Annotated in this window: 111 protein-coding genes and 1 pseudogene (2 of these 112 running past the window's edge); 62 read left to right on the top strand and 50 right to left on the bottom strand. The window is 69.1% G+C overall.

Going from position 1 to position 113890, the window contains the following annotated elements; all coding sequences use genetic code 11:
- Positions 1-157, top strand: partial view of a hypothetical protein gene (locus QC180_RS20055; RefSeq protein ID WP_278264306.1) — the end only. Its footprint begins 212 nt before the window's first position; 157 of the gene's 369 nt are visible here — the last part of the coding sequence; its start codon lies beyond the left edge, outside the window; it ends in the stop codon at positions 155-157.
- Between the two features lie 61 nt (positions 158-218).
- Here QC180_RS20055 and QC180_RS20060 read toward each other — a convergent pair whose 3' ends face one another.
- The 5 genes from QC180_RS20060 to QC180_RS20080 form a co-directional block, all read right to left on the bottom strand.
- Entirely contained in the window at positions 219-1187 is a 969-nt protein-coding gene (locus QC180_RS20060; protein WP_278264307.1) for a COX15/CtaA family protein, read from the bottom strand.
- A 67-nt stretch (positions 1188-1254) separates the two neighbouring features.
- The gene (locus QC180_RS20065) at positions 1255-2037 is read right to left on the bottom strand and encodes an ABC transporter permease (RefSeq protein ID WP_278264308.1); all 783 of its coding nucleotides are present in this window, start codon (positions 2035-2037) and stop codon (positions 1255-1257) included.
- Positions 2034-2966: an ABC transporter ATP-binding protein gene (locus QC180_RS20070; protein ID WP_278264309.1), complete on the bottom strand. Its 933-nt coding sequence runs from the start codon at positions 2964-2966 to the stop codon at positions 2034-2036. Before QC180_RS20070 ends, QC180_RS20065 begins: the two co-directional genes overlap by 4 nt.
- Entirely contained in the window at positions 2963-4681 is a 1719-nt protein-coding gene (mptB, locus tag QC180_RS20075; protein ID WP_278264310.1) for a polyprenol phosphomannose-dependent alpha 1,6 mannosyltransferase MptB, read from the bottom strand. The genes QC180_RS20070 and mptB overlap by 4 nt, the downstream gene beginning before the upstream one ends.
- A 106-nt stretch (positions 4682-4787) precedes the next feature.
- On the bottom strand, positions 4788-5708 hold the full coding sequence (locus QC180_RS20080; RefSeq protein WP_278264311.1) for a rhomboid family intramembrane serine protease: 921 nt from the start codon (positions 5706-5708) through the stop codon (positions 4788-4790).
- Positions 5709-6019: 311 nt separating this feature from the next.
- Between QC180_RS20080 and QC180_RS20085 the strand changes: the two genes are divergently transcribed.
- From QC180_RS20085 to QC180_RS20125, 9 genes are all read left to right on the top strand, one after another.
- Positions 6020-6814 carry a helix-turn-helix transcriptional regulator gene (locus QC180_RS20085; RefSeq protein WP_278264539.1) on the top strand — a complete coding sequence of 265 codons (795 nt, stop codon included), beginning with the start codon at positions 6020-6022 and terminating at the stop codon, positions 6812-6814.
- Entirely contained in the window at positions 6811-8247 is a 1437-nt protein-coding gene (gene sufB / locus QC180_RS20090) for a Fe-S cluster assembly protein SufB (protein ID WP_278264312.1), read from the top strand. Before QC180_RS20085 ends, sufB begins: the two co-directional genes overlap by 4 nt.
- Positions 8247-9425 (top strand): Fe-S cluster assembly protein SufD, encoded by a 1179-nt coding sequence (sufD, locus tag QC180_RS20095; RefSeq protein ID WP_278264313.1) that lies wholly within the window; start codon positions 8247-8249, stop codon positions 9423-9425. The genes sufB and sufD overlap by 1 nt, the downstream gene beginning before the upstream one ends.
- Before the next feature lie 36 nt (positions 9426-9461).
- A complete protein-coding gene (sufC, locus tag QC180_RS20100) occupies positions 9462-10229 on the top strand; it encodes a Fe-S cluster assembly ATPase SufC (protein ID WP_232999537.1) in 768 nt (255 codons plus the stop codon).
- 1 nt (position 10230) lies between these two features.
- On the top strand, positions 10231-11484 hold the full coding sequence (locus QC180_RS20105; protein ID WP_278264314.1) for a cysteine desulfurase: 1254 nt from the start codon (positions 10231-10233) through the stop codon (positions 11482-11484).
- A gap of 3 nt (positions 11485-11487) precedes the next feature.
- The gene (gene sufU / locus QC180_RS20110) at positions 11488-11964 is read left to right on the top strand and encodes a Fe-S cluster assembly sulfur transfer protein SufU (protein WP_278264315.1); all 477 of its coding nucleotides are present in this window, start codon (positions 11488-11490) and stop codon (positions 11962-11964) included.
- Positions 11964-12347 (top strand): metal-sulfur cluster assembly factor, encoded by a 384-nt coding sequence (locus QC180_RS20115; protein WP_278264316.1) that lies wholly within the window; start codon positions 11964-11966, stop codon positions 12345-12347. Before sufU ends, QC180_RS20115 begins: the two co-directional genes overlap by 1 nt.
- Positions 12348-12537: 190 nt before the next feature.
- A complete protein-coding gene (locus tag QC180_RS20120; protein ID WP_278264317.1) occupies positions 12538-12969 on the top strand; it encodes a DUF4189 domain-containing protein in 432 nt (143 codons plus the stop codon).
- Between the two features lie 85 nt (positions 12970-13054).
- On the top strand, positions 13055-13483 hold the full coding sequence (locus QC180_RS20125; protein ID WP_278264318.1) for a DUF4189 domain-containing protein: 429 nt from the start codon (positions 13055-13057) through the stop codon (positions 13481-13483).
- A 53-nt stretch (positions 13484-13536) separates the two neighbouring features.
- Here QC180_RS20125 and QC180_RS20130 read toward each other — a convergent pair whose 3' ends face one another.
- A complete protein-coding gene (locus QC180_RS20130) occupies positions 13537-14166 on the bottom strand; it encodes a TetR/AcrR family transcriptional regulator (protein ID WP_278264319.1) in 630 nt (209 codons plus the stop codon).
- A 157-nt stretch (positions 14167-14323) separates the two neighbouring features.
- Here QC180_RS20130 and QC180_RS20135 point away from each other — a divergent pair, with 157 nt between their 5' ends.
- From QC180_RS20135 to QC180_RS20155, 5 genes are all read left to right on the top strand, one after another.
- Positions 14324-15613, top strand: coding sequence for a PucR family transcriptional regulator (locus QC180_RS20135; RefSeq protein ID WP_278264320.1), 1290 nt, complete (start codon positions 14324-14326; stop codon positions 15611-15613).
- Between the two features lie 28 nt (positions 15614-15641).
- Positions 15642-16709: an alpha/beta hydrolase gene (locus QC180_RS20140; RefSeq protein WP_278264321.1), complete on the top strand. Its 1068-nt coding sequence runs from the start codon at positions 15642-15644 to the stop codon at positions 16707-16709.
- 144 nt (positions 16710-16853) lie between these two features.
- Positions 16854-18470 (top strand): murein biosynthesis integral membrane protein MurJ, encoded by a 1617-nt coding sequence (murJ, locus tag QC180_RS20145; protein WP_278264322.1) that lies wholly within the window; start codon positions 16854-16856, stop codon positions 18468-18470.
- Between the two features lie 62 nt (positions 18471-18532).
- Positions 18533-19090 carry an NADAR family protein gene (locus tag QC180_RS20150; RefSeq protein WP_278264323.1) on the top strand — a complete coding sequence of 186 codons (558 nt, stop codon included), beginning with the start codon at positions 18533-18535 and terminating at the stop codon, positions 19088-19090.
- Positions 19091-19350: 260 nt separating this feature from the next.
- Positions 19351-19851 (top strand): DUF4189 domain-containing protein, encoded by a 501-nt coding sequence (locus QC180_RS20155; protein WP_278264324.1) that lies wholly within the window; start codon positions 19351-19353, stop codon positions 19849-19851.
- A gap of 49 nt (positions 19852-19900) precedes the next feature.
- Here QC180_RS20155 and QC180_RS20160 read toward each other — a convergent pair whose 3' ends face one another.
- From QC180_RS20160 to ku, 5 genes are all read right to left on the bottom strand, one after another.
- Positions 19901-20563 carry a methionine ABC transporter permease gene (locus QC180_RS20160; protein ID WP_278264325.1) on the bottom strand — a complete coding sequence of 221 codons (663 nt, stop codon included), beginning with the start codon at positions 20561-20563 and terminating at the stop codon, positions 19901-19903.
- Positions 20563-21570, bottom strand: coding sequence for a methionine ABC transporter ATP-binding protein (locus tag QC180_RS20165; RefSeq protein ID WP_278264326.1), 1008 nt, complete (start codon positions 21568-21570; stop codon positions 20563-20565). The genes QC180_RS20160 and QC180_RS20165 overlap by 1 nt, the downstream gene beginning before the upstream one ends.
- The gene (locus tag QC180_RS20170; protein WP_474646495.1) at positions 21567-22439 is read right to left on the bottom strand and encodes a MetQ/NlpA family ABC transporter substrate-binding protein; all 873 of its coding nucleotides are present in this window, start codon (positions 22437-22439) and stop codon (positions 21567-21569) included. The genes QC180_RS20165 and QC180_RS20170 overlap by 4 nt, the downstream gene beginning before the upstream one ends.
- Positions 22440-22566: 127 nt before the next feature.
- Complete coding sequence (locus QC180_RS20175) at positions 22567-23118, bottom strand: GNAT family N-acetyltransferase (RefSeq protein ID WP_278264327.1); 552 nt, start codon at positions 23116-23118, stop codon at positions 22567-22569.
- A 19-nt stretch (positions 23119-23137) separates the two neighbouring features.
- A complete protein-coding gene (gene ku / locus QC180_RS20180) occupies positions 23138-24052 on the bottom strand; it encodes a non-homologous end joining protein Ku (RefSeq protein ID WP_278264328.1) in 915 nt (304 codons plus the stop codon).
- 109 nt (positions 24053-24161) lie between these two features.
- On the opposite strand from ku, the gene QC180_RS20185 reads away from it, so the two are divergent.
- Entirely contained in the window at positions 24162-25229 is a 1068-nt protein-coding gene (locus QC180_RS20185; RefSeq protein WP_278264329.1) for a lycopene cyclase family protein, read from the top strand.
- Between the two features lie 151 nt (positions 25230-25380).
- Positions 25381-27723, top strand: coding sequence for an MMPL family transporter (locus QC180_RS20190; RefSeq protein WP_278264330.1), 2343 nt, complete (start codon positions 25381-25383; stop codon positions 27721-27723).
- A 56-nt stretch (positions 27724-27779) separates the two neighbouring features.
- Here QC180_RS20190 and QC180_RS20195 read toward each other — a convergent pair whose 3' ends face one another.
- The gene (locus tag QC180_RS20195; RefSeq protein WP_278264331.1) at positions 27780-28544 is read right to left on the bottom strand and encodes an SDR family oxidoreductase; all 765 of its coding nucleotides are present in this window, start codon (positions 28542-28544) and stop codon (positions 27780-27782) included.
- Positions 28545-28691: 147 nt separating this feature from the next.
- Here QC180_RS20195 and QC180_RS20200 point away from each other — a divergent pair, with 147 nt between their 5' ends.
- Both QC180_RS20200 and QC180_RS20205 read left to right on the top strand, forming a co-directional pair.
- A complete protein-coding gene (locus QC180_RS20200; RefSeq protein ID WP_278264332.1) occupies positions 28692-30323 on the top strand; it encodes an ABC-F family ATP-binding cassette domain-containing protein in 1632 nt (543 codons plus the stop codon).
- A 176-nt stretch (positions 30324-30499) separates the two neighbouring features.
- A complete protein-coding gene (locus QC180_RS20205; RefSeq protein WP_278264333.1) occupies positions 30500-30769 on the top strand; it encodes a helix-turn-helix domain-containing protein in 270 nt (89 codons plus the stop codon).
- Between the two features lie 27 nt (positions 30770-30796).
- Here the strand turns inward: QC180_RS20205 and QC180_RS20210 are convergent, their stop codons facing one another.
- The 4 genes from QC180_RS20210 to QC180_RS20225 form a co-directional block, all read right to left on the bottom strand.
- Positions 30797-31756, bottom strand: coding sequence for an MvdC/MvdD family ATP grasp protein (locus QC180_RS20210; protein WP_278264334.1), 960 nt, complete (start codon positions 31754-31756; stop codon positions 30797-30799).
- A 13-nt stretch (positions 31757-31769) separates the two neighbouring features.
- Positions 31770-32189 carry a hypothetical protein gene (locus QC180_RS20215; protein WP_278264335.1) on the bottom strand — a complete coding sequence of 140 codons (420 nt, stop codon included), beginning with the start codon at positions 32187-32189 and terminating at the stop codon, positions 31770-31772.
- A gap of 288 nt (positions 32190-32477) precedes the next feature.
- Positions 32478-32897, bottom strand: a complete 420-nt coding sequence (locus QC180_RS20220; protein WP_278264336.1) for an acyl-CoA thioesterase — start codon at positions 32895-32897, stop codon at positions 32478-32480.
- Between the two features lie 91 nt (positions 32898-32988).
- Complete coding sequence (locus tag QC180_RS20225; protein ID WP_278264337.1) at positions 32989-33483, bottom strand: cupin domain-containing protein; 495 nt, start codon at positions 33481-33483, stop codon at positions 32989-32991.
- Positions 33484-33549: 66 nt separating this feature from the next.
- Here QC180_RS20225 and QC180_RS20230 point away from each other — a divergent pair, with 66 nt between their 5' ends.
- The gene (locus tag QC180_RS20230; RefSeq protein WP_278264338.1) at positions 33550-34050 is read left to right on the top strand and encodes a MarR family winged helix-turn-helix transcriptional regulator; all 501 of its coding nucleotides are present in this window, start codon (positions 33550-33552) and stop codon (positions 34048-34050) included.
- Positions 34051-34066: 16 nt separating this feature from the next.
- Here QC180_RS20230 and QC180_RS20235 read toward each other — a convergent pair whose 3' ends face one another.
- The 3 genes from QC180_RS20235 to acnA all read right to left on the bottom strand — a co-directional run bounded on the left by QC180_RS20235 (position 34067) and on the right by acnA (position 40642).
- A complete protein-coding gene (locus QC180_RS20235; protein ID WP_278264339.1) occupies positions 34067-37090 on the bottom strand; it encodes a WD40 repeat domain-containing serine/threonine protein kinase in 3024 nt (1007 codons plus the stop codon).
- Between the two features lie 38 nt (positions 37091-37128).
- Positions 37129-37695, bottom strand: coding sequence for a TetR/AcrR family transcriptional regulator (locus QC180_RS20240; RefSeq protein WP_278264340.1), 567 nt, complete (start codon positions 37693-37695; stop codon positions 37129-37131).
- A 133-nt stretch (positions 37696-37828) separates the two neighbouring features.
- Complete coding sequence (gene acnA, locus QC180_RS20245; protein WP_474646496.1) at positions 37829-40642, bottom strand: aconitate hydratase AcnA; 2814 nt, start codon at positions 40640-40642, stop codon at positions 37829-37831.
- Between the two features lie 280 nt (positions 40643-40922).
- Here acnA and QC180_RS20250 point away from each other — a divergent pair, with 280 nt between their 5' ends.
- Both QC180_RS20250 and QC180_RS20255 read left to right on the top strand, forming a co-directional pair.
- Complete coding sequence (locus QC180_RS20250) at positions 40923-41477, top strand: Rv1476 family membrane protein (RefSeq protein ID WP_278264342.1); 555 nt, start codon at positions 40923-40925, stop codon at positions 41475-41477.
- Positions 41478-41802: 325 nt separating this feature from the next.
- On the top strand, positions 41803-43167 hold the full coding sequence (locus QC180_RS20255; protein WP_278264343.1) for an NlpC/P60 family protein: 1365 nt from the start codon (positions 41803-41805) through the stop codon (positions 43165-43167).
- A 6-nt stretch (positions 43168-43173) separates the two neighbouring features.
- Here the strand turns inward: QC180_RS20255 and QC180_RS20260 are convergent, their stop codons facing one another.
- The 3 genes from QC180_RS20260 to QC180_RS20270 are packed head-to-tail and all read right to left on the bottom strand — an operon-like array spanning position 43174 to position 45227.
- Positions 43174-43965, bottom strand: coding sequence for an ABC transporter permease (locus tag QC180_RS20260; RefSeq protein ID WP_278264344.1), 792 nt, complete (start codon positions 43963-43965; stop codon positions 43174-43176).
- The gene (locus QC180_RS20265) at positions 43962-44735 is read right to left on the bottom strand and encodes an ABC transporter ATP-binding protein (protein WP_278264345.1); all 774 of its coding nucleotides are present in this window, start codon (positions 44733-44735) and stop codon (positions 43962-43964) included. Before QC180_RS20265 ends, QC180_RS20260 begins: the two co-directional genes overlap by 4 nt.
- A 9-nt stretch (positions 44736-44744) precedes the next feature.
- Positions 44745-45227: an MTB12 C-terminal domain-containing protein gene (locus QC180_RS20270; protein WP_278264346.1), complete on the bottom strand. Its 483-nt coding sequence runs from the start codon at positions 45225-45227 to the stop codon at positions 44745-44747.
- Between the two features lie 270 nt (positions 45228-45497).
- Between QC180_RS20270 and QC180_RS20275 the strand changes: the two genes are divergently transcribed.
- The 7 genes from QC180_RS20275 (at position 45498) to QC180_RS20305 (ending at position 51885) form a co-directional block, all read left to right on the top strand.
- Complete coding sequence (locus QC180_RS20275; RefSeq protein ID WP_278264347.1) at positions 45498-46664, top strand: AAA family ATPase; 1167 nt, start codon at positions 45498-45500, stop codon at positions 46662-46664.
- A 23-nt stretch (positions 46665-46687) separates the two neighbouring features.
- Positions 46688-47644, top strand: coding sequence for a DUF58 domain-containing protein (locus tag QC180_RS20280; RefSeq protein WP_278264348.1), 957 nt, complete (start codon positions 46688-46690; stop codon positions 47642-47644).
- Positions 47641-48645, top strand: a complete 1005-nt coding sequence (locus tag QC180_RS20285) for a VWA domain-containing protein (RefSeq protein ID WP_278264349.1) — start codon at positions 47641-47643, stop codon at positions 48643-48645. The genes QC180_RS20280 and QC180_RS20285 overlap by 4 nt, the downstream gene beginning before the upstream one ends.
- A gap of 84 nt (positions 48646-48729) precedes the next feature.
- A complete protein-coding gene (fabG1, locus tag QC180_RS20290; protein WP_278264350.1) occupies positions 48730-49449 on the top strand; it encodes a 3-oxoacyl-ACP reductase FabG1 in 720 nt (239 codons plus the stop codon).
- Positions 49450-49523: 74 nt separating this feature from the next.
- A complete protein-coding gene (inhA, locus tag QC180_RS20295) occupies positions 49524-50360 on the top strand; it encodes an NADH-dependent enoyl-ACP reductase InhA (RefSeq protein ID WP_278264351.1) in 837 nt (278 codons plus the stop codon).
- Positions 50360-51409 (top strand): ferrochelatase, encoded by a 1050-nt coding sequence (locus QC180_RS20300; protein ID WP_278264352.1) that lies wholly within the window; start codon positions 50360-50362, stop codon positions 51407-51409. The genes inhA and QC180_RS20300 overlap by 1 nt, the downstream gene beginning before the upstream one ends.
- An 86-nt stretch (positions 51410-51495) precedes the next feature.
- Positions 51496-51885, top strand: coding sequence for a hypothetical protein (locus QC180_RS20305; protein ID WP_278264353.1), 390 nt, complete (start codon positions 51496-51498; stop codon positions 51883-51885).
- A gap of 29 nt (positions 51886-51914) precedes the next feature.
- Here the strand turns inward: QC180_RS20305 and QC180_RS20310 are convergent, their stop codons facing one another.
- On the bottom strand, positions 51915-52709 hold the full coding sequence (locus tag QC180_RS20310) for a hypothetical protein (RefSeq protein ID WP_278264354.1): 795 nt from the start codon (positions 52707-52709) through the stop codon (positions 51915-51917).
- A 63-nt stretch (positions 52710-52772) separates the two neighbouring features.
- Positions 52773-53594 (bottom strand): DUF3097 domain-containing protein, encoded by an 822-nt coding sequence (locus QC180_RS20315; protein WP_278264355.1) that lies wholly within the window; start codon positions 53592-53594, stop codon positions 52773-52775.
- Between the two features lie 99 nt (positions 53595-53693).
- On the opposite strand from QC180_RS20315, the gene QC180_RS20320 reads away from it, so the two are divergent.
- The 4 genes from QC180_RS20320 (at position 53694) to QC180_RS20335 (ending at position 57084) form a co-directional block, all read left to right on the top strand.
- A complete protein-coding gene (locus tag QC180_RS20320) occupies positions 53694-54125 on the top strand; it encodes an NfeD family protein (RefSeq protein ID WP_278264356.1) in 432 nt (143 codons plus the stop codon).
- Between the two features lie 3 nt (positions 54126-54128).
- Positions 54129-55406 carry an SPFH domain-containing protein gene (locus QC180_RS20325; protein WP_278264357.1) on the top strand — a complete coding sequence of 426 codons (1278 nt, stop codon included), beginning with the start codon at positions 54129-54131 and terminating at the stop codon, positions 55404-55406.
- Between the two features lie 212 nt (positions 55407-55618).
- Positions 55619-56734, top strand: a complete 1116-nt coding sequence (locus QC180_RS20330; RefSeq protein WP_278264358.1) for a hypothetical protein — start codon at positions 55619-55621, stop codon at positions 56732-56734.
- Positions 56731-57084, top strand: a complete 354-nt coding sequence (locus tag QC180_RS20335) for a hypothetical protein (RefSeq protein ID WP_278264359.1) — start codon at positions 56731-56733, stop codon at positions 57082-57084. The genes QC180_RS20330 and QC180_RS20335 overlap by 4 nt, the downstream gene beginning before the upstream one ends.
- Here QC180_RS20335 and QC180_RS20340 read toward each other — a convergent pair.
- The 3 genes from QC180_RS20340 to QC180_RS20350 form a co-directional block, all read right to left on the bottom strand.
- Positions 57002-58207, bottom strand: coding sequence for a molybdopterin-binding protein (locus QC180_RS20340; RefSeq protein WP_278264360.1), 1206 nt, complete (start codon positions 58205-58207; stop codon positions 57002-57004). The two genes, QC180_RS20335 and QC180_RS20340, sit on opposite strands and share 83 nt — an antisense overlap.
- 204 nt (positions 58208-58411) lie before the next feature.
- A complete protein-coding gene (locus QC180_RS20345; protein ID WP_278264361.1) occupies positions 58412-59029 on the bottom strand; it encodes a DUF305 domain-containing protein in 618 nt (205 codons plus the stop codon).
- Entirely contained in the window at positions 59026-60591 is a 1566-nt protein-coding gene (locus QC180_RS20350) for an LVIVD repeat-containing protein (RefSeq protein WP_278264362.1), read from the bottom strand. Before QC180_RS20350 ends, QC180_RS20345 begins: the two co-directional genes overlap by 4 nt.
- Before the next feature lie 223 nt (positions 60592-60814).
- Between QC180_RS20350 and QC180_RS20355 the strand changes: the two genes are divergently transcribed.
- A complete protein-coding gene (locus tag QC180_RS20355) occupies positions 60815-62575 on the top strand; it encodes a BCCT family transporter (RefSeq protein WP_278264363.1) in 1761 nt (586 codons plus the stop codon).
- Here QC180_RS20355 and QC180_RS20360 read toward each other — a convergent pair.
- Complete coding sequence (locus QC180_RS20360; protein WP_278264541.1) at positions 62572-63450, bottom strand: 3-methyladenine DNA glycosylase; 879 nt, start codon at positions 63448-63450, stop codon at positions 62572-62574. The genes QC180_RS20355 and QC180_RS20360 overlap by 4 nt on opposite strands.
- 146 nt (positions 63451-63596) lie before the next feature.
- On the opposite strand from QC180_RS20360, the gene QC180_RS20365 reads away from it, so the two are divergent.
- Positions 63597-63821, top strand: a complete 225-nt coding sequence (locus tag QC180_RS20365) for a hypothetical protein (protein ID WP_278264364.1) — start codon at positions 63597-63599, stop codon at positions 63819-63821.
- Positions 63822-63941: 120 nt separating this feature from the next.
- Here QC180_RS20365 and QC180_RS20370 read toward each other — a convergent pair whose 3' ends face one another.
- From QC180_RS20370 to QC180_RS20380, 3 genes are read right to left on the bottom strand one after another with little or no spacing between them, the layout of a single operon-like run.
- On the bottom strand, positions 63942-64685 hold the full coding sequence (locus QC180_RS20370; protein WP_278264365.1) for a lysophospholipid acyltransferase family protein: 744 nt from the start codon (positions 64683-64685) through the stop codon (positions 63942-63944).
- Entirely contained in the window at positions 64682-65332 is a 651-nt protein-coding gene (locus tag QC180_RS20375) for a CoA transferase subunit B (protein ID WP_278264366.1), read from the bottom strand. Before QC180_RS20375 ends, QC180_RS20370 begins: the two co-directional genes overlap by 4 nt.
- Positions 65329-66075 (bottom strand): CoA transferase subunit A, encoded by a 747-nt coding sequence (locus QC180_RS20380; protein WP_278264367.1) that lies wholly within the window; start codon positions 66073-66075, stop codon positions 65329-65331. The genes QC180_RS20375 and QC180_RS20380 overlap by 4 nt, the downstream gene beginning before the upstream one ends.
- Positions 66076-66287: 212 nt before the next feature.
- Here QC180_RS20380 and QC180_RS20385 point away from each other — a divergent pair, with 212 nt between their 5' ends.
- A complete protein-coding gene (locus QC180_RS20385) occupies positions 66288-67067 on the top strand; it encodes an IclR family transcriptional regulator (RefSeq protein ID WP_278264368.1) in 780 nt (259 codons plus the stop codon).
- A 15-nt stretch (positions 67068-67082) separates the two neighbouring features.
- Positions 67083-68291 (top strand): acetyl-CoA C-acetyltransferase, encoded by a 1209-nt coding sequence (locus QC180_RS20390; protein ID WP_278264369.1) that lies wholly within the window; start codon positions 67083-67085, stop codon positions 68289-68291.
- A 23-nt stretch (positions 68292-68314) separates the two neighbouring features.
- On the opposite strand, the gene QC180_RS20395 is transcribed toward QC180_RS20390, so the two are convergent.
- Entirely contained in the window at positions 68315-69043 is a 729-nt protein-coding gene (locus QC180_RS20395) for a helix-turn-helix domain-containing protein (RefSeq protein WP_278264370.1), read from the bottom strand.
- Between the two features lie 381 nt (positions 69044-69424).
- Between QC180_RS20395 and QC180_RS20400 the strand changes: the two genes are divergently transcribed.
- The 6 genes and pseudogenes from QC180_RS20400 (at position 69425) to QC180_RS20425 (ending at position 75284) form a co-directional block, all read left to right on the top strand.
- A complete protein-coding gene (locus QC180_RS20400; RefSeq protein WP_278264371.1) occupies positions 69425-70315 on the top strand; it encodes an NAD(P)-dependent oxidoreductase in 891 nt (296 codons plus the stop codon).
- Positions 70312-70713, top strand: a complete 402-nt coding sequence (locus QC180_RS20405; RefSeq protein WP_278264372.1) for a nuclear transport factor 2 family protein — start codon at positions 70312-70314, stop codon at positions 70711-70713. Before QC180_RS20400 ends, QC180_RS20405 begins: the two co-directional genes overlap by 4 nt.
- Positions 70710-71786, top strand: a complete 1077-nt coding sequence (locus QC180_RS20410) for a maleylacetate reductase (RefSeq protein ID WP_278264373.1) — start codon at positions 70710-70712, stop codon at positions 71784-71786. Before QC180_RS20405 ends, QC180_RS20410 begins: the two co-directional genes overlap by 4 nt.
- A pseudogene (locus tag QC180_RS20415) lies at positions 71783-72668 on the top strand (intradiol ring-cleavage dioxygenase). Before QC180_RS20410 ends, QC180_RS20415 begins: the two are co-directional and overlap by 4 nt.
- Before the next feature lie 225 nt (positions 72669-72893).
- The gene (locus QC180_RS20420; RefSeq protein WP_278264374.1) at positions 72894-74135 is read left to right on the top strand and encodes an MFS transporter; all 1242 of its coding nucleotides are present in this window, start codon (positions 72894-72896) and stop codon (positions 74133-74135) included.
- A gap of 96 nt (positions 74136-74231) precedes the next feature.
- Positions 74232-75284: a zinc-dependent alcohol dehydrogenase gene (locus tag QC180_RS20425; protein WP_278264375.1), complete on the top strand. Its 1053-nt coding sequence runs from the start codon at positions 74232-74234 to the stop codon at positions 75282-75284.
- 58 nt (positions 75285-75342) lie between these two features.
- On the opposite strand, the gene QC180_RS20430 is transcribed toward QC180_RS20425, so the two are convergent.
- Together QC180_RS20430 and QC180_RS20435 are read right to left on the bottom strand one after the other, a co-directional pair.
- Positions 75343-75987, bottom strand: a complete 645-nt coding sequence (locus QC180_RS20430) for a TetR/AcrR family transcriptional regulator (protein WP_278264376.1) — start codon at positions 75985-75987, stop codon at positions 75343-75345.
- 71 nt (positions 75988-76058) lie between these two features.
- Positions 76059-76946: a hypothetical protein gene (locus tag QC180_RS20435; protein ID WP_278264377.1), complete on the bottom strand. Its 888-nt coding sequence runs from the start codon at positions 76944-76946 to the stop codon at positions 76059-76061.
- Positions 76947-77256: 310 nt separating this feature from the next.
- Between QC180_RS20435 and QC180_RS20440 the strand changes: the two genes are divergently transcribed.
- The 5 genes from QC180_RS20440 (at position 77257) to QC180_RS20460 (ending at position 82449) form a co-directional block, all read left to right on the top strand.
- Complete coding sequence (locus QC180_RS20440; protein ID WP_278264378.1) at positions 77257-78051, top strand: hypothetical protein; 795 nt, start codon at positions 77257-77259, stop codon at positions 78049-78051.
- Positions 78048-79325 (top strand): MFS transporter, encoded by a 1278-nt coding sequence (locus tag QC180_RS20445; RefSeq protein WP_474646497.1) that lies wholly within the window; start codon positions 78048-78050, stop codon positions 79323-79325. Before QC180_RS20440 ends, QC180_RS20445 begins: the two co-directional genes overlap by 4 nt.
- Positions 79326-79395: 70 nt before the next feature.
- Positions 79396-79974 (top strand): acyl-ACP thioesterase domain-containing protein, encoded by a 579-nt coding sequence (locus QC180_RS20450; RefSeq protein WP_278264380.1) that lies wholly within the window; start codon positions 79396-79398, stop codon positions 79972-79974.
- 19 nt (positions 79975-79993) lie between these two features.
- Positions 79994-80551, top strand: a complete 558-nt coding sequence (locus QC180_RS20455) for a hypothetical protein (protein WP_278264381.1) — start codon at positions 79994-79996, stop codon at positions 80549-80551.
- A gap of 68 nt (positions 80552-80619) precedes the next feature.
- On the top strand, positions 80620-82449 hold the full coding sequence (locus QC180_RS20460; RefSeq protein ID WP_278264382.1) for an acyl-CoA dehydrogenase: 1830 nt from the start codon (positions 80620-80622) through the stop codon (positions 82447-82449).
- A 29-nt stretch (positions 82450-82478) separates the two neighbouring features.
- On the opposite strand, the gene QC180_RS20465 is transcribed toward QC180_RS20460, so the two are convergent.
- Both QC180_RS20465 and QC180_RS20470 read right to left on the bottom strand, forming a co-directional pair.
- On the bottom strand, positions 82479-83216 hold the full coding sequence (locus QC180_RS20465; protein WP_278264383.1) for a hypothetical protein: 738 nt from the start codon (positions 83214-83216) through the stop codon (positions 82479-82481).
- A gap of 27 nt (positions 83217-83243) precedes the next feature.
- On the bottom strand, positions 83244-83867 hold the full coding sequence (locus QC180_RS20470) for a TetR/AcrR family transcriptional regulator (RefSeq protein ID WP_278264384.1): 624 nt from the start codon (positions 83865-83867) through the stop codon (positions 83244-83246).
- A gap of 141 nt (positions 83868-84008) precedes the next feature.
- Here QC180_RS20470 and QC180_RS20475 point away from each other — a divergent pair, with 141 nt between their 5' ends.
- Genes QC180_RS20475 through QC180_RS20510 form a run of 8 tightly spaced genes read left to right on the top strand, consistent with a single transcriptional unit; the run spans position 84009 to position 92424 of the window.
- The gene (locus QC180_RS20475; RefSeq protein WP_278264385.1) at positions 84009-85814 is read left to right on the top strand and encodes an AMP-dependent synthetase/ligase; all 1806 of its coding nucleotides are present in this window, start codon (positions 84009-84011) and stop codon (positions 85812-85814) included.
- A 16-nt stretch (positions 85815-85830) separates the two neighbouring features.
- Positions 85831-86613 (top strand): SDR family oxidoreductase, encoded by a 783-nt coding sequence (locus QC180_RS20480; RefSeq protein WP_278264386.1) that lies wholly within the window; start codon positions 85831-85833, stop codon positions 86611-86613.
- Between the two features lie 5 nt (positions 86614-86618).
- Positions 86619-88331, top strand: a complete 1713-nt coding sequence (locus QC180_RS20485) for an acyl-CoA dehydrogenase family protein (RefSeq protein ID WP_278264387.1) — start codon at positions 86619-86621, stop codon at positions 88329-88331.
- Positions 88331-89164 (top strand): MBL fold metallo-hydrolase, encoded by an 834-nt coding sequence (locus QC180_RS20490; RefSeq protein WP_278264388.1) that lies wholly within the window; start codon positions 88331-88333, stop codon positions 89162-89164. The genes QC180_RS20485 and QC180_RS20490 overlap by 1 nt, the downstream gene beginning before the upstream one ends.
- Positions 89157-90377 carry an acetyl-CoA C-acetyltransferase gene (locus QC180_RS20495; protein WP_278264389.1) on the top strand — a complete coding sequence of 407 codons (1221 nt, stop codon included), beginning with the start codon at positions 89157-89159 and terminating at the stop codon, positions 90375-90377. The genes QC180_RS20490 and QC180_RS20495 overlap by 8 nt, the downstream gene beginning before the upstream one ends.
- Before the next feature lie 41 nt (positions 90378-90418).
- Positions 90419-91207, top strand: a complete 789-nt coding sequence (locus QC180_RS20500) for a crotonase/enoyl-CoA hydratase family protein (protein WP_278264390.1) — start codon at positions 90419-90421, stop codon at positions 91205-91207.
- A gap of 15 nt (positions 91208-91222) precedes the next feature.
- Positions 91223-91960 (top strand): SDR family oxidoreductase, encoded by a 738-nt coding sequence (locus QC180_RS20505; protein WP_278264391.1) that lies wholly within the window; start codon positions 91223-91225, stop codon positions 91958-91960.
- Positions 91957-92424, top strand: a complete 468-nt coding sequence (locus QC180_RS20510; RefSeq protein WP_278264392.1) for a MaoC family dehydratase — start codon at positions 91957-91959, stop codon at positions 92422-92424. Before QC180_RS20505 ends, QC180_RS20510 begins: the two co-directional genes overlap by 4 nt.
- Positions 92425-92508: 84 nt before the next feature.
- Here the strand turns inward: QC180_RS20510 and QC180_RS20515 are convergent, their stop codons facing one another.
- The 3 genes from QC180_RS20515 to QC180_RS20525 form a co-directional block, all read right to left on the bottom strand.
- Entirely contained in the window at positions 92509-93330 is an 822-nt protein-coding gene (locus QC180_RS20515; RefSeq protein WP_278264393.1) for a crotonase/enoyl-CoA hydratase family protein, read from the bottom strand.
- 132 nt (positions 93331-93462) lie between these two features.
- Complete coding sequence (locus QC180_RS20520; protein ID WP_278264394.1) at positions 93463-93780, bottom strand: hypothetical protein; 318 nt, start codon at positions 93778-93780, stop codon at positions 93463-93465.
- Between the two features lie 55 nt (positions 93781-93835).
- Positions 93836-94876, bottom strand: coding sequence for an AraC family transcriptional regulator (locus tag QC180_RS20525; RefSeq protein WP_278264395.1), 1041 nt, complete (start codon positions 94874-94876; stop codon positions 93836-93838).
- Positions 94877-94960: 84 nt separating this feature from the next.
- On the opposite strand from QC180_RS20525, the gene QC180_RS20530 reads away from it, so the two are divergent.
- The 6 genes from QC180_RS20530 to QC180_RS20555 all read left to right on the top strand — a co-directional run bounded on the left by QC180_RS20530 (position 94961) and on the right by QC180_RS20555 (position 103141).
- Positions 94961-96481 carry a flavin-containing monooxygenase gene (locus QC180_RS20530; RefSeq protein ID WP_278264396.1) on the top strand — a complete coding sequence of 507 codons (1521 nt, stop codon included), beginning with the start codon at positions 94961-94963 and terminating at the stop codon, positions 96479-96481.
- A 66-nt stretch (positions 96482-96547) separates the two neighbouring features.
- Positions 96548-97768 carry an acyl-CoA dehydrogenase family protein gene (locus tag QC180_RS20535; protein ID WP_278264397.1) on the top strand — a complete coding sequence of 407 codons (1221 nt, stop codon included), beginning with the start codon at positions 96548-96550 and terminating at the stop codon, positions 97766-97768.
- Between the two features lies 1 nt (position 97769).
- Positions 97770-99206, top strand: coding sequence for an LLM class flavin-dependent oxidoreductase (locus QC180_RS20540; RefSeq protein ID WP_278264398.1), 1437 nt, complete (start codon positions 97770-97772; stop codon positions 99204-99206).
- A 44-nt stretch (positions 99207-99250) separates the two neighbouring features.
- A complete protein-coding gene (locus tag QC180_RS20545) occupies positions 99251-100636 on the top strand; it encodes a styrene monooxygenase/indole monooxygenase family protein (RefSeq protein ID WP_278264399.1) in 1386 nt (461 codons plus the stop codon).
- Between the two features lie 233 nt (positions 100637-100869).
- Entirely contained in the window at positions 100870-101754 is an 885-nt protein-coding gene (locus QC180_RS20550; RefSeq protein WP_278264400.1) for an AurF N-oxygenase family protein, read from the top strand.
- Between the two features lie 13 nt (positions 101755-101767).
- A complete protein-coding gene (locus tag QC180_RS20555) occupies positions 101768-103141 on the top strand; it encodes an FAD-dependent oxidoreductase (RefSeq protein WP_278264401.1) in 1374 nt (457 codons plus the stop codon).
- Between the two features lie 131 nt (positions 103142-103272).
- Here the strand turns inward: QC180_RS20555 and QC180_RS20560 are convergent, their stop codons facing one another.
- From QC180_RS20560 to QC180_RS20610, 11 genes are all read right to left on the bottom strand, one after another.
- On the bottom strand, positions 103273-104337 hold the full coding sequence (locus tag QC180_RS20560; RefSeq protein ID WP_278264402.1) for a hemolysin family protein: 1065 nt from the start codon (positions 104335-104337) through the stop codon (positions 103273-103275).
- Positions 104330-105685, bottom strand: coding sequence for a hemolysin family protein (locus tag QC180_RS20565; RefSeq protein WP_278264403.1), 1356 nt, complete (start codon positions 105683-105685; stop codon positions 104330-104332). Before QC180_RS20565 ends, QC180_RS20560 begins: the two co-directional genes overlap by 8 nt.
- Before the next feature lie 226 nt (positions 105686-105911).
- Positions 105912-106724 carry an SDR family NAD(P)-dependent oxidoreductase gene (locus QC180_RS20570; protein ID WP_278264404.1) on the bottom strand — a complete coding sequence of 271 codons (813 nt, stop codon included), beginning with the start codon at positions 106722-106724 and terminating at the stop codon, positions 105912-105914.
- 1 nt (position 106725) lies between these two features.
- The gene (locus QC180_RS20575; RefSeq protein WP_278264405.1) at positions 106726-107196 is read right to left on the bottom strand and encodes a nuclear transport factor 2 family protein; all 471 of its coding nucleotides are present in this window, start codon (positions 107194-107196) and stop codon (positions 106726-106728) included.
- Entirely contained in the window at positions 107193-107837 is a 645-nt protein-coding gene (locus tag QC180_RS20580) for a TetR/AcrR family transcriptional regulator (RefSeq protein WP_278264406.1), read from the bottom strand. The genes QC180_RS20575 and QC180_RS20580 overlap by 4 nt, the downstream gene beginning before the upstream one ends.
- 162 nt (positions 107838-107999) lie before the next feature.
- The gene (locus tag QC180_RS20585) at positions 108000-109436 is read right to left on the bottom strand and encodes a GuaB1 family IMP dehydrogenase-related protein (protein WP_278264407.1); all 1437 of its coding nucleotides are present in this window, start codon (positions 109434-109436) and stop codon (positions 108000-108002) included.
- A gap of 68 nt (positions 109437-109504) precedes the next feature.
- The gene (locus QC180_RS20590; RefSeq protein WP_278264408.1) at positions 109505-110362 is read right to left on the bottom strand and encodes a DMT family transporter; all 858 of its coding nucleotides are present in this window, start codon (positions 110360-110362) and stop codon (positions 109505-109507) included.
- A 252-nt stretch (positions 110363-110614) separates the two neighbouring features.
- The gene (locus QC180_RS20595) at positions 110615-112105 is read right to left on the bottom strand and encodes a DEAD/DEAH box helicase (RefSeq protein WP_474646498.1); all 1491 of its coding nucleotides are present in this window, start codon (positions 112103-112105) and stop codon (positions 110615-110617) included.
- A gap of 245 nt (positions 112106-112350) precedes the next feature.
- On the bottom strand, positions 112351-113289 hold the full coding sequence (locus QC180_RS20600; protein ID WP_278264409.1) for a M56 family metallopeptidase: 939 nt from the start codon (positions 113287-113289) through the stop codon (positions 112351-112353).
- A gap of 65 nt (positions 113290-113354) precedes the next feature.
- Positions 113355-113735 (bottom strand): BlaI/MecI/CopY family transcriptional regulator, encoded by a 381-nt coding sequence (locus tag QC180_RS20605; protein ID WP_278264410.1) that lies wholly within the window; start codon positions 113733-113735, stop codon positions 113355-113357.
- A 71-nt stretch (positions 113736-113806) separates the two neighbouring features.
- On the bottom strand, positions 113807-113890 hold the final stretch of the coding sequence (locus QC180_RS20610) for an ABC transporter ATP-binding protein (RefSeq protein ID WP_278264411.1). Its footprint extends 741 nt past the window's final position; 84 of the gene's 825 nt are visible here — the last part of the coding sequence; its start codon lies beyond the right edge, outside the window; the stop codon is at positions 113807-113809.

A 113890-nucleotide genomic window follows, 5' to 3' on the forward strand; every position in this document is an offset into this window, starting at 1 on the left:
GAAGGTCGACGGGCTGGCCGAGACCGACGAGTGGAGCCGCGAGCTCGGCTCGATCGTCACCCCGCTGAAGTCGCACTGGAAGAAGATGGCGGGCTGGGTCGCCCACCAGAAGCGGTTCCCGAAGGCGCGCAACGCCGACGTCTTCTCCGGCGCGTAAGTCGTTCGAACGCACACAGCCCGCGATCTCGCCGAGACCGCGGGCTGTCGTCGTTCAGGGGTCAGGAGACGGCGGGGACCGCAGCCGGTACCTCGATGCGTTCCCTGGTGCGCAGCGAGGCCCACAGCGCGGCGGTCGCCGCCGTGCAGGCCGCCGCACCGCCGACGTGAATCGCGACCAGCGCGGCGGGCACATCGGTGAAGTACTGGACGATGCCGACCAGTGCCTGTGCGACCACGAGTCCGAGCACGACCCAGAGCCGCTTGCGGATCGCGGGCGTCATCCCGACGGCGTAGAGCCCGAACGCCAGGCCGACCAGCAGCGCGAGATAGCCGACGAGCAGTTGCGAGTGCAGGTGCACCAGGGTGACGATCTCGACCTGCAACCGTTCGACCTGGCGATCGATGCTCTTGTCGCCCGCGTGCGGTCCGGCGCCGGTCACCAGCGTGCCCGCGATCAGCACGCCAGCCAGCGCGACGCCGCTGAGCACCGTCAGCCAGCGCAGGGGCGCGGGGACCTGGACGGTCTCGACGCCGTCGTCGGGTTCGCTGATCTTGGCGTAGAGCACCACCGCCAGCCACACCATGGCCATCGAGGCCAGCAGATGCACCGCGACGGTCCACCACAGCAGGCCGGTACGTACGGTGATGCCGCCGATGATCGCCTGCACGACCGTGCCGCCGGGCATCAGCCACGCGTAGACCAGCACCTCCTTGCGTCGCCGCGCGCGCACGACCGCCAGCACGATCAGCGCCGCGCACAGCGTCACCGCGAAGGTCAGCAGGCGGTTGCCGAACTCGACGGTCTGATGGATGATCGGCACCTCCGACACCCCGATCGGGGTGAAGCTGCCGGGGAAGCACTGCGGCCAGGTCGGGCAGCCGAGGCCGGAGGCGGTGACGCGCACGACGGCGCCGGTCACCGAGATCCCGGCCTGGCTGAGGATCACCGCGAAGGCGATGAGCCGCTGCACCCGCAGCGAGGGGAGCGGAAGCCGGTCGACGAGTCCCAGGAAGGCGCGATACAGCACGTCATGATGGTACTGGCCGTCGAATCCGGTCGATCGGCAGGGCTACTACAACGCGTCGTTGATCTTGTCAGCTGAAGCGGAACAGGCGGGTCGCCAGGATGCCGCAGACCAGTCCCCAGGCCGCGAGCACCGCGACACCGAACCAGTCGACGGTGCCGGACAGGGCCGCTTCCAGGGCGAAGGCCAGCGCGCCGGAGGGCACCAGCCGCACGAGCACGGTCACCGCGGTGTGCAGCGAGTCGCCGACGAGCACCAGGCTCGCCACGCCCAGCATGATGAACCACAGGATATTGGCCAGCGCCAGCACGACCTCGGCCTTGAGCGTGCCGCCCAGCAGCAGGCCCATGGCGGCGAAGGTCGCGGTGCCCAGGGCGATCACCAGCGCGCCGAGCGCCAGGCCACCGAACCCGGGCCGCCAGCCCAGGGCCATCCCGATCCCGCCGAGCAGGATCGCCTGCAGCACCACCACGATCAATACCGCCGCGCACTTGCCCGCGATCACACCCCAGCGGGGCAGGGGAGTGGCGCCGAGGCGTTTGAGCGCGCCGTAGCGGCGGTCGAAGCCCACGGCGATGGCCTGGCCGGTGAACGCGGTCGACATCACCGCGGTCATCATCACCATGGGCACGATCTTCTCGACCCGGTGCTCGCCGAGATCGCCGAAGGGCAGCAGGGTGAGCCCGACCAGCAGGGTGATCGGGATGAACATGGTGAGCAGCAGCTGTTCGCCGTTGCGCAGCAGCAGTTTCAGTTCCAGCGCGGTCTGCGCGGTCAGCATGGCCGCGCGCGAGGCGGGGCGCGGGGCCGGGGCGAAGGTGCCGGGGGCGAAGCGGCTCGAGGTGTCGGTCATCCGCGCAGGTCCCGTCCGGTGAGTTCGAGGAAGACGTCTTCGAGGCGGCGCTGATCGATGCGGATATCGGTGGCCAGCACGTTCATCCTGGCGCACCAGGCGGTGACGGTCGCCAGCACCTGCGGGTTGATCTCGCCTTCGACGAGGTAGGTGCCCGGGGTGGTCTCGCGCGGTGAGAAGCCTTCCGGCAGCGCGGATTTGAGCAGGGCGAGGTCGAGTTTGGGTGGGGCGCAGAAGCGCAGCTGACCCGCGGCGCCGTGCGCGGTGACCTCGGCCGGGGTGCCCTCGGCGACGACCTGGCCGTGATCGATGATCACCAGCTGGTCGGCGAGCTGTTCGGCCTCGTCCATCATGTGCGTGGTGAGCACGACGCTCACGCCGTCACGGCGCAGCGCGTCGATGAGTTCCCAGACGATCAGGCGCGCCTGGGCGTCCAGGCCCGCGGTGGGTTCGTCCAGGAAGACGATCTCCGGCCTGCCCACCAGCGCGCACGCCAGCGCCAGGCGCTGCTGCTGACCGCCGGAGAGCCTGCGGTAGGGAGTGCGGCGATTGTCTTGCAGGCCCAGGGTGTTCAGCAGCCAGTCGGGGTCGATGGGGTCGGCCGAGTAGGCGGCGACCAGGTCGAGCATCTCGCCCGCGCGGGCGCCCGGGTAGGCGCCGCCGCCCTGCAGCATCACGCCGATGCGGGGGCGCAGCTGCTCGGAGTCGGCGATCGGGTCGAGACCGAGCACGCGCACGGTGCCCGCGTCGGGACGCACGAAGCCCTCGCACATCTCCACGGTGGTGGTCTTGCCCGCGCCGTTGGGGCCGAGCAGCGCGAACACCTGGGCGCGCTCGACGTCGAAGCGCAGGCCGTCGACCGCGGTGGTCTCGCCGTAGCGCTTGACCACGCCGTCGACGCGGACGGCCGGTCCGGAGCGTGTTGTCACGAGGTCACACCGTATTCCGTGGCCCGCTGTGACGGAGCCGACACCCCCGTCTGGGCCCGCCACGGCAGGGTGTGGCGGGTGAGCGCGAAGAACAGACCGAAGCAGACGGCGGCGGCCAGTGCGGCGCCGATGATCTGGAAGACCTGGAACTCCGCGCCGCGCGGCATCACGAGCAGCGACACGACAGCGGAGAAGGCGACGGCCGGGACACGGAAGACCGGCTGGGTGGCCCAGGCGGCCAGGGGGACGATGGCCCAGAGCAGATACCAGGGCTGGACCACGGGGAACAGCAGGACGACCGCGCCGAGGGCGACACCGAGCGCGCCGACCGGGTGCAGCCTGCCGGTGCCGGTGGCCACCAGCATGCGGACCACGACGTAGGCCGCGACCAGGGCCGCGATCGGCCGGGTGATCGAGAGCAGTGCCGTGGTGTGATCGCCAAGACCCAGCAGCACACCTCCGAAGCCGGTGATGATGCCGATGACGGTCGGCAGCGACATCCAGCTGCGCACGGCGCTGGCGGTGTTGAGGGTGAAGACCCAGCCGAAACCGAGTCCGCTCAGCGAACTCACCAGCAGGGTCGTCACCGCCGCGATCAGGCCGAGCAGCAACGCCGCTTTCACGATCGCCCGCAGCGAACCACCCCAGCGTCTGGCCAGGGCCATGCCGACGAAACCGAGCGCGATGATCGACGTGAGTTTCACCGACGAGGACAGCGTGATCACCACCGCGCCACCGATGAGCATCGCGTAGGCGCGTCCGTCGAAGGGGGGGAGGTTCGTCGCGGTGAGGCGGTCGGGTCGGCCTCCTTCGCCGTAGATCGCGCGCAGGGTCAGCTCGACGCCCGCCAGCATCAGCCCGAGCATCAGCGCGTCGTTGTGCACACCCCCGACCAGGTGGAACAGCACCAGCGGATTGGCCGCGCCCAGCCACAGCGCGCTCACCGGCGCCACCCCGCACCGCACCGACAGTCGCGGCAGCGCCCACACGATCAGCGCCACCCCGGCCAGGGCCAGCAGCCGGTGCACCCAGACCCCGGCGATGATGTTGTCGCCGGTCAACTCCGCGATCCCGCGCCCGATCCAGAGGAACAGCGGGCCGTAGGGGGCGGGTGTGTCGCGCCAGATGGTCGGCACATTGTTGGTGAGCACATTGTCGATGCCGAGCCCGGCGACCGGGCCCTCGACATAGGGGTCGATGCCGCGCGCGGCGATCTCGCTCTGCGCCAGGTAGGAGTAGACGTCGTTGCTGAACATCGGCGGGGCGACGCTGAGCGGGATGATCCACAGCAGCAGCGTCCGATCCAGCTGGGAGCGCGAGAGCCGGTGCAGCGGCGACCCGGCCAGACCACCCACCGCGAAACGGCCCAGCAGCAGCCACGCGCCGATCACCAGCACGGTGCCGAACATGCACATGGCCAGCGAGCCGGTGTGCGCGCGGGCGAAGATGCCGAGCACGCGGACGCCGGAGACAGGGTTCTGGTGCACCGGCTGCGCGCCGATGCCCAGCGCGGCGATCGCCATGAGGACGGTGCCGGTCGCGCCCATCAGGCGGATCCGGTCGAGCTGGGCCCGCTCGTTCTTGTCGAGCCCGGGCACCTCGCTCTCGTCGCGGTGCAGCACCGCCACGGTGTGATCGGGTGTCGGCACGTCGAGCCCGAGAGCTCGCCTTCCGAACGCCGATATCCTGCGCGCCGCGCCCTCCAGTACCGCCACGAACACGGAGCCTAGTGGGCGCGGGCGCCTCGGTTCCGCCGCCGGTCGGCTACGACACGTCGACCAGGGGCGATGGACACGGCCACCGACCCGCTCGGCGCGTCGGTCAGGACTGGCTCACGCCGGGCGGCGCGCCGACGAGCACCACCGGCGGTTCGCCGCGCTGCGCCACGGCCGCGCCGACGATGACCACCAGGCACAGCACCGCCACACCGCCCAGGGCCGCCCAGCCGATGCGCTGGGCCGTCTCCTGGCTCTTGGCCGACAGCCATTCCGGGACGAACAGGATGCCCAGGGCGCTGAGCGTGCCCGCCGCGAGTCCACCGAGGTGGCCCCACAGCGAGATTCCGGGAATCGAGAAGCTGATCACCACGTTGACGCCGATCACCACCAGCATCGGCGTCGGGCTCTGCCGCAGGCGGATCAGTGTCACGGTGACCGCGCCGAACAGGCCGTACACCGCGCCGGACGCCCCCGCGGTCGCCCCGATCGATTCCGTCAGCGCCATGACCGCGGCCGAACCACCCAGCAGCGACACCAGATACACCCCGGCGAACCGCACCCGCCCGAGCACCCGCTCCAGATCCCGCCCCACGACATAGAGCGCGAACATATTGACGAGCAGATGGATCGCGCCGTAGTGCAGGAACCCCGACCCGAGCACCCGGATCCATTCCCCGTCGGCCACCAGCCGCGGCACCAGCACCCACGCCCGGAACAGCGACGAGCCGCGATAGTTGTCCATCGCGCTGCCCGCTTGCGCCGCGGTGATCACATAGACCAGCACGTTCACCGCGATCAACCCGTAGGTGACATACGGCACCGCCGACCCACCCGCTCGCGCCCCGCCCACGGTCCGCACCGGTCGCACGTCGCGCTGTCCCTGCCGCACGCAATCCACACAGTGCTGCCCCACGGCGGCGGGCCGCAGGCACTCCGGACAGGCGGGCCGCCCACACCGCGTACACGCGAGCCCGGTGGACCGATCAGGATGACGCACGCACGTCGCTACAGGCGGATTCGACACCCTCTCATCGTGCCAGACCCCACCACCCGTCCTGGACACTCGACCACCACGTTCCGGTGGTGGGCAACACTCGGGAATCGCCGCCATCGGAGCGTGGTGAGCGCTCGTCCAGGAGGGGATACGCGGTGGTGGGGGCTGTGCGATGAGTCACCTCGGGCGAAGGATTGGAGGGTGGGGGAAGGGCCGCACCTGGGGTTTTGTGGGAGTGGGATGGACGGGAGAGGGCTTCTGCGCAGGTCAGGGCACCCTTTGTCAGGGGACCCTTATTAGATTTAGGGAAGTAATTCCGCCACACTGGTGTTGTGAAAACCGTGGGTTTGCGGGCAGGCGAGGACGGGACCGGTCGTAAGACGACCGGCGCTCGGTCGTCGGCGCTCCCCGCGGCGGCGGCGCACGAAGGGCAGACCAGGGCGGCGATCGTCCAGTTGCTGCTCGAAGAGGGTCCGATCACGGCGACGGCGATCGGGACCGCGCTCGGGCTCGCGCCCGCGGGGGTGCGCAGGCACCTCGACGCGCTCATCGACGCCGGTCAGGCGCGGGCGAACCGCTCGGCGCCGTGGCAGCAGAAGGGGCGCGGCCGTCCGGCCAAGCAGTACCAGCTGACCGCGGCGGGCCGGGGCAACCTGGGCCACGCCTACGACGATCTGGCCGGGGCGGCGATCCGTCAGCTCGGTGAGATCGGCGGCGACGCGGCGATCACCGAGTTCGCGCGCAAGCGGGTCCGCGTGATCGTCGACGGCATCGAGCCGGTCGCCGAACACAGCGCTCCCGAGATCGAGGCCAAGGTGTCCGAGATCGCGGAAGCCTTCGCCGACGCCGGTTTCGCCGCCACCACCCGTCAGGTCGGTGCCGGTGTGCAGATCTGTCAGCACCACTGCCCGGTGGCCCACGTGGCCGAGGAATTCCCGCAGCTGTGCGACGCCGAACTGGACGCTTTCCGGGACCTGCTCGGCACCCACGTGCAGCGACTTGCGACGATCGCCAACGGCGATTGCGCGTGCACCACCCATGTGCCGTTGGTCGCGGTGCAGAAAACAGCTTCCACCCCATCCGCCGCACAGCCCGCGGCGGGACGAACGAACGACTCCGGAAGGAGTGCCGAATGACGACTGCCGCCGATCAGGTGCAACCGCTCACCCAAGACGAAACCATCGCCTCGCTGGGCACATACGGTTACGGCTGGGCCGACTCGGATGAGGCCGGTGCCAGCGCGCAACGCGGCCTGTCGGAAGCTGTCGTGCGCGACATCTCGGCCAAGAAGAGCGAGCCGGAGTGGATGCTCGACATCCGCCTCAAGGCGCTGCGCATCTTCGATCGCAAGCCCATGCCGAACTGGGGCTCCAACCTCGACGGCATCGACTTCGACAACATCAAGTACTTCGTGCGCTCGTCCGAGAAGCAGGCCGAGAGCTGGGAAGACCTGCCCGAGGACATCAAGAACACCTACGACAAGCTGGGCATCCCCGAGGCGGAGAAGCAGCGTCTGGTCTCCGGTGTCGCCGCGCAGTACGAGTCCGAGGTCGTCTACCACTCCATCCGTGAGGACCTGGAGAAGCAGGGCGTCATCTTCCTCGACACCGACACCGCGCTCAAGGAGCACCCGGAGATCTTCCAGGAGTACTTCGGCTCGGTGATCCCCGCCGGTGACAACAAGTTCTCCGCGCTCAACACCGCCGTGTGGTCGGGTGGCTCGTTCATCTACGTGCCGCCGGGCGTGCACGTCGACATCCCGCTGCAGGCCTACTTCCGGATCAACACCGAGAACATGGGCCAGTTCGAGCGCACCCTGATCATCGTCGACGAGAACGCCTACGTGCACTACGTCGAGGGTTGTACAGCGCCGATCTACAAGTCCGACTCGCTGCACTCCGCGGTCGTGGAGATCATCGTGAAGAAGGGCGGCCGCTGCCGCTACACGACCATCCAGAACTGGTCGAACAACGTGTACAACCTGGTCACCAAGCGGGCCAAGGCCGAGGCGGGCGCCACCATGGAGTGGGTCGACGGCAACATCGGCTCCAAGGTCACCATGAAGTACCCGGCGGTCTGGATGACCGGCGAGCACGCGCACGGCGAGGTCCTCTCGGTGGCGTTCGCCGGTGTCGGCCAGCACCAGGACACCGGTGCGAAGATGCTGCACCTGGCCCCGCACACCTCCTCGACCATCGTGTCGAAGTCGGTGGCGCGTGGCGGCGGGCGCGCGTCCTACCGCGGTCTGGTCCAGGTCAACAAGGGTGCCCATGGCTCGAAGTCGACGGTGAAGTGCGACGCGCTGCTGGTCGACACCATCAGCCGCTCCGACACCTACCCCTACGTCGACATCCGCGAGGACGACGTGACCATGGGCCACGAGGCGACTGTCTCCAAGGTCTCCGAGGACCAGCTGTTCTACCTGATGAGCCGCGGTCTCACCGAGGACGAAGCGATGGCCATGGTGGTGCGCGGCTTCGTCGAGCCCATCGCCAAGGAACTGCCGATGGAGTACGCGCTCGAGCTGAACCGCCTGATCGAACTGCAGATGGAAGGAGCCGTCGGCTGATGGCCGTGGACAACGTTGCCGAGGCCGCCGAGGCTCGCATTCCCGCGATCAACAAAGGCGAGGTGTTCACCTCGTTCGATGTGAACGCGTTCGAGGTGCCGTCGGGGCGCGACGAGGAGTGGCGGTTCACGCCGCTGCGTCGTCTGCGCGGGCTGCACGACGGCACCGCCGTGCGTGACGGTCAGGTCACCGTCGAGGTCAACCAGGTCGAGGGTGTCACGGTCGAGACCGTCGAGCGCACCGACGCCCGGCTCGGTCAGGCCGGTACTCCCGCCGATCGGGTTGCCGCCCAGGCCTATTCGGGTTTCGAGACCGCCACCGTGGTCTCGGTGGGCGCGGAGACCGAGGTCGCCGAACCCGTCACCGTGACGATCACCGGCCCTGGTGAAGGCAAGACCGCCTACGGTCACCTGCAGATCCGTCTCGGCAATTTCGCCGTCGCCACCGTGGTCATCGACCAGCGCGGCAGTGGAACCTACGCCGAGAACGTCGAATTCGTGCTCGGGGACAGCGCGCAGCTCACGGTTGTCGCCGTCCAGGAGTGGAACGAAGACGCCGTGCACACCACCGCGCACCACCTGAAGCTGGGTCGCGACGCCACCGTGCGGCACTTCTCGGCCACCCTGGGTGGCGAGCTGGTGCGGCTCACCGGCACCGTGCGCTACGCCGGTCCGGGCGGTGAGGCCGAGCTGTTCGGCCTGTACTTCGCCGACGCGGGTCAGCATTTCGAGCAGCGGTTGCTGGTCGATCATGCCGAGCCCAACTGCAAGTCCAACGTGCTGTACAAGGGTGCGCTGCAGGGTGATCCGTCCTCGCCCAAGGGCGACGCGCGCACGGTGTGGGTCGGTGACGTGCTCATCCGCGCCGCCGCCGAGGGCACCGACACCTACGAGGCCAACCGCAACCTGGTGCTCACCGACGGCGCGCGCGCCGACTCGGTGCCGAACCTGGAGATCGAGACCGGCGAGATCGCCGGTGCCGGACACGCCAGTGCCACCGGCCGTTTCGACGACGAGCAGCTGTTCTACCTGCGCGCTCGCGGCATTCCCGAGGACGTCGCCCGCCGCCTGGTGGTGCGTGGCTTCTTCCACGAGATCATCCAGAAGATCACGGTTCCCGAGGTCCGGGAGCGGCTCGAGGCGGCCATCGAGGCCGAACTCGCCACTGTCGGCATCTGACACCACACTTACTCCCCACGAAGGAATCCGAATTCGATGACCACCTTGGAAATCAAGGACCTGCACGCCGAGATCACCACCCCCGAGGGTGAGTCCAAGAAGATCCTCAACGGCGTGAACCTGACCGTGCGCTCCGGCGAGACCCACGCCATCATGGGCCCCAACGGCTCGGGCAAGTCCACGCTGTCCTACGTGATCGCCGGTCACCCCAAGTACACCGTCACCCAGGGCACCATCACCCTCGACGGTGAGGACGTGCTGGAGATGTCGGTCGACGAGCGCGCCCGCGCCGGGCTGTTCCTGGCGATGCAGTACCCGGTCGAGGTCCCCGGTGTCTCGATGTCGAACTTCTTGCGCACCGCCGCCACCGCCGTGCGCGGCGAGGCGCCCAAGCTGCGCACCTGGGTCAAGGAGGTGAAGGAGTCGATGAAGGAACTCGACATCGACGCCGCCTTCGCCGACCGCTCGGTGAACGAGGGCTTCTCCGGTGGCGAGAAGAAGCGCCACGAGGTGCTGCAGCTGGGTCTGCTCAAGCCGAAGATCGCGATCCTGGACGAGACCGACTCGGGCCTGGACGTCGACGCGCTGCGCATCGTCTCCGAGGGCGTGAACCGCTACAAGGAGCGCGAGAACGGCGGCGTGCTGCTGATCACGCACTACACCCGCATCCTGCGCTACATCCAGCCCGACTTCGTGCACGTGTTCGTCGGCGGCAAGATCGTCGCCGAGGGCGGTTCCGAGCTGGCCGAGGAACTCGACGCCAACGGCTACGTGCGCTTCACCTCCGCGACCGCTGGAGCCTGACATGACCGCCACGGTGCCCGCCCTCGATGTCGCCCGGATCCGGGCCGACTTCCCGATCCTGAACCGCACGGTCCGGGACGGGAAACCGCTGGTGTACCTGGATTCCGGCGCGACCTCGCAGCGCCCGCTGCAGGTGCTCGACGCCGAACGCGATTTCCTGCTCACCCGCAACTCGGCGGTGCACCGCGGTGCCCACCAGCTCGCGGAGGAGGCCACCGACTCCTACGAGGACGCGCGCGTGGCCATCGCGCGCTTCGTCGGCGCCGACGCCGGGGAGATCGTGTTCACCAAGAACGCGACCGAGTCGCTGAACCTGGTGGCCAACGCCTTCGGTGACGACCGGTTCCCGCACAAGGTGGGCCCCGGCGACGAGATCGTCATCACCGAGCTCGAGCACCACGCGAATCTCGTGCCGTGGCAGGAACTCGCGCGTCGTACCGGCGCCACGCTCAAGTGGTACGGGATCACCGACGACGGCCGCATCGATCTGGACTCGCTCGAGCTCTCGGCCGCGACCAAGGTCGTCGCGTTCACCCACCAGTCGAACGTGACCGGCGCGGTCGCCCCGGTGGCCGAACTGGTGCGCCGGGCCAAGGACGTCGGCGCGCTGGTCGTGCTCGACGCCTGCCAGTCGGTGCCGCACATGGCGGTGAACTTCCGTGAGCTCGGTGTCGACTTCGCCGCGTTCTCGGGACACAAGATGCTCGGACCCATGGGGGTGGGCGGCCTGTACGGCCGTCGCGCGCTGCTCGAGGAGACCCCGCCCTACATCACCGGCGGGTCGATGATCGAGACCGTCACCATGGAGAAGACCACCTACGCGCCGCCGCCGCAGCGCTTCGAGGCGGGCACGCCGATGACCTCGCAGGTCGTCGGACTGGCCGCCGCGGTGCGCTACCTGGAAGACCTCGGCATGGACGCGATCGCGGCCCACGAGCACGCGCTCACCGGTGCCGCGCTCGAGGGCCTGCGCGGCATCGAGGGCGTGCGGATCATCGGGCCCACCGAGAACGTGGATCGCGGTGGCGCGGTGGCGTTCGTGGTCGACGGGATCCACGCCCACGACGTGGGCCAGATCCTCGACGACCAGGGTGTGGCCATCCGCGTCGGGCACCACTGCGCCTGGCCGCTGCACCGGCGCTTCGGCGTCGCGGCGACCGCGCGGGCCTCCTTCGCCGTGTACAACACCCTCGACGAGGTCGACGCGCTGGTCCAGGCCGTGCGGAAGGCTCAGAGCTTCTTCGGAGTTGCATAAGTCATGCGCATGGAGCAGATGTACCAGGAAGTCATCCTGGACCACTACAAACACCCGCACCACCGCGGGCTGCGGGAGCCGTTCGGTGCCGAAGTGCACCACGTGAACCCCACCTGCGGTGACGAGGTGACCCTGCGCGTGCACCTCGACGACGCGGGCGAGGTCGCCGACGTCTCCTACGACGGCCAGGGCTGCTCGATCAGCCAGGCCGCCACCTCGATCCTCACCGATCAGGTGATCGGTCTGCCGGTGCAGCAGGCGCTGAAGGTGGTCGACTCCTACAGTGAGATGATCTCCAGCCGCGGCACCGTCGAGGGCGACGAGGACGTGATCGGCGACGGCATCGCGCTCGCGGGCGTCGCCAAGTACCCGGCGCGCGTGAAGTGCGCACTGCTGGGGTGGATGGCGTTCAAGGACGCCGTCGTGCAGATCGCCTCGGCCGAAGAAGCCAAGCCCGCCATGGGAAATGGGGAAGCGTGATGAGTGAGACACCCGCCACCGAGACCGCCGAAGCCGCCGCGCCCGAGGTGGAGCTGACCCCCGAGCAGGTCCAGCACCTCGAGGACCTCGAGGAGGCCATGCGCGATGTGGTCGACCCCGAACTCGGCATCAATGTCGTCGACCTCGGGCTGGTCTACGGCATGTCCGTGGACGCGGAGAACATCGCCACCCTCGACATGACGCTCACCTCGGCGGCCTGTCCGCTGACCGACGTCATCGAGGACCAGTCCCGCAACGCGCTGGTGCGCAGCGGCCTGGTCGAGGACCTGAAGATCAACTGGGTCTGGATGCCCCCGTGGGGTCCGGACAAGATCACCGAGGACGGTCGCGAACAGCTGCGCGCCCTCGGCTTCACCGTCTAGTACCGCGCTTTTTCGCAGGCCCGGACCCCGCTGTGGGTCCGGGCCTGCGTTGCGTTGTCGGGCGGCACCGGTGGTGATGCGACGCCGAACCCGGTGTGATTCATGCCATTTCCGTGTGCGCGGGGAGGATGTCGGTGATCAAATGAGCGGTTCCGGATTCCCGGAATTGTTCGATGAGGAGAGTTTACGAATGAGTTTCATGGGTAAGGCCGGTCTCGCGGTGGCGGCGCTCGGCCTTGCGGCCGGATCGGTTCTCGGGGTCGGTTCGGCGAACGCGGTGCCGCTGGATCAGTGGGGCGCGCTGGCGCTGGACGCGGATTGGACCAACTTCGGTCGCTCCGTCAACTTCCCCACCCGCGAAGAGGCCGAGGCCGCCGCGCTGGAGCAGTGCGCCGCGGACGGCTGCGCCATCGAGGTCACGTGGGTGAACGGCTGCCTGGCCCTGGTGGAGAACGAGGACTACGTCGCCTGGGGCAAGGGTGCCGACCGCGCCGAGGCCGAGCGCCAGGCCTACCTCGCGCTGACCGAGGGCACGCCGCAGAACCTGCTCGTCAATGTCGGCTCGTCGCAGCTGGCCGGTGGCAGCGTGATCGAAACGCTCTGCACCGTCAACGCGAGCTGACCACCCCGGCAATGGGGTCTGGTTCCGGTGTGGATCCGGACCTACTGTGTCGGGGCATCACCCATGTCCAGAGGAGATCTTTCGAATGAGTTTCATGGGTAAGGCCGGACTAGCCCTGGTGGCGGTCGGCCTTGCGGCCGGATCGGTGCTCGGTGCCGGTTCGGCGAGCGCCGCGGGTGACCAGTGGGCCTCGGTCGCGCTCAGCGACAACGAGGCCGTCTACGGCGTCAGCGTGAACGAGGGCAGCCCCGACGCCGCCATCGCCGCGGCGATCGCCAACTGCCACCTGGCCGACTGCAACGAGGTCATGACCTGGGCCAACGGCTGTGGCGTGCTGGTCCAGAGCAACCAGGGCGTGGCCTGGGCGTCCGGTCCGACCCGGGCCGAGGCCGAGCGCACGGCCTACGAGACGCTGAGCGAGCTGACCCCGACCGCCGTGCTGGCCAACACTGGTTCGGCGAACCTGAGCGGCGCGCACGTCATCGACGCGATCTGCACCGCCAACGCACGCTGACCGAGGCACTGTGAGTGGGCCCGGATCCGCAGGGATCCGGGCCTTTTCGCGGTCTACGGAGCCTGGTTGTCCACCACCGAGGCGATCCAGATGCCGATCATGTCCGCGGTGGAATCGATGACGACCTCGCGGTCGAGCCCCTCGTCCTCCATGCCGACCGAGCGCAGCGCGGTGGCGAAACCCGCGTTGAGCAGGATGAACGCCATGGTGTCGATGTCGATGCCGCGGGTGGGCCCGAGCATCTGGATCAGATACAGCTTGATGATCATGCGCAGGCGCGGCTCGAACTCGGGGATACCGCTGCCGTAGAACTGCAGATCGGCGACCAGCGCGCGCACCAGGGGGCCGTTGGCGACCAGGATCTCGACCGCGATCCGGATCACCTCGGCGACGGCGTCGCGCGGGGTCTTGTCGGCCGAGTTCACCAGCAGCCTGCCGTAACGCTCCTCGACCTGGAGGAACAGGCTGTCGGTGAGCTCCTTGACGATCTCCTCGCGGTCACTGAAATAGCGGTACAGCGTGCCGACGCTCAGCCCCGCCTCGGCGGCGATCTTGTTGGTCGAGGTATTGGTGATACCTCGGGTTCCGAAAAGCTGAGCGGATACTTCGAGAATGTGGCTTCGTGTCTCCTTCGCCCGATCCTGTTTCGGGCGTTTGCGCTGCTTATCGGCTTGCGGTGGCATCTGTTGACCTCGGTGCAAAGAGGAGTAGAAGGTGAGCGGTCACTCATCCTAGAGTCATGATCACGAAGAAACCGCAGTGTAGGCCATCACATCGGGCCCCGCTACGGAGGAGAACCACCGCCGGTGTCGCCGGTCCGGTGTGAAGGAGGAGTCGACGATGACGATCTCACGGAACGGAGCCACCCTGTGGCAGCCCCTGCGCGATGTCCGGACGATGACACCCCGGTTGGTCGGTCATTTCGTCGACACCGTGGCGACCTGCCGGACCCTGCCCGGCGACGCCATCGCCGGTGACGTCACCGCGATCACGCGGATGTGCCTCGAGCTGGTCAGCGGGTTGCTCGACGGCCGCGACGAGGTCGAGAAGTTGAACCGGCTGGCCGTGGCGGCCGGGGGATGGGCGCGCGAGGGCGTGCCGATCGACACCATCCTGCACGCCTTCCACGAGGGCTTCCAGCTCGCCTTCGACGCGGTGTTCGAAGACGCCGCGGCCTCCGACCCGTCCAGCCTGATCGACGGATTCCGCCGGGCGACAGCCATTTCCGACCAGCTGTGCACGACGGTGACCCGCGCCTACATCCGCGAGCACCGCGACATCGCCGGTGAGCACCACACCGCGGTGCACACGCTGACCTCGGCGCTGCTGGCCGGGCAGCCGACGTTGACCATGGCCCGCGAGTGCGGGATCGCGGTCGCCGAGGCGTATTCGGTGCTGGCGCTGTCGATCCGGGAGCATCCCGACGAGCACGACCCGCGACTCAACGGCGCGGTGGTGGCCCGGCGCAAGCTGCGTCGGGTGCAGGCCGAGCTGGCGCATCGCTGCGGTGAGCAGGTGCTCTCGCTGCTGTCGGTCGACGGCGGCACCCTGCTGATTCCCGCCGAGTTGGTCGCCGAGGAGCGGCTCGACGCGCTGATCGAGGCCCTGTCCAGGGCAGCGAGGGTGGATGTGATGGCGGCGCTGGTGCCCGCGAGCACCCTCGAGATCCCCTCGGCCGCGCAGCGCGCGCACGAACTGCTCGACATGGTGGAGCGGCTGGACTGCCCGCCCGCGCTCTACCGCTTCGGTGATCTGGCGCTCGAGTACCAGCTCACCCGGCCGGGTCCGGGTCGCGCCCGGCTCGGGGAACTGCTGGCGCCGTTGGAGAGTCACCCGGAGCTCTACGAGACGCTGCGGGTGCACATCGCCAACAACATGAACCGTCAGCGCACCGCCCGGTTGCTGCACATCCACACCAATACCGTCGACTACCGCCTGCGTCGGGTGGCGCAGCTGACCGGCCTGGATCCGACCCACGCCTCGGGGCTGTGGCAGTTGCGTTCGGCGATGATCGCGCGCAGCTTCCACACCGGGCCCTCGGTTGTGGCCGATCCCAGCGGAACGCGCCGACCTCGGTCGGATGCCCAGAGGTGCCCCGCTCCGGGGCTCGGCGGCGTGCGCTCGGCCTAGATTCGGCGCCACCGGAAGGAGGTGGCCGATGTCGAGGGCGATGACGCGCTGGATCGTGGCGGTGGTGCTGGCACTGGCCGGTCTGCCGGTCGCGGTCGCGGCGCAGGCGACCCCGGAGACGGTGGCGGCCAGGGCCCTCGCGGCGGCGCTGCCCGCACCGGACGGGTCGCGCGCGATCGCGGCGGTGGCGACCGGTCCCGGTCGGGTGATCGAGCTGACGGTGTTCTCCGCGGCGATGGGCCGCCCGATCACCGTGGCCGTGCTGCCCGCCGCCGATCCCGACGCGCCCGCCGGTGCGCTGTATCTGCTCAACGGCGTCGACGGGGGCGCCGAGACCGCCGACTGGCGCGCGGGCGGCAACTGGTTCACCCGCACCGATGTCCTCGAATTTCTCGACGGCGCCCAGGCGACCGTGGTGATGCCGGTCGGTGGCGGCGGCACCTTCTACGCCGACTGGCGGGCCGAGGATCCGGCGCTGGGTACCCAGCGCTGGCTGACCTTCCTGACCGCCGAACTGCCCCCGATCGTCGACTCCGCCTTCCACGGCACCGGCCGCGACGCGGTGGCCGGGGTGTCGATGGCGAGTTCGGCGGTGTTCCGGATGGCGCAGGAACTGCCGGGACGCTTCCGCGCGATCGGCTCCTTCAGCGGTTGTGTGCGCACCAGCGATCCGGCGGGGCAGGCCATCGTGTCGGCCATCGTGACCGCGCGCCACGGTGATCCGGCGAATCTGTGGGGCGCGCCCGGCGACCCCGCCTGGGCCGCCAATGATCCCTACCTGCACGCCGAACGCCTGCGCGGCGTCGACCTCTACGTGAGCAGCGGCAACGGCCTACCCGGCCCCCTCGACACCCTCGACGGCCCCCGCATCGGCGGCGACCCGATGAAACTGGCCGACCAACTCCTCGTCGGCGGCGTCCTCGACGGCATCACCGCCCAGTGCACCCACCAACTCCACACCCGCCTCACCGACCTCGCCATTCCCGCCACCTTCGACTTCCGCCCCGCGGGCACCCACTCCTGGGGCTACTGGCAACAGGACCTGCACACCTTCTGGACCAGGGCAGCCGAACAAGGCCTGTTCACCGCTGGGTGACAGCGTCTCCCGGTGGGTGGCGGGATCGTCTACGTAGGCTGGGTTTTCACGGAGTCGTCGACAGGGGGCACGGTGAACGACTATGGCAGCTTCGCTACCCAACCGCTTCCGGTGCGGCACAGCACCCGGCGTGCGGGTCCGCCGGTGACGCTGAAAGGCGTACGTGGACACGGGAAAACAGGCAGCTCCGGCCTGGTCCGATCCGGCGGCCGGGTCGCGTTCGCGGGCGTGATCAGCCGCGTGACCGGCTTCGCGCGCACTCTCGTGGTGGCGGCGGTCCTGGGAACCGCCGCGGTGGGTGACGCCTACAACGGTGCCAACAATCTGCCGAACATGATCTACGAACTGCTGCTGGGGACCGTGCTGGCCAGCGTGGTCGTTCCGGTGCTGACCAGGGCGCGGGGACGAGGACGGAAGCGGTCGCGCGAGTTCACCCAGCGCCTCCTGGTCGCGACGGTGCTCGCGTTGAGTGCGGTCACGGTCCTGGCGGTGGTGTGCGCGCCGTGGATCGTGCGCGGATTCGTCGCCGAGGGTGAGCAGCGGCGTCTGGCGACGTGGCTGGCGTATCTGCTGCTGCCCCAGATCTTCTTCTACGGCATCACCGTGGTGGTGGGCGCGGTGCTCAACGTGCGCGACAGTTTCGCGGCCGCGGCGTGGGCGCCGGTGGTGAACAACGTGATCGTGCTGGTCACGTGCGCGGTGTTCGTCGCGCTTCCGGGCCCGGTCACGCTCACTCCCGCGTCCATGACCACCGCGCAGATCCTGACTCTCGGCATCGGCACGACCGCCGGAATCGCCGGACAGGCGGCCTGGGTCATGGTGGCGCTGCGCCGGGACGGTTTCACCTGGACGTGGCGGACACGGCCCGTGCCCTACACCTGGCGTCCGGTGCGAGCCGGTCTGCCGATGCTGGGCTGGTTGCTGGTCTACGCGGCGATCAGCCAGGTCGGCGTCGCGATCACGATGCGCATCGCCTTCGACCACGGCGGGGTGTCGGTCTACACCTACGCCGAGCTGCTGTTCCAGGTCCCGTACGGCATTCTGGCGGCCTCGGTGCTGACCGTGTTGATGCCGCGTATCTCCCGGGCCGCCGCGTCGGGCGACCGGGACGCGGTCGTGGCCGATCTCGCGCGCGGTGCCCGGTATCTGTCCGTGGCGCTGATCCCGGTGACGATGGCCATGGGTCTACTCGGCCCGGCGTTCACGGCGCTGGTCTTCACCGGCCGCGTCGACGTCGAGTCCGCCGCGCTGATCGGCACCGCGGTGGCGTGTTCGGCGTTCGGGCTGGCGCCCTTCGCGCTGGTGATGCTGCAGATGCGGGTGTTCTACGCCTACAACGACACCCGTACGCCGGCAATGCTCAACCTCGTCATGGTCACGGTGAAGGTAGGCACTCTCGTGCTGGCCGCCACCGTGCTCGGGGATCGCGCCGTGATCGTCATGCTCGGCGTGGCCGGATCGCTGGCCTATGTGGCCGGTGCCGTAGCCGGTCACGTGACGCTGCGGCGCGGGCACGGCCCGCTCGGGTTCTCCACCGTCGCGGTCACCGTCGGCCGGGTCGCCGCGGCCACCGTGCCGGCCGGAGTCGCGGGGCTCGGCGCCCTCGTCGCGGCTCGTCTCACGATCACCGCGCCCGCGATCGAACAGCTCGTCGCCCCCGCGGCCGGGGCCGCCGCGGCGGCGCTGGTGTTCGCGTTGGCGGCCTACGCCATCGGTATTCCGGAGCTTCGTGCGGTGCGAGCGGTATTGCGTGCGGTCTGAATTCGCTGGTGGATGTCGCCGATTCGTTGTATGGTCCCTTTGACCAAAACGGAGGAGGGGATATGGCGATCGAGTCTGTCGGGGAGTTGTGCCGGGCGATCGAGGATGGGGCTCGGCCGAAGTATCTGGCGTTCTGGGGACATCGGGCGCAGCGGGACGGGGGGATCGGGGCGGGGTGTTTGAGTCAGTGGTGGGCCGCGCCGTTCGTGGTGGAGGGAGTGGAGTTCGCTACGGCGGAGCACTACATGATGTGGCGTAAAGCGGTGTTGTTCGGAGATTCGGTGACGGCGGATCGTGTTCTGAAGGTGGCGCATCCGGCGGAGGCGAAGAAGTTGGGGCGGGAGGTTTCTGGGTTCGACGAGGCGCAGTGGGAGCGCGCGCGGTTCGGGATCGTGGTGGCGGGGAGTGTGGCGAAGTTCGGTGGAAACGAGGGACTGCGGGAGTTCCTGGTGGGGACAGGGGAACGGGTGCTGGTGGAAGCCAGTCCACGGGATCGGATCTGGGGGATCGGGATGGCGGCCGGGGATCCGGGGGTGACGGATCCGGCGTCGTGGCGGGGGCTGAATCTGCTCGGGTTCGCCTTGATGCGGGCGAGGCAGGAGCTGGCGGGGCGGGGGTGAACGCCGGTGCGGGATCACGGTTTCGGCGGCGCGAAACCTGTCGGTGCGGATTGCTAGTCTGTGGCGGACGCACAGTTCGGGAGGAATCGGGCGTCGACAGTACGAAATCCACTGGTGCCCGGGACGAGTCCGGGTGACGCGGATTTCGCCGGACGGTCACCGCTCGATACGGGAACGCTATTTCCCGTGGTAGCCGGTGGCGGTTCATGATGGGTCCGGCTTCGACCGCGAAGCCGACATTTCGATGGGGAGATTCTCTGATGTCTGTTGTGGGCAAATCCGCCCTGGGTGTGGCCGCGCTGTCCGCGGCCGCCGCGTTCACCGTGATCACCGCCGGTCCGGCCGCCGCGGCCGAGAGCGGTGTGGCCATCGCCGAGGCGCCCGGCTACACCGCGGTCTCGCGCGACGGTGGCTTCCAGGCCAGCGCCGGTGACCTCTACGGCGCCCTGGCGCTCTCGCCGCAGGAGGCCGTGGTCGCCTCTGCGGTCAACTACGGCAGCTGGGAAGCCGCGCGCGGTGCCGCGCTCGCCGAGTGCGGTGTGTGGGACTGCCAGATCGTCGTCGAGTTCCGCAATGCCTGTGGCGCTGTCGCCCAGGGCGCGGACTACCGCTTCGGCTGGGCCTGGGACCACACCCTGGGTGCCGCCGAGCGCGCCGCGGTGGACGTGCTGGGCATCAGCGCGCCGCCGTTCCCGGACCCGGGTTCGGCCTCGCCGCGCGCGGCGAGCGTCATCCTGTCCGCCTGCACGGCGAACGTCTGACACACGCACGACGAGGGGCACGTACCGCCACGGTGCGTGCCCCTTCGCGTCAGCGGCGCAGGACCCGGCGCGCCAGCCAGTTGCCGAGGAACTGCACGGCCTGCACTCCGACGATGATGATCAGCACCGCGACCAGCGTCACCTCCCACTGGAAGCGCTGATACCCGTAGACGATCGCGAAATCGCCGAGCCCGCCACCGCCGACGGTGCCCGCCATGGCGGAGATGTCCACGATCGAGATCACCACGAAGGTGTAACCCAGGATCAGCGGCCCGAGCGCCTCCGGGATGAGCAGGGTGAGGATGATCCGCAGCGGCCCGGCGCCCGCGGCCCGCGCCGCCTCGATGACGCCGGGGTCCACCGTCACCAGGTTCTGCTCCACGATCCGCGCGATCCCGAACGACGCGGCCACGATCATCACGAACAGCGCCGCCTCCGCCCCGATGGTCGTGCCGACCACCTCGAGCGTCACCGGGCCCAACGCGGCCAACAGGATGATGAACGGAATCGGACGCACCACGTTGACCAGCACATTGAGCGCGAAGTACAGCGGCGCGTTCGCGAGCAGCCCGCCCTTGCGGGTGGTGTAGAGCGCGGTGCCCAGCACCAGCCCGATCACGCCCGCGACCACGAAGGTCACGCCCACCAGATAGATGGTGGTGCCGATCGATTCGAACAGGATCGGCCGCAGCTTGGTCCAGTCGGTGTCCATCAGCCCGCCTTCCGCTCGAGGTCGGCCACGACACGATCCACCGCGTCGTCCGGCCCGTGCAGCGACAGGGTGATGCTGCCGAAGGTCTTGTCCTGCAGCGTGCTCACGCCGCCGTAGACGATGTCGAAGCGCACTCCGGCGGCGCTCGCGGTGGCCAGCGCCGCGCCGATGCCCGAATGGTCGTCGACGTCGACGGTGACGAGCCTGCCGCCGTGCAGGGCGCGCAACCTTTCCGCCTCGGCCGGATCGGGCCGGTTGTGCAGGACGGTGGCCACGAACGAGCGCGTCGGCGCGGCCTGCGGGGCGGCGAACACGTCGAAGGTGGAGGCCAATTCGACGATGCGGCCCTCGGCGAGCACCGCCACCCGATCGGCGACCGCGCGCAACACGTCCATCTCGTGGGTGATCACCACGATGGTCACCCCGAGCTCGGTGTTGATCTTGCGCAGCAGCCGCAGCACTTCACCGGTGGTCTCCGGGTCCAGCGCCGAGGTGGCCTCGTCGGCGAGCAGCAGCGACGGCGAGGTCGCCAGCGCGCGGGCGATGCCGACCCGCTGTTTCTGCCCACCGGAGAGCTGATCGGGGTAGGCGCGGGCCTTGTCGGTGAGCCCGACGAACTCCAGCAGCTCGGCCACGCGGGCCTTGCGCTCGGCCCGCTTCCAGCCCGCGACCTTGAGCGGGTACTCGATATTGCCCGCCGCCGTGCGCGAGCGGAACAGGTTGAACTGCTGGAACACCATGCCGATATCGCGGCGCAGGCGGCGCACGGCCGACTCCGGCACCCCGGTGATGGGGGTGCCGGAGATGGTGACGGTGCCCGAGGTCGGCTTCTCCAGCGCGTTGATCAGCCGCACCAGGGTGGACTTGCCCGCCCCGGAATAGCCGATCACGCCGAAGATCTCGCCCGGCTCGATCCGCAGGTCGATGCCGTCGAGCGCGGTGTGCCGCTGGGCGCCCGTGCCGAAGACCTTGGTGACCGCGCGGAATTCGACGGCGGCCGCGCTCACTTGTTCGCGCGGATGCCCTGCTGCACCCGGTCGAGAATCGTTTCGAGCTCCGCGGGCGGACGTGTCACGTCGACCGCGGTGTTGCCGGTGACCTCGGCGTGCGCGGCGGCCACGGCCGGGTCCTTCCAGATCTCGACGAGCTTCAGATAGGTCGGGTTGGTCTTGTCCTCGGCCCTGGTGACGATCACATTGATGTAGGGCTCGGCGCCGGGGCTCTTCGGATCGTCCTGGTAGAGCGCCGAATGCGGGTCGATCCCGGAGCGCTCGAGGAAGGTGTTGTTGATGATCGAACCGTCCACCGAGGCCAGCGACAGCGCGGTCTGGGCGGCGTCGACCGGGGTCACCCGGACCTTGGAGGCGCCCTTGTCGATGTCGGCCGGAGTGGGCTGGGCGGAGGTGCCGGTGAGCTTCAGCAGCCCGGCCGCCTGCAGCACGAACAGCGCGCGGGCCTGGTTGGTCGGATCGTTGGGGATCGCGATCTCGCCGCCCGCGGGGATATCGGCCAGGGCCTTGTGCTTCTTGGAGTACAGGCCCAGCGGCACGATGTAGGTCGACCCGATCGGGGTGAGGGTCTCGGAGCTGGCCACGTTGTACTGGCCGAGGAACTGCAGGTGCTGGAACAGATTCACGTCGATCTGCTTCTGCGCCAGCGCCGCGTTGGGCTGCTGGTAGTCGGAGAAGTTGGTGATCTTCAGCGTGATGCCCTGCTCGGCGGCCTTCTGCTCGAACACGTCCCAGGCCTTGTCCCGGTCGGTGGTGCCGATGCGGACCACCGTGCCGGATTCGGCGTCGTCGGAGCCGCACGCGGTGAGGGTGAGGGCCGCGGTCGCGACCAGGACCGGGATCGCCAGTGCCCGCCGGAATTTCACTTGTACTCCCGAAATACTCGCCGAAGGTGAACCCGGCTATCGAATCCGCTCGGGCACGCGGCGGCCAGGGTTTGATTCGGGACGAACGAAACCCTCACCAAAAGTTGGACGGGCGTCTAGTTTGCGGTCAGCGGCGGGGGTGTTCGACGGCCAGCCTGCCGCGCCGGGCCAGATCGCGCCGGGTGGTCGCGGGCATGGGCGGCACGGTGGGGTCGGCATCCTCGCCCGCGTTGCGCGGGTTGGCGCGCACCAGCAGGGTGACGGTGGCGGCGGGCACGAATCCGCTGCTGGTCATCAGGGCGGCCGAGGCGCTGTTGCGGTCCTCGACATCGGTGACGATGTGTTTGGCGCCGCGGGCGAACAGCGCGGTGGAACACACGTCGACCAGTCTGCGCGCGATGCCGTGGCCCTGCATGTCCGGCGCGACCGCGATCCACTCGAGGTAGGCCCAGTCGTCGCGGTGCTCGAACTCCATCGAGCCGAGCACGAACCCGACCACCCGATCGGAGTCCAGCGCCACCCAGCAGGCGTTGTCGGGACTGTCGAGATGCTCGGCGACGGCGGTCAGCGACCACGACGTGTACGGCTTGGTCGTGGTGTCGAAGACCTGGTGGCCGAGATCGAGGACTTGACGCAGATGTCCCAATCCCATCGGAACGACAGCGATCGCGGTGTCCATGAGCGCCAGTGTGCCCTACCTAGGCGCCCTTGCGGGTCGCCGTCGACTTGCGCGGCGCGGCTTTCTTCGCCGTGGCTTTCTTGGCGGCCGCCTTCTTCGCGGTCTTCTTCGCCGCGGTCTTCTTCGGTGCGGCCGATTCGCCCTCCCGGCGGCCGCTGGCCTCCAGGCTGCGTTGTAGCGCGGCCACCAGATCCACGACCTCGGCATCGGGTTGTTCGGCGGTTTCGGTGACGGCGGCGGTGTCGACCTTGCCCGAGCCGCTGGCGATGGCCTCGTCGAGCATCTTCTGCAACTCGATCTGATATTCGTCGGTGTAATCGCCGGGATCGAAATCGCCCGACATGGATTCGACGAGGGTCTCGGCCATCTTCAATTCCTGGGGACGCGGCGCGGGCGCCTCGTCGAGGGCGGGGAAGTCGACCGCGCGCACCTCGTCGGGCCACAGCAGCGTCTGCAACACGAGTACTCCGTCGCGTACCCGCAGGGCCGCGAGCCGGGTCTTCTGGCGCAGCGTGAAATGGACCAGCGCGGTCTTGTCGATGCGCTCGAGCGTCGCGGCCAGCAATTGATACGCCTTGGGCGTGGTGGAATCCGGTTCGAGGTAATAGCTCTTGTCGAACAAGACCGGGTCGATCTGCTCGGAGGGCACGAATTCCAGCACCGGGATCTCGTGTTTCTCCGCGGCGGGCAGGGTCGCGAAATCGGCGTCGGTGAGCACGACCTGTTCGCCGTCGGGGGCGACATACGCCTTGTCGATATCGGCGTACTGCACGGATTTGCCGCACACCTGGCAGACACGGTCGTATTTGATCCGTCCGCCGTCTTTGGCGTGGACCTGATGGAACCGGATGTCATGGTCCTCGGTCGCGGTGTAGACCTTGACCGGGACATTCACCAGCCCGAATGCGATCGAGCCCTTCCAGATCGATCTCATGCACCCATCATTACTGAGTCGCTGGCAACGGTCGAGCACACGGCATCGAAATGGTGCGGGGCCGTGATCCGACGGTGCTGGAATTCGTGACATCTGATCCAATCATCGGGTGCACGCCGATCTGATCGTCTGCGGACTCGGCCCCGCGGGCCGGGCCGTCGCCCACCGCGCGCTGGCCGCTGGTCGGTCGGTGACGGTGCTCGACCCGCACCCGGACCGGGTCTGGACGCCCACCTACGCCGCCTGGGCCGACGAACTGCCCGACTGGCTCGACCCCGGCGTGGTCGCGGCGACGGTCGACGCGCCGAGCGCCTGGGCCCTGCGCGAGCACCGGATCGCGCGGCGATACCAGGTGCTCGACACCCCGGCGCTGCAGCGCTCGCTGTCGCTGGAGGGCGCGCGCGTGGTCGCCGACAGCGCTGTCGACGTGGGGAAGGGGTCGGTCACCACCGCGTCGGGCCTGCGCTGGACCGGGCGCGTGGTCGACGCGCGCGGCCTGGCCCGCGCACCCGAGCGGGCCGAGCAGACCGCCTACGGCGTGGTGGTGAACCGGGCGGATGCCGGTCAGTCCGCGCTGTTCATGGACTGGCGGCGCGACAACGGCGCCGGGCCCGACGAACCGCCGTCGTTCCTGTACGCCGTCCCGCTCGGCCCGGACCGGATGCTCTACGAGGAGACCTGCCTGGCGGGTCGTCCGGCGCTGACCCCGGAGGTCCTGCGCGTCCGTCTCGACCATCGGTTGCGGAATCGGGGGATCGCCGTCACGGGTACCGAACCCGTCGAGCGGGTGCGCTTCCCCGTCCAGGGCGGCAGGCCGGGCGGCGGACGCTTCGGTGCCGCGGGCGCGCTCACCCATCCGGCCACCGGCTACAGCGTCGCCGCCTCGCTGGCCGCCGCCGACACCGTCGTCGCCGGGCAGACCCGCTGGAGCGCCGAAGCCCGCGCGGTCCTCGCCCTGCGCCGGGCCGGTCTGCGCGCGCTGCTCGCCCTCGCTCCGGCCGACGTCCCGATCTTCTTCGACGCCTTCTTCGCCCTGCCCGACGCCCACCAGTACGCCTACCTCTCGGGCCGGGATCTGGCGGGCGTCACGGCCGCCATGCGGGCGGTCTTCGCGGCGGTGCCGCCGCGCCTGCGCCGCACCGTCGTGACCTCGGTGCTCGGGCTAACTGGTCGGTAGCCCAGAAGGTGTCGGTGCGGCGGTCCTGAGGGGCCGCGGGAACGCCGCGGAGTTGCTACCATCCTCGGGCGAACACGCCGCCCCGGCAACGGGATCGGATGCGGGCGGGTGCGTGCCGCGTCAGCGGGTGACGAGTGAGGGAGACGATCCGGTGTTCGAATTCACCGAGCGGCGCAGCCGCTGGGTGCTCGGCGTATTCGCGGTGCTCGCGCTGGTGCTCGGCGCACTCAGCCTCACCCTGTTCGACCGGGTGGACGGCGGCGGGTACACCGACCCCGGCAGCGAATCCAGCCGGGCGCTCACCGTCCTGCGCGACGAATTCGGGCAGGGCTCACCCAACCTGGTGCTGCTGGTGCAGACCGAATCCTCGGTCGACGACCCCGAAACCGTCTCCGCGGCAACGGCATTGGTCGCCAACCTGCACGAGCGTGGCGGCGTCACCGATGTGGTGTCCTACTGGACCACCCACCAGCCCGCGCTGCGCAGCGTCGACGGCAAACAGGGTCTGATCGTCGCCAGCGTGCTCGGCACCGAACGCGAGATCGACGACACCGTCACCGACATCACCAACGACCTCAGCAGGCTGGAGGGTCCGCTGCGGGTCAGGGTCGGCGGCTTCGCCATGCTCATGCACGAGACCGTGCTGCAGAGCAAGACCGACATCGCCCGGGGCGAGGCGATCGCCTTCCCGCTCACCATGATCGCGCTGCTGTTCGTCTTCGGTGGGTTGGTCGCCGCGAGTCTGCCGCTGTTGGTCGCCGTCGTCACCGTCGTGCTGACGATGGGCGCGCTGTGGTTGCTGACGCTGATCGTGCCGCTCTCGGTGACCGCCACGAACGTGGCGACCCTGCTCGGGCTCGGCCTGGCCATCGACTACAGCCTGCTGATCGTCAACCGCTTCCGTGACGAACTGGCCGCCGGACGCGGACCGGCCGGTGCGGTGGCCACGACCATGCGCACCGCGGGCCGCACCGTGGCCTTCTCCGCGCTCACCGTCGCCGTCGCCCTGGCCGGACTGCTGTTCTTCCCGCTGCTGGCGATCCGCTCGATGGGCTACGCCGGAATCGCCGTGGCCGCCCTGGCCGCGCTCGTGGCGCTGACCGTGCTGCCCGCCACCCTGCTGCTGCTCGGTTCCCGGGTCGACAAGGGCCAGCTGGGCTGGTGGTTCCTGCGGGCCCCGCGCCCGGCACCCGGCGAGGGCGCCTGGCACAAGCTGGCCACCGCCGTGATGCGCAAGCCGCTGCCCATCGGCCTGGCCGTGGCGGCGTTCCTGCTGCTGCTCGGCGCGCCCTTCCTCGGCGTGAAGCTCGGCTTCCCCGACGAGCGCACGCTGCCGGAGTCGATGAACTCCCGGCAGGTCACCGAGATCATCCACCGCGACTTCAGCGAGAGCGACCAGAACACCCTCGTCGCGGTGCTGCCCGACAGCGCCTACAGCGCGGCCGGTCTCGACGCGATCGCGCGCGAACTGTCCGACCTCGATGACGTGCGCCGCGTCGACACCGCCACCGGCAGCTACGCCCAGGGCGGCCTGCTGGCCGAACCCACCTCGGTCAACGCGCGCTTCCGCGCCGAGCGCGCCGCGTACCTGTCGATCGTGCCCGCCACCACCGACTCGCACGCCCTGGCCGCGCTGGTCGAGCAGGTGCGCGCGGTGCCGGTGTCGAGCGAACTGCTCGTCGGCGGCGTGGCGGCGGCCAATGTCGACTCCATCACCGCCATCGAGGACGCGCTGCCGTGGGCGCTGGGCTTCGTCATCGTGCTCATGCTGATCGTGCTGTTCCTGCTCACCGGCAGCGTGGTGCTGCCGGTGCTGGCGGTGATCCTGAGCGCGCTGAGCCTCACCGCGACCTTCGGCGCGCTGGTCTGGATCTTCCAGGACGGGCACCTGTCGGGGCTGCTGGGCTTCACCGTCACCGGTGACCTGTCGGCCACCGTGCCGGTGATGCTGTTCGCCGCGGCCTTCGGCCTGGCGATGGACTACCAGGTGTTCCTGCTCTCGCGCATCCGCGAGGAATACGACCGCACCGGCAAGAACGAGACCGCCGTGGCGCTGGGGCTGGAACGGATCGGCCGCATCGTCACCGCCGCCGCCATCCTCATCTCGCTGGTGTTCCTGGGCTTCCTGGCCTCCGACATCACCTTCATGAAGGCCTTCGGCATCGGCCTGCCGCTGGCGGTCATCGTCGACGCCACCCTGGTGCGCGGCTTCCTGCTGCCCGCCGCGATGAAGCTGCTCGGCGACGCCAACTGGTACGCGCCGGAATTCCTGCGCCGTCTGCACGACCGCTTCGGCCTGGACGAGGGCGGACGCTCGCTGCCGGTCCGCGACCCGCTCGGAGTGACCGGGCGGCCCGCCGTCGAGGAGATCGTGGTGGTCGACCCGCTGGCCCGCGCCGAGGAGGCCCGCGCCGAAGCCGCCAGGGCCGAGGAGAGCGCCCGCGCCGAGACCGAACTCGCTCCCGCCGCCGGTACCAGGGAGACCTCGGACTGAAAGGCAATGGGCGGCACCGACTGCGCAGTCGGTGCCGCCCATCGTCGATCGTGGGGTCAGATACCGCCGGTGGCGAGCAGGCCGCCGTCCACGCGCACGCAGTCGCCGGTGATCCAGGCCGCTTCGTCGGAGACCAGGAAGCCGATCAGGCGGGCCACGTCCTCCGGGGCGCCCAGGCGCTTGAGGGGGTAGGCGCTCGCGGCGCGCTCCTCGTCGGCGGAGAACAGCGCGTCGGCGAACTTGGTCTTCACCACGCCCGGCGCCACCGCGTTGACGCGGATGTTCGGCCCCAGCTGCCAGGCCAACTCCTCGGTGAGCCGGATCAGCGCCGACTTGGACGCGCCGTAGGCCGAGATCACCCCCGAGGACCGGATGCCCGCCACGCTGGCCACGTTCACCACCGCACCGCCGTGCTCGGCCATCCACGCGCGATAGGCCTGCTGCACATAGCCCAGCGCCGCCACCACGTTGACGTCGAAGATCTTGCTGACCGCGCCCAGATCGGCGTCCATCAGCGAGCCGTAGACGGGGTTGATGCCGGTGTTGTTGATCAGGATGTCCAGCGAGCCGAACTCCGCGACGGCCCGCGCCACCGCTTCGGCGCGCGCGTCGGCGTCGCCCGCGTTGCCCGCCAGCGTGCTCACCTGGCCCTTGTGGCCCAGCGCGCGCAGCTCGACCGCCGCGTCCTCGAGCGGCTCGGGTTTGCGGGCGGTGATCAGCACATTCGCGCCGCGGCGCAGCAGTTCGGCAGCGGTGGCCAGGCCGATGCCGCGGCTGGCGCCGGTGACGAGGGCAGTGCGGCCGAGAAGATCGGTAGTCATGGCACGAGAGTAACCACGCTCACACCCGGCGGCGCCGGGTTCGGTCCTGTCGCGCCGCGGCGGTAAAATAGGTGGTTCTTGCCGTGGCCCGCGGTGCACCCTGGGCCTGCGCGGCGACCATCCTGTTCCGACACGAGGAGAAGCTCTGTGATCACGGCGACCGACCTGGAGGTCCGGGCCGGAGTCCGCACCCTGCTCTCGGCCCCAGGGCCCGCGCTGCGGGTGCAGTCCGGCGACCGGATCGGACTGGTCGGCCGCAACGGCGCGGGCAAGACCACCACGCTGCGCATCCTGGCCGGGGAGGGCGAGCCCTACGCGGGCAAGATCACCCGCTCCACCGATATCGGCTATCTGCCGCAGGACCCCAAGGAAGGCGATCTCGATGTGATCGCCCGCGACCGGGTGCTGTCGGCGCGCGGCCTGGACTCGCTGATCCGCGACATGGAGAAGCAGCAGGCGCTGATGGCCGAGGTGGCCGACGAGAAGGAGCGCGAGAAGGCGATCCGCAAGTACGGCCGCCTGGAAGACCAGTTCTCCTCGCTCGGCGGCTATGTCGCCGAGAGCGAGGCCGCGCGGATCTGCAACAGCCTCGGCCTGCCCGACCGCGTGCTCGGCCAGCAGTTGCGCACCCTGTCCGGTGGTCAGCGTCGCCGCATCGAACTCGCGCGCATCCTGTTCTCCGCCTCCGACGGCAGCGGTGGCCGCTCCGACCGCATCCTGCTGCTCGACGAGCCCACCAACCACCTCGACGCCGACTCCATCACCTGGCTGCGCGGATTCCTGCAGAACCACGACGGCGGCCTGATCGTGATCAGCCACGATGTGGAGCTGCTCGAGGCCGTGGTGAACAAGGTGTGGTTCCTCGACGCGGTGCGCGGTGAGCCCGACGTCTACAACATGGGCTGGAAGAAGTACCTCGACGCCCGCGCCACCGACGAGCAGCGCCGGGTGCGCGAGCGTGCCAATGCCGAGAAGAAGGCCAGCGCGCTGCGTCAGCAGGCCGCCAAGCTCGGCGCCAAGGCCACCAAGGCCGCCGCGGCCCACCAGATGGTGCGCCGCGCCGAACGGTTGATGTCGGAGCTCGACGACGTGCGCGTGGCCGACAAGGTCGCCCGCATCCGCTTCCCCGAGCCCGCGCCGTGCAGCAAGACCCCGCTCATGGTCAACAACCTGACCAAGCTCTACGGCTCGCTCGAGATCTTCACCGGCGTGAACTTCGCCGTCGACAAGGGCAGCCGCGTGGTGGTGCTCGGCCTCAACGGCGCCGGTAAGACCACCATGCTCAAGCTGCTCGCGGGCGTGGAGACACCCACCTCGGGCGGCGTCGAGCAGGGCCGCGGACTCAAGGTCGGCTACTTCGCCCAGGAGCACGACACCCTCGACGACGCCGCCACCGTCTGGGAGAACATCCGGCACGCCTCGCCGGACGCGGGTGAACAGGAACTGCGCAGTCTGCTGGGCGCGTTCATGTTCTCCGGCCCCCAGCTCGAGCAGCCCGCGGGCACCCTCTCCGGTGGTGAGAAGACCCGTCTGGCGCTGGCCGGTCTGGTCTCCTCGGCGGCGAATGTGCTGCTGCTCGACGAGCCCACCAACAACCTCGATCCGATCTCGCGCGAGCAGGTGCTCGAGGCGCTGCGCACCTACGCGGGCGCGGTCGTGCTGGTGACCCACGACCCGGGCGCCGCCGAAGCCCTCAACCCCGAGCGCGTGATCTTGCTGCCCGATGGCACCGAGGACCACTGGTCCAACGAGTACGCGGAGCTCATCGATCTCGCCTGATCCGTCAGGGCCCCGGAGTCAGGCGACATGGACACAGCCTGACGGCGTTTCGGGCGTGAAACGCTGTGTCGCGACGGAACTCGCGGGGCGTCGGTGAGCTATCTCACTGTTTTCGTTGATCACCGGGAGCGGAGTGTCTAGCCTGGAATGAGCTGCTCGGCGACTCGGAGGAAGCCATGAGCGACAGTGCGAGACAGGCCGCAAGGTCGGCCAAGGGAAAGACCGTAGGCAAGGCCGCGCTGGGAAAGGGCACCCGGGTGACGGGCAAGTCCCGTGACCGGTTGCAGTCCCAGCTGAAGAAGCAGTACGAGGCGGGAGCGAGCATCCGTTCCCTGGCCAGGGCCACCGGCCGCTCGTACGGCTTCATCCACAATGTGCTCGTCGAGTCACATGTCGAACTGCGCGGCCGTGGCGGGGCCAACCGCCGCAAGAATCCGGCCGACTGAGTTTGTGGCGGCTGGCGCCGCGGGTTCTCACCAGCCGGGCACGGCGCCGTCGCCGTGGACCAGCAGGTTCGCCAGGCTGGCGAACAGCGGTAGCCCGGTCTTGATCTCCAGGTAGGCGAACTGTCCCTGGGGGTTGACCTCGAGGAAGTAGTACTCGCCGTCGGCACCCAGGCGCAGATCGACCACGCCGAAGCTGAGCCCGAGCGCGCCCATCAGGGTCGCGAGGGACTTGCTGATCGCGGCGGGCAGGCGTTCGTGCGCGAAGGCGACCGAGGTGTCGAGCCGCGAGTCGACCCGGCCGACCCCCGCCTGCGAGTCGATGCGCACGGCCCACTCGATGCCGTCGACCCACACCACCCGCAGATCGGCCTCGGCTTCCACATAGTCCTGGAAGGTGGTCGGGGTCGAGCGGATCGAGGCGAGCCGTTTCAGCTCGGGGCGGGTGATGATCCGGGTCTCGGAGAATTCGCCGCGACCGGTCCCGGTGCGCTTGTACACCACGGGGCCACACCGGGATTCGACGAAACTGCGGGCCTCGTCGGGATCGTTGGTGATCAGCGTCTCCGGGATGGTGAACCCGGCCCGCTGCGCCGTCTCTAGCTGCACGATCTTGCGGGCCGCCGTGCGTTCGGCGGCCGGATCGTTGACCCAGTAGGCCGGGATGGACCACAGCATGCCCTGGAGGAATCCGTCGCATTCGGCCTGGCGGAACTCGTCGTCGGCCGCGCGCACACCCTGGGGCACCCGACACGGATGCGGCCTGCGCCACCACACCGCGCGCACGTCGTCGAGCCCGTGGACGTGCGACATCGCGCGGTTGGTGCCCGCCTTGTCGAGCCGGAAACTGCCTGTCTCGGTGGGGAAGTCGCGCAGATCCAGCCGCAGGGGATCGAGCCGATGCTGGTCGCGCAGGGTGGCCGCGAGCGCGTCGGCATGCAGGTCGTCGGTTTCGGAGACGATGAGCACGGCATCGGTCGCGCGTTCCATGGCCCGTGCCGCTTCAGTCGAGACTGTCGCAGTTGATGCCGTCACGGAAGGTGAACGTGGCGCCGCCGACGCCTCCGCGTTCGGCGATCCGCAGCCCGGTGGCCCAGCGGCGGGTGTCGCGGGTCAGCGACTCGTCACCGAGGGCCTCGGACGGATCGGTGGCCAGGGTGATGGGCCGCTCGACGAGTTCCACGCGCATCCGGCGGGTGAAATCGGCGGTGGCGCCGGGCCGGATGTCCACGCGCACCTCCCGCGCGCCCGCCTCGGCGCGATCCTCGATGAGCCGCAGGACATCCCGGCGATCGAAGGTCCAGGTGCCGCCCTCGACGCGGACGGAGATGTCGCGCTCGGACTCGGCCACCAGTAGTCCGCGCAGGGCGGGGCCCCGGTCCCGGGGCGACGCGGTAGCGGGGTGGTGGACGGCGTCGGTCATGGGTGTTCGCTCCGATCTTGTCGTCTGCTCGCAATTTGCCAGAACCCCCGAAGGTGCTTCGGATCATAGCGCGAACGTGACCGCCGCCGAGCCGGTTCGCCAGATTTGCGGAGCGCCGGGCAAACCGCCGAGCGGCGCGTGATCCCCTTGCGGGAAGAGAATTTCGGGCAACCAGGACACCGATCCGCCCGTCACCTCGGCAATTGATCAGCAAACGAAAACGGCGACGGCGCGACGGGAGTCGCCGGGCAATTGCCCGGCGACTCCCGTCGCGCCGTCGCCGGTGTTCTACAGACCGAGCAGTTCGGGGTGCTCGGCCAGGCCCTGGAAGTGTTGTCCCGGGTTCGGGACCAGCTTGCGGGTGGTGAGGTCCATGGCCCCGGCCACCACGGTGATCTCCGCGGCCACGGTGCCGTCGAGCTTGACGATGCGGTGGTGGAAGCGGAACACCTTCTCGCCCTCGCGCCACTCGGCCTCGCAGCTGACCGTCACCTCGTCGCCGCCGCGCAGCTCGCGCCTGTACTTGATGGTCGACTCCAGCACCACCGCGCCGATGCCGCTGGCCAGGAACTTGTCCTGCGGGATGCCCGCCGCGCGCAGCAGCTCCCAGCGGGCGTGCTCGCCGTACTGGTGGTAGACGGCGTGGTTGAGGTGGCCCTGGGTGTCGAGCTCGTAGCCGCGGACGAGGACCGGTACGGAGAACGTCATACGGTGTACAACCGCCGACTTCGCCGCCGATGTTCCCGATCGCGGTGCAATCTCGGACACATCGGTGTCGCGGCGGGCATGACGGGCGCGGTCAGCGGCGCTGGGCGTTGCGCTCGGCCCACCAGGCGGGCGCGTCGATGAAGTGATTGTCGAATTCCTCCTGGGCGGCGACGAATTCGTCGTGCCCGGCCTCGCCGCGCAACAGTCGGTCGAGCAGCCGGAAGTACTCGAACCGCTGCACGCCCGGCATGAGCGCGATGAGGATGCGCGCGCCACTGTCGGGCGTGGCGCCGAAGGCGTGCGGCATGTGTCGGGGCACGACCAGCGAGCCGCCCGCGCCGACGGTGAGGATCCGGTCGCCCGCCATGACCTGGAGTTCGCCGTCGGCGACGTAGAACAGCTCGTCGGACCGGGTGTGGTAGTGCGGTGCGGCGCCGTCGGCGCCCTGGGTCATGGTGACCTCGAGGGTGCTCACGGTGCCGTCGCTGGCGTTCGCGTCGGTGAGCAGGCGCATCCGGACGGCGTCGGTGCCCAGGGTCTCGGCGTCCTCGGGCTGGCAGAGGGCGATCTCGCGGGTGTTCGTCATGACCAATTCCGTTCGTCGGTTGATAATTCGCTACCGAACTATATCGCGTCGAATAGAATCTTGTCCATGGATGAACCGATTCCGGATGCGGTGGACGTGATCGTCGGCCAGTGGCGGCGCGAGCGGCCCGACCTCGACCTCGACGCGATGGCCGTGTTCGGCAGGCTGGGCCGATTGCTCACGGTGGCGACCGCGCGCATCGAAGCGGTGTTCTCCGATCACGGCCTGCAGCGCGGCGAGTTCGATGTGCTCGCGGCACTGCGCCGTTCGGGCGCGCCGTGCGAGCTCAACCCCTCGGTCCTTGCCGACACGCTGATGCTCTCGCGCGCCGGGATGACCGGCCGGATCGATCGGCTCGAGACCGCCGGGCTGGTGCGCCGGATCGCCGACCGGGTCGATCGCCGGGCCGTGCGCGTGGCACTCACCGAGGCGGGCCGGGACCTGGTCGACACCGTCGTGGTGGCGCACACCGAGAACGAGACGGCCATGCTGTCGGTCCTCGCCCCCGCCGACCGCGCGGCCCTGGACCGCATCGCACGAGAACTCCTGCGGGAGTGGGAAACCTGATCGCGCCGACGGCGGATCAGTCCCAGACCAGTTCCCAGACGGTGACCGCGGTGGGTTCCCGGGTGATCGCGGTGCGCCCGTCGGCGGACAGCTGGATCTCGGCCAGGCCGGTGAAGGAACGGTAGGTGTCGTCGGACAGTTCGCCGGTGGACAGGTCGAACAGTTTCAGTCCACTGCGGTACACGAGTGCGAAGGTGCCATCCGCCGCGAGCGCGGCCGCGCCGACCGGACCGGGCGGCAGGGCCGGACCGCTCTGCCGGTCGTCCGGGTACCAGACGCGCTGGGAGCCGTCGTGTCCGGTGAGCAAGGAGGTGCGCCCGTCCGCGCTGACCTGCACCCGGTCCACGCCATCCACGCCGACAGAGTGTGATCGCCCGTCCGCTGACGTCCTGATCAGCTGACCGTTCGGGTCGACATCGAGCCGGGACCCGTCGGGCAGCAGGGCCGCCGGGACGGCAGGCGGCTCGTCGGCCGGGGTCGTCTCCCCGGTGATGGTGTCGATCCACCACCAGCCCGGGGTGGTGACCCCGTCGAAGTCCCGGGGCGCGAGCACCGCGACCCGGGTGCCGTCGGCGGTGAGGTGGACCCGTTCGCACGACCGGATGCCCAGCGGCCGGGGCCACAGCGCCCGGAATTCCCCGCGTCGGTGGCCGAGGACCTCGCGCCGCAACCGGACCAGGGCGGGGTGCCGCTGCGCGGTCGGCAGCTGGTCGGCCGCGCGCAGGCAGGCGCGTGCCTCGGGCAGTTTCCCGGCGGCGAAGAACTGCCTGGTCAGGTCGACGGCGGCGCGCACGGCGCGTTGCCGGTGCCGCCACCCCGGCGGTGGCAGCAGCAGGGGTGCCTCGACGCGCCGGGAGACGTAGAAGGTGCGCACCGTGCCGTCCTGTGTAGCGACCACGACCTTCGTCTCCCGGTCGGCCAGGACGGCGTGGGTCACCGGCGGGCCCGCGGTGGCCAGGGTGCGCAGAACCCGGCCGGTGGACATCTCCGCGAGGAACACCGCGCCCGTAGCCGTGCCGACCACCGCCAGCGCGCCGTCGGCACTCGTCGCGACGATCGGCGATGCCGGATCGGTTCCGGCGGAACGCGGTGGCATCGCGGGCGCGTCCGAGCGAAGGTGGACACCTCCGTCGGCGTCGAGGCGTCCGATGGGTGCGCCGAACCGTTCGGTGGACGCCGTGCCGTGGACCTGGCGGTGATGGGCCGTGGTCAGCAGGCGCTGGGCCATCGGATCGTGGGGCAGCTGCCAGGGGAGCAGGTCGAGGTGCCTGCGCGACCCGCCGCCGTCACACCGTTCCAGTGCGACCGCGCCGAGGAACAGCTCGTACACCGGGTCGAGCGGGTCCGAGCGCTGCGCGTCCAGCACACCCGCCCGCATCTCGAGGTCGGTGATCGTGCCGGTCCTCCAGTCCAGCCGGAGGCGATGGTAGATCGCGTAGGGGTGGGTGGGGTCCTGCTCGACCGCGGCGGTCAGCAGCGTGCGGGCGGTACCGAGCTCGCCGAGCTCCAGCCACGACAGCGCCTCGTTGACCACGGCCTCGACCGGACGCCGTGCGGGCGCGGCCGGGCGCCCGCGCGGATAGTCCGCACCGAAGAGCCTGCGGTGGGCGGTGATCAGCCGGTCGGCGACGGCGTTCATGTCGTGCGGCCGAGAGGCGTAGGGCCGCAGGCACTGTGCGAGCACCTCGGCGATCTCCGGCGGCAGCGGGGGGACATCCGGTGCGGGACGCGGTGCCGGGCCGGTGCCGTCGACGAGTTGGTCCAGCAGGCGCGGCGCCTCGGTCCCGAGCATCGAGGGGCGGTGCCCGTGGAACATCGCCAGGACCGTCGCCGCCCACGACCACACATCGGTGGCCCGGTCGAGCAGCTGCCGGGTACCGGTGGACCAGGCGTGCTGCTCGGGCGAGCAGAAGGCGGGGGTGTACCCGGCGTATCCGGCGGCCACCGTCCCGGCCAGATCCACCGCCCGGCGCAGGGCCTCGACCTGCCGGGGCGCGCCCACCGTCCACGCCCTGGCCAGGCCGATATCGGTGATCTTGGCGAGTGTGCGGCCGTCGAGCTCGGGCGCGAGCAGGATATTGCCCGGCTTGACGTCCTGGTGCACGAGACCGCACCGGTGTACGTGATCGAGCCCCCACGCGCTCTGGATCGCGATGTCGAGAATCCGGGCGAGCGCGGTCGCGATGCCCTGCGCGTAGAGCGAGCGATCCTCGATCGCGTCGGCGAGACTGCCGCCGGGAACCCACTCGGCCAGCACCCGCGGCAGCCCGCGATACCGCGACACGTAGCGGCAGGCCACGACATTCGGGTGCTCGCCGAGTTCGAGCCAGGCACGCGCCTCCGCCTCGAACATGGGCAGCACCGACGGGTCGGCGAAATGCTCCCCGCGCGGCGCCTTGACCGCGAGATCGACGCCCCAATCACGGTGGTGGACCCGGTAGACCACACCCATGCCGCCCGCGGTGATGATCGCGGTGACCTCGTAGCGCTCGTCGACCACCTCACCCAGCGCCCACTCGTCACCCGGCACCGCCGCCGCCTCTCTTGCGGCGACGACATCGGTGCCGAGCTCGCGCAGGAACGTGCCGACGGTGCCGTCGGGGTGGTCGAGCAGGCTCAGGAACAGGTGGACGGCACGGGGATCGGGCGCGCCGTCGCCGCCCGTGGCGCGGGGGTCGGCCGCGGCCAGCTCGTGCATCCGGCCCAGGACCAGGGTGGCCTGCGTGTGCGGACGCAGGCGCGGTTCGTCCTCGTGGCACGGTGCGGAGTGATCGGCCCGCCAGGTCGCCGCGGCTGTCTCGGCGGCGCGGTCGGGATCGATCCCCGCGCGCCACACCATGGCACGGAGTTCGCCGAGTTCCTCGGCCAGTTCGCCGCGGCGCGCGTCGTGGCGGTCCGCGGCGGGCAGGCTCAGCGCGTCCCGGCGGCACGCCTGCACCAGTGCCAGCAGCAGAATCCAGGAGGTCCAGTAGGTGCGCATGCCCAGATCACGGGCGGCTCGACGGGTGAGATCGAGGACGAATTCGCGGCTGACCGACACCCCTCACCCTAACCGGAAGGGTTGCGGCGGTGCGGTTCTCAGTCGCGGCGGCGGACCGAGGCCTCGACCAGGTCCAGGACGGCGGAGAGATTGTCGTCGGTGTGGCCGGACGCGATGCGCGCGATCAGGCCGTCCAAGACCAGGTCCAGGTAGCCGAGCAGCACATCGGTAGGCACGTCGTCACGTAGCGCGCCCGCGGCCTTGCGCCGCTCGAGACGCGCCAGGGTGGCGGCGGTCAGTTCGGCCGAACGCTGGGTCCAACCCGCCCGGAAATCGGGATCGGTACGCACCCGGCGGGCGATCTCGAGCCGCGTACCGAGCCAGTTGAATTCCTCGGGGCGGGCGAGCATATCGCGCATGACCTGCACGATGCCCTGATTGGCCGCGACCTCGGCCATGCGCTCGGCGTCGTCCTTGGCCAGGGCGAAGAACAGCGCGTCCTTGTCGCGGAAGTGGTGGAAGATGGCGCCGCGCGAGAGGCCGATGGCCTCTTCCAGACGGCGCACGGTGGCGCCGTCGTAGCCGTATTCGGCGAAGCAGCGCCGTGCGCCGTCGAGGATCTGGCTGCGGCGGGCGGCGAGGTGGTCGTCGCTGACCTTGGGCATGAGTCCTCCAACGGGAATACACGGACCCCCGCCCCGGAATCACCGAGACGGGGGCTCTCGCAAGAAGGGCATCCACGACGGATGCCCGTGCGGTGCAGCATCATTCGATACTGCACCACCGGGATGCGCGGTGTCAGCCGCGGATCATGTTGCGCAGCACGTACTGCAGGATGCCGCCGTTGCGGTAGTAGTCGGCCTCACCGGGGGTGTCGATGCGCACGACCGCGTCGAACTCCACCTTCGAGCCGTCTTCCTTGGTGGCGGTGACCTTCAGGGTCTTCGGGGTGACACCCTCGTTGAGCTGGGTGATGCCCACGATGTCGAAGGTCTCGGTGCCGTCGAGGCCCAGCGAGGCCGCCGACTGACCGGCCGGGAACTGCAGCGGGACGACGCCCATGCCGATGAGGTTGGAGCGGTGGATGCGCTCGAACGACTCGGTGATGACGGCCTTCACGCCCAGCAGGCTGGTGCCCTTGGCGGCCCAGTCACGCGAGGAGCCCGAACCGTACTCCTTGCCACCGAGCACGACCAGCGGGATGCCCGCGGCCTGGTAGTTCTGCGAGGCGTCGTAGATGAACGCCTGCGGGCCACCGTCCTGGGTGAAGTCGCGGGTGTAACCACCCGAGACGTCGTCGAGCAGCTGGTTGCGCAGCCGGATGTTGGCGAAGGTGCCACGGATCATCACCTCGTGGTTACCGCGCCGCGAGCCCAGCGAGTTGTAGTCCTTGCGGGCCACACCGTGCGAGTCGAGATACTGCGCGGCCGGGGTGCCCGGCTTGATCGGACCGGCCGGGGAGATGTGGTCGGTGGTGACCGAGTCGCCCAGCAGCGCCAGCACGCGGGCACCGGTGATGTCGGCGACCGGCGAGGGCTCCATCTGCATGCCGTCGAAGTACGGCGCCTTGCGCACGTAGGTCGAGTTCTCGTCCCACGCGAAGGTGTCACCCTCGGGGGTGGCCAGACCCTGCCAGCGCTCGTCACCGTCGAACACGGTGGCGTAGGACTTCTTGAACATCTCCTGGTTGATCGCCGACTTGATGGTGTCGTCGATCTCCTGCGGGGACGGCCAGATGTCCTTGAGGAACACGTCGTTGCCGTCGGTGTCCTGACCCAGGGCGTCGGCCTCGAAGTCGAAGTCCATGGTGCCCGCGAGCGCGTAGGCGATGACCAGCGGCGGGGAGGCCAGGTAGTTCATCTTCACGTCGGGGGAGATACGACCCTCGAAGTTGCGGTTACCCGAGAGCACGGCGGTGACCGAGAGGTCGTTGTCGTTGATCGCGGCCGAGATCTCTTCGGGCAGCGGGCCGGTGTTACCGATGCAGGTGGTGCAGCCGTAGCCACCCACGTAGAAGCCCAGCTTCTCCAGGTACGGCCACAGACCGGCCTTCTCGTAGTAGTCCGAGACGACCTGCGAGCCCGGCGCCATGTTGGTCTTGACCCACGGCTTGGTGGACAGGCCCTTCTCCACCGCGTTGCGCGCCAGCAGGGCCGCGCCCAGCATGACCGACGGGTTGGAGGTGTTGGTGCAGGAGGTGATGCCCGCGACCACGACGGCGCCGTGATCGAGCACGAAGTCACCGCGCTCGGCGGAGCGCACCGTGACCGGCTTGGACGGACGGCCCTCGGCGCCGTTGGCGGCCGAGTGGGCCGGGATGTAGGTGTCGTCGGCGGCACCGGCCGAGACAGAGACCGGATCCGAGGCCGGGAAGGTCTCCTCGACGCCCTCGTCCAGCACGGTGAGACCGGCCGAGTCGACGTAGTTGACGATGTCGGAGCGGAACGCCGACTTCGACTCGCTGAGCAGGATGCGGTCCTGCGGACGCTTCGGACCCGCGATGGACGGCACCACGGTGCCCAGGTCCAGCTCGAGGTACTCGGAGTAGGCGGGCTCGTGCTCGGGGTCGTGCCACAGGCCCTGTTCCTTGGCGTAGGCCTCGACCAGCGCGAGCTGCTCGTCGGACCGGCCGGTCAGGCGCAGGTAGTTCACGGTCTCGGCGTCGATCGGGAAGATCGCGGCGGTGGAACCGAACTCGGGGCTCATGTTGCCCAGGGTGGCGCGGTTCGCGAGGGGGACCTCGGCCACACCCTTGCCGTAGAACTCGACGAACTTGCCGACCACGCCGTGCTTGCGCAGCATGTCGGTGACGGTGAGCACCACGTCGGTGGCGGTGACGCCGGGCTTGATCTCACCGGTCAGCTTGAAGCCGACCACGCGCGGGATCAGCATGGAGACCGGCTGGCCCAGCATCGCGGCCTCGGCCTCGATGCCACCCACGCCCCAGCCCAGCACGCCCAGGCCGTTGACCATGGTGGTGTGCGAGTCGGTGCCGACGCAGGTGTCGGGGTAGGCCTGGCCGTTGCGGACCATGACGGTGGGCGCCAGGTACTCGATGTTGACCTGGTGGACGATGCCCATGCCCGGGGGGACGACCTTGAAGTCGTCGAAGGCGCCCTGGCCCCAGCGCAGGAACTGGTAGCGCTCGCCGTTGCGCTCGTACTCGAGCTCGACGTTGCGCTCCAGCGCGTCGGCGCGGCCGAAGACGTCCAGGATGACCGAGTGGTCGATGACCATGTCTGCGGGCGAGAGCGGGTTGACCTTGCTCGGGTCGCCGCCGAGGGCGGTGACGGCCTCACGCATGGTGGCGAGGTCGACCACACAGGGCACGCCGGTGAAGTCCTGCATGATCACGCGCGCGGGGGTGAACTGGATCTCCACGTTCGGCTGCGCCGACGGGTCCCAGTTCGCGATCTCGCGGATGTGGTCGGCGGTGATGTTGGCACCGTCCTCGGTGCGCAGCAGGTTCTCCGCCAGCACCTTCAGGGCGTAGGGCAGCTTCTCGGTGCCGGGGACGGCCGAGAGACGGAAGATCTCGTAGGAGTTGCTTCCGACCTCGAGCGTGCCCTTGGCGCCGAAGGTATCAATCTTCGTCACGTCAGCTCCACTCATGTGTGAGGGTGTGCCGTCGGCGGGGCTGTGCCGACGGCTCGCGTCTTCGGAGGGAATCCGGCGCCGTGAGCGTCGGTTTCCTCGCGGTACGAGCCTAACAGTACGCTTGTCCTATGAAATACGCGGGGGCGGTTGTGAGTGCCGTGCGAGCATGTTCGACCCTGGAGTCGCGTACTGTGCCTGTCGAGCGAGTCGGGGACAGACAGCAGTGACGCTCACCCTGCAGTGTTGGACGCCCGTCGCACGCCAGGCGACCGAGGCTCGACAGACCGGATGGAAGATGACCTTCTACACCTTTGCGCCGATGGCCGCGGAACTGCCGCCGAACATTGTGCCGAGCAGTGTCGAATCCGATCTCGCCGACAATCACGTCGCCGCCCCCAAGGGCAAGGACCAGGAGGAACTCGCGGCGATCGTCGCCGCGGCGCGATCCGAGGGGATCCCGCTCAGCGTCGTCGTCGTTCCCGGTAATCCCGGCCACGACTCGAGCCTACGTGACCTGGCCACCCAGATCGGCGAGAGCACCCAGGGAACCGTCGCGGTCTTCAGCGACGACTGGATCGGCACCTACAGCGACAGCATCAGCCGGGTCCGGCTGGAGTGGGCCGAGGACGCGGCCAAGTACCGCGGCAACCATCCCGAGGAGGCCGTGCAGGCCTTCGTCGGCCGCCTGGAGCAGCCCGAGGGCACGTCCTGGGGCGTGATCACCGCCGTCCTGCTGACCCTGACCGCCCTGGCGATCGCCGGGCTGTACTTCGTGAAGGTCCGGCGCGGCCCGGACACCGAGGACCGGACGTTGTCGGCGCCGCCCGTCGATGCGGGATCTGCCAGTTAACTGGTTTCTCTTCAGTCACATACCCAGACCATTGGTCTGTTTATCGCGGGAGAAGCCTGTCCTTTGACAGGCTAACTTCGGGCTATCCGCGAATTACGCCCGTGTCGTTCTGGTGCGGATGTTTCCTTTGTGAACTATGTGTCGTACGGTTGCGGTGTTCGCGTGAGGTAAAGCAGTGGTACAGGGGGCATTGGTCGACTTCTGTGGTCGGTGGGTGGACTGATGCGCCGGTGACGTGTGTCGAGTCGAGTTACTCGGAGGAGCCGTGCGCGCTGCGGGCAGACGGGAAGATCCAGGTCTCTTACGAATAGCGATCGGTTTGCTGATGGCGCTGGCCGTGCTCGCCGGTGCCGGACCGGTCGCGGCGGTGCCCCCGCCCCCCGCCAACCCCTCCGACGGTGAGATCGCCGGGGCGGGCGCCGATGTCGACGCGCGGGTCGGCGAGATCGGTGATCTCATCAACCGGGTCGCCGCCGCCGACCAGCAGCTGCGGGCCCTCGACGACGTGCTCGCCGCCAAGCGCGAGGCCGTCAACCAGGCGCTGGTCGACCTGCAGAGCGCCCGCGACGCCGCCGACGCGGCCGCGGCCGCCGTCGCCGACTCACAGACCCAGCTCACCGACGCGGGCGCGAAGGTCGACGTGGCGCGCGGCGAGTTCGACCAGGTCGCCACCCAGGCGTATGTGCGACCGTCGAGCAGCGCGGTGGTCACCTACCTGTCCTCGGCCACCCCCGACGCCGCCATGGACCGGGCGCAGGTGCTGGCCATGGTGTCGAAGAATCAGCGCCAGGTGCTCGACGACCTGCGCCGCGCCCAGATCGCCCAGGCCAACCAGAACTCCACCGCGCGTCAGGCCAAGGCCGACGCCGACGCCGCGGCCGGTGCCGCCGAGGCCAAGCGGAACGCCGCCCAGACGGCGATGACCGTCGCCAAGACCGAATACGACACCCAGGCCGTGGCCCGCGACGACCTCCAGCGCGACCGCGCCGCCGCCCAGACCGCCCTCGACGCCGCCCGCGCCACGGTGGCGGGCTTGCAGAGTCAGCGCGAGGTGTTCCTGGCCTGGGACGACCAGCGCAAGGCCGAGATCACCGCGCTGCTGGCCGCCGCCAACGCCGCCGCGGCCCGCGCCGCCGCCGATCAGGCCGCCCGCGACCGCGCCGCCCAACTCGGCGAGGGGCAGCGCCCGCATACCCAGCTCGAATCCACCCCCGCCTCGCCCCGCAAGACCAAACCGCGCCCGACCCAGCCCCAGATCGGTGGTTCGGCCGCGGTCGAGACCGTGATCGACCGGGCGATGTCGCAGCTGGGCGTGCAGTACGCCTGGGGCGGCGGCGACGAGGACGGGCCCACCCTCGGCATCCGCGACGGTGGCACCGCCGACGCGCACGGCGACTACAACAAGGTCGGCTTCGACTGCTCGGGACTGATGCTCTACGCCTTCGCGGGCATCGGCGTCTCGCTGCCGCACTACAGCGGCTACCAGTACAACGCGGGCACCCGCGTCGATGTCGACGACCGCGAGCGTGGGGACATGCTGTTCTGGGGTCCGGGCGGCAGCGCCCACGTCGCCCTCTATCTGGGCAACGGCAAGATGATCGAGGCGCCCGAATCCGGTGACGTCGTGAAGATCTCGCCGGTCCGCGAGGACGGCATCATGCCCTACGCGGTCCGCGTCGTCACCGGATAGCGCCGGTCAATCGGTGGTCAGATCGCGCCGGGACAGTCGCACCGTGCCGAGCGCGAAGAACACCAGGGCGACGAGCGCGAAGAACAGCAGCGCGCCGTTGGGACTGCCGAAGGCGGGCTTGATCGTCGGGTACTGTCCGGCGCCCAGTTCGCCGTTCTTGAACGGCATCCACTGCTGCACCACATTGCCGATCTTCACCGGCAGCATGGCCGAGAACGCCTCGACGCCGAACTTCCACAGCAGCACCGCGCCCACCACGACGCCGGGACGCGGGATCAGCCCGGCCAGGCCGATACCGAGCGCGCTGACGAAGAAGGCGAAGACCGGCAGCGCCCACAGCAGCCGCACACCCGCCGCCGAGGTGAGCTCGACCCGACCCCACACATCGGAGAACACGACCGGGAAGACCGCGAGCAGCACGAGCACGGTCACCAGCGTGGTCACGGCGGTGATCAGGCCGAACACGATCAGCTTGGCGGTCGGCAGCAGCCAGCGCCGGGGTTGCGCGCCGTAGACCAGTTCCGCTGTCGCGTACTTGAATTCGTTGCTGAGCGAGGCGACGCCCGCCGACATGAGCACGATCGTCGAGAAGATCATCACCCAGTACCCGGCGTTGTTGGTGTCCATGCCGCCCGCGCCGTTGACCTTGTTCATCCGGGTGGCGATCGCCAGGCTCGCGTTCACCGCGACCGGCAGCAGCACCGCGATCGGCACGATGGCCAGCCACACCGGGCTGCGCCAGGACAGCTTGGCCCATTCGCTGCCGACCGTGCGGCCCAGATCCCTTGTCACACTCACTGTTCCGCCTCGTTCTCGGCCGGTCGGCCCGCCGCGCCGCGATACTCGACGCTGCCGCGGGTGACCGTCGTGTACGCCGATTCGAGCTTGCGTGGGCCCGCGCCCAGGGCCAGGGTGTCGTCGCGACTCGCGTCCGACAGCACCCGCCCGCGGCCCATGATCACGATCCGGTCGGCGGTGATCTCGACCTCGGTCAGATTGTGCGAGGCCACCAGCAGGGCACGCCCCTGCGCCGCCAGCCCGGTCAGCAGGTCGCGCAGCCACAGGATGCCGTCGACGTCGAGACCGTTGTCCGGTTCGTCGAGCACGAGCGTGCGCGGGTCGCCCAGCAGCGCGGTCGCGATGCCGAGCCGCTGCAGCATGCCCAGCGAGAACCGGCCCACCTGCCGTTTGGCGACCTCGGTCAGCCCCACCCGCGCGAGCACCTCGTCGACCTCGGTGACGGGGATACCGCCGAGGCGGGCCTGCCACGCGAGGTGCTGGCGCGCGGTGTGCTTGGGGTTGCGGGCGAAGGTGTCGAGGGTGAAGCGGACCTCGCGCATGGGCTCGGCGAGCTCCCGCAGCGCGCGCCCGTTGACGCGCACCGTCCCGGCGTCCGGTGCGGTCAGCCCGGCGATCATCCGCATGGTCGTGGACTTACCGGCGCCGTTGGGCCCGAGCAGATACGTGATCGCTCCGCCCGGGGCCTCGAAACCGACATCGCTGACCACGGCCTTGTCGCCGTAGCGTTTGGACAGGCCGGACACGGTGATCATGGGCGCGTGCGTCATCGAGAAGGGTCAGTACCCGAAGTCGGGGTTACCGGTGCAGCCGCCCATGCCCTCGCAGGTGGCCTTCCAGTCGACCTTCCACAGGCCGTCCTCGCGGACGTAGGTGTAGGTGCCGCTCGAGGCCGGGAAGCCCGCCATCACGCCGGACATGCTCGCGGTCATGGTGTTGCCGGAGATGTTCTTGGAGGTCGCGCGCAGCTGGATGGACAGGAAGTCGTAGACCCCGCCCTGGGACAGGATGCCCTGCAGCGCCGGGCCGACGGTCGAGCCGTGGTAGCTGACCTCCTGCTTCGGGCCCATCGGCAGGTTCGGGTTCCACAGCGCGGCGAACTGCCCGGCGATGGCGTCGAGCGAGGGGTCCGCGTCGCGGAGGTAGAGGTCGGCGACCTGGGCGTCGCGCACCGAGCGGTCCGCGAGGGCGGGCGCGGCCAGTCCGGCCGTCAGCAGGGCGGTGAAACCCAGCGCGGCGAGCACCGCGGCGATCTTCTTCATGGCTCTTCCTCCGCGAAATTTCGGAACGGTCGCCACCGGGGACCTCCGGCGACGATCCGGACGCTACATTTTCAGAATAAGGATAGTCAAACCTAAGTTGGACGCGTGGGTGGTTCGACCAGTGCGAACTCCCGCTGTCGCGCGGGCGGGCGGCGGCGGACATGCGTAGGGTGGCGGACGAATTCGTGTCACTCCCGGCCGGTTGCGGCGCGCCGGGCTATTACCTGGAATAGTTGGGGCGGCACGCACAGGACCAAAGCGAAAGCGGGGATGTTGGTGACTTCGACGGAAGGTGTGAGCGGGCCGAAGCTGGCGAAAGACGCCGGTACGGCTGCGACGAGCACCCTGGAGCGTGACGTCCAGACTCTCGAGAAGGCGATCTACGAGGTCAAACGGGTCATCGTCGGTCAGGACCGACTCGTCGAGCGGCTGCTCGTCGGCGTGCTGGCGCGAGGCCATGTGCTGCTCGAGGGTGTGCCCGGTGTCGCCAAGACCCTGGCCGTGGAAACCTTCGCCAAGGTCGTCGGCGGGTCGTTCTCCCGGGTGCAGTTCACCCCGGACCTGGTGCCCACCGACCTCATCGGTACCCGCATCTACCGGCAGGGCCGCGAGGAATTCGACACCGAGCTCGGCCCGGTCGTCGCGAACTTCGTGCTCGCCGACGAGATCAACCGCGCGCCCGCCAAGGTGCAGTCGGCGCTGCTCGAGGTGATGGCCGAGCGCAAGCTGTCGATCGGCGGCAAGACCTACCCGATGCCCGATCCGTTCCTGGTCATGGCGACCCAGAACCCGATCGAGAGTGAGGGCGTCTACCCGCTGCCCGAGGCCCAGCGCGACCGCTTCCTGTTCAAGGTCGTCGTCGACTACCCCTCGGTCGAGGAAGAGCGCGAGATCATCTACCGGATGGGCGTGGCCCCGCCGGAGCCCAAGCAGATCCTGGCCCCCGAGGACATCATCCGGCTGCAGAAGCTGGCCGCCAACGTCTTCGTGCACCACGCCCTGGTCGACTACGTCGTCCGGGTCATCACCGCGACCCGCACCCCCGCCGAATTCGGCATGGCCGATGTGGCCAGCTGGATCTCCTACGGCGCCTCGCCGCGCGCGAGCCTGGGCATCATCGCCGCCGCGCGTTCGGTGGCGCTCATCCGCGGCCGCGACTACGTGGTGCCGCAGGACGTCGTCGAGGTCATCCCGGACGTGCTGCGGCATCGTCTGGTGCTGTCCTACGACGCCCTCGCCGACGAGGTCACCCCGGAGGACGTCATCAAGCGCGTGCTGCAGACCGTCGGTCTGCCGCAGGTCGCCCCGCAGGCCGTCGGCGGGCAGGCCGCCCCGCAACAGCCGCCGGTGCCCCAGCCGCCCGCCCAGCAACAGCCCGCGCCGCAGCCGGTGAACGGGCAGCAGTCCCAGCCCGCCGGGCACGCCGGGCCCCAGTGAGTGCTCCGGAACCCGTTGTCCGCGTGCCCGTGTCGTCCCACGCGCCGCCGTCGTTCCGGGCCGGTGAGCTGACCGACCCGAAGCTGGCCGCCGCGCTCAAGACCCTCGAGCTGACGGTGCGCCGCCGCCTGGACGGCGTGCTGCACGGCGACCACCAGGGCCTGATCCCCGGCCCCGGTTCGGAACCGGGAGAGGCCCGGCTCTACCAGCCGGGTGACGATGTGCGACAGATGGATTGGTCGGTCACCGCCCGCACCACCCATCCGCACGTGCGACAGATGATCGCCGACCGCGAGCTCGAGACCTGGCTCGTGGTCGACCTCTCGTCGAGCCTGGACTTCGGCACCGGCCGGGTGCAGAAGCGCGACCTGGCCATCGCGGCGGCCGCGGCCATCACCCACCTCACCTCCGGCGGCGGCAATCGCATCGGCGCCGTCGTGGCCACCGGTCAGGACCTGGTCCGCATCCCCGCGCGCAGCGGTCGTCTGCACGCGCAGACCATGCTGCGCGGCATCGCCACCACCCCGCACGCCCGTGACGGCGTGCGCGGTGATCTGAAGGCGGGCATCGAATCGCTGCGCCGCCCGCAGCGCAAACGTGGTCTGGCCGTGGTGATCAGCGACTTCCTCGGTGACGTCGACTGGCAGCGGTCGCTGCGCGCCATCTCCGCGCGCCACGACCTGCTCGCCGTCGAGGTGCTCGACCCGCTCGACGTGGCCCTGCCCGACGGCGGCGACGTGGTGCTGCACGACCCGGAGTCCGGGCGCACCCGCGAATTCAGCGTCACCCCCACGCTGCGTGCCGATTTCGCGGCCGCGGCCAAGGCCCAGCGTGAGCAGGTGCAGCAGGCGCTGCGCAGTTGCGGCGCGCCGGTGCTCACCTTGCAGACCGATCGGGACTGGATCGCCGACGTGGTCCGGTTCGTGTCCACCCGGCGCCACAGCCTCGGCGCCCCGAGCGGGCGGGTGCCTCGCCAGTGAGTATTTCGCATTTCACGGCCGTCGTCTGGCTGGGTTTCCTGCTCGTCGTCGCGCTGCTGGTCCTCGGCTATGTGCTGGTGCAGCGCGCCCGCCACAAGCGGATGCTGCAGTTCGGCAACATGACCGTGCTCGAGAAGGTCGCGCCGTCGCGGCCGAGCCCGATGCGCCACGCCCCGATCGCGCTGATCCTGGTCGGCCTCATCCTGCTCACCATCGCCGCCGCCGGACCGACGGCGGTGCAGAAGGTGCCGCGCAACCGCGCGACCGTGGTCCTGGTGATGGACGTGTCGCTGTCGATGGAGGCCACCGACGTGCCGCCCAACCGGCTGCAGGTCGCCCAGAAGGCCGGTAAGGAGTTCGTCGACGGACTCACCCCCGGCATCAACCTCGGCTTCGTGACCTTCGCGGGTACCGCCTCGGTGATGGTCTCGCCGACCACCAACCGCGAGGCCGTCAAGCACTCCATCGACAACATCAAGCTGGCCGAGCGCACCGCCACCGGCGAAGGCATCCTCACCGCCCTGCAGTCCATCGACACCCTGGCCGCGGTCCTCGGCGGCGCCGAGACACCCCCGCCCGCGCGCGTGGTGCTCATGTCGGACGGCAAGCAGACCGTGCCCGACGACAAGGACACCGACAACCCGCGCCACGGCTTCACCGCCGCCCGGCTGGCCAAGAACAAGGGCATCCCGGTCTCGACCATCTCCTTCGGTACCGAGTGGGGCACCGTCGAGATCCCGGACTCCGACGGCAAGGGCTCGCAGCGGGTGAAGGTGCCGGTCGACAACGACTCGCTGCGTGAGATCGCCAAGCTCTCCGGCGGTGACTTCTACACCGCCTCCTCGCTGGCCGAACTCACCGCGGTCTACGACACCCTCGAAGAGCAGATCGGCTACGAGACCACCCGCGGCGACGCGAGCAGGCCCTGGCTGCTGGCGGGCATGCTGTTCGTCACCGCCGGTGTCGTGGTGAGTTTGCTCTATCGTCAACGCCTGCCCTAGCACGCACCGCCCCGCGTTGTGAGTCCTCGCAGTGCCGCGACCCTGACGCGGGGCCCACGAACTGGAACAGATAGGTTGGACCCTATGTCGAACGTCACATCCCGGTCGGTCCTGGTCACCGGCGGTAATCGCGGTATCGGTCTCGCGGTGGCCCAGCGCCTGCTCGCCGACGGCCACAAGGTCGCCGTCACCCATCGCGGATCGGGAGTGCCCGAGGGCCTGTTCGGCGTGAAGTGCGATGTCACCGATTCCGCCGCGGTCGATCGGGCCTTCGCCGAGGTGGAAGCGCACCAGGGTCCGGTCGAGGTCGTGGTGGCCAACGCGGGCATCGTCGACAACACGCTGTTCATGCGCATGAGCGAGGACTCCTTCACCAAGGTCATCGACGCGAACCTGACCGGCGCGTGGCGAGTCGCCCAGCGCGCCAACCGCAACATGCTCAAGGGCCGCTGGGGCCGGGTCATCTTCCTCGGCTCGGTCGTCGGCCAGATCGGTGCGCCGGGGCAGGTCAACTACGCGGCCGCCAAGGCGGGTCTGGTCGGGATGGCGCGCGCCATCACCCGTGAGGTCGGCAAGCGCAACATCACCGCGAATGTGGTGGCGCCCGGGCTGATCGACACCGACATGACCCGCGAGGACATGACCCCGGAGATGCGCAAGGCCGCGCTCGAGTTCATCCCCGCTGGTCGGATCGGCCAGGCCGAGGACGTCGCCGCCGCGATCAGCTTCCTCGCCTCCGACGACGCCTCCTACATCTCCGGCGCCGTCATCCCGGTCGACGGCGGCATGGGGATGGGCCACTGATCCGCTAACGGATCCCCCCGCGCCACCGACAAGGTGGCGGCAACCTCATCGATCTCAGGGAGAACCGAATACTCATGGGCGGACTGCTCGAAGGCAAGACCATCCTGATCACCGGCATCATCACCGACTCGTCGATCGCGTTCAGCGCGGCCGCGGTCGCGCAGGAGCAGGGCGCGAAGGTGATCATCACCGGCATCCCGGAGCGGCTGCGGCTCATCGACCGCATCGCCAAGCGCCTGCCGCAGGAGGTGCCCCCGGCCATCCCGCTGGATGTCACCAACGAGGAGAACCTGGGCGCGCTGGCCGAGGCCGTGCGCGCGCTGGCACCCGAGGGCATCGACGGCGTGCTGCACTCGATCGCGTTCGCGCCCAAGACCCTGATGGGTCCGGACGCGGTGCCGTTCCTCGAGGGCCCCGGCCCCGATGTGGCCAAGTCCTTCGAGATCTCCGCGTGGAGCTACGCCTCGCTGGCCCGTGCCGTGCTGCCCGTGATGAACGAGGGCGGCTCCCTGGTCGGCATGGACTTCGATCCGCGCGTGGCGATGCCGTACTACAACTGGATGGGCGTGTCCAAGGCCGCGCTCGAGTCGGTGAACCGGTACGTGGCCCGGGAAGTGGGTTACGCCAAGAAGATCCGCTCCAACCTGATCGCCGCGGGCCCGGTGAAGACCCTGGCGGCCAAGGCCATCGCCGGTACCGCCACCGACGACGCCAAGCAGCTGCGTCAGCTCGACGAGTACTGGGACGGCGCCTCGCCGATCGGCTGGGACGGCGCCGACGCGCGTGCCGTGGGCAAGTCGATCGTGGCGCTGCTCTCGGACTGGCTGCCCGCCACCACCGGCTCGATCATCTACGTCGACGGCGGCGCCAGCCACAACATGTGGTTCCCCGAGGGCTTCACCGCCAACTGATGCCGGACGCGCTGCTGCTGCTGTCCTTCGGCGGCCCCGAGGGCCCCGGGGACGTGATCCCCTTTCTGGAGAACGTCACCCGGGGCCGCGGGATCCCGCGCGCGCGACTCGAGGAAGTCGCCCAGCACTACCTGCATTTCGGCGGCGTCTCGCCGATCAACGCGCTCAACCGCGAGATCATCGCCGCCGTCGAGGCCGACCTCGCCGACGCCGGTCTGGACCTGCCGGTGTATTTCGGCAACCGCAACTGGCATCCGATGGTCGAGGACACCGTCGCCCGGATGACCGCCGACGGCGTGCGGTCGGCGCTGGTCTTCCCCACCTCGGCGTGGGGCGGCTACTCCGGCTGCCGCCAGTACGACGAGGACATCACCCGGGCCAGGGCCGCCGTCGGCGCCGACGCCCCCGAACTGGTGAAACTGCGCCAGTACTTCGACCATCCGCTGCTGATCGAGTCCTTCGCCGACGCGATCACCGCCGCCCTGGCGCGCCTCCCGGCCGAGCGCCGGGACGGCGCCCGCCTGGTCTTCACCGCGCACTCCATCCCGGTCTCCGCCGACCGCACCGCGGGCCCGCCCGCCGACGGCGGCCGCCTCTACAGCAGGCAGGTCGCCGAGGCCGCCCGATTGTGCGCCGCGGCAACGGGTTTCACCGACTACGACGTGGTGTGGCAGTCGCGTTCGGGCCCGCCGCAGGTGCCGTGGCTCGACCCCGACATCGTCGACCACCTCGACGTGCTGCACGGCAAGGGCATCGACGCCGTCGTGGTGTGCCCGGTCGGTTTCGTCTCCGATCACCTGGAGGTGATCTGGGACCTCGACAACGAGGCCGCCACCCGTGCCGCCGAGCTCGGTATGGCCTTCGCGCGCGCCGCCACCCCTGGCACCGACCCTCGGTTCTCCCGGATGATCGTCGAGCTGATCCAGGAGCGCGTCGAGGCCGGACCGGTCCGCGAACTGGGCACCGTCCCCGGCTACGGCTGCACCGTCGACGGCGCGCTCTGCGCTCCCGGCTGCTGTGAGCTGCCCGCGCGGCCCGCTCGGGGCTGAACACAACCGGATAAACATTCGTCGGGTGTTCCGCGCCCGAGGAGTAGGCTTTGTGGAGTTGTGCTCGACAGATCGGAGGACTTCCGATGCGTCCGAAGGCGCCCCGATACGGCTTGGTGCTCGTGCTGGCCGCCGCGGCCCTGGGCCTGACCGGCTGCGGCAAGGAGTCCGGCTACGAGACCGAGCCGCCCCAGCCCACCGAACCCACCATCTCGCAGGCCTCGGTCGACGAACTCTGCGGCATCCTCGACGGTCAGAAGGGCACCTGGAAGGCGCTTGGTCCCGAGGTCGCCCGGGTGGCCTTCACGGGTGCCATGAAGCTGTGGACCGTGCAGGACACCGTCGCCAATGCCGCGCTGTCCTACGATCGCGATGTGGTCGACACCGTCACCGGCCGGACCTGCCCGGTCGTCCGGGTCGACACCCTGGCCGTGCTCGCGGTCCCGACCCTGCGCACCGCCCTCGGCGGATTCTGAACCGCGACGCCCCGATTCGGGCGGGGCGATCAGCCCAGCGGCCCCGTCGCGGCGTGCACCGCCACCAGCCGCGCGTGCCGAATCGTGTTCCACAGCGGCCGCAGCAGCGATTCGTGCGAGTCGAGCGCGCTGGCCGAGGTGGGGGAGGAGGCCGGTTCGTGCTGGGCGACGGTGAGGATCGCCGCCACATGGTCGGCGGTGTCGAGAATGCGCTTGGCGCGCAACGGGATCGAGTCCGGATAGGCGTGCCGGGAGTAGGCGGCCAGCTGGGCTTCGATCTGTTCGCGCGGGTCGGCGTCACCGTTGCCGAGCGCGGTGGTGTGCAGGCGCGTGAGCGCGTCGGCGGCGTCACGCACCGATTCGCGCATGGTGTACTCGGCCTCGCCCAGCGACATGTCCTGCCCGGTGACGTGCGGAATGTTCACGCTGTACACGGTCCACTGCAGGGTCTCGTCGTCGTCCCAGTGCGGGATCAGCCCGGTGCCGTCCTGGCCGGGAACGCCCAGCAGCAGGCCCTCCTCGGCGTCGATCGCGTCGGCGGCGAAGGCGGTGCCGACCGGCAGACCCCGCACGTCACCGGGGGCGGGCAGCACCAGGCGCAGGGTCGCGCCCTCGGGGGCCATGGCCTCGCGGATCACCTTGAGCAGTGGCATCGCGCCGGAACCGGCGCCCGCGGCGTGCGAGGTCCACGGCAGGTCGGTGCGCCCGCCGGTGACCGGGTCGCCCGCGGCGATGGTGTGCCGGGACGCCCAGGCGTGCAACGCTTCCAGCACGTCGTCGGGCGCGCTGGTCCCGGCCAGCCAGGAGCCGGCCCACAGCGTCAACGTGGCACTGGGAGAGCACATAATCATCGAGCATAAAGGTTCGCCGCGTGTGCTGCCCCGGGACTACTCGGGTTCGGTCACGAAGTCGATGAGCCGTTCGACCGCGCCGATCAGCGGCGATTCCAGGTCACGGAACGAGTCCACCGCGTCGTAGACCCGGCGCCACCCCTGCTGCGGGGTGCCCCAGCCCAGCCGCGCGCACACGCCCGTCTTCCAATCCTCCCCGCGCGGCACCGTCGGCCAGGCGTCGATCCCCACCGCCGCGGGGCGCACGGCCTGCCACACGTCGATGAACGGATGCCCGGTCACCAGCACGTGCGGGCCCAGACCGGTGGTCAGCTGGGTCTCCTTGGACCCGGTCACCAGGTGGTCGACCAGCACGCCGACCCGCGCGCCCGGACCCGGCCCGAACTCGGTGAGCCGGGTGCCGAGGTTGTCCAGGCCCTCCAGATGCTCGACCACCACGCCCTCCACCCGCAGATCGTGCCCCCACACCCGCTCCACCAGGGCCGCGTCGTGCACGCCCTCGACCCAGATCCGGCTGGTGCGCGCGACCCTGGCCCGCAGACCCTCCACCCGCGTGGAACCCGACGCCGAGCGGGTCGGCTGCTTCGGGGCGGCGGTGGGCTTGACCAGCGTCACCGGTTTGCCGTCGATGAGGAAGGCCGCCTCGCGCAGGGCGAAGAGTCGGACCACGCCGCGTCCGTCCTCGAGTTTCACGAACTCGCCGTCGTAGCCGCGGTCGAAACCCACTACGGCACCGCAGAATCCGCTCGCCGCGTCCTCCACCACCAGGTCGCGCTCGGCGACCACGGTCGGTGCCGGGGTCTTCCTGGTGCGCTGATGTCCGGAAAAGATGTCGCCGTACCCGCCACGTGCACTCACCCCCCGAAGCTACCGCGAACTGTCCACCGGCCCAACGCGGCACCGGGGGCGTTTCCTCTTGTCCGGCCCGAACAGTGTCCGAGACGGTACGGTGGTGGGGTGGCCGCAATAGTCTGGCTGATCGCGGGCATCGTGCTCGCGGCGGCGGAAATGCTCACCGGGGATCTGACGCTGCTCATGCTCGGTGCGGCCGCGCTCGGCACCGCGGGCGTCAGCGCCGCGGCCGGTCTGCCGCTGTGGGGTGACGCGCTGGTCTTCGCCGCGAGCGCGGGGGTGCTGTTCCTCGGGGTGCGGCCGGTGCTGCGTCGCCGATTCGGTACGCCCCCACCGATTCCGACCAATGTCGACGCCCTCACCGGCAAGTCGGCGCTGGTGCTCGAGGAGGTGGCGGCGCATTCGGGGCAGGTGAAGCTCGGCGGTGAGGTGTGGACCGCGCGTCCGCTGGATCCGAGCGAGAAGTACGAAGCCGGAGTGACCGTCTACGTGATGAAGATCGACGGCGCCACCGCCGTCGTCTGGAAGGGTCCCTAAGCAATGGTTGCCTTGATCGTGGCCGCCGTCCTCGTCCTGTTGGTCGTGGTGGTGGTCTTCAAATCGATCGCGCTCGTGCCGCAGGCCGAGGCGGCGGTGATCGAACGTCTCGGGCGCTACTCGCGCACGGTGTCCGGTCAGCTGACGTTCCTCGTCCCGTTCGCCGACCGGGTGCGCGCGAAAGTCGATCTGCGCGAACGCGTCGTGTCCTTCCCGCCCCAGCCGGTGATCACCCAGGACAACCTGACCCTGCAGATCGACTCGGTGGTCTACTTCCAGGTCACCAGCCCGCAGGCCGCGGTCTACGAGATCAGCAACTACATCGCCGCGGTCGAGCAGCTCACCGTCACCACGCTGCGCAATGTGGTCGGCGGGATGACGCTGGAGGAGACACTCACCTCGCGCGACCAGATCAACAACCAGCTGCGCGGCGTCCTCGACGAGGCCACCGGCCGCTGGGGCCTGCGAGTGGCCCGCGTCGAGCTCAAGTCCATCGATCCGCCGCCGTCGATCCAGGAATCGATGGAGAAGCAGATGAAGGCCGACCGCGAGAAGCGCGCGATGATCCTCACCGCCGAGGGCACCCGCGAGTCGCAGATCAAGACCGCCGAGGGTGCCAAGCAGGCGCAGATCCTCTCCGCCGAGGGTGCCAAGCAGTCGGCGATCCTCTCGGCCGAGGGTGAGCGCCAGAGCCGCATCCTGCGCGCCCAGGGTGAGCGCGCCGCGTCCTACCTGCAGGCGCAGGGCCAGGCCAAGGCCATCGAGAAGGTGTTCGCCGCGATCAAGAACGGCAAGCCCACCCCCGAGCTGCTGGCCTACCAGTACATGCAGACGCTGCCCATGGTCGCGCGCGGCGACGCCAACAAGGTGTGGCTGGTCCCCAGCGACTTCGGCAAGGCGCTCGAGGGTTTCGCCCAGAACTTCGCCACCAAGGGCGAGGACGGCGTCTTCCGCTACGAGCCGTCCACCGAGGAGGTGGCCCCGGTCAAGATCGAGGACGACTCCGACGTCGCCGACTGGTTCGAAACCGCCTCCGACCCGAAGATCGAACAGGCCGTCCGCGCCGCCGAGGCCACCGCCCGCACCCCCGTCGACAGCCTCGACACCCCCCGCCCCAAGCCGACCACCCCGTCGGAACCCCCACTCCCCATCCCACCCCCCATCGCCCCCCAACAACACCCCGCCCCACCCCGACAGCACCAGCCCCCACCACCCCAGCACCAGCCACCCCGCCCGGAAGACCCTTACGGCCGCCCCTGGCAACCACCCCAGCACGGCTGACCCAGCTCCCACGACAGCCCCGATGTGCCCGCGCATCGGGGCTGTCGTCTGCCACCTCCCTCGCCGCAGGCGGGATCGTGGTCTCTCCGACTGGCGCGGTGCCGGGAGCGCGAGGGCGGTGAAGTGTGTTGGCGCGCAGGTATCTTCGTGGGATGGGAGGATCGCGCCGGATGGTGTGGGGTGGACGTCGGGTTCGGCGGATCGTCGCGGTCGTGATTGCTGTCGTGGTGTCGGTCGCTGTGGTGAGCACCGTGCCTCGGTGGTGGTGTGGGCGGGAGGCGGGGGAGTGGTATCGCGGGGAGGCGGGGCGGGTGCGGGCGTTGGCGGAGGAGATGGTGGCCTTCGAGGACGACGACGATCGGTGGCGGGCCGGGGGTGGGCGGGATCGGGTCGTGGGGATGTGGGGGTTGCTCGCGCATCAGATGACGGCGTTGGGGTTGGCGCAGGTGGTGTTGGCGCATCCGGAGTGGGCGGGGCGGTACGGGCCGGTGGTCACGCGGGCGGCGACGAAGAGTCTGCTGCCGCAGCTGCGGTACGAGTTCACCGACGCGTGGCACGGCCGGGACGGGCTGTCGGAGTTGGACAGTGCGGATGGGCATGCCTACCTGTCGTATCCCGCGCTGGCGCTGGGGATGGCGCGGTTGGTCGACCCGGCCTTCCCGGCTGACCTCGCGGCGCGCCACGACGCCCTGATCGCCGCGTTCGAACGGCGCCTGCTCGCCTCGCCGACGGGGCTGCTCGACACCTTTCCCGGCGAGGCCTACCCGACGGACGTGGCGGCGGTGGCGGCGGCGATCGCGGTCCACGGGCGGGTCACCGGCGCCGATCACTCGGCGGTTCTCACCCACTGGGCGGAGAAGGTGCGCGCGGTGCAGATCGACCGGCCGACGGGGTTGGTCATCCAGCGGATGGGCGTGGACGGACGCGCCCATGACGCGCCCCGCGCCTCCGGAACCGGATTGGCCGCCTATTTCGCGGGTTTCGCGGACCGGTCGCTCGCCGAGGAATTGGCGGCGGGTCTGTTCGCTCAGGAACGCGGCGTCCTGGGCTTCGGCGCGATCGACGAATACGGCAACGGATACAGCGGCGCCGGGGACATGGACAGCGGCACACTGATTCTCGGAATCTCCGTCTCGGCCACCGGGTTCGCGCTCGCCCCGGCCCGCGCCTTCGGGCATCACGACCTGTTCACCCGCCTGTTCCGCACCACCGACCTGTTCGGCCTGCCCCTGCGGAGCGGCGACCGCGCGCGGTTCGCCAGCGGCGGCGTCATCGGCAATGCCCTGCTGCTCGCCTTCCTGACCTCCGGCCCGGAGCTGGCGCGGTGAACACCGCCCTGCTGCTCTCCTGCTGGCGTGTGGTTCGTCTGCCGGTGCTCCTCGGCACCGCCTACCTCGTCCTGACAGTGATCGTGGCCGCCTTGTCGGCCCGCCACGGCTTCGGTTCCCCCGGCGGCCTGAGCCCCGCCTACGTGATCGCCGTGGGCGCGCTGCTGGTCTTGCGCGTCGTCCTGCTGGTCGTCGTCCCGTCCGTCCTGCTCTACCGCGCGGTGATGTGGCTGGTGGACCGCCCGCTCCGGCGCCCGGACACGGTGATCAGCGGGGGAGCGGAAGCAGCTCGACCAGGGTGCCGCGACCGGTGCCCGGCGGCAGAACAGCGAGCGCCTGGCAGCCGATGAGCCCGGCCAGATGGGGTGTGTGGGCGGGCCCGGTACTGCGCCAGACCCCACCGGGATGCTGTTGGACGGGCACGATCCGCGTGGCTTCACCCGCCATGACACCCGCGTCCGACAGGCGCCCCCACATGGTGGCTCCCGGAGTACGCAGGGTGAGCGCGTCGACGATGGCGGGGCCGACCGCGAGCAGGGCGGCGACGGCGGCCAGCGGATTGCCCGGCAGACCGAGCAGAACCCGCCCGTCCGGAAGCTGCGCGACCAGGGTGGACCCGCCGGGACGCAAGGCGATCCGATCCACGATGACGCGCGCACCCAGGTCGGCGAGCAGGCCGCGCAGGTGGTCGGCGGCGCCGCCACCGGTCGCGCCGACCATCACCACCAGGTCGGCATGGGACTTCAGCCCCAGCCACGACCGCAACAGATCCTGGCTGTCGGCCAGATGCCACAGCCCGGTGCTCTCGATATCGCAGCAGCGCAGGAACTCCGGCAGCACCGGACCCAGTGAGTCACGGGTCTCCCCGTGCCCGAGTGGCCCCACGGCCCGGATCTCGTCGCCGGTCATCACCACATCGGCGCGCAACGGCCCCCGCACGGTGACGGTTTCGGCTTCGGCGCTCAACGCGGCGGAGGCGAGCGCGGCCGAGACCCGGGTGCCCGCGTGCGCGAGGACGGTCCCGCTGTCCCAGTGCTCACCCTGGCGACGGGTGTCGTCGCGCAGCGGCGCCTCGGGGGCGCGCATGACGACCTGTTTCCCCGAGACCGTCGTGCGCACCACGTGCTCGTCCCGCAGCGTCGCCGTGGTGCCCAAAGGGGTGGCGGCGCCGGTGGCGATACGCACCGCCTCGCCGGGCGCAAGCACCGTCGAGCAGGCCCGGCCCGCGTAGCGCACCTGCTGATGCAGCCGCCACCACGGTCCCGGCCCGGCGACGGCGTAGCCGTCCATGGCCGCGCTGTCCACGCGCGGCAACGGCGTCCCGGCGGTCAGCGCGGCGGCCAGCGTCGCCCCGATCGCGTCGGCCACCGGCAGCTCGCGCACCCCGATCGGCGCCAATTCCGCCGCGATCCGCGCGCGCACCCTGGCCAGGCCGCACTCGGCCGCCACCACGCCCGCTCGTACGCTCACCACCACGTCAGCCTCCGCCCACAGGTCACCGATAATCCGACATATCGTCCACAGATCCCGTTGCCTGTGATTTTCTGAGCAGTTGCCCTACGGTGACGTTGTCCTCACCCGCCCACCCACCCGCCGGTGCGCACTCGGACACATCCGCGCGCCCGCCCCGCTCATGACCGCATCGTAGGCGCGTATCCGGCCGCACGCCGGTCGCGGTCAGGGACGTGCGCCCCGCGCGTCGAGCAGCATCCCGAGATAGCCCAGCTCCTGGCTCTGCGACTGCACCATCGCCCGCGCCGACTGTTTGACCGGTCCCGACGCGAGTAGTGAATCGGCCGTCCTGGCCATGGTGATGCCGCCCGCGTGGTGGCGGTACATCAGGCGCAGGAACAGGGTTTCGGCCTCGGCGCCGCGTGCCGCAGACAGGGTGTCGAGGTCGGCGGTGGTGGCCATGCCGGGCATCGTCACCGATGTCGTGGCCGAATCATGGTGGTGGCCTGCGGTTTCCGGCATCCACGCCATGGGCTGGGCCGCCGTGGGCGCGGCCCCGGCCAGTTGGGTCCAGCCGAGCAGGGTGCCGATCTCCACCCGCTGCGTGTCCGCGATCTGTTCGGCGAGGCGCCGCACGGTCGGGTCGGCGGCCGGGTCCAGGCGCTCGGTCAGGATCAGCGCCTGCTGGTGATGCGCGGTCATGTCCTGCACGAAACCCAGTTCGGTCGCGGTGAGAACCGGTGTGGGCGTGGCCCGTTCTGGAATCAGCAGCGGTCGCAGGGCGGCGCCGAGCACCAGCAGGAAGACCGCCGCGGCCACCCCGGCGGCCAGCCGCCCGCTCACGACCCCACCGTCGACTGCTGATCGGCGGGCGGGGTGTAGACGCCGTTGTCGAGCCGCAACACCATGAACCCGTTGTCCGAGCAGGTGACATACAGCTGGTCACCGCGCCATTCCGGCGGCGACAGACACCAATCGGTGGACAGGTCCCCGAAGGCGATGTCGCCCGCCCTGGCAGTGAGGATCTGGGCCGGATCGACCAGACCCTCCGCCAGCGAACGCAGGGCCGCGGGCGCGCTCATCACCGGAATGCCGATGATCGAGGCCAGCGCGTGCGGCGAATTCCAGATCTCGAGATTGCGTCCGGTCCTGGCCGGTGGATTGAAATAGGCGATCTCGCGGATCGCGTCGGGATCGCGCACGTCGAACACCCGGATTCCCGAGGAGATCCAGCCGCAGGCCAGTGCCGTCGGATCGTCGGGCCGGTCGGCGGTGCAGTAGTGCGATTCGTAGGAGAACGCCGAACCGCCCATGGCCGAACCGATTCCGGCATCGATGTTCTCGGGCAGATTGATCTCGAGCTTGACCTTCGTCCGGATCCGCGGTGCCGTGTCGTCGGCGACGTCGATGAGCTTCACCCCGCCCGACCCGCCCTCGTCGACGGTGAACAGATGCGGGACGCCGTCGTAGGTGACGGGCACGCTGTGCTGGGTGGCCCAGCCGTCGGTCCAGAACGTGCGGCCCAGATGCGGCACCTGCGGATTCGGGTCACGCCGCTGCACCGCGCTCACATCCAGCACCGTGAAACCGCCCAGCGCGGAGATGTAGAGCCGATTGCCGTCGGGGCTCACGCCCATCCCGTGCGCCTCGATTCCGGTGAGGCCCTGCCAGATCACCCGTGGCTGCGCGGGATCGGTGAGATCGACGGCGCTGAGGAAGCCGGGGACCAGACCCGAGGCCCAGTAGGTGCGTCCGTCGGGGGAGAAGCCGCCCTCGTGCGTGGTGATCGGCAGCGGCATCAGCAGATTCGACCCGGTGCCCGGGTTGAGCAGCCGGGGATGTGCGCAGTCGGAGATGTCGTAGACCGACAGATACCCCGCCCCGAGCCCGACCGGCACACCGGTGCCGACGAGCAGTTTGCGAGTGGTGTTGACCTTCAACGTCTCCCACGTTCCGGCCAGCATCGCGGGCTCGGCCAGCGTCGCGGTGAGTACCGGATTCGCCGGATCCGACACGTCGAGCACCTGCACGCCCGGATGCTCGCCGAGCAGGGTGCCGGGGAAGAACGACCCGACGTAGGCGCAGTGTTCGAAGCTGGTGGAGGTGATGCCCGCCCCGCGCCCGGTATACCCGCCGACCATCGACATGTTGCAGCGATAACCCTGGGTGCTGCGACCACTGTCCCGGTCAGCCGCGGGGACGTCGCCCTGGAGCCCGGTCTCGGGCAGCGAACCGGGCCCGCACGCGGCCCTGGGCACGGCGGTGCGTCCCACATCGAGGAACTCCTGGACGGTCCCGGCGAGGTCGGCGACCGGATCGGCGGCGGCGCCCGAGGGGAGCCCGACGGCGGTCAGCGCGGCCACCGCCGCCAGTGCCGTCCAGTGACGAAGTGTTCGTGTACGCATCGTGCCTCCCCGACCGAGCTGTTCCGGCACCGACTGGCTCAGACAGTTGCCGTTCTCGGATGGTAAGGCGAGTGCGACACCCGCACGGTCGGTTTCGGCGAATCGGCCGCTCGCCCGGCGGGTCGAATCCGCCCCGCTGTCGGTGGCACGCTGTACGGTTGCTCGGAGAGCGACTGGCGCGGCGCGATCCGCCGACACTGCGATCGGAAAGGACTCGGACTCCATGTCGAACGATGTCGTAGGCACCTCGGGGGGCACGGACGGAGCCGAGGACGCGGTAGCCCGCCGATCGCCGGGCAAACCCCGGCTGGACCTGTTCGTCTTCTGCGCCACCGCGATCGGCACGGTGGCCTTCGTCGTCTGGGGTGTGCTCGACGACGAGAGCCTGGCCTCCTTCGCGAGTTCGGCCCAGCGCTGGGTCATCACCAATACCGGCTGGCTCTTCGTGCTGGTCGCGACGGCGTTCGTCTTCTTCGTCATCTGGCTGGCGATCAGCCGCTACGGTCGCATCCCGCTCGGTGACGACGACGAGAAGCCCGAGTTCCGGACCGTCTCCTGGATCGCGATGATGTTCAGCGCGGGCATGGGCATCGGCCTGATGTTCTGGGGCGTCGCCGAACCGCTGTCGCACTTCGTGAATCCGCCCCCGCACACCGCTGAGCCCGGCAGCCCCGCCGCGGCCGAGGTCGCGATGGCCACCACGCTGTTCCACTGGACCCTGCACCCCTGGGCGATCTACGCCGTGGCCGGTCTGGCCATCGCCTACGGCACCTTCCGCAAGGGTCGTTCGCAGCTGATCTCCTCGGTGTTCCGGCCGCTGCTCGGCCGCCGCGCCGAGGGTCTGGGTGGGCGGGCCATCGACATGATGGCCATCTTCGCCACGCTGTTCGGCTCCGCCGCGTCGCTGGGCTTGGGCGCCTTGCAGATCGGCGCGGGCATGGAGTTCAACGGCTGGATCGACGGGATCGGCAAGGTCGGTCTGGTCGCGATCATCTCGGCGCTGACCGTCGCGTTCGTGATCTCGGCGGTCTCCGGCGTGGAACGCGGCATCCAGTGGCTGTCCAACATCAATATGGTCCTGGCGCTGGCGATCGCGGCGTTCGTGTTCATCGCCGGGCCGACGCTGTTCATGCTCAACATGCTGCCGATCTCCCTCGGCGACTACGTCGAGTTCCTGCCCACCATGGCCTCGCGCACCGGCGCGGGCGACGAGGCGATGAAGGCGTGGCTGTCGAGCTGGACCATCTTCTACTGGGCGTGGTGGATCTCGTGGACCCCGTTCGTCGGCATGTTCATCGCCCGGATCAGCCGGGGTCGCACCATCCGCCAGTTCGTCACCGGCGTGCTGCTGGTGCCGAGCGCGGTGAGCCTGCTGTGGTTCGCGATCTTCGGCGGCGCGGGCATCGCCGAGCAGACCGAGCACCACAATCTCACCGAACCCGACGGCACCGTCGACTCCGACAACGCGCTGTTCCATCTCCTGGACCAGTACCCGATCGTCTCGGTGACCACGATCGTGGTGATGATCCTGGTCGGCATCTTCTTCGTCTCCGGTGCCGACGCGGCCTCCATCGTCATGGGCACGCTGTCCGAGCGCGGCAGTATCGAACCGTCCCGGCTGACCGTCATCTTCTGGGGCGCGGCGACCGGCGCCGTCGCCGCGATCATGCTGGTGATCGCCGATTCGGACAATCTCGGTGGTGCGCTCACCGGTCTGCAGGCGCTGACGACGGTGGTGTCGCTCCCGTTCCTCGTGGTGATGGTGGGCATGTGCGTGTCGCTCTACAAGGACCTGCGCGACGACCCCCTGATCCTGCGCGCCGACCGCGGAATCGAACTCGTCGAGGTCGCCGTCGACAAGGGCACCGAACTGCACGAGGGCGACTTCTCGCTGGTCACCGAGCCGACCGAGGAACTCGAGGTGGTGGTGCGGGACGCCGAGGACGTCGTCGCGAAGGGCAAGGAACCGACCGAGCGGGGTTAGGCCTCGAGCGACCGCGCCGCGGACAGGGCGAGGCAGTCCCGGCGCAGCCGTTCCCGCAGCGTCGCCGCCGTCTCGGCGATCGCGGCCTGCGCGCGCACGTACTCGGCCCGGCCCGCCGGGGTCTCGATCCGCACCGGCTCGTACCCGAACTCGCGCAGGTCGTACGGGCTGGCCCGCATGTCGAGTTCGCGTGCGGCGCAGGCGAGTTCGAAGCAGTCGAGCATCAGATCGGACCCGATGAGCGGCGCGAGCTTGAAACTCCACTTGTAGATGTCCATGTTCGCGTGCAGACAGCCCGGTTGCTCCCGACGCACCTGGTCGGCCCGGGTCAGCGGTTCGGCATTGCGACCCACCGCGTCCGGGGTGAAGAACCGGAACGCGTCGAAATGCGTGCACCGCAACGACATCGACTCCACCACCGCATCGGTCCCCGCGTGCCCCAACCGCAACGGCACCTGCTGATGCCGCACGTCGTCGGTCCGATACACCATCGCCCACTCGTGCAACCCGAAACACGACAGCTGCGCGGGCCGCCCCGCCGTCGCCCCGAGCAATCCCGCGACGAACTCGACGGTGTCGCCCCGCTTGTCCAGATACGCCGGATCAGCGGTGTAGACGTCCTCACCCACCCGGTGATACCCCCGAGCCCCGTCGTACTCGCCCGCATCCCGCAGCCCGACCCCGAACCCCGGATGCCACCGCCGCAACTGCGAGGGTTTGTTGCCGTAGTAGGTGAACAGAAAATCGATGACCGGATGCGTAGTCCCCGCCGCCCGCCGCTCCAGATACGGCCCCACCAGTCGATCGAGCCGCTCCCGATGCGCCCGCGCCCGCTCCCGCCACTCGACCGGCGGGAGTACCCGCAGGCCAGGCATCTGATCAGGCAGGCCTACCGTGCTCACCAGACCATTCTGCCGCACCGCCTCGAGGCACCTGAACGGCCCCGAAACCCCTCCTCCTCCCGATGGCGGGCGCAGGCTCGCGTCGAGGACCGAAATTTGATGTCTGACACGCCTTCGACATGAGTTCACTGCGAAACCTCGTCGAGGAGGCCGGTGAAGTCGTCGACCTCGTTGAGCGACTCGATGTAGTGGCGCTGCGCGGTTTAGCCGTGACCGGCGTGGTCCAACTGCTTGGCGGCGTCTACCGTCAGTACGGCGAGGTATTCGGCAGGGTGCTGGCGTCAGGTGGCGCGTGCCTTCTGAATTGTGCTGGTTGCGAGCAGGCGATCGCGACCCTGCTGTAGAAAGCGGGCGGGTGATCAGGATCGTGGCGACCGATGGTCAGAGATGATGCAGCGAAGAGTTCGATACCGATTTGTTTGCTCGCGGGGCGAATTGTGTCTTCCCTGGCGATGGAATGCGCACTAGAGATACGTCTTGTCGGGGTGTCCCCGATCGTAGGCTGAATCCCTGTGGTGCATTATGCCCTCGACGAGGAGTTCTGCGATCATCGCGGTTCGCGCGGCGACATCGAGGTCGTCGTCGAACTCGAGCGGTGGGTGTGCGGTGACGAAATGTCTGATCCGAGGAAACAGGCGGAATCTCTTGTGGTAGAGATTGATCGACCGTTGCACTCCCCATTGGGAGATGAGAACGACCGGAACGTCCGGGTTCGATTGCGCCAGGCGGGCGGCGCCGGTTTTCAGTGGTCCGGGCATTCCTTCGGGATCTCGGGTGATGGTCCCCTCCGGCATGATCACGACGATCTGTCCGGCTCGCAGGGCTGCGGAAGCGGCCTGGAAGGCCTCGCCGGGAGTGCCCTCGCGATCGACCGGGATCTGCTCGGCAGCCCGCAGCACCACGCCGGGGAACCCCGTGAACGCTTCACGCTTGGCGAGGAAATGCGGACTTCGACCGGCGTCCACGAGGAACCGCCCGATCAGCAACGGGTCGATGTGGGATACGTGATTGCACACGATGATCGCCGGTCCCGTGCTCGGGATGTTCTCGAATCCACGGGATCGCATCGAGACGAGCGATCGCGCCAGGGGATGTAGAACCAGGTAGACGACACTCCACCACGGATTGAACCGCTCTCCTGTGACGACTCGCCATGGCCAGCCGAAAGTTCGTGGCGGATGAATATCGCAGTCGTTGTCCGGCGTCATCGGTCGGCTGTCTCCAGCGCGACCGTGTAATCGGCACCGGTAGCGTGCCGGATCTCGGATTCCCCTACGCCGGGCGCGGTTTCGACGAGAACCAGTCCGGTCGGTCCGACATCGAAGACGGCCAGGTCGGTGATGATGCGGTGCACACAGCCCGTTCCGGTCAACGGCAGGCTGCACTCCTCGACGATCTTGGGTTCGCCGCTGCGCGAGCAGTGGTCCATCATCACGATGACCCGTTTCGCGCCGTGGACCAGGTCCATCGCGCCACCCATGCCCTTGACCATCTTGCCCGGGATCATCCAATTCGCCAGATCGCCGCGTGCGCTGACCTGCATGGCGCCGAGAACAGCGACATCGACGCAGCCACCGCGGATCATGCCGAAGGACTGCGCCGAGTCGAAGTAGGAAGCGCCGGGCAGGACGGTGATCGTCTCCTTGCCCGCGTTGATCAATTCGGGGTCGACTTCGGCCTCTGCCGGATAGGGGCCGACGCCGAGGACGCCGTTCTCCGAGTGCAGGACGACGGTCACGTCGTCGGCGAGGTGGTTGGGGACCAGGGTGGGCATGCCGATCCCGAGATTGACGTACTGGCCGTCGTGCAGCTCGGCGGCGACGCGCGCGGCCAGCTCGTTGCGGGTGCGACTCATGCGCGGACCGTCCTGTTCTCGATGCCGACCTCGACCTTGCCGACGTGCACGACCCGCTGGATGTGGATACCGGGGGTGTGGATCTCGTCGGGATCGATGTCACCGGGCTCGACCAGCTCCTCGACCTGGGCGATGGTGATGCGTCCGGCCGCGGCGGCGGGCGGGTTGAAATTGCGTGCGCTGCGCCGGTAGACGAGATTGCCGTGGCGGTCGCCCTTCCAGGCGTGGACCAGCGCGAAATCGGTGACTATCGCCTGTTCGAGTACGTAACGCACCCCGTCGAAGACGCGGGTCTCCTTGGCTGGGCTCGCCAGCGCGATTCCGCCGCTCCCGTCATAGCGCAAGGGCAGGCCGCCTTCGGCGACCTGGGTTCCGACGCCCGCCGGGGTGTAGAACGCGGGAATGCCCGCACCACCGGCGCGCATGCGCTCGGCCAGTGTCCCCTGGGGTGTCAGTTCGACTTCGAGTTCGCCCGCCAGGAACTGTCGGGCGAACTCGGCGTTCGATCCGACATAGGAGCTGGTCGTGCGGCGGATCCGGTGTGCTTCGAGCAGGATGCCCAGCCCGGACCCGGCGGTGCCGCAGTTGTTGCTGACCACCTCGAGCTCGGAGGCGCCTTGGGCGAGTACGGCGTCGATGAGTGCCTGGGGCACCCCGACGAGCCCGAACCCGCCGACCGCGAGCGAGGCGCCGTCGTGGATATCGGCGACGGCCGCGGCTGCCGTCGCAATGACTTTGTCCATCACGGCACCGATACTAGACGAAAAGTTCGCAATGAGTACACTCGTTCGCATGGCGAACACGACGATCGTCGTGGGGGGTGGATGCGACCGGTCGGCAGCTGCCGCGCCGGATCCTCTTCGCGCGCGTCCGCGCCGTAGCCTCAGCCCGATGGACCGATGTCCGCCGCGGGGTGGATGCAGCCGAGTCCATCGGGAGAGGAGTCACGGCAGTCATGACCGAGCCGTCACCGGATTACGTGCAGTCCCTCGGGCGAGGCCTGGCCGTCATCCGATCGTTCGATGCCGACCATCCGCGGCGCACACTCAGCGAAGTCGCCGCCGCCACCGACCTGACGCGGGCGACCGCGCGCCGATTCCTGCTCACCCTGGTCGAGCTCGGTTACGTGCGCACCGACGGCAGTCAGTTCTGGCTCACGCCAAGGGTTCTCGAGCTCGGCTACAGCTTCCTGTCGAGCTTGTCACTGCCCGAGCTGGCCGGCCCGCATCTCGAGGCGCTGGCCGAGAACGTTCGCGAGTCCACCTCGGTGTCGATCCTGGACGGCACCGACATCGTCTACGTCGCCCGCGTGCCGGTGAGCCGGATCATGACCGTCTCGATCGATATCGGCACCCGCTTTCCCGCCTTCGCCACCTCGATGGGACGGGTCCTGCTCGCCGATCTGCCCACCGAGGGGTTGGACCGTTACCTCGCCGAGGCCGACCTGACACCGATCACGCCGAGCACCGTCACCACCGCGGCGCAACTGCGTGCCGAGCTGGAACGGGTTCGTGCCGACGGGTACTGCGTGGTCGACCAGGAACTCGAAGAGGGTTTGCGGTCGATGGCCGCTCCGATCCGCGATCAGCACGGAACGGTCGTCGCCGCGGTGAACATCTCCACTCACGCCGCTCGCTACTCCATGGGCGAGGTCCGTGCCCGCCTGATACCCGCATTGCTCGAGACCAGCGCCGCGATCGAGCACGACCTGACACAGATTCGTTCCAACACCTGACTACGAGGAAGTTCCATGCCCGAAGCTGTCATCTGCCAACCCCTGCGCACCCCGGTCGGCCGGTTCGGCGGCGTCTTCAAAGACCTCACCGCACAGGACCTGGCCGCCACGGTGATCACCGAGCTGATCACGCGCACCGGCCTGGCTGCCGAGCACATCGACGACGTCATCCTGGGGCAGGCCTCGCCCAATGGTGAGGCGCCCGCGATCGGGCGTATCGCCGCGCTCGACGCGGGACTGGGTGTCGGTGTGCCGGGGCTCCAGGTGGACCGGCGCTGCGGATCGGGTCTGCAAGCGGTGTTGCAGGCGTGCATGCAGGTGCAGTCCGGTGGCAGTGATCTCGTGCTGGCCGGTGGGGTGGAGTCGATGAGCCGCACCGAGTTCTATTCCGACAGTATTCGCTGGGGCGTCCGTGGCGATGGCCCGGTGCTGCACGATCGCCTGGCCCGAGCTCGGATCACCGCCGGTGGCAGGAACTTTCCCGTGCCCGGCGGCATGATCGAAACGGCGGAGAATTTGCGCGCCCAGTTCCGCATCACCCGCACCGATCAGGACGCGCTGGCCGTGCAATCGCACCGGCGGGCGGTCGCCGCCCAGCGCGAGGGGCGCTTCGATGCCGAGATGGTGCCGGTCACGGTGCCACGGCGCCATCAGGATCCGATCCGGGTGAGTGTCGACGAGCATCCCCGGGCCGATACCGACATCCACACGCTGGGTCGTCTGCGGCCCCTGCGCGCCGCCGTGGACACTGATGCCACGGTCACCGCGGGCAACTCCAGCGGTCAGAACGACGGCGCGGCCGTGTGCATCGTGACCACCCCGCGGCGCGCCGAAGTGCTCGGACTGCGGCCGATGGCGAGGCTCGCCTCGTGGGCGGTCGCCGGTGTGCCACCGGCCACCATGGGCATCGGACCGGTCCCGGCGACCGACAAGGCGCTGGCCAGGCTGGATCTCACACTCGACGATATGGACGTCATCGAGCTGAACGAGGCCTTCGCCGCGCAGACCCTGGCCGTCCTGCGAAGCTGGAAGGTCGAACCCGACGACCCGCGGATCAATCCCAACGGGTCGGGAATCTCCCTCGGGCATCCGGTCGGCGCCACCGGCGCCCGCCTCCTGGCCACGCTGCTTCACGAATTGTCGCGTAGGGGCGGTCGATACGGGCTGGAAACCATGTGCATCGGTGGCGGGCAGGGATTGGCGGCCGTTTTCGAGCGACTCTGATCCGCCTCCGCGGTCGATCGCGGCTAGGAGTCGCGATCGACCGCGGGCCCCCGCGCGACCGTGCTGCCCAGCAGATCGAGGGCGTCCACCGCGCTGTTCACTCGGGGTGAACCCGGCGACGGTGCATCGCCGAGCTGGGCTGCCACCCACTCCCGGGTCGGACCGGGCTGGTGGCGACCGGACACGAACCACACGCCTCGCGCGGGTCGCTCTGTCTGGTTGACGTACATATGGGGGCGGGTGGAGTCGAACCAGAGCGAATCACCGGCGGTGATCGTGTACTTGTCGAAGCCGAGCAACAGGGTCAGCTCCCCGGTGAACAGGTAGGCGTACTCGGTTCCCGAGTGCCGCATGGGCATCCGGTCGACCGAGCTCGCCGCACCCGGTTCGTAGGTGACCAGCAGGGCATCCACATCTGATTCCGGACCGACGGCAAGTTTCTCCCACCGCACGCCGTTGGCCATCTCGAGCACCGGATTGTCCACGCCTCGCTGGACAACCGGCACCGCGGCGCGATTCGACGACTCGGCGTGCTCGGCGGCTCGGCGGTGGCCGATACCCAGTAGCTCGTCCAGGGACATCTCGAGGTGGTTGACCAGCGCGTAGAGAGTGCTCACCGAGGGCTGGGACTTGTTGTTCTCGATCTGGGACAGCTGGCTGGCCGAAATGCCGACCGCCGCGGCCACCCCGCGCAAGCTCGAGCCGCGATCCAAGCGCGCCTGTTTCAGCGCGGGGCCGATCCTGTCCTGCATCAGCGCACCCCTAGTCTGCTCGTCAACCAACAATGAACGATAGCCGTTCACTGGTGATGAACTTACTCCGAGAGTCCGGCTCGCACCTCTATCCCGCATTCTCCGGCGATATAGGCAGTCGACACAGGTTCTGGCAGGCAATCGCGTGCTGCCTGGAATGCTTCTCATGCTGCTCCGCGATCTTCAGTGGTTGACATCACTCAACATATGTTCAATGATACTGAACACATCCGGCGGGTGTTCTCGCCCCGTTTCCTGTCATCGACGACGAAGGAGCCCTGTGTTCTCTCCTCCTGCAGACCCAGGTTCGACCCGGCGTCCGCGGCGTATCGCCGCGGCGTTCGGGATCGCTGTTTTCGTTTCCGCGCAGCGAGGAACGTCATGTTGATCGGGTTCGCCGGACTGGGTCGAATGGGCAGGCCGATGGCCGCGCACCTGGCCGCGGCCGGGCACACCGTGTACGCCTACGACCCGATGGTCGAGTGGGCGCCGGAGTCGGTGACGCTGGTCGACACCCCGGAGGCGCTGGCCGCCACCGAGATCTCCATCAGCATGCTGCCCGACGGAGCCGCCACGCGTGCGCTGGTCACCGACGGGCTGGTCGGAGCCGCTCCCGGACATCTGCACATCATCATGGGCACGGTCGGCCCGGGGATCGTGCGCGAGCTGGCCACCCTGTCCCGGATCGAGATCGTCGACGCACCGGTCTCCGGCAGCGTCTCGATGGCCGAAGCCGCCACCATCACCACGATGGTCGGTGCCACCGCCCACCAGTTCGAGCGGGTACGACCCGTGCTGGCCGCCATGAGCGCGGCGCAGTTCCACGCGGGCCCGGTCGGTGCTGGGTCAACAGCCAAACTCGCGGTCAACTCCGTGCTGGCCGGACTCAGCCAGGCAGTGGCAGAGGGGATTCTGCTCGCCGAGGCGGGCGGCCTGGATCCCGAGATCTTCTACGGGATCCTCGCCAACAGCGCGGCCGGGGCGCCCTATGTCGGATACAAGAAGCAGGCTTATCTCGCGCCGGAGGCCACCCCCGTCGCGGCGCCGGTCTCGCTCATCCGCAAGGACCTCGGTCTCGCACTGGACCTGGGTCACCGGCACCGTCTCTCCATGCCCGGCTCCGAAGCCGCGTTCGCCGTCCTCGGCGACGCCGTCGATGCGGGGCTCGCCGACGCCGACATGGCCGAGGTCCTCACTGCCCTACGTGCCCGCACAGCCCCGGCCTCGGCCGAACTCCCTTCCCCCGTACTGCAGACAGGAGCTCTCTCATGAGCGGCGACACCCTCGCCACCGAGATCGAATCGACCATCCGCGCACTCGAGGACACCCGCTACGCAGCGGTGCTCGCCGGTGACATCGACGGGTTCACGGACCTGGTCCATCCGGACTTGGTCTACACCCATTCCAACGCCGTGGTCGACACCCTCGACAGCTATCTGGACAAGCTCCGCAGCGGTTTCTACGTCTACCACGACATCGAGCACCCCATCGACCGGATCGTCGTCGTGGGTGATGTCGCGGTGGTCGCGGGGGAGATGAACGCCGAGATCACCGCCGGGGGAGTACGCAAGCGACTGCGCAACCGAGCGCAAGCGGTCTGGGTGCGCCACGACGGTCGCTGGTTGCTGCTGGCCTACGGTCCCACTGTCATCCCCGAGGAGTCCCGATGACCACCTTCACCTACGACGGCCTGCCCGGGCGCATCGTGTTCGGCGTGGGCGCTACGCGTACCCGTCTGCTCGGGGAACTGGATCTGCTGGGCGCCGAGCGCGTTCTGCTCATCGCCACCGACGCCGAAGGCGAACTCGCCACCCGATTGTGCGCGCCATTCGCCGAACGGGTGGCAGCCACCTTCTCCCAGGTCCGTCCGCACGTTCCGGTGGAAGTCGCCGAACTGGCACGCAAGGCCGCCACCGAATCCGACGCTGATCTGGTGCTGTCGGTGGGCGGTGGATCCACCACCGGCACAGCCAAAGCCGTCGCGCTGACCACCGGACTGCCCGTCGTCGCGGTGCCGACGACCTACGCCGGATCCGAGGTCACCCCGGTGTGGGGTATGACCGACCGAGGCCGCAAGACCACCGGCACCGACCGGCGTGTGCTGCCCAAGACCGTGGTCTACGACCCGGAGCTGACGGCGTCCTTGCCGGTGGAACTGTCGGTCGCCAGCGGCCTGAACGCGGTGGCGCACTGCGTGGAAGCCTTCTGGGCGCCCCGGCGCAACCCGGTGTCGAGCGCGGTCGCTGAGGACGGCATCCGTCACCTCGTCACCGGGCTCGACACCATCGCGGCCACGCCCACCGGCCTGGCCGGCAGGGAAGAGCTCCTGCTCGGTGCCTACCTGGCCGGATCGGCGTTCGCGGTCGCGGGTTCGGGGCTGCATCACAAGATCTGTCACGTGCTCGGGGGCGCCTTCGATCTGCCGCACGCGCAGACCCATGCGATCGTGCTGCCCTATGTGCTGGCTTACAACGCCGACAATGCCGCTGACGCCACCGCCCGCATCGCCCGGGCGATGGGTCGCACCGACATCGTCGCGGCCCTGCGCGAACTCGGGTCCGGTCTGGGCATTGCCGGTGGTCTGCGTGACCTCGGGATGACCGAAGCCGACATCGACACCGTCATCGACGACATCACCGCGATCGCTCCCGCCGATAACCCGACTCCGGTCACCGCCGAAGGAGTCCGCGCCATCCTGCGTGGCGCCTGGGCGGGATCGGACCCTGTGGAGACCGGGCGATGAGCGCGGTCGGTGATCTGGCCACCGATCGGGAATCAGCGGTCACCGCCGAGGTGCTGGCGAGCTTCGACGCTACCCCCGATGCCCGGCTGCGCGCACTGATGCACAGCCTGGTGCGGCATCTGCACGCCTTCGCCCGCGATATCCGGCTCACCGGAACCGAGTGGGAGGCCGCGATCGAATTCCTGACCCGCGCAGGGCATATCACCGACAGTCGACGTCAGGAGTTCATCCTGCTCTCCGATGTCCTCGGCTTGTCCATGCTCACCGTCGCGATCAACGAGCCCGACGCACCGGGGGCCACCGAATCCACGGTCTTCGGCCCGTTCTTCGTCGACGACGCGCCGGAAATCCCGTTGGGCGGCGATATCGCCCAGGGCGCGTCGGGCACGGCCTGCTACGTCTCGGGTCGGGTCCTCTCGGTCAGCGGCGAGCCGATCGAGGGGGCCCGGATCGAGGTGTGGGAGGCAGACGATGACGGCTACTACGATGTCCAGTACCCCGACGGTCGCTGTGCCGGGCGGGGGCGGCTGACCGCCGGGGGCCGACGGCGAGTACAGATTCTGGTCGGTCCTGCCCGCGCCCTATCCGATCCCGCACGACGGACCCGTCGGTGACCTGCTGTCCGCCACGGCCCGCGGACCTATGCGGCCCGCGCACCTGCACTTCATGGTCGACGCTCCCGGCTACCAGCGCTTGATCACCCACATCTTCGTCGCCGGCGACCCCTACCTCGATCACGACGCGGTATTCGGCGTCAAGGACAGTCTCGTCGTCGATGTGACACACCACCGCGACACCACCGCTCCGGACGGTTCCCACGCCCAGGGCCACTGGGCCGACATCGCTTTCGACCTGGTGTTGGCTCCGCACAACCACCGCTGAGGCACTCTCGCGGCCAAGTCTTCCGAGGATCTCCCCGGACCGAACGACCGTGCCCATCGGGCCGGATCGACGGAACCAGCTCACCGCTGTCGCCTCACGTCCCCATGGGGCGTGTGTCGGTGTGCCCGTTCCGATTCTGCACACGCAGGCAGCTTCGCCGCCTGTGTGATTCGAAGATCACCGCTGCCCGGGCACCACCCAGCAGCTCACACTGGAGGTACAACGATGCGACGACGTACACGTTGGATCGTGCTCGGCGGGTGTTTCCTCGCCTACCTGTTCGATGCTCTCGAAATCGTCCTGCTGTCCATGGGCCTACCGGCTATCCGCGAGGACATGGGCCTGACCGTGACCCAGGGCGGTCTGCTGGCCACCGCCACTCTGCTCGGGATCGGTGTCAGCAGCGTTCTGGGCGGCTACATCGCCGACAACTTCGGCCGCAAGAAGGCCCTGCTCGCATCCCTGGCGACTTTCGGAGCGTTCACCGCCGCCACCGCGGTCGTTCCCACCTTCGAGGTCTTCCTGCTACTGCGGTTCCTGGCCGGTATCGGTCTCGGCGCGGTCTGGAGTGTGGTCTCGGCCTACGTGGTCGAGACCTGGCCGGAGAAGCACCGTGGGCGCGCGGCGGCATTCGTGATCAGCGCGTTCCCCGCGGGCGGTGCCATGGCGGCGACCATCTCCGGATGGTTCCTGCCGGACTGGCGGCTGATGTTCCTGGTCGCCGGAACCGCGGTGGTGCTGCCGATCGCCATCGTGGCGATCTTCTTCTCCGAATCCGCGACCTGGGCGCAACAGAAGGCCGGCAGCGCCGGCGATATCGTCTCCGTCCGCGATGTGCTCGGCTCCTCGCTACGCAGGCGCACCCTGCTCGGCACTCTCATGGCGGCACTGGCCCTGTTCGGCTACTGGGGCGCGATGACCTGGCTGCCGACCTACCTCACCACCGAGCGGGGCCTGGACAAGGGGTCGGTCGCCCTGTTCGTCACCATCGTGAATGTGGGGATGTTCGCCGGTTACAACGGTTTCGGCTATCTCGCCGACCACATCGGCCGCCATCGCACCATCGTGATCACCCTGCTCGGTGTCGCACTGACGCTGCCGGTCTACGCACTGACCAGCGACCTGACCGCCCTGCTGTGGCTGGGGCCGCTCTTCGGCGCCTTCACTGCCTTCTTCGGCCTCTTCGGTTCCTACCTCGGGGAGTTGTTCCCGACCAGAGCGCGGGCCACCGGAGCGGGCTTCTGCTTCAACGTCGGCCGCGGAATCTCGGCACTGGCACCGTTCATCCTGGCGGGCCTCGCCGCCAGCATCGGCTTCCAGGGTGGACTGGTCGTCTGCGCGGGCTTCTTCGCTCTCGCGGCGGTGGTGGCCTTGCTGCTACCCCACACCGGAAACGTCACTGTGACCGACGAGGGTTCCACTCAACAATCCGCGGACCCCCGCGACGGAGCAGCCGCCACGGTATGACCCCGAGGTCCGGGCCGTCCAGCAGGTTCCGGCCCGGACCTTCACCGCCCCGTCTCCAACCACCAACGGACGAAAGACACCGCTGTGCCATCAACCATGCAAGCCGCGCTCTACTACGGCCCACGCGACATCCGGATCGAGGACGTCGAGATTCCCACCCTCGCCGCCGGTGAGGTGCTGGTGAAGGTGTTGAGGTCGGGGATCTGCGGCACCGACGCTGGTGAGTGGGTCGCGGGACCGAAAGTCTTTCCCGTGGAACGTCGTCACCCGCACAGCGGACATCTCGGTCCTATCATCCCGGGTCACGAATTCGTCGGTGAGATAGTCGAGTCCCGCGCGCCTTCCCAGTTTCTGCCCGGAACGCTGGTCGCCAGCGGCGCGGGCATCTGGTGCGAAGAATGTCGGCGCTGTCGACAAGGCCGCCCCAACAAGTGCGAACGCTACCGCACGCTCGGGCTCAACGTCCACGGCGGCATGGCCGAGTATGTCGCCGTGCCCGCCGCGACCCTGCGCGCCCTGCCCGCAGGGCTGGGTATCGATCACGCCGCGCTGGCCCAACCCCTGGCAGTCGGCATCCACGCCGCGCGCCGGGCCGGTGCCGCATCTGGCGACCGCGTCGTGGTGATCGGCGCGGGAGCCATCGGTTCGTTCGTCCTGGCCGGCCTCCGCCATCTCGGTGACTTTCACACTACGGCTGTCGACATCTCCACCTCGCGGCTGGCTCGGGCCAAGCGTCTGGGAACCGATCTCGCTGTGATGGCGTCGACGTCCCTGGCCGACGACATCGCCGAAGCTCTCGATGGCGCTCGACCCGACGTGGTCATCGAGGCCAGCGGCGCGCCAGGACAACTGGCGCTCGCACTGGACCTCGTCACCGACGGCGGACGAGTCGAGGCCGTCGGGATTCCCAAGCAGAAGCCCGAAATCGATATGCACGCGATGATCTTCCGCGAGATCACCCTCGAGACGACATTGGCCCACGTCTGTGACACCGATTTGCCCGCGGCTCTGCGGATACTCGCGGACAATCCGGTTCTGGGCAAGGAATTCGCCGAAGCGCCGGTCGGACTCGCGCACCTCGGCGCCGGCCTGGACCGGCTCGCGAATGGCCAGGTCGAGGGAAAGGTCCTCATAGACCCCGCGGCGTGAAGGAGCGGCCGCCGAGCACGACTTCACGCCTTAGCCCATGGGAGCTGTTCGAGGTGTTCTACGGCTTCTCGCGCTGGGACGCCGGTCCTCGACGACTGTGTAGAACGAGCGTGTCCTCGATGCAGCGCGCGATGAAGTCGGCGTCGATCGGCTTCATGCCCACGAGGACGCGAAAATATACCGGCGCGGACAAGGTTTCGAGAACAGCCTCGGGATCGGTGCCTTCTGGGAGTTCCCCGCGCTCGATCGCCCTGGTCACCACCGTCGAGCTCAACTCGAATCGGTCGCGCCAGAACCGTTGTCGCGCCGCGTCGACCTCGGGATCGGACAGTGCGATCGTGGTGCCCACCAGGCGCGCGACGCCCGCCTGTTCGATCAGGTGCGCGATCTGCTCGGCGAGAACCTGCAGATCGGTACGCAATGCGCCGGTATCCGGGAGCGGATTGCCGATGGCCGCAAGCTCGGTGACGGCCTCGGCGATCAGTGCGGTACGGGTGCCCCAGCGACGGTAGATCGTGGTTTCCGCGACCCCGGCCCGGGCGGCCACATCACTGATGGTCAACCCTTCGATCCCGTGCTCGATGACCTGGTCGAGGGCCGCGGTCAGCACCGCTCGTCGCACTCGCGCCGAACGGCCCCCGGTCCGCTTTCGCGGCCCGGGGGCTTGCTGGGTCTGGTCGTCGGCTTCCCGGCCCTGCTCCATGGTCCAAGTTCTACTCGACCACGGACACTGGTGCCTAATGCGAGGGTCGCGATGTGCGCCGACTCGCACTCTCAGCGCAGGTAGGCCGCGATCCAATTGCCGAACTCGCAGGCCAGGTGCCAACGATGCTCAGCGATGTAGAGCTCGGGCAGCGCCGCGGGAAACGCGACTTTGAGCTGGCTGCGGAATCCGCCGCCCGGCTCGTCACGGAACTGGTGGCGCACACCGCCGATGACGAATCCGTCCGAGAGCGAGGCCACACCGGAGACGGTGAGCGGGTACGCGAGGTCCGGCGGCACCATGACTCCGGCGGTGTCGGTGTAGTCGACGAAGAATTGGCTGGCCAACATGGCACCGCCGGTCACCTCGATGACTTCCTGTCGCCCGTCGGGCAGCGTGGCGATGATGTAGTGGTCCGGGCACGCGTCGGTCCACATGGCGCGATCGTCGTCCACGCGTGCGCGGTCGAACCAGTCCAGGAATCCCTGGGCGGTGCCTCGGTCACTGGCGATCTCGGTGATCGCGTACTGCCAGCGCCCGGCGGAGGCCGCGATGCCTGCCCGGGCCGCGGCTTCGGAGGCGACGAGCTCTCCGGCGAGCAGTTCACGAAGTCCGTCCGGACCGATCAGGACCCGGGCCCGGGCCAAGGCGGAGCGCGCGGCGGGAATGTCGTCGACGGCGATCTCCAAGTGCGCGAGCAGTGAGTCGAGTTCGCCGACCAGCACACCGGCGTAGTCCTTACGCAGGCGCGCCGCCGCCACCGACAACCGCCGTCGTTCCCACTCCACGATCCGGGCCTGATCGACCGTCGACCCCTCGATGAACGTGCGTAGCCCGGTACCCAACTGTGCGTCGGAGGGGGACGCGAAGGCCGCGCCGGTCCCTGGGTAAGCCGCTGCCATCGTGACGGCGGCCGTCGTCCCAGCGGCACGGATCATGAAGCTTCTCCTGGTCAGCATCGACCAATCCTCTCGGGCACTGCTCGCGATACGAGCTCAACATAACGCAAGATATGCTTGCGTTAGGACAGCATCGGTTACCCTGATCACGTTGTCAACGGGTTGCGCATGATTAGCGGCCGAGGCCCCCTTCGCTTCTGCGATATCGCCGGGGTGCCTCCAGGTTGGATGCGACTCCCGTCACTTCCCGCGTTTCGGGTGTTGCTACGAGCGCGCCTGTGGGGCATTCTTAATGCAAGTTCTCATTGCGTTTAATCTGAGTATCGGCTGACCGTCTCCGTGTGTGCCGTCCAGAAAGGCAGGACCGTTCATGATCGATCCGAGCAGCATCCGCGCGACCATAGGGCAACGCCATATCCGACGAGAGCAGGTGCTCGAGTGGGAGTCGCGGCGCGCCGATGCGGTGCTGGCGAAGTTCGCCAGCCGCCTCGGTGCACTCGGCACCGGCGAGATCCTGCACGACACCTCGATGCGTGAATTGCGCGGCGCCCCACTGGATGTGCGCCGTGCCGCACTGCTGTCACTGAAGTCCCAGCTCGGTCATGCGGGCACCTACGCGATGCTCAAGCGCGAACTGGCGGTCTCGGAGCGGATCACCCGACTTGCGGTCGCCGCCAGCCGGGGACGGGTCAAGTACTCGGTGACCCACTTGAGGGTGCCGGGCCTGTCGGCCGAACGATTCGCCGCCTGGTTCGACAACCTGGTCGTCGTCGACGACGAGGCCGAGATGAACTCCGCCTGCCCTGATCACTACCTGCTGCGTGGGCTGCCCGATGGACGTCAGGAAGTGGTCGAGACCACCGGCGGATCTCCGGCCGCGACCCGATTCCTGGTCGACTCCACCCGCACCGACGACATCACCGTCGCGGTCGATCCCGCCTACCCGGTCCAGATCGCCGGCACCGCCCTACTCGACGACGGTCTGGTCATCGGTGGCGTTCGTCATCAGTTCCGTGACCACGACGGCGCACTGGAGGCACTGCTGAGCGTGCAGTTCCCGGCATCGGTGCCCGCCAGGAACATCCACCAGCACCAGTGGCACCTGGCGTGCGAGTTCAGCAACTGGATGATCGCGTCGGCGCCGTTCACCGCCGCGACGCTATGACTCTCACCGCCGAGCGCACCTCTGCCCCGACGACAGCGCCCGCTTCCGGGCGACGAGCAGGTCCGCTGGCTTTCCTCGCGACTGTCTTCGCCTTCACGGTCGTGATGATGGGTACGACGATGCCGACGCCGCTGTACGCATTGTACGCCGAGCGGATGGGGTTCGACGTCCTCACCACCACGACGATCTTCGCCGCGTACGCTCTCGGCGTCATCGCCGCGTTGATCGTCTGCGGCCGCTGGTCCGACGAATTCGGTCGCCGTCCACTCCTTCTCGCGGGCATCGCGATGTCGATACTCGCGGCACTGGTGTTCGTGACCGCGGGCCCGGTCTGGCAGCTCGTTGTCGCCCGGTTGCTCTCGGGTATCTCGGCGGGAATCTACGCAGGCGCGGCTACGGCCGCCGTCATCGAGACCGCGCCCCCGTCGTGGCACCACCGCGCGGCAGCCGTAGCCACAGCCGCCAATATCGGCGGACTCGGACTGGGTGTGCTCGCCGGCGGCCTGATCGCGCAGTACGGGCCCGCGCCGTTGCGCAGTCCGTTCCTGATCGACCTGCTCCTGCTCTCGGTGGCAGCGGTGGGTGTGTGGATCATCGCCGAACCGGTCGCGGTGCGGGACAGGCCACGGCCCAGAATCCAGAAGCCTTCTGTTCCTACCGAGGCCCGTCCGACTTTCGCCCGGGCCGCCTTGGCCGCGGGCGCCGGTTTCGCGGTCATGGGTTCGTTCAGTGCGGTTGCTCCCGCGTTTCTGTCCCATGTCATCGGTATCGACAACCACGCGGTCGTCGCGCTGGTCATCGCTGTGCTCTTCCTCTGTTCGGCCTCGGCGCAGATCCTGGGGCGTCCGCTGTCGGCCCCGGTCGCGATCGCCACCGGTTGCGCGCTTCTCGCTGTCGGCGGGCTGGTGCTGATCGCGGCGCTCGCCGCACAGCAATTCGCCCTGATGATCATGGGGGCCGTGTTCTGCGGAATCGGTCAGGGCCTGTCGTTCAGCAAAGGTGTCACGGCTCTGCTCGGCACAGTCGACGGTACGCGCCGCGCCGAGGTGGTCTCCGCCTACTTCGTCGTCGCCTACATCGCTACCTCCGTACCGGTCATCGGCCAGGGCGTGGCCGCCAACGTATGGGGACTCCGTGCCGCGGGCACCGCGCTCAACGCGGCGATCGTCGTGGTCGCGGTACTGGCAGCGATCGCCACCGCCCTCGCCGCCCGAGCCTCGGCGAACGGACCCCTCGGACAGTCGCTGGAAGCGGAAAGGGAGGCATCAGCGTGAGGGACCAACAGCCACATGGTCCGACCAGAACGGTTGATCGACCTCTCTGATGAATCACAGTGATCCCACGATGCGCGGCAGGGACAGCGGGCATCAGCAGAGCAGCGACAGCGCCGACACCAGGGTGCAGGAACCCTGGAATTGGACACCACGGCCGCTTCGATCCTTCCCACTGGATCCGGCGGTCTTCGAACGGACCTGGGTTGTTCGTGCCTCCGATGTGGGCGCCGACGGGTTCCTGCGGCTCGACACCGCGGCGCGCTATCTCAGTGATCTGGGCTTCGAGCACCTCGAAATGTTCCCCGACGGCGATCGGCACCCGTGCTGGTCGGTCCGGCGGACCGTCATCGAGGTCCGGACTCCGGTGCGTCTCGGCGACCGCGTGAGCCTTTGCCGCTGGCCGACCGCGCTGTCGAACCGGTCGATCAACGCACGGGTACAGATCCGCAGTGACGCAGGTGGCCTCATCGAGGCCGAGCAGTTCCTGCTCTGTATCGACGCCGACCGAGGCCGACCGGCCCCGATGACCGGCGTTCATCACAGCCATGACCGCTACGACGAGCGCCACGAAACTGCGCTGGAAACCCGCCCTGCAGGTCATGGTGGACCCGCCCGAATCGCGGCAGCCGTTCGCGCTGAGGAGTTCTGACCTCTGCGCGGATGGGCGCATGGCGCACACGGTGCCGTGGCACGGCGTCGTCGAGGCGCTGTCGCAACATCCGGATCTCGCTACCCGAGTACATCGGGTGACTGTCGAACATCTCGACGCGGTCCATCCCGGTGATGAGCCGACGCTGACCAGTTGGCGCACCGGCTCCGGCTTGCACCAGCAGCTCGAGGTCGGCGGCAACGTGAGGGCTCTCGCTCGCCTGTCGTCGATCGGTGATCCACCGGCTCGAGTCGGGGTCGCGTCCCACTCCGAGGAGCAGCCATGCGTCGTCTCCGCGGCGGCTCACGGTGCCGAGCTGAATCCCGAGCAACGACGACTCCTGAACATGGCACTGGTCTGGCAACCCTTCGGAGCGCCGCCCGAAGGCGAAATCCTGGTCGCCTTCGGCATCTCCGGGCGGGCATTCCGCCACCGTGTGCGCCGTATCCTGACAGCCCCCACCGCCGGGCCCGCAGGATCATCCGCCCCAGCCCTGCGTTCGGCGCGCACGATCCTGCGTTCCTATCTGGCCCCCGAGGACCTCGCCGCACACGAGCAGGAAACCCCGCCGCACTGACTTCGGTGCAACCGACCCTCAAACCTGCACTCCCGACCCTCTCTCGATCCGCGTTGGAAAGGACCCCCATGGGCCACTACAAGAGCAATGTCCGTGACCTGGAATTCAATCTGTTCGAAGCACTCGCCCTCACCGACCTCCTCGACTCCGGTGCCTTCGGTGACCTGGACACCGACACGGTGCGCACCATGCTGGCCGAACTCCGCAAAGTCGCCGAAGGACCGGTCGCGCAGTCCTTCGCCGAGATCGACCGCCACCCCCCGGTCTTCGAGGCCGACACGCACGCGGTGCGGCTTCCCGAATCGTTGAAATCAGCGCATCGTGCCGGATTCGGTGCGGGCTGGGACAACGTCGGCATCAGCGAGGAACTCGGCGGCACTCCCGCTCCGCGTGCGCTGGTCTGGGCTGTCATGGAACTGCTGGTCGGTGCCAACCCCTCGGCGAGCCTGTACGGCAACGGTCTCGCCTCAGCCGAAATCTTTCTGGCCAACGCGGCCGAGAAGCAGAAGCCGTGGGCCCGGATCTGGGCGGAACGGGCCTGGGGCTCGACGATGGTGCTCACCGAGCCCGACGCCGGGTCCGATGTCGGTGCCGGGCGAACCAAGGCGATTCAGCAGGCCGATGGTTCCTGGCACATCGAGGGCGTGAAGCGGTTCATCACCTCGGGTGACTCCGATGACCTGTTCGAGAACATCATGCACCTGGTCCTCGCCCGGCCCGAGGGCGCCGGACCAGGCACCAAGGGCCTGAGCCTGTTCCTGGTTCCCAAGTTCCACTTCGATTTCGAGAGCGGCGAGATCGGGGACCGCAACGGGGTGTTCGTCACGGGCCTGGAACACAAGATGGGCTTGAAGGGTTCGGCGACCTGCGAACTCACGTTCGGTGGACACGGCACCCCGGCGGTCGGCTACCTCGTCGGCGAGAAGCACGATGGCATCGCGCAGATGTTCGACGTCATCGAATTCGCGCGGATGACTGTGGGCACCAAAGCGATCTCGACTCTGTCGACCGGATACTTGAACGCCCTCGACTACGCCAAGACCCGCATCCAGGGCCCGGACCTCACCCAGATGACCGACAAGACAGCTCCGCGTGTCTCGATCATCCACCACCCTGATGTGCGACGTTCGTTGATGACGCAGAAGGCCTACGCCGAGGGCCTGCGAGCCGTCTACATGTACACGGCCGCGCACCAGGACCCTGTAGTCGCCGAACATGTTTCGGGCGCCGATCCCGGGCTGGCGGCGCGGGTGAACGACCTGTTGCTTCCAGTGGTCAAGGGCGTCGGTTCCGAGCGTGCCTACCAATACCTCACCGAATCCCTGCAAACCTTCGGAGGTTCGGGCTTCCTGCAGGACTATCCGATCGAGCAGTACATCCGCGACGCCAAGATCGACTCGCTCTACGAGGGCACCACGGCCATCCAGGCCCAGGACTTCTTCTTCCGCAAGATCGCCCGTGACCAGGGCGTCGCGCTGGCTCACATCGCGCGCCAGATCCAGAGCTTCATCGACAGCGGCGACAAGCGTCTCGAGTCCGAACGTGCGCTCCTGGGCGTCGCGCTCGAAGACGTCCAGGCCATGACAGCGACTCTGACCGGTCACCTTCTCGCGGCTCAGCAGGACCCCACCGAGCTCTACAAGATCGGTCTGGGCTCGGTGCGCTACCTCCTCGCGTTCGGCGACCTCATGATCGGGTGGCAGCTGCTCACCCACGCCGGTATCGCGCTGGCCGCCCTCGATCGGGACCAGACCCCGGCGGGTAACTCCTTCTACCGCGGCAAGATCGCCGTCGCAGGCTTCTTCGCCCGCAACGTTCTGCCCGAACTGAGCGCGACCCGCTCGATTCTGTCCGCTCTGGATCTCGACATCATGCGGACCGACGAAGCGGACTTCTGACCGTTCTACGGTTTCCCGGCTCGTATCGCCTAGGTGATCGAGCCGGGATGTGCCGCAGCGTAGAGGACGGGCAGGACGTCTCGGGTGCGGCCGGTCTCCTCGATGTTGTGTCGAATCCAGCGCTCCGCGGTCGCTCTGGAGAAGACCATCGGCCGATACAGCCAGTTGATGAGGGGACCGGCCACGGGCACCCGGGCGTCGACAACGGTTTCGGCGTAGAAGCTGACGCCCCCTGGCACCGGGGCGTAGCGATGGGTGATCCTGCCGGCAGTGATACCTCGAGGGCCGAGGATGTCGAATGTGAACTCGGAGTCATCGAGTCGGGTGGTACGCATGACCTGGTGGATCCGATCGTGGTGATCGTTGAATTGTTCGTCGATGCGCGAGAGTCCTCCGACGCGGAAACCCCTGTTCTTCGTTCCATCCGAGCCGTCGGAGAGGGGGGTGATCGCGATGTGGTCGCGGTGGTGCCACAGGTGATAGTTGAGAATCTCGGGGCCAGTGAAGTCGATGCCGTTCCACGTGCTCGTTCCGGCGAGATTCTCGAACCACCACTTCAGCATTTCAGGGGTCACGCCGTCGAGGTCATCGTGTTCGATCTGCACCGTGATCGCGCCCCGTGGTGACACGGTGATATCTGTCCACTTCGCTGACGAGACGGGCTTGAACTCGAGGCATCCGGCGGCCTGCAACGCGGCGCGGGCGAGTAGCCGTTGCGAACGCAGGACGGCGTCCGGACGAGACCGCGGATTGATTGTCATCATCACCTGCGCTGATCGAACCGCTGGCGCGGATTATGGACGTGAATCGGCCGGTGTCCGCGGAGATGTGTCGATGAGCATGGGGATCGTGTAGGTGATCGAGCTCAGCGACGCTTCATCGTGGGTGGACAGTGCGATGACGAAGGCGCCCTGAATCAGGGCCAGCACTCCATCGGCCAGTTCACTCGATGTGCGGTCGGTGCGAATATCGCCCTTTTGCTGGCCTTCTTCGAGTACGGCGACCAATCGCGACTTCCACAGGCGCAGGTCCTCGTCGAGTTGCGTGCGGAATACCTCGGAAGTGGCCGCCACTTCGGTGGACATCTTGCCGACGAGGCACGCGCGCTGGAATCCCGACCGGACGAACCTGTGCACCATCTCCTCGAAGTAACCGACGAGTTTTTCGGTGGTCGTCAGGTCGGTGCGGGGCATCCAGCGATCGAGCAGCTCGAACTGGTACTGCATGTACCGGCTCAGTACCGCGCTGCCGAAGCTCTCCTTGGACCCGAAGTGATGGTAGAAGGACCCCTTCGGGACTCCGGACTGCTCGAGTACCCGGTCGACGGTCGTGCCATGGAACCCGCTGGCGTAGATCTGCCGCATCCCTTCCCGTAGCAGGCGTTCTTTGTGCGACGGCGCCTCGGTCCGGCTGGTCATCTTCGATGTTTCCTTCGCTGATCGGCGGTGGAGCTGCACGAATCCTACTCTTGACGATTTAGTCTAGACGATTTAGTCTAGCCGCGCTGGCCGCCGCGAGTGGTCCAGCCGGAAGCGACGAAGCTTCGAGATCGGAGATTCATGAGCGCAAGACTTGATGCCGGGACCTATCCGGCGATGCTGGAGCGCAATGCCGCGACGCATCCGGATGCACCGGTGTACTCGTGGTTCGAGGGCACCATGGTGCGCACGCTGTCGTGGCACCGATACCGGGAGCGGGTTCTCGACGTCGCCACTGCATTCCAGGCACTGGCGATCGGGCGGGGGAGCACCGTCGGTGTCCTGGCAGGCAATCGAATCGAGCACCTGATCGCCGATATGGCGGCGGTGCATTGCGGGGCGGCGTGCCTGAGCATCTACGCCACGCTGTCGGACGAACAGCTCGGCCATGTCGTCGGTGATGCGGCGGTCGGCGTGGTGATCGTCGAAAACCGTTCGGCTGTCGAACGATTGACCGCCATCGACTGGATCCGCGAGAACGACACGCCCATCGTGGTGCTCGACGGGCAGGTCGAGGGCGCGCACACCTGGTTGCGGTTCGAGCAAGAAGGTGCCTGGAAGCGTGCCGGCGAACCCGGCGATGTCGATCGGGCAATCGCGTCGATCGACATTTCCGATCCCCTGATCTACGTATACACCTCGGGTACCACTGGGCAGTCCAAGGGCGTCCTGCTCACCCAGGCCAATGTTCTCGCCTCGGTCGAAGCCCTCTCGCGAACAAGGAAATTCACTCCTGATTACCGCTCGGTGTCCGTCTTGCCGCTCGCCCACATCCTCGAGCGGGTATGGACGATCTATCTGCCGCTGGCGACCGGTGGCCATGTGTTTCTGTGCCCGGACCCGGCCCGGTTGGTTCCCGCGCTCCGTGAGCACCGGCCGACCGTCCTCGTCTCGGTCCCACGGGTGTGGGAGAAGCTGCGTCGCGGTCTCGAACAGGTCCTTGCCACGGAGCTGTTCGCACAGCGGATCGAGGAGATCACCGCCGATCGCGCGGTCCTGAGCACGGAGTGGGATCGGCAACAGCACGGACGGCCGGTGGGCATGGAGCTCGCCGAGGACGCGCAGCGGGCCAGGACCGGCGTCCTGCGGAGTCTTCGCGGTGCGCTGGGGCTGGATTCGGTCCGGGTGACCGGCAGTGGTGCCGCGGCAATGAGCGACGAGCTGCGTGGCGCCATGGCATCGCTGGGACTCGATGTCGCGCAGGGATACGGCCTCACCGAAACCGCCGGTGTGGCGACCATCGACCCCGCGGGCAGTTCCGGACGCCCGGGTTCGGTGGGGAAACCGACCTCGGCCTACGAGTTCCGTATCGCCGAGGACGGAGAGATCCTGATCCGCTCCGCTGCCAACACTCCCGGCTATCGCAACCGTCCCGACGCCACCGCCGAGCTCTACCGCGACGGCTGGCTGCTCACCGGCGATCTCGGGCACCTCGACCAGGACGGCTTCCTCTACATCACCGGTCGCCGCAAGGAACTGATCGTCAACGCCTCCGGCAAGAACATCGCGCCCACCACGATCGAGCAGCTGCTGGTCGGGCGATCCTTCATCGACCACGCCCTGGTCTACGGCGAGGCACGGCCCTACGTCGTGGCGCTGTTCACCGCCGACCCCGGCGAACTCGCCGCCTTCGCCACGGCCAACGGCATCGTCGGGACCAGCGATCTCGCGGCACATCCGCTGGTCCTGGCCGAGGTCCAGCGCATCGTCGACGACGCCAACGCGAAACTCTCCCGTCCCGAGCAGGTCAGGAAGTTCACGCTGCTGCCCACTCCGTGGGGCCCCGGCTCCGGCGAGCTCACCCCGACACAGAAGCTGCGCCGCCGCGCCGTCCACGACAAGTACTCCGCTGTCCTCGACGCCCTGTACGGGCCGTCGCAACCCTGAAAAACAAGGAGAGACAATGACTTCCGAACTGTTCTCGGTCACAGGGAAGACCGTCCTCGTCACCGGCGGAACCCGCGGTGTCGGCTACATGATCGCCGAGGGTTATCTGCGCGCGGGTGCGCGCGTCTACATCTCTTCGCGCAAGGCCGACGCGTGCCGCGAAGCGGAGAAGACGCTCTCCGCACTCGGCGAGGTCCACGCGATCGCCTGCGATGTCAGTACCGAAGAGCAGTGCCGTGCTCTCATCGACACCATCGCCGAGCGGGAGAATGCCCTGCACGTGCTGGTCAACAACGCGGGCGCCACCTGGGGCGCGGCCTTCGACGAGTTCCCTGATTCGGCCTGGGACAAGATCCTCACGGTCAATCTGAAGGCCCCGTTCACGCTCACCAAGCTGGCACGCCCCCTGTTGGAGAAGGCTTCCACCGCCGACGATCCCGCGCGCGTGATCAACATCGGTTCGATCGATGGTCTGGTGGTCCCCGGATTCAACAATTACTCCTACTCCGCGGCCAAAGCCGGAGTTCATCATCTGACCCGGCACATGGCGGCCGATCTGGCGCCGGCGATTCTGGTCAACGCGATCGCGCCCGGACCGTTCCCGTCGAAGATGACCGAGAAGCTGCTCGCCGAGGGCGGCGACGCCCTGCGAGAGCTCACTCCCGTGCACCGGGTCGGCCGGCCCGACGACATCGCCGCCGCCGCGATCTACCTGAGTTCGCCGGCGACGACGTTCATGACCGGCGCGGTCATCCCGCTCGACGGCGGACTGGCCACCACCATGGGAATCGGGCTGTGAACGCGATGAACTACCGAGCACCGGTCGAGGAATACGCCTTCCTGCTGCGCGAGGTCATCGACGGGCGCGCCGCCCTGAGCGCCCTGGAAGATGTCACCCTCGACGACATCACCGATCTGCTCGGCCATGCGGGCACTCTCGCCGGCGAGGTACTCGCACCGCTCAACGCTGTGGGTGACCGAGTCGGCAGCAATCTCGAGAATGGAAAGGTCGCCTCGCCACCCGGCTTCGTCGACGCCTACAAGGTCTTCGCCGACGGCGGCTGGACCAGCATCGGCGCACCGGCCGCCCTCGGCGGCGGCGGGCTGCCGCTGGTCGTGACCAGCGCCGTCAGCGAGATGTGGAGCGGTGCGAACTCCGCGTTCGCGCTGTGTCCAGGCCTGTCCCAGGGCGCGATCGCGGCATGTCACGCCGTCGGCGACGAGCACATCCGGGCGACCTATCTGCCTCCGCTGATCTCGGGACGCTGGACCGGCACGATGAACCTGACCGAGCCACAGGCGGGAACGGATCTGGCCTCGATCAAGACCATCGCCCGACCCAACGGCGACGGAACCTGGGCGGTCACCGGCCAGAAGATCTTCATCACCTGGGGCGATCACGATCTCACCGACAACATCGTGCACCTGGTGCTGGCCCGCACCCCCGACGCGCCCGCAGGATCGGCAGGACTGTCGCTGTTCGTGGTACCCAAATATCTGCCCGACAGCCAGGGCGAACCCGGCACCCGCAACAGCGTGCACACCGTGTCCCTCGAACACAAACTCGGCATCCACGCCAGCCCCACCTGTGTCCTGGACTACGACCAGGCGACCGGGCTGCTGCTCGGACAGCAGCACCAGGGGCTGGCGGCGATGTTCATCATGATGAACCACTCTCGGCTCGGCATCGCCGTGCAGGCATTGGGTCTGGCCGACCGGGCCGCGCAGGCTGCCACCGCGTATGCCGCGCAACGCGTCCAGGGCCCTGTGATCGGTTACCCGAAGCTCACCCCCATCAACGCGCACCCCGACGTGCGGCGGCTGCTGCTGTCGATGAGCTCGGCCGTCACCGGGATGCGAGCCCTGCTGGTCCAGGTGAGCCGATGGCTGGACCTGGCCGAGCAAGGATCGAAGCCGGATCGGGAGCTGGCGGAATTCTTCGTCCCGATCATCAAGGGCTGGTTCACCGAAACCAGCCTGCAGATCACCTCCGACGCCGTCCAGGTTCACGGCGGAATGGGCTTCATCGAAGAGACCGGTGTCGCGCAGTACTACCGCGACGCGCGGATCATGCCCATCTACGAAGGCACCACCGCCATTCAGGCCAATGACCTCGTCGGCCGGAAACTGCTGCGCAACAACGCGATTACCGCGCTCGCGGTGCTGGACATCATCACGGAGTCGGTCGCGGAACTGCGGGATATCGACCACCCCGTGGCGCAACGGGTCGCCCAGCGGATCACCGCAGGTCTCGACGCGGTGCGGGCCTCCACGGCGACGATGCTCACCCGCACCGGTTCGCCACGCGACGCGCTTGCCGCCGGTGTGCCCTACCTGCTGCAGTGGGGGCTGCTGGCCGGCGGATGGATGCACGCGCGAACACTGCGGGCGACGCTGGGCGTGGCCGACGACTCCGAGACGGCCCGCCGCCGCATCACCGAAGCCGACTTCTACACCGCGCACCACCTCCCCGAGGTCACCGCGCTGGCATCGGTGATCGAAGCAGGCGAGATCTGATGGGCTCGCTACGGCTGGCGGTCCACACCAGCGCCATCCAGGACCTCCCCGGTGGCGGCCAATTCTCACCCACCACCTCGACCTTGGTCATCGGACCGACCGAATCGGTTCTCGTCGACACCCAGTATCTACCGCACGAGGTGGATCAGGTGATCGAGCAGATCGAGCTCAGCGGCACCCGGCTGGTGTCGATCTTCGTCACCCACGCGCACGCCGACCACTACTTCGGCCTGCAGCGGCTGCTCGACCGTTACCCCACAGCGCGGGCTTACGCGCTGCCGTCGGTCGCGGCGGCCATCGCCGCCGAGTTGCCCGCCCACCGGCACCAGTGGGCGGGCTTGTTCGAGGGATCAGCGCTGGACAACACCATCGTCCCCGAATCGCTGCACACCGACACCCTCCACGTCGACGGTCATGAACTGCGCGTCATCGAACTACCGCAAGCCGACATCGGCCCGACGGGCATCGTCCACATTCCGGACCTGCGCGCCGTGGTCGCCGGTGACGTCGCCTACAACGGCATCAACCCGTTCCTGGCCGCTACCGGCCCGGACCAGTGGCAACGCTGGATCGACTCGATCGACACGATCGCGGCCCTCGACCCGGAGACGGTGATCGCCGGGCACAAGCGTCCGGAGCTGTCCGACTCGAGCGCGTGCCTCCAGACGACGCGGTCCTATATCGAGGCGTTCACCACCGCGGTGACCAAGACGGACAACACCCGCGAACTCGTCGCCGGCATGACCACCCGATTTCCGGATCACGGAAACCCCTCTGCCCTGGTCGCTTCCGCGGCGACCGCACTGAAGCGAAAGAAGCACGCTCGTGGCTGAAGCAGTCGTCGTCTCCACCGCCCGTTCACCGATCGGCAGAGCCTTCAAGGGATCGCTGACCGAGATGCGCCCGGACGACCTGGCCGCGGCGATGGTTCAGGCCGCCCTGGCGAAGGTCCCTTCGCTGGATCCCGCCCGCATCGACGACATCATCCTGGGGACCGGCAACCCCGCCGGTGAGGGCGGCTACAACATGGCCCGCGCCGTGTCGGTTCTCGCCGGGCTGGACACTGTGCCCGGCACGACCGTGAACCGCTACTGCTCGTCGAGCCTGCAGACCACCCGCATGGCCTTCCACGCGATCAAGGCGGGGGAGGGGGAGGCGTTCGTCTCCGCCGGGGTCGAAACCGTCAGCCGCTACCCACGCGGTGCCGCCGATTCCAGTCCGGACACCACCAACCCGGTGTTCGCCGACGCCCTCGCCCGCACCGCCGCGCGCAGCGGTGATCAGGCCCGGCCGTGGACTGATCCGCGCTCCGTGGGCGCACTGCCGGATGTGTACATCGCGATGGGACAGACCGCCGAGAACGTCGCCCAGGTCACCGGGATCAGCCGTGCCGAACAGGACGAGTTCGCGGTCCGCTCGCAGAACCTCGCCGAGAAGGCGATCGCCAACGGGTTCTTCGACCGCGAGATCATCCCGGTCACCACTCCCTCGGGTGTGGTGATCAGCCGCGACGACAGTCCAAGAGCCGGAACCACATTCGACGCGGTCTCCGCACTCGCGCCTGCCTTCCGGCCCGACGGCACCGTCACTGCGGGAAACGCCTGCCCGCTCAACGATGGAGCCGCTGCGCTGGTGATCATGAGCGACAGCAAGGCCCGCGAACTCGGGCTCACCCCGCTCGCGCGCATCGTCTCCACCGCGGTGTCGGGCCTGTCACCGGAGATCATGGGCCTGGGCCCGATCGAGGCCACCCGCCGCGCGCTCGCCCTGGCCGGGATGTCCATCGGTGATATCGACCTCGTCGAGATCAACGAGGCATTCGCCGTTCAGGTCCTCGGCTCGGCACGCGAACTGTCGATCGACCTCGACCGGCTCAACGTCAACGGCGGCGCCATCGCACTGGGCCACCCCTTCGGCATGACCGGCGCCCGCATCACCACCACCCTGATCAATTCGCTGCAGTTCCACGACAAGACCTTCGGGCTCGAAACCATGTGCGTCGGCGGCGGTCAGGGCATGGCCATGGTGCTCGAACGCCTGTCCTGACATCTCGTCCTCGTCCGCTCACTTCCGATCAAGGAGACCTCATGACCGACAACAACACGGGTGCCGTGACACTGCGCACCGAAGGCCGCATCGCGATCATCACCGTCGACAATGTGGCGAAGAAGAACTCCTACACCCCCGAAATGCTCGAGCAGGTCAGCGAGCACCTCACCACGTTCGACGACCGCGACGACCTCTGGGTCGCGGTGTTCTGCTCGGCAGGCGACCACACGACCGCCGGACTGGACATGCCGAAGTTCTTCGGTCCGACCGCGACCGCGAAGCCACTGCCCGACAACGTCATCGATCCGTTTGGCCTCGGGCCACGGCGCACCTACAAGCCGGTGATCGCCGTCGTGCAGGGCCTCACCTACACCGTCGGCATCGAGATGATGCTGGCCGCCGACATCGTCATCGCCGCGGACAGCGCCCGGTTCCAACAGCTCGAATCACGGCGCGGGATCGCGCCCCTGGGCGGGGCGCACTTCCGCTACCTGACCCGGACCGGATGGGGCAACGCGATGTATCACCTGCTGCAATGCGAGGAATTCGGTGCCCAGCGCGCGCTCGAACTCGGTTTCGTGCAGGAGGTCGTGCCTCACGGCACCCAACTCGAGCGTGCGCTCGAAGTGGCGAACACGATCACCAAGAACGCGCCGCTGGGGCTGCGCGCCATGAAGGAAGCCGCGTTGAAGTACGTGGAGGTCGCCGAGAAGGCGGCCATCGACGAGATTCCGCGAATCCGCGAAGAGGTCTTCGCCTCCGAGGATTTCAAGGAGGGCATCCAGTCCTTCGTCGAACGCCGCGAAGCCCACTTCTCCGGACGCTGAACAGGAGCCCACGGAATGTCGAACCTCACCTATGATTTCAGCGGCCAAACTGTGGTCGTGACCGGTGCGGCCCGCGGTATCGGCCTCGAGATCGCGCGCTTCTTCACCGACGCAGGCGCCCACGTGGTGGCCGTGGACGCAGACGAGCAAGCCCTCGACGAGGCCGCCGCCGAGGTGACGTGCCAGCCGGTCGTCGCGGATGTCACCGACTCCGAGTCGGTGCAGTCGGTGGTCGACACCGCGATCGCCGCGACCGGCCGCATCGATGTCCTGGTGAACAACGCCGGGATCCTGCGTGACGGCTGGCTGTGGAAGCTGACCGATGACGACTACGAGAAGGTCCTGGCCGTGCACGCCGGTGGCACCTTCCGGTTCACGCGCGCGTGCGTCCCCCATTTCCGGGAGCGTGGGTTCGGGCGCGTCGTCAATGTCACGTCCTACTCGGGGCTGCACGGCAACCTCGGTCAGGCCAACTACGCCACCGCCAAAGCGGGCATCATCGGGTTCACCAAGACCGCGGCCAAGGAACTCGCCCGATTCGGGGTCACCGTCAACGCGATCTCGCCCAACGCCGAAACCCGTATGCTCGCTTCGATTCCCGCGGACCGAAAGGCCGAGCTGGCCGCGACGATCCCACTGGGCCGCCTCGCCGATCCCCGCGAAATGGCCGCGGCGATCGGGTTCCTCGCCTCGGCCGAAGCCGGATACATCACCGGTGTCGTGCTCCCGGTCGACGGAGGTATCGCGATATGACGCATTTCGACGGAATCGACGCGATCAAGAGCTCGGTGGGCACGGACCTCGGTGTGAGCCGTTGGATCGATATCGACCAGCGGCGCATCGACACCTTCGCCGCCACCACCGAAGACCGGCAGTGGATCCATACCGATCCCGCAGCCGCTGCGGAAGGACCCTACGGCACCACGATCGCCCACGGCTTCATGACGCTGTCGCTCATCGCCACCTTCCTCGGGGACCTCTTGGTGGTCGACGGCATCGACATGGCGATCAACTACGGGCTCAACAAGGTTCGCTTTCCGGCGCCCGTGCCTGTCGGCTCCCGGATACGCGCACACGGGAGCATCGTCGGTGTCGACGACATCCCCGGCGGCGTTCAGGCCACGGTGCGGATAACCATCGAATGTGAAGGCTCCGAGAAGCCGGTATGTGTCGCGGAATCGCTGAACAGATTCCTCGGCAGCTCGGCCGAGTCCTGAGCCCAGCGCCGACCCCTGGAACAGGGGATTCGTCGGTGGGCGCGCACGCATCGCGGATGCGTGCGCGTCCACCGACGCCCTGGCTCACGCGCCTTTGAAGTCGGGTTCGCGCTTCTGGAACACGGCCGTGATGGCCTCGGTCAGGTCGTGCGAGGGCAGGAACGCGGAGTTCCACGCCGAGACGTAGCGCAGGCCCTCGGCGACGGCCGGCGCGGTCCGTGTTTCGAGCACATCCTTGATGCCCTGAACCACCAACGGCGGATTCGCGGCGATCTCGCGGGCCAGCCTGTGCGCCGCGGTCAGCACGGCTTCCCGATCGGGGTAGACGTCGTTGACCAGACCGATCTTCTCGGCGCGAGCGGCGTCGATGTCCTTGGCGGTGTAGGCCAGTTCGCGCAGGTGCCCCTCGCCGATGATGTTCGGCAGACGCTGCAGCGAGCTCATGTCGGCGACGATCGCAACCTTGGCTTCACGCAGGCTGAACTGTGCGTCGGCGCTGGCCAGGCGGATGTCCGCGGCGGAGATCAGGTCGAGGCCGCCGCCGATGCACCAGCCCGACACCGCCGCGATCACCGGCTTGGTGCATTCGGCCACTGCGGTGATCGAGGCCTGCATGGCGCGGATCTCCTTCAGGAAGACCGTGCGGTGTGCGGCCTTGGCGTCGTCGGCCAGCACCCGACTGAGCATGCCGCCCATCGAGGACAGGTCAAGGCCGAAGGAGAAGTGCTCGCCCGCGCCGGTGAGTACGACCGCTCGGACCTGGGGGTTCGCGTCGAGTTCACGGAAGATCTCCGGCAGTTCGCGCCAGAAGTCCGGCCCCATCGCATTGCCCTTTCCGGGCCCGGTCAGAGTCACCTGCGCTACATACTCTGAGACTTCAACCTTAAAAGCTAGTAAATCTGCCATTAGTTGAGTCTATGTGCTGTGCTCTCCGCTGGCTTCTGTGACCTGCTCGACGGCCGCACCTGCCGGGTGCGGGAACGACCGGAACCTCTGTGGTGGGGCGGGTCATCCCCATCGCGGACTTCGGGACGCGACCTACGCCTGGATGACCTCGATTCCGACGAGGGCGTTGAACGAGTCGCAGCTGGCCCAGGACTGGTTCTGGCCGTACTGGATCGGGCCGTACTTCCAGTAGGTGAAGGGGACGGGCCAGGCGACGCAGGTGAGTTTCACCTGGTGCCAGGTCGGCAGTTCGCAATTGGCCATCCCGCCGGTGTTGAAGATGTTGTAGACGTGACAGTTGGCCTGCCAGACCGGGACATCGGCCTGGGCGGTCCCGCCACCGGCGACCAGGGCGGTAGCTGTGGCGGTCGCGGCGATGGCACCGGCAGCGAGTCTCTTCGCGGAAAACATGTTCGAACCTCCCGAAATAGACGTTGTCTGAAAGATCGCTGAGAATCCGGGAGTGTTACTCGAAGTTTGCTGTGTGTCCGGATTCGCGGTGGCGGAGAATGCGGGAGGAGGTGTTCCACCAGCGGCGGGCGGCGCGGGAGAGGGCGGATTGTTCAGCGAAGCCGAGCATGCCCGCGACCTGGGCGAGGGGGAGGTCGGTGGTGGTGAGCAGGTGATGGGCGGTGTCGCGGCGGACTTCGTCGACGAGGTCGGCGAAGCGGACGCCCTCGTCGGCGAGTCGGCGCTGCAGGGTGCGGGGATGGAGGGTGAGCAGGTCGGCGACGGCGGCGACCTCGATCGGGCGGGTGCCGAGGGATTCCCGGACGATGGCGCGCACGCGCGGGGCGGTCTCGGTGCGCGGGGTGGCGGGGGACGGGATCTGTTCGGCGAGGAACGCCAGGGCGAGGCGACGCAGGTTCTCGTTGACGCCGCTGAGTCGGAACTCGCGCAGCGCCGTCGGGACCCGCAGCACCGCGGCGGGTAACTCGGCGCGGCCGAAATGAACGGGGGCGCCGAAGAATTCGCGGTAGATGTGCTCGGGTGCCGCCGGGTGGTAGGGGAGTTCGACGCTGAGCAGGCCGTAGTCGCCGCGGTGCAGGTAGGTGATGGCGCGGTGGGTGAAGGCGAGGCCGAGATCGGTGCCCTGCACGGGGCCCGCCGCGGTGGCCGGTCCGTAGAACAGACCGGCCACGCCGGGGCGGCCGAGCGGGTCCTCGGCGACGGTCAGGCTCAGGGAGCGGGCGTGCACGAGCAGGTAGCGCGAGGTGTAGTCCAGCGCGTCGCCGAGGGTGGGGGAGTGCTGCACGGCCACCGCGAGTGAGCCGAGCATGGTGAGATCCTGGCGGGCCGCCACGCGCAGGCCGAGATCGGGACGGTGCAGGTCGGCGGCGGCGAGTTCGAGGACCTCGGCCATGGCGGCGCTGGGGACCAGCACGTCGTCGCTGTCGAGGACGGTGGCCGGGAGACCGGCCTGGCGGGTGTAGCGTTCGGCGTCGCCGCCTAGTTCGGCCACGACCGCGCGGAGACCCCGGATGCCCGCCGATCGGACGTAGTCCATGTGTCCTCCGCGAGTGTCGTGCAGGGGTAAATAGTTGTCGTCCGTAGGCAAGACTAGCGCCGGACGTGACGCCACACTGAAACCATGCCAACCACACGTGCCGATGAGCACCGCGAGCCCGAGCACCTCGACGTCGTCATCGTCGGCGCGGGACTGTCCGGGGTGGGTGCCGCCTACCGGCTGCAGACCCTGCGGCCCGGCTCCAGCTACGCGATTCTCGAGGCCCGCGAGCAGTTGGGCGGCACCTGGGATCTGTTCCGGTATCCCGGTGTGCGTTCGGATTCGGACATGTACACCCTGGGCTACGCCTTCAAGCCGTGGCTCGGCAAGAAGCCGCTCGCCGACGGCGACTCGATTCTGGACTACATCCGCGAGACCGCCACGGAATTCGGCATCGAGGACCGAATCCGGTATTCGAGCAAGGTCGTGGCCGCCGACTTCGACACGGCCGCCGCGCGGTGGCGGCTCGAGATCGAGGACGGTCGCGACCGCAGCCGCCGCACGATGACGTGCGGTTTCCTCTACTCGTGCGCCGGTTACTACGACTACGACACCCCGCACACCCCCGACTTCGCCGGTGTCGAGAGCTTCGCGGGCACCGTGGTCCACCCGCAGTTCTGGCCCGAGGACCTGGACTATCGCGGCAAGCGGGTGATCGTCATCGGCTCCGGTGCCACGGCGGTCACGCTGGTTCCGGCCATGCTGAGCGGGGCCGACGCCGCCGCCCACGTGACGATGCTGCAGCGCAGCCCCACCTGGATCAGCGCCGTCCCGTCGCGCGACCGCGCCGCCGAGCGACTGCACGCACTGCTGCCCGCCACCGTGGCGCACCGGCTCACACGCTGGCGCAAGATCGCCTTCACCACCGCGTTCTACCAGTTCTGCCGCCGCAGCCCGCAGCGTGCCCGCGCCCTGCTCACCCGCATGAACGAGCGGATCCTCGGTGATCCGGCGCTGGTCGCCGAGCACTTCACCCCGTCCTACGATCCGTGGGACCAGCGGTTGTGCGCGGTGCCCAGCGGTGATCTGTTCCGGGCGGTGAAGTCGGGATCGGCCACGGTGGTGACCGACCGGATCGAGCGGTTCACCGAGGACGGCATCCGGCTCGCCTCGGGCGAGGTCCTGCGCGCCGACATCGTGGTCACCGCGACCGGCCTGCGGTTGCTGCCCTTCGGCGGCATCAGCCCGCGCGTCGACGGGCGGGACGTGCCACTGGCGGAGCAGTTCGTGTGGAACGGCGCCATGGTGACGGGGCTGCCGAACTTCGCGACCTGTGTCGGCTACACCAACGCCTCCTGGACCCTGCGCGCCGATCTGACGCACCGGCTGGTCTGCAAGGTGCTGGACTGGATGCAGCGCGAGGGGCACACCGTGGTGCAGCCGCGGCCCGAGCCCGGCCTGGCCGAACAGCCGTTGCTCGACCTGTCCTCGGGCTATGTCACCCGCTCGATCGGGGAGTTCCCGCGTCAGGGCGATCGCGCGCCCTGGCGGGTGCGGCAGAACTACGTGCTGGATTCGCTGACCACGCTGCGCACCGATCTGGGCCGCTCGCTGGCGGGTTCGCGCGGCGCGGTGCTGAACGCGGAGCCGCAACCCCAGCACTGAGCGGCTATTGCGATCCCGCTGCGCGCAACCGGTGAGCCCGCGGGTGGACGGCGTCATGGTGGGGACATGACATCCGTAGAGACGAAACGCGTGGCCGATTCCGAACTGGATGACGTCTTCCGCCCCATTTTCGATCGCATCGCCGAGGGTGCCGTCGCCCGCGAGACCAGCCGGGAACTCGCCCACGCCGAGATCGACGCCCTGCGCGCGGCCCGCTTCGGCGCGCTGCGGGTGCCGGTGGAGTTCGGCGGGTACGGCGCGAGTGTGCGGCAGCTGTTCGGGCTGCTCATCGACCTCGCCGCCGCCGAATCGAACCTCCCGCAGGCGCTGCGGGTGCACTGGTCCTTCGTGGAGGACCAACTGCTGGCCGCGCCGGGACCCGACCGCGAGCGATGGTTGCGCGCGGTCGCCGACGGCACCCTGGTGGGCAATGCGATCACCGAGCCCGGGGTCGGCGCGGTCGACCGGTACCGCACGCGGCTCACCCGCGACGGCGAGCGGTGGCGCCTGGACGGCACCAAGTACTACAGCACCGGCTCGCTCTACGCCGACCACATCCTGGTCGCCGCCGACCGGGACGGCGAGCGGGTAGGTGTGCTGGTCGGCGCCAGGGACGAGGGCGTGCGTCAGTACGACGACTGGGACGGGTTCGGGCAGCGGCTCACCGCCAGCGGCACCACCGAGTTCACCGGCGTGCCCGTCACCGAGGAACAGATCCTCGGTCCCGGCTACGGCGTGCCCGGCCCCACCTACGCCACCGGCTATCTGCAGCTGGTCCAGCTGGCTGTGCTCGCCGGAATCGCTCAGCGCGCCGAAGCCGATGTGCGGGAATGGGTGTCGCGACGCACCCGTGGCTACACCCACTCCGCGGCCGATCTGCCCCGCCACGATCCGCTGGTGCAGCAGGTGATCGGCAAGCTGTCGGCGGCCGCGTTCGCCGCCCGCGCGACCGTCCTGGCGGTGGCCGACCGGCTCGACGAGGTGCTCGCCGCGGGCGCCACCGACAACGCCGCGCTCACCGGCGTGGAACTGGCGGCCGCGCAGGCCCAGCTCGCCGTGATCGATATCGTGCTGCCCGCGACCAGTTTGCTGTTCGAGGTGGGCGGCGCCTCCATCGTGTCCGAACAGCTGCGCCTGGACCGGCACTGGCGCAACGCGCGCACCATCTCCGTGCACAACCCGGCCATCCAGAAGGCCAGGACGGTGGGCGATCACCTGCTCAACGGCACCGATCTGCCGTTCGGTTGGAGTGCGGGCGAACGGGTTCCGGCCGCCGGGGAGGTCTGAGATGACCCGGCGCATCCGGTTCAACGCCTTCGACATGAACTGTGTGGCCCACCAGTCGCCCGGCCTGTGGCGCCACCCCGAGGACCAGTCGCACCGGTACAAGGAACTGGGCTACTGGACCGAGCTGGCGCGGCTGCTCGAACGCGGCCGCTTCGACGGCATCTTCATCGCCGACGTGCTCGGCGTCTACGACGCCTACGGCGGTGACGATGTCGCCGCGCTGCGCCAGGGCGCACAGGTGCCGGTGGCCGACCCGCTGCTGCTGGTGACGGCGATGGCCGCGGCCACCGAACATCTGGGCTTCGGCATCACCACCGGCACCGGCTTCGAGCATCCGTTCCCGTTCGCGCGGCGCCTGTCCACCCTCGACCATCTCACCAACGGTCGGATCGGCTGGAACGTGGTGACCGGCTATCTGCCCTCGGCCGCGCGCAATATGGGCGCCGAGGAGCAGCTCGACCACGACGACCGCTACGACCAGGCCGACGAGTACCTCGAGGTGCTCTACAAACTGTGGGAGGGCTCCTGGGAAGACGACGCGGTGGTGCGCGACGCCGAGCGCGGCGTCTACGTGGACCCGGCGAAGGTGCACCACATCGGCCATCGGGGACGGCATTTCACCGTGCCGGGCATCCACCTGTCCGAGCCGTCGCCGCAGCGCACCCCGGTCATCTACCAGGCGGGTGCCTCGCCGCGCGGCGTCCGTTTCGCCGCCGAGAACGCCGAGGCCATCTTCGTGGCCGCGCCGTCGAAACGGGTGCTCAGCCAGACGGTGTCGCGGATCAGGGACGCGCTCGAGCAGGCCGGTCGTGATCGCTTCGCCGCCCGGATCTACGCGCTGGCCACCATCGTCACCGACGCCACCGACGAAGCCGCGCGCGCCAAACACGAGCAGTACCTGTCCTACGCCAGCGTGGAGGGCGGGCTGGTGTTCATGTCCGGCTGGATGGGTATCGACCTGTCGCGCTACGACCTCGACGACCCGATCGGTCAGGTGCACAGCAACGCCATCCAGTCCGCGGTCGCCGCTTTCCAGGAATTCGACGACGACGGCCGCGAGTGGACGGTGCGCGATATCGGCCGCTGGGCCGGGATCGGAGGCATGGGGCCGGTGTTCGTCGGCTCGGGGGAAACCGTCGCCGACCAGTTGCAGGAGTGGGTCGCCGAGACCGATCTGGACGGTTTCAACCTCGCCTACGCGATCACGCCGGGCACCTTCGAAGACGTTGTGCGGCACGTCGTTCCGGTGCTCACCGCACGCGGGGTCTATGCCACCGAGTACGAGCGGGGCACGCTGCGCCACGCCCTGTTCGGGGCGGGCGATCGGCTGCCCGAGGGGCATCGGGGCGCGAGTTACCGTGTGGGCGGGCGCAATTCGACCGCGCTGCCCGATGCCCAGGTGCGGCCGGGCGCCGTCACCACCATCGATTCCCGCTGATCGCAACCCTGCTGCCCCCGCGCGGAAAGGCGCACCATTCCCCTATGACATCGCAGAATTCCGCTTCACGTTCCACGCGTTCGGCCGCGATCGTCGGCGCCGGACAGACCGGCGTCACCGCGGCGCTAGGTCTGCTCGACGCCGGGTTCGAGGTCACGCTCTACAGCGACCGCGACCAGGCTGCCCTCCGTAACGACGTCCCCGCCACCGGGACCGCCCTGGAGTTCGGGGTGACCCAACAGGCCGAGCTCGCCCTGGGCCTGGACCCCTACACCTCCCGGGCGCCCCGGCACACCGGGCTCAGCGTCCGCATCGCCGACCCCGACCGCAACGAGCTCATCGCCTTCGACGGCGTCTTCGACGGTTACGTCGGCGTCGCCGTCGACACCCGGCTCAAGGCCGACGAGCGGCTGACCGCCTTCCGGGAACGCGGTGGCCGGTTCGTCGTCGAGCAGGTGAGCCCGGAAAGCCTCGACGGCATCGCCGCCGCGCACGACCTGACCCTTGTCGCCACCGGGCGCGGCGGGCTGTCGGAGCTGTTCGCGATCGACACCGAACGCACCGTCTACGACGCGCCGCAGCGCTCGCTGCTCACCGTCACGGTGACCGGTCTCGACCACGACCCGAGCGTGTTCGCCCACCGCAGTCCCGCCGGTGGCGCGCACAGCGGATTCTCCATCTTCGCCGATCAGGGCGAGGGCTGGTGGGGGCCGTACCTGCACAAGGACGCCGGTCCCAGCTGGGCGTTCCTGGGCTGGGCGCGGCCGGGCAGCGACTGGGAGAAGCGGTTCGGTGCCGCCGATTCGGCCGCCTCGGCGCACCGCGTCGTCACCGAGCTGTACCGCGACTACATCGACTGGGATCTGCCGGAAGTCCTCGCCACCCGGGTGATCGAGGAGGACCCGCACTCGTGGCTCAAGGGCGCGGTGCGGCCGGTGGTCCGGGCCGGAGTCGGGCGCACGGCCGGTGGCCATCCGGTGGCGTCACTGGGCGACACCTCCGTCGCCTACGACCCGATCGCCGGACAGGGCGCTCAGAGCGGGCTGATCCAGGCGCAACGCCTGGTCGCCGCGGCGGCGGTGCACGAGGGCGCGTTCGACGAGTCCTGGATCGCCGACCGGTACACCGAGTTCCTCGCCGTGCGCAGCGACGCCGCCGCCAAGGTGACCCGGCTGTTCCTCAGCGACCCCGAATTCGCCGACATCGGCGGGCAGTTCTTCGCCGCCGCGGCGGTGGAGCCGCGCTTCGCGAGCGCGCTGGTCGGGCTGCTGCACCACCCGCAGCCCTTCCTCGGGGTCGACTCCGCCGAGGCCGCGGGCGCCTACATCGAACAGGTCACCGGCGTGCCCGCCGCCGATGTGCTGGCCCGGTTCCAGCCCGCTGGCCGCTTCGACCGCTCGACCTTCGCCCCGGCGCTCTCGCGCGCCTGAGCCGACCCTCTTCCACCGTCGGCGGCCCGGTACGCACCGTGGCCGTCGGCGGCGGAGTCTTGTCCGGCCCGGCGACACGACCATGAACGACTCTATGTCGCAGCCCGTTTCCGCAGGACAGCGCGGATATACTTCCGGCACCACCTCGCTCGTGCGTAGCTGATCACCCGCCCTGGACCCGGGCACGATCGCCCGGTCGTTGTCTCGGCGCCGATATCACCGGGGAGTCGACCATGTCCGAGTCCGAGGATTCCGCGACGCTCTACGGAGAACTACTCGAGTCGGCCCGCAGACTCTCGTTCGACCTGCGCGACTGCGACGCCGACGTCACCGCCGACCGCGACCGGCACGGAATGACACCGGAGTGGTCCCCGCTCTACAGCACCCCGACCTGGACTCGCATGAGCGAGTCCGAACGCAGGCGCCTGACCCGGCGCGAGGTCTCACATTTCCTCGGGGTGGCCATCTGGCTGGAGGTGGCCCTGCAGATCGTGCTGCTGCGCCGCAACCACAGCGCCGATCCCACGCGCCCGGACGTGAAGTTCCTGTTCAACGAGTGCGCCGACGAGAACCTGCACTCGCTGATGTTCGTCGGCGCCATCGAACACCTCGGGGAGCGGTACAGCCCGCTGGACCGCGTGATGATCCTGTTGGGCTGGCTGTTCCGCACCTTCGCGTGGGAGGAGGTCGCCTACGGCATCGTGCTGGCGGGCGAAGAGGTCTTCGACGTGATGCAACGCGACTGGTCGATCGACGACCGGGTCGCGCACTCGGTGCGCCGCAGTTCGCATGTGCACGTGATCGAGGAGTCGCGGCACATGAGTTTCGCGCGCCAGAAGATGCGCGACCGTCTGCGCGGGGTGTCGCGGATACGTCGCTACGTGAGCGCCGTGCTGATCGCGTTCGGCGCGCACATCATCGCCAAGGGCCTGATCAACCGGGGCGTTTACCGTGGGGTCGGGCTGGACTGGCGGGTGGTGAAGACCGAGATCGACGGCAACGAGCACCATCGGATGATGTTCCGCCGGGCCACCGCGCCGCTGGTGGAGTTCCTCCATCGCGAAGAACTGCTCAATGGCCTCGCGCGCGCCATCTACCGCAAGTCGAACCTGCTGTGAAAGGCCGCCGACGGTGAGTTTCGTGATTCTCGGACACTGCTGCAAGGACGGTTCCTGTCTGCGGGTCTGTCCCCAGCACTGCATCGGTCCCACCCCCGACGACCCGGCGTTCGCGACGGTCGAGCAGCTGACCATCGACCCCGGCGCGTGCATCGGCTGCTCGGCCTGCGTGGACGCCTGCCCGGTGGCGGCGATCAAACCCGTGGCCGCGCTGACCGACGCCGAACAGGTGTACGCCCGGCCGGTCCTGCCGGTGCCGCCCACCCGGCGCCCCGCTCGCCCGGAGATCCCGGTGGCCCTGCGTTCGGCGCGCGATCCGATCCGCGTCGCCGTCGTCGGTGCCGGGTCGGCGGCGATGTACACGGTGCGGGAGCTGTTGCAGCGATCCAGCGCCGTGCGGGTGACGGTGTTCGAGCGCGGTGCGCACGTGGGCGGGTTGTTGCGGACGGCGGTGTCGCCGGATCACCCGGAGATCCGGCAGATGACCCGCCTGTTCGACCTCCCGTTCGCCGATCCGAGGGTCGAGACTCGCTTCGGGACCCGCGTCGGTGTCGACGTGACGATCGATGACCTACGCGGCCGCTACGACGCGGTGATCCTCGCCTTCGGCGCCACCGCGCCGCGGGCGGTGGCGGGGGCGTCGATCCCGCAGGTCCATCAGGCGATCGACCTGCTGACCGAGGCCAACGCCGCGCAGCGCGAGCGCGGTGTCCCCGCCGCGCGGCTGGCCGGGCCCACGGTGGCTATCGTCGGTGGCGGCAATGTGGCGGTGGATGTGGTGACCGGCCTCGCCCGCCAGCGCCTCGTCACCCGCTCGGGCGCGCCGGTCACCCGGGCGATCGTCGTCGCGCGCGCACCGGCCTGCCGACCGTCGTTCAGCTTCTCGGCGTTGCACGAACTACGGCAGCTCGACGTCGACATCACCGTCGACCCCGGCGACGCCGCCAGCGCACCGGGCCCGCTCGACCACCTGCTGTCCGAACTCGGCCCGCGTGCGCGTTCCCGTCCGGGACTCGCGGTCGAGGTGATCTTCGGCCGCGAGGTCACGGCCCTGCACCCGGCCGACGGGCACCTGCGCGTGGACACCGTCCGGACCGACTCGGCCCACCGCACGGCCGCGTCCACCCTGACCGCCGACGCGGTCGTCCTGGCCGCGGGCTTCACCTGCGCCCCGCTGCCGGGTATCCCGCTGGGACCCGACGGTGCCGTCGCCAACCGCGACGGCAGGGTCGTCTCCCCCGAGACCGGTGACCCGATCGCGGGACTCTACGTGGTCGGCTGGGCCAAGCGCGGTGGCCGCGGCGGCGTCGGCGAGAACCGGCGCTGCGCGGCCCAGACCGTCGACCTGATCGCCGCCGACCTGGCCGCCGTACCCACCGGCGCCTGACCGAACCCGGAAATCACGGCACCAGCAGCGACCAGGAATCTTGATCTGTTGCGACAGTACAAGATTCGCGCGGATCGGGGGTCGTCGATGCGATGCCTCGATCCGCTGGGCCGCTGCCGGTGCGCGGTGACTCAGTCGGCGTTGCGGTGGGTGGTGTCGCGCACCGTGCCGACGAACTCCTCGACCAGGTCCTCGAGGGCGACCACACCGACGGTGTTGCCCCGGCTGTCGACCACCCGGCCGAGGTGACTGCTGGTGCGGCGCAAGCGGGCCAGCGCCTCGTAGAGGGTGGTGCCCGCGCTGACCGTGGGCAGCGGCCGGATGTCGGTGCGGGGGATCACCGTCTCGGGTCCGGCGGTGTCGTCGGCGACCTTGTCGAGCACGTCCTTGACGTGCAGGTAGCCCACCAGCGAGCCGTCCGCCGCGCGCACCGGGTACCGGGAGAACCCGGTCTCGGCGACGGCGGCCTCGATGTCACCGAGGGTGGTTCCGTTGCCGCGCAACGGCACCGAGCGGGCCTGGGCCAGCGGCACCATCACATCGCCGACGATCCGGTCGGAGGTGCCCAGCGCCTGGGTGAGCCTGCGGTGCTCTTCCTCGTCGAGCAGGCCCTCGGAGCGGGACTCGCCGATCATCTCGGCCAGTTCCACCGTCGAGACCGTCGCGTCGAGTTCGTCCTTGGGCTCGATGCGCAGCATCCGCAGCGTCAGGTTCGCCGCCAGGTTGTACAGCGCGATGAGCGGGCGGGCCACGCGCAACCACATCAGGTGCAGCGGCACCAGCAGCAGCGCCGAACGTTCCGGTCCGGCCAGCGCGATGTTCTTCGGGACCATCTCGCCCAGCAGGATGTGCAGGATCACCACGATGGTCAACGCGATCGCGAACGACACCGGGTGCAACAGCTGATCGGGCAGGCCGAGCAACTCGAACGGGCGCTCGATGAGATGCGCGACCGCCGGTTCACCGACCCGGCCGAGCAGGATCGAGCAGATGGTGATGCCCAGCTGGGCCGCGGCGAGCATGATCGAGAGGTTCTCGCCCGCCTCGATCACCGTCACGGCCTTCTTCTTGCCCTGGGCGACCAGGGCCTCGAGACGGTCGCGGCGCGCGGAGATGAGCGCGAACTCGGCGGCCACGAAGAACGCGTTGCCCGCCAGCAGCACCACGGTCAGTGCGATTCCGAACAGATCACCCATGATTGTGCTCCCGTGCCGCCAGGTGCGCCGCGTCGACGGGGATCAACCGCACCCGGTCGATGCGCCGTCCGTCCATCCGTTCCACCCGGGCGACCCAGCCGCCGCCGGTGCCGCGCGAGGCGGGCAGGACGACGTCGTCGCCGGTCGCGGGAATGCGGCCGAGCTGGGTCAGTACCAGTCCGCCGAGGGTGTCGTATTCGCCCTCGGGGGCGTCGTAGCCGGTCGCGCGCGACACCTCGTCGATGCGCAGCAGGCCCGAGCAGTCCCAGCCGTCGGAGACGCGACGCACGTCGCGTTCCTCCTCGTCGTGCTCGTCGCGGACATCGCCGAGGATCTCCTCGATGACGTCCTCCATGGTCACCATGCCCGCCGTGCCGCCGTATTCGTCGACCACCAGGGCCACCTGCATACCGTCGGCGCGCACGCGTTCCATCACCTCGTCACCGTCCAGGCTGGCGGGCACGATCGGGACCGCGACGGCCAGCTTGCTCAGCGGGATCTGCTTGCGCAGGTGCGCCGGGTGCAGGAACGCCTGTTTGACGTGCACCACGCCCAAGGTGTTGTCCAGGTCGCCGTCGATGACGGGGAACCGGGAGTAGCCGGTGCGCGCGGAGGCGGCGATGAGATCGGCGACGGTGTCGTCGCGGTCCAGCGATTCGACCTTCACGCGCGGGGTCATCAGGTCCTCCGCGCTGCGCTCGCCGAACTCCAGCGAGCGGTCCATCACCTGCGCAGTGCGCTGGTCCATGGCGCCGCGCTGGGCCGAGGTGCGCACCAGCGAGCCGAGTTCCTGCGGGGAGCGCGCCGAACGCAACTCCTCGGCGGGCTCGATGCCGAGCCTGCGCACCACCCAGTTGGCGGCGCCGTTGAGGAAGCGGATCAGCCACTTGAACAGGGCGGAGAAGCCGATCATCGGGCCCGCGGTGAGCCGGGCGGTCGCCATCGGCTTGGCGATGGCGATGTTCTTGGGCACCAGTTCGCCGTAGATCATCGACAGCGAGGTGGCCAGCACCAACGCGAGCACCAAAGCGATGCCGTGCGCGGCGTTCTCACCGAGCCCGGTCAGGGCCAGCAGCGGATCGAGCAGCCGGGCCAGCACGGGTTCGGCGATGAAGCCGGTGATCAGGGTGGTGATGGTGATGCCGAGCTGCGCGCCGGAGAGCTGGAACGACAGCGAATTGTGCGCCTGCTTGACCAGGCGCGAGCGGGTATCACCCTCGCGGGCAGCGGCCTCGATGGTGCTGCGTTCCAGCGCGGTGAGCGAGAATTCGGCCGCGACGAACAGCGCGGTGCCTACGGTGAGAGCGACGAAACCGAGCAGGCTGAGCACGGTCAGCACGATGGTCATCGGCGGCACCACCCGGATGCCGGGAGAGCGGACGAGCGAACGGGCGCCGTGGAAAGGAGGACGCCGGGTTTGTCACCCGGCTCCGTAGAGGAGCCCTCCTGTGTGGCGCCCTTGGACGCGGGTGACAACTGGATCCTTTCGGGGTGGGGAAAGAGCGGTGCCGAGATCGGCACCCTCGATAGTAGTGGGTCCGCACCGATGATGTGTCAGCGGCGCGGGGCGGTGGTCATCGCTCGGCCAGCAGATCCCGTGTGCGCGCCGCCAGCAGGCGGGCCGCGGCGGGGTCGAAATCGGGTCCGTCGACCGGGATACGGCGTCCCTCGACGAAGGCGGCCAGCGGTGCACGCGGTGGCGCGTCGAGGACGTCGATGATCGGCCGCGCGGCGCTGGCCACCGGTTTCGCGGTGCGGGCCATCGCGGCGACCATAGCCCGGGTGGGCGTGTCATAGGCGCCGGTGTGCGCGGTCGCGGTGACACCGGGGTGGACCAGCACATAGCGGGTGTGCCCGTCGCGGTACTGCTCGGCGAACGAGACGCCGAGCAGGTCGTTGAGCTTGCCGTTGTGTCCCAGCGCGGCGCCGCCGTGGTAGTTCCGGGTCAGTTGGAGGTCGTCGAGCCGGGCCGCCGACAGGGGTGCGCCGGGTCCGGCGACATTGACGATCACGGGGTCGGCGGCCCGCTCGAGCGCGTCGCGCAGACCGTGGCTGAACAGGTATCGGCTCAGGTAGAAGTGCGCGAAGGTCGCCTCGAGACCGTCGGCGGTGGTGGTGCGGTGCGAACGGTAGAAGCGCGCGCACAGGACCAGCGCGTCGATGCGCGGATGTTCGGCGAGGAGTTCGGTGAGAACGGCACGGTTGCGCTCTGTCGAGTCCAGATCGGCGCGCAGGAAGGTGCCTCGCTCGCCCGCGGACGCGCGGAACGCCGCGCCCTTGGCCGGGTCGCGACCGATGACCACGACGCGGTCACCGCGCGCGAGGTAGTGGTCGGCGAGGTGGCGGCCGATGCCGTCGGTGCCGCCGGTGACGACGAGGGTGCGCATCTCAGCGCGGTCCGCGTCCGGTGGCGACGAGTCCCGCGACCGGGCGCACATCGCGATGCGAGATGAGCCATCGGCCCTCGTACTCGGTGAACTCGTCGCGGACCAGACCGATGGTGGTCCAGTCGGCGGGACGGTGCACGTCCACGCTGGTCGACCAGTGCCACACGGTCGCGTAGGCGGTGAGCAGCGGGACCCCGTCGGTCCAGTCGATCCAGTTCTGCCCGATCACGTGGGCGACCAGACTGCGCCGCTGCCTCGGCACCCGGCACATGTGCGCGGTGAACGCGGCGCCGCCGTGGAAACGCTGGACCGGGCCGGGCATGATGCGGTACTCGATGAGGGCGTCAGGGGTGAAGCACTCGGTGAAGCGCTCGTGCTCGCCGGTGTCGGCGATGCGGAAGAACTCGTGGAAGGTGCGGTAGATCGCCCGCTCGGCGGTGAGCGTGGCGAGCAGATCGGTGGAGGTGGTCATCGGGCCTCATCGGTGGTGTCGGGGTAGGCGCGCAGGAAGGTGTCGACCGCGGCGGTGGTCATCGCGCGCAGCTCGGCCGGGGGCACCGGGCGGGTGCCCAGCCGGGAGCGGCCCTCCAGCGGGCCGGTGATCAGGACCAGGAAGACTTCGGCGGCGCGGGCCGGATCGGTGATCCGTATCCGGCCCGCCAGCGCCAGGCGCGCGAAGCGGTCGGCCAGGGCCTCGCCGAGCCGGTCGGCGGTGCGGCGGAGCACCTCGTCGATCAGGTCGGGGGACTGGGCGACCTGGCTGTAGGTGAGCCAGCGCAGCGCGCGGGACCGCTCGTCGCAACAGCCCGCGGCCAGGCGATAGGCCAACTCGGCCAGTGCCTCGGGCAGCGTGGGCTCCGGGGCGCGCAGCCGGTCGACCAGGGTCAGGTTGGCGGCCAGCACGGCGTCGGCGGCGGCGGTCAGCGCGTGCCGGAACAGCGTCTGCTTGTCGGCGAAGTGGTTGTAGACCGTCGGTTTGGCGACGGCGGCCACCTCCGCGATCTCCTGCACACACGCCTGGGCGTAGCCGCGACGGGCGAAGACGGTGAAGGCCGCCTCGAGTATCGCCTGCCGTTTGTCGACGCGTCCGCGCTCGGTCATCGTTGCCGCCATGCCTGCACAGTAGGCCCGTTCCGCACCGAATTGAACCAGTGAGTTCAGAATTCTGAACTACTCGGTTTCGATCACGGTGATCGGACGGTCTCGGCGGAGAATTTCCGGAAACGACAGTGGCCGACCGGAACCCGGGTTCCGATCGGCCACCACGACAACAGATCACCAGCCGCTGGGCAGCGGCCTTCCCTCGGCGAACCCGGCAGCGGACTGCACGCCGAGCACCGCGCGCTCGTGGAACTCCGGCAGCGAGCGAGCACCGGCGTAGGTGCAAGCACTGCGGACACCGGAGGTGATGTGGTCGATGAGGTCCTCCACGCCGGGGCGCTCGGGGTCCAGGCGCATGCGCGAACTGGAGATGCCCTCCTCGAACAGCGCCTTGCGGGCCCGGTCGAAGCCGCTGTCGGCGGCGGTGCGCGCGGCGACCGCGCGCTTGGAGGCCATGCCGAAGCTCTCCTTGTAGGCATTGCCGTCACGGTCGACGCGCAGGTCGCCGGGGGACTCGTAGGTCCCGGCGAACCAGGACCCGATCATCACGTTCGAGGCGCCCGCGGCCAGCGCCAGCGCGACGTCACGCGGGTGCCGCACGCCACCGTCGGCCCACACGTGCACACCGAGTTCCCGTGCCGCCTCGGCGCATTCGGCCACCGCCGAGAACTGCGGGCGACCGACACCGGTCATCATGCGGGTGGTGCACATGGCGCCGGGGCCGACCCCGACCTTGATGATGGTGGCGCCCGCCGCGGCCAGATCGCGGGTGCCCTCGGCGGAGACCACATTGCCCGCCGCCAGCGGCAGGCCCAGGTCCAGTTCGGCGACGGCGCGCAGGGATTCGAGCATCTTGGTCTGATGGCCGTGCGCGGTGTCGATGACCAGCACGTCGGCGCCCGCCTCCGCCAGCGCCTTCGCCTTGGCGGCCACATCGCCGTTGATGCCGACGGCGGCGGCGACGCGCAGTTTTCCTTCGGCGTCGACGGCGGGGGTGTAGATCCCGGCGCGGATGGCGCCGGTGCGGGTCATCACTCCGGCCAGGGTGCCGTCGGGGTGGGTGAGCACGGCCAGCTGGGCGTGCGCCTCGGCGAGCCGGTCGAAGATCTCGCGCGGTGACAGGTCGACCGGCGCGGAGACGAAATCGGTGGCCGCGACCTCGCGCAGCCGCGCGAACCGGTCGACATCGGCGCAGGCGGCCTCGGTGACCACCCCGACCGGCTTGCCGTCCTCGACCACCACGACCGCGCCGTGGGCGCGCTTGTGCATCAGCGCCACCGCGTCGGAGACCGCGCTGTCGGGGTCCAGGGTGACGGGGGTGTCGGCGGTGAGCGAGCGGCTCTTGACGAACGCGATGGTCTCGGCGGCGGCGGGAATGGGCAGATCCTGCGGCAACACCACGAGGCCACCGCGACGGGCCACGGTCTCGGCCATCCGCTTGCCCGCGACGGCGGTCATGTTCGCGACGACGAGGGGGATGGTGGTGCCGGTGCCGTCGACGGTGGCCAGGTCCACGTCGAACCGGGACGCGATGTCGGTCCGGTTCGGGACCAGGAACAGGTCGTCGTAGGTGAGGTCGTACGGCGGCGGGGGTCCCGGAAGAAAGCGCACTCGTTCGATGATAGCTGTGTGAGGCGTGGTGTGTGCGGTGCCGCAGTGACCCGGGCCCGGACCAGCGCTCAGGGTGTCGCGGTCGGTGCGGCGGCCTGGGCTCGGCTGAGCACGACCGTGGCCACACACATCACCGCCACGCAGACCGCGATGGCGAGGTGGCCCGCCCCGTCGGTGCGCAGTCGCTCGTCGAGCGCGGTGAGACCGAGGAAGGCGGCGGCGAGCGGCTCGGCGACGGCGGCGGCCGGGAGCGAGGCGGCCAGCGGTCCGGCCTGGTAGGCGCGCTGCTGGAGAGAGAACCCGACCAGACCCGCCGAGACCAGCGCCCAGGTCTGCCAGCCGGTGAGCACGCTGCCGGGACCGTCGCCGAAGAGTGTGACCACGCGGTCGGTGAGCGCGGCGGCCAGCCCGAACAGCGCCCCACCGGCGAGCCCGAGCGACAGGGCCCGCACCGCCCGGTCCCGGACCAGGAGTCCGGCCAGCGTGGCGACCGCGACGATGCCGAGCAGGACCGCCAGGGGCGCCACCCATGCCCGTAGCGGCGCGCTGTCCTCGCCCGCGGTCGGGTCGCCGATGATGAGGAACAGCACCAGCGCGATGACCAGCGCCAGTGCCGCACCGGCGGCCCGGCCGGTGATTCGCTGCCGGTTCAGCCGCGCCGCCATCGGCAACGCGAACACCAGCGAGCACACCAGGATCGGTTGCACCACCAGCACGGCGCCGAAGGCCAGCGCGAGCACCTGCATGCCGTATCCGCCGGTGTCCCCGACGATCGCCGCCCACCAGCGCGGGTTGCGCAGCAGCGAGCGCAGCAGCCCGGCGCCCTGCGGGACCGCGGCGGCTGCCTGATGCTGCGCCACCGAGGACACCGCGAACAGCAGCGCGGCGAGCAACGCGCACACGATCGTGGCGATCTCACGGTTCACCCGCCCAGTGTCACCGACCGATCCCGCGCGAACCGGCACCGCACGTGGGCGAGTCGGGGGCGGCCCCTCGATCGCCGGGCGCGCCGGTGGCGTGACGTCGCTCCGAACGGTTCGCGTCGGATGAGCGGGCGGGTGTCGGTGGCGCACCGCCGGTGGCGACGCGGCCGTCACGCCGTGCCGGAGAGTTCGTTCTCCGGACACGACCGTGGCCGAACCGTAATCGGTTCGGCCACGGGGTGATTCAGTGTGTACTCAGTTTGCCGTGCGGTTGCGGCGGGGTGCCGCACCGGCCGGACGCGCGGCCCGACGACGCGAATTCGTCGGCGTGTCGCCGCTGCGGGCGTGTCCTCCGGTGCCCGCGGGCTTGCGGGTGCGGGCCTCACCGGCCGGACGTTCCCGGCGCGGCGCACCGCCGCCCCGGCTGTGGCCCTGACCCGCCTCGGCCGCCGCGCCGCCACCGGACCGTCCACGACGGGAACGCCCGCCGCCGGACTTCGGCGCGGTGCCCGACCCGGCCGCGGGGGCCTGGGCGGGCGCGGCCGGGGCCGCGAGGGCGATACCGCTGGGCTTGCGCGCGCCGGTGATCTCGATCAGCTTGCGGTCACCGGAGCGGACCTCGACACCGTCGGTCCGCACGCCCGCCTTGCGAGTCATCGCGGCGACGTCCTTGCGCTCCTCGTCGGTGACCAGCGTGACGACCACGCCGTCCTCCCCGGCGCGGGCGGTGCGCCCGGCGCGGTGCAGGTAGGCCTTGTGCTCGGCGGGCGGGTCGAAGTGCACGACCAGCGAGACGCCGTCGATGTGGATGCCGCGCGCGGCGACATCGGTGGTGACCAGCACCGGCACCGAACCGTCGGCGAAGGCCGCCAGCGTGCGGGTGCGGTTGTTCTGGGCCTTGCCGCCGTGCAGCGAGCCCGCCGCCACCCCGGCCCCGCGCAGCTGCTTGGCCAGCCGGTCGGCGCCGTGCTTGGTGCGCACGAACATGATGGTCAGACCCTCGCGGGCGGCGATCTCGGTGGCGACCGCGCGCTTGACGTTCTTGTCGCGCACGTAGAGCAGGTGATGCGACATGGTGCTCACCGACGCCTCCGGCGGCGCGGTGGAGTGGGTGACCGGCTGGTGCATGTAGCGCTTGACCAGCTTGTCGACGTCACCGTCGAGCGTGGCCGAGAACAGCAGGCGCTGACCGTCTTTCGGAGTGCGGTCGAGCAGGCGGGTGACCTGGGGCAGGAAGCCCATGTCGGCCATGTGGTCGGCCTCGTCGAGCGCGGTGATCGTCACGTCGGACAGATCGGCGGCGCGCTGCTTGATCAGGTCGTCGAGGCGGCCGGGGGTGGCGATGAGCAGGTCGACGCCGCGCGCGAGCCGGTCGGCCTGGCGCTTGATCGGCGCCCCGCCGACGACGGAGGCGACGCGCAGGCCCAGCGAGAGCGCGGCCTCGTCGAGGGCGCGCTCGATCTGGGTCGCGAGTTCGCGGGTGGGGACCAGCACCAGCCCGCGCGGGCGGCCCGGCTTGGCCGAGGCGCCGGTGAGACGGGTGAGCATCGGCAGGCCGAAGGCGAGGGTCTTACCCGAGCCGGTCGGGCCGCGGCCGAGCACGTCACGCCCGGCGAGCGCGTCACCGATGGTGGCGGCCTGGATGGGGAAGGGCTTCTCGATGCCCGCGTTGCGCAGGGTCTGCACCAGGGCTACCGGCAGACCGAGGTCGGCGAACGTGGGTTCGGGACGCGTGGAAGTAGACAAAATGGCCTTTCGTTGGGCTGCGAATCGCGCTGGAAGAGGTCCGGCGCCGATTGACCCGGATACGCGGACGGCGTGCACGGGGTGCGGCCCAGCAGGAAGGACCGATCCCCCACGATAGGCGTGTTCTGCCACGGTTGGGTAAACACGCTGGTCAGCCGAGCGATTGTGGCAACGGTCGAGGGGGTGGCGCGAGCGGGCGGCGCGACTCGCGCGCGGTGGACCGTGTGCGGCCGAGGATCGCCCGGTCAGCCCCGGAACAGGCGGTTGAGTTCCTGAAGCCAGGGCACGGCCACGGCCAGGGTCGGCACCACCAGAATGGCGATCGAACCGAGGTAGGCGGCCGTGGCGACTCTCACGTCCCCGGTGACACCGGCGAGGCGCTGGATGCGGATCAGGGTGGTCGGGCCACCCGCCGCGAGCGCGCCCTGCGGTGCCGTCGACTTCGCGCAGGCCACCAGCGCGCGGGCCAGCGGCTTGGGCCCGGTGACCTTCACCGCCGAATCGTCGGCCAGCAGTTCGATCAGCAGCTTGACCTGGCCGAGCGCGGCCTTGCTGCGCACCACCCGCGGGAACGCCTCGTGCACCGCCGTGAACGCCTCGAGCACCAGATCGTGCCGGGCGCGCAGATGGGAACGCTCGTGGCTGACGATGGCGGTGACCTCGGCGTCGTCGAGATTGGTGAGCGTGCCCTCGCTGAGCACCACCCGCTGACGCAGGCCGGGCAGACAGTAGGCGATGGGTTCGGTGGCGGCCAGTACACGGATGTCGGCGGCGCGGCGCACGGGTCCGCTCTGGTCGAGCAGGTCGACCAGCATGCGGTGTCTGGAGCGGCGGCGGCGGGTGTGCACGCCGACGCGCACGATCGAGAACATCAGCCGCGCGCCGACCACCAGGGTCAGCGCGAAGACGAAGACGTACACCGTCCACAGCGGCAGACCGAGCGCGTCGATCTCGCGGGTGGGGGAGGTGGTCGGCCTACCGTCGGGGCCGGGGACGAGCAGCAGGCTGGCGATGGCCAGCCCCGATCCGAAGGCGCTGAGCACGGCGGCCAACGCGATGGCCTGCCACAACACCAGCGCCGCGCGCGGTGTGCGGTGCACCCAGGTCGCGCGACTGAGCAGTGCCGGTACCGGCCCGGCGAGAAGCAAGGCGAGTACGGCGAAGACTGCCGCGGTTGCGTTCATCGACTCTGCTCACTGCTGTAGTGGGGCCAGGGGCGCTCACGTCGTTGTGAGAGCCGCCAGGGAGTCTAACTGCTCTTGTCGTCGGATTCGAGCTTGGCGAGGGCCTCGCGCAGCGCATCGGCCTCGTCCTTGCCCACCTGTTCGACGAAATGCACCAGCGCCGCGGCGCGGCTGCCCGCGGCGTCGGCCTGCTGCAACGCGTCCACCATCAGGCTCGCGACCAGTTCGTCGCGGCTGTGCACGGGTGCGTATCGATGCGCGCGATCGTCGCGTCGCTGCACCACCAGATCCTTCTTCGCCAGACGCTGCAGCACTGTCATCACTGTCGTGTACGCGAGCTCACGCCGCGCGGCCAGTGCTTCGTGGACCTGCCGCACAGTCTGCGGTTCGTCGGCCGACCACAACTGGTCCATGACCGCTTTTTCGAGTTCGCCGAGTCCTGCCATCCCCTGATTTTACGGACTCAACGACAAAGATGCGTACTACAGATTGTCGTAACGGGGGGTTTGCTGGTGTGTCATTCGTCATACCCGGCCGCGCCGTGCACGTGCCGGGTGCCGATCGGCACGATCATCGGCCGCCCCGAGACCGGGTCGGTGAG

The organism is Nocardia anocheti (genome assembly GCF_029675105.1).
Taxonomy (GTDB): Bacteria; Actinomycetota; Actinomycetes; order Mycobacteriales; family Mycobacteriaceae; genus Nocardia.

Coding starts and splice junctions, on each gene's coding strand:
- QC180_RS20065 (WP_278264308.1), bottom strand. CDS start 2,037: ATGACCGACACCTCGAGCCGCTTCGCCCCCGGCACCTTCGCCCCGGCC.
- sufB (WP_278264312.1), top strand. CDS start 6,811: ATGACGACTGCCGCCGATCAGGTGCAACCGCTCACCCAAGACGAAACC.
- sufD (WP_278264313.1), top strand. CDS start 8,247: ATGGCCGTGGACAACGTTGCCGAGGCCGCCGAGGCTCGCATTCCCGCG.
- sufC (WP_232999537.1), top strand. CDS start 9,462: ATGACCACCTTGGAAATCAAGGACCTGCACGCCGAGATCACCACCCCC.
- QC180_RS20105 (WP_278264314.1), top strand. CDS start 10,231: ATGACCGCCACGGTGCCCGCCCTCGATGTCGCCCGGATCCGGGCCGAC.
- sufU (WP_278264315.1), top strand. CDS start 11,488: ATGCGCATGGAGCAGATGTACCAGGAAGTCATCCTGGACCACTACAAA.
- QC180_RS20115 (WP_278264316.1), top strand. CDS start 11,964: ATGAGTGAGACACCCGCCACCGAGACCGCCGAAGCCGCCGCGCCCGAG.
- QC180_RS20120 (WP_278264317.1), top strand. CDS start 12,538: ATGAGTTTCATGGGTAAGGCCGGTCTCGCGGTGGCGGCGCTCGGCCTT.
- QC180_RS20125 (WP_278264318.1), top strand. CDS start 13,055: ATGAGTTTCATGGGTAAGGCCGGACTAGCCCTGGTGGCGGTCGGCCTT.
- QC180_RS20130 (WP_278264319.1), bottom strand. CDS start 14,166: ATGCCACCGCAAGCCGATAAGCAGCGCAAACGCCCGAAACAGGATCGG.
- QC180_RS20135 (WP_278264320.1), top strand. CDS start 14,324: ATGACGATCTCACGGAACGGAGCCACCCTGTGGCAGCCCCTGCGCGAT.
- QC180_RS20140 (WP_278264321.1), top strand. CDS start 15,642: ATGTCGAGGGCGATGACGCGCTGGATCGTGGCGGTGGTGCTGGCACTG.
- QC180_RS20150 (WP_278264323.1), top strand. CDS start 18,533: ATGGCGATCGAGTCTGTCGGGGAGTTGTGCCGGGCGATCGAGGATGGG.
- QC180_RS20155 (WP_278264324.1), top strand. CDS start 19,351: ATGTCTGTTGTGGGCAAATCCGCCCTGGGTGTGGCCGCGCTGTCCGCG.
- QC180_RS20160 (WP_278264325.1), bottom strand. CDS start 20,563: ATGGACACCGACTGGACCAAGCTGCGGCCGATCCTGTTCGAATCGATC.
- QC180_RS20175 (WP_278264327.1), bottom strand. CDS start 23,118: ATGGACACCGCGATCGCTGTCGTTCCGATGGGATTGGGACATCTGCGT.
- ku (WP_278264328.1), bottom strand. CDS start 24,052: ATGAGATCGATCTGGAAGGGCTCGATCGCATTCGGGCTGGTGAATGTC.
- QC180_RS20195 (WP_278264331.1), bottom strand. CDS start 28,544: ATGACTACCGATCTTCTCGGCCGCACTGCCCTCGTCACCGGCGCCAGC.
- QC180_RS20205 (WP_278264333.1), top strand. CDS start 30,500: ATGAGCGACAGTGCGAGACAGGCCGCAAGGTCGGCCAAGGGAAAGACC.
- QC180_RS20210 (WP_278264334.1), bottom strand. CDS start 31,756: ATGGAACGCGCGACCGATGCCGTGCTCATCGTCTCCGAAACCGACGAC.
- QC180_RS20215 (WP_278264335.1), bottom strand. CDS start 32,189: ATGACCGACGCCGTCCACCACCCCGCTACCGCGTCGCCCCGGGACCGG.
- QC180_RS20220 (WP_278264336.1), bottom strand. CDS start 32,897: ATGACGTTCTCCGTACCGGTCCTCGTCCGCGGCTACGAGCTCGACACC.
- QC180_RS20225 (WP_278264337.1), bottom strand. CDS start 33,483: ATGACGAACACCCGCGAGATCGCCCTCTGCCAGCCCGAGGACGCCGAG.
- QC180_RS20230 (WP_278264338.1), top strand. CDS start 33,550: ATGGATGAACCGATTCCGGATGCGGTGGACGTGATCGTCGGCCAGTGG.
- QC180_RS20240 (WP_278264340.1), bottom strand. CDS start 37,695: ATGCCCAAGGTCAGCGACGACCACCTCGCCGCCCGCCGCAGCCAGATC.
- acnA (WP_474646496.1), bottom strand. CDS start 40,642: ATGAGTGGAGCTGACGTGACGAAGATTGATACCTTCGGCGCCAAGGGC.
- QC180_RS20250 (WP_278264342.1), top strand. CDS start 40,923: ATGACCTTCTACACCTTTGCGCCGATGGCCGCGGAACTGCCGCCGAAC.
- QC180_RS20255 (WP_278264343.1), top strand. CDS start 41,803: ATGGCGCTGGCCGTGCTCGCCGGTGCCGGACCGGTCGCGGCGGTGCCC.
- QC180_RS20265 (WP_278264345.1), bottom strand. CDS start 44,735: ATGACGCACGCGCCCATGATCACCGTGTCCGGCCTGTCCAAACGCTAC.
- QC180_RS20270 (WP_278264346.1), bottom strand. CDS start 45,227: ATGAAGAAGATCGCCGCGGTGCTCGCCGCGCTGGGTTTCACCGCCCTG.
- QC180_RS20275 (WP_278264347.1), top strand. CDS start 45,498: ATGTTGGTGACTTCGACGGAAGGTGTGAGCGGGCCGAAGCTGGCGAAA.
- fabG1 (WP_278264350.1), top strand. CDS start 48,730: ATGTCGAACGTCACATCCCGGTCGGTCCTGGTCACCGGCGGTAATCGC.
- inhA (WP_278264351.1), top strand. CDS start 49,524: ATGGGCGGACTGCTCGAAGGCAAGACCATCCTGATCACCGGCATCATC.
- QC180_RS20300 (WP_278264352.1), top strand. CDS start 50,360: ATGCCGGACGCGCTGCTGCTGCTGTCCTTCGGCGGCCCCGAGGGCCCC.
- QC180_RS20305 (WP_278264353.1), top strand. CDS start 51,496: ATGCGTCCGAAGGCGCCCCGATACGGCTTGGTGCTCGTGCTGGCCGCC.
- QC180_RS20325 (WP_278264357.1), top strand. CDS start 54,129: ATGGTTGCCTTGATCGTGGCCGCCGTCCTCGTCCTGTTGGTCGTGGTG.
- QC180_RS20350 (WP_278264362.1), bottom strand. CDS start 60,591: ATGCGTACACGAACACTTCGTCACTGGACGGCACTGGCGGCGGTGGCC.
- QC180_RS20355 (WP_278264363.1), top strand. CDS start 60,815: ATGTCGAACGATGTCGTAGGCACCTCGGGGGGCACGGACGGAGCCGAG.
- QC180_RS20360 (WP_278264541.1), bottom strand. CDS start 63,450: ATGCCTGGCCTGCGGGTACTCCCGCCGGTCGAGTGGCGGGAGCGGGCG.
- QC180_RS20365 (WP_278264364.1), top strand. CDS start 63,597: ATGAGTTCACTGCGAAACCTCGTCGAGGAGGCCGGTGAAGTCGTCGAC.
- QC180_RS20370 (WP_278264365.1), bottom strand. CDS start 64,685: ATGACGCCGGACAACGACTGCGATATTCATCCGCCACGAACTTTCGGC.
- QC180_RS20375 (WP_278264366.1), bottom strand. CDS start 65,332: ATGAGTCGCACCCGCAACGAGCTGGCCGCGCGCGTCGCCGCCGAGCTG.
- QC180_RS20380 (WP_278264367.1), bottom strand. CDS start 66,075: ATGGACAAAGTCATTGCGACGGCAGCCGCGGCCGTCGCCGATATCCAC.
- QC180_RS20385 (WP_278264368.1), top strand. CDS start 66,288: ATGACCGAGCCGTCACCGGATTACGTGCAGTCCCTCGGGCGAGGCCTG.
- QC180_RS20390 (WP_278264369.1), top strand. CDS start 67,083: ATGCCCGAAGCTGTCATCTGCCAACCCCTGCGCACCCCGGTCGGCCGG.
- QC180_RS20395 (WP_278264370.1), bottom strand. CDS start 69,043: ATGCAGGACAGGATCGGCCCCGCGCTGAAACAGGCGCGCTTGGATCGC.
- QC180_RS20400 (WP_278264371.1), top strand. CDS start 69,425: ATGTTGATCGGGTTCGCCGGACTGGGTCGAATGGGCAGGCCGATGGCC.
- QC180_RS20405 (WP_278264372.1), top strand. CDS start 70,312: ATGAGCGGCGACACCCTCGCCACCGAGATCGAATCGACCATCCGCGCA.
- QC180_RS20410 (WP_278264373.1), top strand. CDS start 70,710: ATGACCACCTTCACCTACGACGGCCTGCCCGGGCGCATCGTGTTCGGC.
- QC180_RS20420 (WP_278264374.1), top strand. CDS start 72,894: ATGCGACGACGTACACGTTGGATCGTGCTCGGCGGGTGTTTCCTCGCC.
- QC180_RS20425 (WP_278264375.1), top strand. CDS start 74,232: ATGCAAGCCGCGCTCTACTACGGCCCACGCGACATCCGGATCGAGGAC.
- QC180_RS20430 (WP_278264376.1), bottom strand. CDS start 75,987: ATGGAGCAGGGCCGGGAAGCCGACGACCAGACCCAGCAAGCCCCCGGG.
- QC180_RS20435 (WP_278264377.1), bottom strand. CDS start 76,946: ATGCTGACCAGGAGAAGCTTCATGATCCGTGCCGCTGGGACGACGGCC.
- QC180_RS20440 (WP_278264378.1), top strand. CDS start 77,257: ATGATCGATCCGAGCAGCATCCGCGCGACCATAGGGCAACGCCATATC.
- QC180_RS20445 (WP_474646497.1), top strand. CDS start 78,048: ATGACTCTCACCGCCGAGCGCACCTCTGCCCCGACGACAGCGCCCGCT.
- QC180_RS20450 (WP_278264380.1), top strand. CDS start 79,396: ATGCGCGGCAGGGACAGCGGGCATCAGCAGAGCAGCGACAGCGCCGAC.
- QC180_RS20455 (WP_278264381.1), top strand. CDS start 79,994: ATGGCGCACACGGTGCCGTGGCACGGCGTCGTCGAGGCGCTGTCGCAA.
- QC180_RS20460 (WP_278264382.1), top strand. CDS start 80,620: ATGGGCCACTACAAGAGCAATGTCCGTGACCTGGAATTCAATCTGTTC.
- QC180_RS20470 (WP_278264384.1), bottom strand. CDS start 83,867: ATGACCAGCCGGACCGAGGCGCCGTCGCACAAAGAACGCCTGCTACGG.
- QC180_RS20475 (WP_278264385.1), top strand. CDS start 84,009: ATGAGCGCAAGACTTGATGCCGGGACCTATCCGGCGATGCTGGAGCGC.
- QC180_RS20480 (WP_278264386.1), top strand. CDS start 85,831: ATGACTTCCGAACTGTTCTCGGTCACAGGGAAGACCGTCCTCGTCACC.
- QC180_RS20485 (WP_278264387.1), top strand. CDS start 86,619: ATGAACTACCGAGCACCGGTCGAGGAATACGCCTTCCTGCTGCGCGAG.
- QC180_RS20490 (WP_278264388.1), top strand. CDS start 88,331: ATGGGCTCGCTACGGCTGGCGGTCCACACCAGCGCCATCCAGGACCTC.
- QC180_RS20500 (WP_278264390.1), top strand. CDS start 90,419: ATGACCGACAACAACACGGGTGCCGTGACACTGCGCACCGAAGGCCGC.
- QC180_RS20505 (WP_278264391.1), top strand. CDS start 91,223: ATGTCGAACCTCACCTATGATTTCAGCGGCCAAACTGTGGTCGTGACC.
- QC180_RS20510 (WP_278264392.1), top strand. CDS start 91,957: ATGACGCATTTCGACGGAATCGACGCGATCAAGAGCTCGGTGGGCACG.
- QC180_RS20515 (WP_278264393.1), bottom strand. CDS start 93,330: ATGGCAGATTTACTAGCTTTTAAGGTTGAAGTCTCAGAGTATGTAGCG.
- QC180_RS20520 (WP_278264394.1), bottom strand. CDS start 93,780: ATGTTTTCCGCGAAGAGACTCGCTGCCGGTGCCATCGCCGCGACCGCC.
- QC180_RS20525 (WP_278264395.1), bottom strand. CDS start 94,876: ATGGACTACGTCCGATCGGCGGGCATCCGGGGTCTCCGCGCGGTCGTG.
- QC180_RS20530 (WP_278264396.1), top strand. CDS start 94,961: ATGCCAACCACACGTGCCGATGAGCACCGCGAGCCCGAGCACCTCGAC.
- QC180_RS20535 (WP_278264397.1), top strand. CDS start 96,548: ATGACATCCGTAGAGACGAAACGCGTGGCCGATTCCGAACTGGATGAC.
- QC180_RS20540 (WP_278264398.1), top strand. CDS start 97,770: ATGACCCGGCGCATCCGGTTCAACGCCTTCGACATGAACTGTGTGGCC.
- QC180_RS20545 (WP_278264399.1), top strand. CDS start 99,251: ATGACATCGCAGAATTCCGCTTCACGTTCCACGCGTTCGGCCGCGATC.
- QC180_RS20550 (WP_278264400.1), top strand. CDS start 100,870: ATGTCCGAGTCCGAGGATTCCGCGACGCTCTACGGAGAACTACTCGAG.
- QC180_RS20560 (WP_278264402.1), bottom strand. CDS start 104,337: ATGGGTGATCTGTTCGGAATCGCACTGACCGTGGTGCTGCTGGCGGGC.
- QC180_RS20565 (WP_278264403.1), bottom strand. CDS start 105,685: ATGACCATCGTGCTGACCGTGCTCAGCCTGCTCGGTTTCGTCGCTCTC.
- QC180_RS20570 (WP_278264404.1), bottom strand. CDS start 106,724: ATGCGCACCCTCGTCGTCACCGGCGGCACCGACGGCATCGGCCGCCAC.
- QC180_RS20575 (WP_278264405.1), bottom strand. CDS start 107,196: ATGACCACCTCCACCGATCTGCTCGCCACGCTCACCGCCGAGCGGGCG.
- QC180_RS20580 (WP_278264406.1), bottom strand. CDS start 107,837: ATGGCGGCAACGATGACCGAGCGCGGACGCGTCGACAAACGGCAGGCG.
- QC180_RS20600 (WP_278264409.1), bottom strand. CDS start 113,289: ATGAACGCAACCGCGGCAGTCTTCGCCGTACTCGCCTTGCTTCTCGCC.
- QC180_RS20605 (WP_278264410.1), bottom strand. CDS start 113,735: ATGGCAGGACTCGGCGAACTCGAAAAAGCGGTCATGGACCAGTTGTGG.